We start from the raw sequence: 110,330 nt of genomic DNA on the forward strand, positions 1-110,330 counted from the left end.
AGCTGAATCGCCTGCCGGGCGATCGAAAAGACGCCGGAAATCACCGCCTGCGAGGCAATCGAGGCGGCGATGGTTGCCAAGATCACCAGCGGGTAATGCGCCCAGTCCGGCGCCATGGAATAGAACGGGTTCGTCAGCGCATTGGGTTCGCGCAGCAGCGCGGCGCCCTGGCCGAAATAATTGAGGAACAACGCCGGCAGCACGAAGAACAGCCAGGCGGCGCGGATCGGGCCTTTGCCGAAATGGCCCATGTCGGCATAGAGCGTCTCGCAGCCGGTCACCGCCAGCACCACCGAACCGAGGGTGACGAACGCGGTCCACGGCTCGTCGACGAACAGCATCAGTCCGTAATGCGGCGACAGCGCCCACAGAATCTCGGGCGTCTTGACGATGGAACCGGTGCCCAGCGCGGCGAGCACCAGGAACCACACCACCATCACCGGCCCGAACAGCCTGCCGACCTGGGCGGTACCGCGTGACTGGAAGGCGAACAGTCCGATCAGGATGACCAGCGAAAAAGGCACGACGAGCGGCTCGAAATGGCGGCTGGTCGCAGCCAGCCCTTCCACCGCCGACAGCACGGTGATGGCCGGCGTCAGCATGCCGTCGCCGAAGAACAGCGACAGACCGAGAATGGCGCCGGTGCCGATCAGGAGTTTGACGCGTCGGTCGAGGCCTTGGACGCGATGGGCCAGCGACGCCAGGGCCAGTTCGCCGCCTTCGCCGTCGTTGTCGGCCCGCATGATGAGCGTGACGTATTTCAGCGTCACCACCAGGATCAGCGACCAGAAGATCAGGGAGACCACGCCGTAGATGGCATGGTTGAGGGCGGTGTTCTGCTGCGCCGCCAGCGCCGACTGATGCAACGCATAGAGCGGGCTGGTGCCGATGTCGCCGAACACGATGCCGAGCGCGGCGAGCGTCAAGAACGCCTTGCGCTTGAAGCCCACTTGCGCCGGCGCGTGATGGCCGCCCAGCGAAGAGGCTGCCTCCAGCGGATCGTCGGATTCTTGAGGGGAAGGATGATCGGTGTCGGTCACAGCCGTGTCAGGAGAAAGAGCCAGTCTTGCCCAACGTGCGGGGCCGGTTTTCGCCTCGCGAGGGCGCGGACCATAGTCTCACTTTTGGCCGGGTCAATGCGCAGAAGGCCGGATGGCCCCAAAAAATATAAAAAAAATTAACCCGTTGATCACGCTAAGGTTATTGGGATGTTGCCAGCGCCTTTCGGTCGCAGGGACGTTACGGGGTCCCGGCCCCTTCTTCGTCGTCCTCGGCAATCAGCGCACTGATCGGATCGCGCCGCCCCGGATACTGCGCCACCATCGGATTGCCATCGCCCTGATCGGGGCCGGGACCGATGAAGCCTTGTACCGGATAGATGCGGGTACCCCAGGCGCCGGTCCTGAAATTGAAGACCTTGACCGCGCTCCAGTCGTTGGCGGCGCTGACGTCGCGGACCGGATCGTCGGTATAGATCGCGCCGTCGTCGAGCCAATTGGCGTGATCGACCTTGATGGTGCGGCCGTCGATGATCTGGCGCACCACCGCGACATGGCCGCGGTTCGGCCCGGCGTAATTGAACAGCACCATGACGGAACCTTCGGTGGGCTCGCTGGCGCGGGCGAAGCGGCCGGCGGCCTTGTCCCACCAGGTGTAGGCGTCGCCGTAAAGGCTGACATTGGAGTGGTCGCGCGCGTAAGGCACGCATTGCAGCGGGATTTCCCGGTGCGCGGTGGCAGGGGCCCCGCCATCGTCGTCGAGATCAGAATAACCCGGACCGCTGGCGCATCCCGCCAGTCCGATACACAAGGCGGCCGCCGCCGCGAGCCGAACGAATGACCCCACCATCACCGATCTTCGCCTTTGGGCTGCGTGAGCAGCGACCGTGAAGACGATCCTAGCGTGTGCGCTTCAAAGCGAGGTTAGATCATTCGTTCGAATTTTAGGAATTTTTTTCGCGCCGGTGCTGGCAATTGTCACGGGGATTTACATAAAGCAAGGACCGTCTCGATAAGCCATTGGAACTCCTCGATCCGCATCATGGCATACGGGTTGCGTGGCACGCCTGTCATTAACAGGAGGAACCATGCAGCGTCTGTATTTATCGGTTTGCTTCGCGGCGATCGCCGTAACGGCAAGCGCATCGGCTTCGCCGCTCGACGCGGCATCGCTGATGGCGAACTACAATCTGATTACCAGCGGCAACGCGACGACCAACGGCGACATCGAAGGCGCGATGATCGTGGGCGGCAACTTTACCGGCGCCGCCGGCACCGCCAATCTCTTCAACAACGCGGCGCGCCTGCCGGCCAACAAGACCAGCTATATCTACGGCGCCAATTCCAGCCAGATCAACGTCGACAATGCGGGCAGCCTCTATATCGGCGGCTCCAACAGCGGCAACATCAATCTCAACGGACCCGGCAATCTACAGATCGGCGGCGCCAACAGCGCGAACATCAACGGCAGCGTCGGCGGAACGGTGGCGATTGCGGGAGCCAACGGCGGCACGGTCAACAACGCGACCTATCTTCCCGGCAATGCCAGCACCATCGTGGCGCCCTACGTCAAAGCCGACGTGATCGCCGCCCTGACCGGCTATTCCGCCACGCTGGCGGGGCTTTCTTCCAACGGATCGATCATCACCGGCGCCAATTCGCTGACCTTCTCCCATGCCGGCAGCGGTCAGGCGGTGTTCGCCATCGCCGCGGCGGATCTCGTCGCCGACCTGACGAACGCCAATATTTCCTTCCTCCTGGGCGATCCGTCCGCTTCGGTGGTGATCAATGTCGATCTGCAGGGCGCCAATCTGGCACTGCCGTCGAGCGCGCATTTCGCGAGCGGCACGGCGCTCGAAAACGTCCTGTTCAATTTCTACAACGGCACCGGCACCGTGATTGATTTCGGCACCATGTGGAAGACCTCGGTCCTCGCCATGGGTTCGGAGGTCACCAACCACACGCCGATCGAAGGCTCGGTCGCGGCGGCCTCGTTCACCGGCCACGGCGAGTTGCACAACTTCCCGCCGACGCCGCCCGGCAACCAGAATCCGCCGCCCGAGACGGTTCCGGAGCCTGGAACGCTGGCGCTGATGATGGCGGCGATGCTCGGCCTGTTGGGCCTGCGGCGCAAACGGAAGCTGGCCTGAAGACTAGTCGGTGGGGCTGATCCGGCGCACGTTGCGGGGGGCAGGCAGCGTAGCGCCGGAGAAACCCATAGCCCCGATCGAAATGAGCCCGGTCACTGCGAAGACGAAGAACGGTGCACTCCAGGCGCTTTCCGCAAACGCAAACACCGGCAGGAACAATCCGGCCACGAGTTCCGGACCGCCGCGCCAGCCGCCGGCATAGCGCTCGCCCGCGCGCAGGGTGCGGGTGAAGTTGTTGCGGTTGGGATTGGCGAAGAAGGCGTTCCAGGTGGCTTTGGCGTTGGACAGGACGAGGCCCGACGGGAACACCAGCGACAGCAGCAGCGAACGGTGCAGGCCGATCATGCGGTCGCGGCCGAGGAACTTCTGGCCCAGCCAGACATAGGCGAGCGACGCGCTCAGCCCGAAGAAGGTGATGAACAGGCCGAGGCTGCCGACGGTCTGCAGATAGACGGCCCCGATATACATCAGCGTCAGGCTGATCACGGCGGAGAAGAAGGCCAGGGTGTAGAAGCCGAACTGGCACATCTGCAGGGTCATTGCCGCCTTGACGCCGAGCGGCAGATTGCTCGCCCACACGGTCGGAAGCAGCTTCTTGGCGCATTGGGCATGGCCCTTGGTCCAGCGCTGCTGCTGGGCCCGCCACGCGGCGGCGGTTTCGGGCAATTCACCGGGAGCGACGACGTCGCCGACGAAGGCGCCGCGCCAGCCTTTGAGGGCGCAACGCACCGACAGATCGAGGTCTTCGGTGAGGGTGTCGCCGGTCCAGCCGCCGGCATTCTCGATCGCCTCGCGCCGCCACACGCCTGCGGTGCCGTTGAACGACATCGGCAGACCGGCGCGGAAACGGGCTTCCTGTTCCACCGCGAAATGGGCGTCGAGCAGGCAGCCTTGGGTGCGCGTCAGCCAGTTGGCGTCGCGATTGGCATGGCCCCAGCGCGCCTGCACGAAGCAGAGCTTGTGGTCAGCGACCAGCGCCGGAACGGTTTTGCGCAGGAAATCGGGGGCCGGTTCGAAATCGGCATCGAACACGGCGACGAACGGGGCATCGGAATGGGCAAGGCCGAAAGCGAGATTGCCCGCCTTGAAGCCGGTGCGGTCGGCCCGCTTCATCACCTGGACATCGACGCCCGGACGGACGGCAGCAAGAATTTCGCGCCTGAGAGCGTCATGGGTTTCGGCATCGCCGTCGTCGAGCACCTGGATGTGCAGCTTGTCCTTGGGCCAGTCGAATTCGGACGCGGCGGTGGCGACACGCACGGCCAGGGTGCCTTCGTTGCGCACCGGGCATTGCACCAGCACATGCGGCAGGGCTTCGTCGGGCAGATTGGGGCGCCGCAGCTCTTGCGCCGGTTTGAACAGCCGGAAGAAGCCGAGCATCACCAGTTGTGCCGAGAGCAAGCCAAGCAGCACCAATACGACGGCCAGGGCGTACTGGAGAATCAGCGACAGGTCTGACATGCGGACGTAACGTCCCCCATTACCGGTCTTAACCAAGCCGCTGGTCGCGCGGCACGCGCTATTAAGGCGTCGAGAATTTGTTACGCGTGGCCACAAATCGCAAGAGGCACAGCGTCTCTCCGCCGCCCTTGTAACCATGAAAACGATTCGCAAGAAGCCTGATTTGCGCCCGCGCTATGGTTTCCCGCGTCTTGCGTTCTGCGGCAAACCGCGCACCCCGGCAACAATTATCAGTCCAGGGTGCGGCGGAACCGGGTGATGGCGACGGTCCCGGCGGCGAACAAAAAGAGAATCATCGGCCAGACCTCGGGCCAGACCTCGAAGGTTCCGTTGCCCTTGAGAAGGATGCCGCGGACGATGCGCAGGAAATGGGTGATCGGCAGCACCTCGCCGATCCATTGCGCCCAGCCCGGCATGCCGCGGAACGGGAAGATGAAGCCCGACAGCATGATCGACGGCAACAGGAAGAAGAACGTCATCTGCATCGCCTGCATCTGGTTCCGCGCCACCGTCGAGATGGTGTAGCCGACCCCGAGCAGGGCGGTGATGAACAGAGCCGAGGTGGCGGCCAGAAGGCTGAGCGATCCGATGAACGGCACATGGAACACGAACCGGGCCAGCAGCAGGATCAGCATCGCCTGAAAGGCGCCGACGAAGATGTTGGGCGTGATCTTGCCGACCATGATTTCGACCGGCCGCGTCGGCATGGCGAGCAGGTTTTCATACGTGCCGCGCTCGCGCTCGCGGGTCAGCGCAATCGCCGTCGCCAGCACCATGGTGAGGGTCAGAATGACACCGAGCAAACCGGGCACGATGTTGTACTGGGTGATGTTTTCCGGATTGTAGAGATTGTGCACCACGACGTTGAATGCGGCCGGCTTGGCGGCGAGCGGTGCCAAAGGTCCGACCAGATCGTCGCGCATCGCGGTGACGGCGAGATTGGGAATGGCGGCGAGGGCATAAGACCCGGCGGCCGGATCGGTGGCATCCGCTTCGACCAGCAGATTGGGTTTGGCGCCGCGGATGAGATCGCGGCTGAAATTCACCGGGATTTCGACGGCGAACGAGGCATCGCCCCTGGCTAACATGCGGCGCGCTTCGGCCGGGGAGTTGGTCGCTTTGACGATGTCGAAATAGCTCGAATTGTTCAGCGCCGCGACGATGGAATCGGAGAACGGCCCCGGATCGGCCACCGACACCACGGTGGCGAGATGGCGCGGTACCATGTTGATGGCATAGCCGAAGATGAAGAGCTGCATCACCGGAATGCCGATCAGCAGACCCAGCGTCATGCGGTCCCGCCGCATCTGGATCATTTCTTTCATCAGCACGGCGAAGAAGCGGTGCAGCGTGAAGCGATAGCCGTTCATGACGCGCCTCGCGCCGCGCGGTCCTGGAGCTGGATGAAGACGTCTTCCAGGCTGGGATGGGTTTCGGAAATGGTCAGCGCCGGATCGCCGCGATAAGGCGCCAGCGTCGCTTCCAAGAGGGCGCGGTCATAGCCCGACACATGCAGCATGGCGCCGAAGAAGGCGACGAATTCGACACCAGGCTTGCCGCGCAACTCGTCGGCCAAGGCGCGGGCGCGCTCGCCTTCGATGGTGAAGGTGATAAGGCCGGAGTCTTCGATGATCTTCATCACCGGGCCTTGCGCGACCTTGTCGCCGTAGGAAATGAACACGATCTGATCGCAGCGCTCGGCTTCGTCCATGTAATGGGTGGAGACCAGCACGGTGATGCCTGCGCCCGACAGCTTGTGGATTTCGGTCCAGAAATCGCGCCGCGCTTTGGGATCGACGCCGGCGGTGGGTTCGTCGAGCAGCAACAGGCGCGGGGAGTGCAGCATGCAGGCGGCGAGCGCCATGCGCTGCTTCCAGCCGCCCGAGAGCTCACCGGCGAGCTGCTTCTGGCGCGACACCAGGCCGAGTTTTTCCAACGTGTCGTCGACCAGCTTGCGCTTTTTCGGCAGGCCGTAGACGCGCGCCACGAATTCGAGGTTTTCGCGGATCGAGAGGTCTTCCCAGAAGGAAAACTTCTGGGTCATGTAACCGGTCTCGCGCTTGATCTCTTCCGACTGGGTGCGGAAGTCGTAACCGAGGCAGGTGCCTTCGCCGGCGTCGGCTTTCAGCAGGCCGCACAGCATGCGGATGGTGGTGGTCTTGCCGGAGCCGTTCGGTCCCAGGAACCCCCACACCTCGCCTTCGGGTACCGCGATGTCGACGTTATTCACGGCGACTTTTTTGCCGAAGCGCTTGGTCAGACCCTTGACGTTGATGGCGTAGTTCACCGCGGGCTCCTTAAAGCGGGTCGACGTCGACCGGCTGCCCCGGATTGAGCTTCAATCCGCCTTCGGCGCGCGCTTCGACCTTGAACACGAGCTGGTTGCGGCTCTGGTTCGAGAAGATCACCGGCGGCGTGTATTCCTGGCTCGAGGCGATGAAGGCGATGGTGGCGACCAAGCCGTCGCCGCACGAATCGCAATGCACTTTCACCTTCTGGCCGAGCTTGATGCGGGCGAACTGGTTCTCCGGCACGAAGAAGCGGACATAGACGTTGTCCGGCGGCAGCACCGAGACCACCGTGGTCATCGCGGGCGCGTATTCGCCTTGGCGGAAGTAAACGTCCTGCACCCGACCGGTGGTTAGGGACACGACCTGGCGCTGGGAAAGTTGATAGGCGGCACTGGACAGCGTGGCTTTGGCTTGCGCTTCCTGCGCATCGATCGCCGCCACTTGCGCCACTGCGGCGTCGTAAGCCGATTTGGCCTGATCGTAGGCCTGTTTCGAGGTCGCCACGCTTTGCATCAAACCCTTCTGGCGATCGAGCTGGCGCTTGGCGAGATCGAGGCTTGCTTCGGCAGATGCGCGCTGGCTTTGCGCCTGGGCAATCTGCGCCAAAGCCTGATCGCGCGATGCGGTCTGGCTGGTGTTGTCGAGCACGAACAACAAGTCGCCCTTCTTGACCCAGTCGCCGCGCTTGACTTTGACGTCGGTGACCCAGCCCGCGAGCGGGGCGGCGACGAAGGCGGTATCGCCCTCGGCATAGCCGAGCCATTGGCCCTGATGCGGCTTCTCGCAGCCGGCGAGAACCAGAAGGAGCGCAAGTCCGAGCGGCTTGAGGTTCATGAGGCAGATCCTTCGGGGGCAAGACCCTTGAAGAACACGTCGCAATGGGTGGCGAGAAAGGCATCGTAGTCGAAGGCGCGATCCGACGTCTTCTCGAACGTGGTGCGCCAGACCAGGCACATCAGGATCGGCGCCATCGCCAGCTTGGCGACAAGCTCCGCCGGCAGGTCGCGGATTTCGCCGCGGGCAATCGCCCTGGTGAAGACGCCCGACATCATGCCGGTCGCCTTTTCGATCACCTCTTCGCGCCAGAACCGCGCCAATTCGGGGAAATTGCCGGCTTCGCCGATGATGATCTTGGGCAGGACGGCGACGTCGCTGTTCAGCACCAGGCCCATGAAACCGGCGTAGAAGTGGCGGAGGAAGTCGAACACCGTGCCTTCGAATTTTTCGGCCTGTTCGGTGGCGAAGAGCAGGCTCCGGCTGACATGTTCGCGCGCCAGCGACTTGAACACCTCTTCCTTCGACGGGAAGTAGAGATAGATCGTGCCTTTGGTGACACCGGCGCGGGCGGCGATGTCTTCCATGCGGGCGGCGGCGAATCCTTTCTCGGCAAACACGGCGAGCGCGGACTCGAGGATTTCTCCGGGGCGGGCCTGCTTGCGGCGCTGCCAGCTGCGGAGATGGCGTTGGGGGGCATGTGTGTCCATGGCCTGCAATATAAATTACTGACCGGTCAGTTAGCAAGTGGCGGATTGCCACGCATCCCACGGAAATCCGGAAAAATGGGCAAAGATTCAGGAACGAAAGTTCCCTCAAAGGGTTAAGATGGGCCGAGGGAGTCAAAATACGCCTCGGGAGGCGAGAATGGCGAAGTTTGCAAAGGTATCGGTCGCGCTTGGTGCCATCCTGCTGCTGGCCGCCTGCCAGACACCGGCGACCTATCAGCCGCGCACGCCGGGCTCGAACACCGGCTATACCGACGAGCAGCTCGCCCACAATCGCTGGCGCGTGACCTTCACTGGCAATTCGGCGACCCGGCGCGAAACGGTGGAGAGCTATCTCCTCCTGCGTGCCGCCGAGGTGTCGCTCAAGTCGGGCTATCGCTGGTTCGTGTTCGATACCCGCGATACCGAAGCCCAGACCACCTATCAAAGCGATTTCGTCGGCTGGCCGGGCTGGCGCGGCCGCGGCTGGTATTGGCACAGTTGGCCGTATGGCCCCGGCTGGGGCGCTGGCGGCGGCATGGAAACCAGCCGCCCGATCACCTCGTATGAGGCCTATGCGGAAATCGTGCTCCTCACCGACGATCAGGCCAAGAACGAGCCGCGGGCGATGAATGCGCAGGACGTGCTCGATCACATCGGACCGATGGCGCATCCGCCATCAATTCCGGCGCACCAGTAATCGCACGCCGTCGCCGTTGCGCTGGGTTTCGATCACCTCGAAGCCCTCGCGGCGGCACATGTGCGGAATATCGATATAGGCCAGCGGATCGTCGGCGATCACTTCGAGAATCGTTCCGGACGGCTCCCGGCGCAGGGCCCGCTTGGTCATGAGTGCCGGCAGCGGACATTTAAGCCCGGTAAGATCGAGGCTTTTCACCCGAACGCGATCTCGCTGGCCTGTTTCAGCCGGGCGTAGCGGCCGTTCCAGATGTGCTCGGTGTGGGCGATGATGGTGGCGGCGGGCAGGATTTCGCTGTCGAAGGTCGTATGCGCGTCGGCTGCGATGGTGACGCGATAACCGCGTTCGAACGCCGATCGCACCGTGGCGTCGACGCAGTATTCGGTCTGCATGCCGCAGATCACCAGCGCATCGATATCGGCCGCCTTCAGTTTGGCATCGAGATCGGTGTCGTAGAAGCCGCTGTTGCGGCGCTTGATCGTGACGGGATCGCCGGGCTTTGGTGCCACCGCGGGATGGAAGGCGAAGCCGGGACTGTTCTTGTCGAACGCATCGCCCGGTCCGCCGTCATGCTGGACGAAGAACACCGGCACCTTGGCGGCGCGCGCCCGCGCGATCAGATCGGCAATCGTGGTTACAACTGTGTCGCCGCGAAACGGCTCTTCCGCGCCGAACATGGCTTGCTGCACGTCGATGATCATCAAGGCGAGCATAGAAAAACCCTCCGCGCGGGGCGGAGGGTTGTCCGAAATGGGACGCTTTCGCAAGCGGCAAAACGCCCGGAAAGGTTCCGCGCGTAAAGCACTGACGGGAAGCCCTGTCAGTTCCGCTTGAGACGCACAACCACGTCGACGCGGCTCACCTGGGTGCCTTCGGGCGCGTCGGGCAGCTTGGAGACGGCGATCTCTTCCGAGCCCGGAATGTCCGACAGCATGCCGTCATCTTCGTAGTAGAAGTGCTGGTGCTCGGTGACATTGGTATCGAAATAGGAACGCGTCGCATCCACCATGACTTGGCGCAGGAGACCGGCGTTGGTGAACTGGTGCAGCGTGTTGTAGACGGTCGCCAACGACACGCGAATGCCGCGATTGACGGCTTCGGCGTGCAGGGTTTCGGCGGTGAGGTGCCGATGTCCGTCGTGGAACAACAGGTCGGCCAGTTCATTGCGCTGCCGGGTCGGGCGCAGGCCCGCGGCTCGCAAGCGCGTTACGGCAGATTCGTTCGTCGCATCACGCAATCTTTTACGCATAAGGACTTCCTTTTGACTGACCGGACCGTACGGTCCTCTTACGTCTTCGATTCTTTCTCGCCTTTCCGCACGGTCCGGGCTATGACCGGGATGTCGCTCGTCAAGGGCATTCTTGAGAGCATAGTACGCTAGTCGTTAGAATAGTTCTAACGTAGAAATCGTCGCAGGTGCCCACACGTAGGGAACTGGACATAAGCTGTTGAGAGACATGGAAAAAGTGGATCAAAAGAGCCCCGCGCGTCGGTCGAGCTTCGATTTGGCGGGTCTGATTGCGTGTGCCAAGGGCGAACTGTTCGGCCTGGGCAATGCGCGTCTGCCGATGCCGCCGATGCTGATGTTCGATCGCATTACCAAGATCACCGACCAAGGCGGTACGCACGAGAAGGGCGAAATCGAAGCCGAGATGGAAGTGCGTCCCGATCTTTGGTTTTTCAAATGCCATTTCGAGAACGACCCGGTGATGCCCGGTTGCCTCGGTCTCGATGCGATGTGGCAGTTGGTTGGATTCTTCCTCGGCTGGGCCGGCGGCGCCGGCAAGGGCCGCGCGCTCGGTGTCGGCGAAGTGAAGTTCTCCGGCATGGTGCTGCCCACCAACAAGCTGATCAGCTACACCATCGACTTCAAGCGCGTCATCATGCGCCGCCTCGTGATGGGGATCGCCGACGGCATCATGAAGGTCGACGGCAAAGTCATCTACGAAGCCAAGGATCTGCGCGTCGGCCTGTTCCAGGAAGCCGCGCCGGCCTGAACGCTGCAAGCGGCTTGACAGTGGCATCTGCGTTATGGGCGTGCGGTCCGGTTTCCGGTGCCGCACGCACCCTGTAAAAGCGTTCCGGATTTTGCATTTGAGAGGAACACCGCCATGAGGCGTGTCGTCGTCACGGGGCTTGGGATTGTTTCGTCCATCGGCAACAACGCCGCGGAGGTCACCGAAAGTCTGCGCACCGCGCACTCGGGTCTGAGGCTGTTCGAGCCGCATCGCGACATGGGCTTCAAGGCGCAGGTCGCCGGTCCGGTGAAAGTCGACATCGAGGCGCTGATCGACCGCCGCGCCCGCCGCTTCATGGGCGACACGGCGGCCTATGCTTTCATCGCCATGGATCAGGCACTGAAGGATTCCGGTCTCGAGGAAAAGGACATCATCAACCCCAAGACCGGCCTCATCGTCGGTTCCGGCGGCCCCTCGACCAAGACACTGTTCGCCGCCGACAAGATCGCCGAAGCCACCGGCCCCAAGAAGATCGGCCCGTTCGCGGTGCCGAAGTGCATGTCGTCGACCTGCTCGGCGGTGCTGTCGACCTGGTTCAAGATCAAGGGCGTCAATTATTCGATTTCGTCGGCCTGCGCGACCAGCGCCCATTGCATCGGCAATGCCGCCGAAATGATCCAGTGGGGCAAGCAGGACGTGATGTTCGCCGGCGGTGCCGAAGAACTCGACTGGACACTTGCTGCCCTGTTCGACGCCATGGGCGCGATGTCGTCCAAGTACAACGAGACGCCGGAAAAGGCCTCGCGCGCGTTCGATAAGGATCGCGACGGCTTCGTGATCGCGGGCGGCGGCGGCGTGCTGGTGCTGGAAGAGCTCGAACACGCCAAGGCGCGCGGCGCCAAGATTTATTGCGAACTGGTCGGCTACGGCGCCACCAGCGACGGCCACGACATGGTGGCGCCCTCGGGCGAAGGCGCGATGCGCTGCATGCAGCAGGCGCTCTCGACCGTCAAAGGCCCGATCGATTACATCAACGCCCACGGCACTTCGACCTCCGTGGGCGATGCTGCCGAGATCAAGGCGGCGCGCGAGGTGTTCGGCGACAAGTTCCCGCCGATCAATTCCACCAAGTCGCTGACCGGCCATTCGCTCGGCGCGGCCGGTGCCCAGGAGGCGATCTATTCCATTCTGCAGCAGCAGGCCGGGTTCATCGCCGAAAGCGCCAATATCGCGGAAGTCGATCCCGAGTTTGCGGACGTTCCGATCGTGCGGTCCCGTGTCGACAACGCCAAGCTCGAGCGTGTTCTGTCCAACAGCTTCGGCTTTGGCGGCACCAACGCGACGCTGGTGTTCGAGCGGATTTAAGAATTTTTCACGCGCCGATGCGGAGGCGTTTAACTGACCGGGTGCCGGATTGGAAAAGATAGATTTTCCAGTCCGGTATGGTCTTTCCGTGTGTCGATATCCGGGCCCGACGGCCTCGATTAACTGCAATTTCGTCGCGTTCTAGCGCGAGGGCCGTATCTGGTAGAACTGGAAAATGACAAACGAACCCAAATTGATGGCCGGCAAGCGCGGTGTGGTGATGGGCGTGGCGAACGACCATTCCATCGCCTGGGGCATTGCCAAAGCCCTGGCCGCTCACGGCGCCGAAATCGCCTTCACCTATCAAGGCGACGCCCAGCTGAAACGCCTCAAGCCGCTGGCGGCTTCGATCGGCGCCACCATCCTGTTGCCCGCTGATGTCGAAGACGACGCCCAGCTCGACACCGCGTTCGCCGAAATCGGCAAGCAGTGGGGGGCGATCGACTTTCTCGTTCATGCCATCGCGTTTTCCGATCGCAACGAGCTCAAGGGCCGTTACGTCGATACCTCCCGCGCCAACTTCGCCAAGACGCTGAGCGTGTCGTGCTACTCCTTCACCGCCGTCGCCCAGCGCGCCGCGCGCCTGATGGCCGGCCGCGAGGGCGCGATGATCACGCTCTCCTATCTCGGCGCCAAACAGGTGATGCCGTCCTACAATGTGATGGGCGTGGCCAAGGCGGCGCTGGAAGCCTCGGTGCGTTATCTGGCGGCCGATCTCGGTGCCGACGGTATCCGGGTCAACGCCATCAGTGCCGGTCCGATCCGCACTCTGGCCGGATCCGCCGTGGGCGGCGGGCGCACCATGTTCAAGTGGATCAAAGGCCTGACCCCGCTGAAGAAGACCATCGAACTCGACCATCTCGGCGGCTCCGCTCTTTACCTTCTTTCCGGATTGTCGGCGGGGGTGACCGGCGAAGTGCATTATGTCGATGCCGGGTATAACGTGATGGGCGTGCCGCCGGCCTCGTACCTCGAACAGTGGGCGGCCGAAGGGGGCAAATCCGATGAGGGTCCGGAAGGCTGATTTCGCAGCGGCTGCAACGCTGCTGATCCTGAGCGCGGCTGCGGTTGCAGGCTGGCGCGAGGATGCATCGCCGGCCGATGCCGAGCGCCTTGGCCAGCTCACCGAAGCCCGCGCCAAGGGGCTGACGGAAGCGGCCAGCGCCAAGCCGTCCGATCTCGCCGCGATCCGGTCGATCATGCAGGCCGGGCCGGTTTCGTCGGGCCGCATCGCCGGCACTTGGAAGTGCCGCACCATGAAACTCGGCGGCGTGACCCCGGCGGTCGTCTATAGCTGGTTCACCTGCCGGATCAGCGACCGCGGCGGACGCCTGTTCTTCGAAAAGCTCGGCGGCAGCCAGCGCACCTCTGGCTGGCTTTATCCCGATGCCGGCGGGTACGTGTATCTCGGCGCCTCGTATGTTCACTACAACGGCGCCAACGAAAAGCCGCCTGCCTATTCCGGCACGGGGGCCTCTGCCGGCGCCGCGCAAACGCCCGACGACCAGATCGGCTTGTTGAGCCTCACCTATGACGGCCGCGCCCGATTGGAGCTGCCCTATCCGGTGCAGGAATCGACCTTCGACGTGATCGAACTGAAGCGCTGATCAGCTTGATATCGCAATTTGCGATTTCAAACGCGCGAACTAACCATGCTGTCATCCCTGGCCGGAGCTGCGTAGCAGCGTAGGGAAAGGGGACCCAGGTGGTGGTGCGCCTCTGATGCTGAAGTCGCGATAAATCGTATTCGTTGCCATTGCCCAGGTTCTGAGACCTGGGTCCCGATCTTCGCTCTGCCGCCTCCGCTCGTCGGGGATGACAAGCTTGACTACACCCTTGCCTTCGCCGCTTCGGCAAAGCGCACGAACAGATAGTGCGAGTCCATCGGGCCGGGCGAGGCTTCAGGGTGGTACTGCACGCTGAACACCGGCGCACCTTCGAGGCGGATGCCGCAGTTGGAGCCGTCGAACAACGACACGTGGGTCTGCTTGACGCTCGCCGGCAGGGTGTCGGCGTCCACCGTGAAACCGTGGTTCATCGACACGATCTCGACCTTGCCGGTCTCGAGGTCCTTCACCGGATGGTTGGCGCCGTGATGGCCTTGCGGCATCTTCTTGGTCTTGCCGCCGAGCGCGAGCCCCAGCATCTGATGGCCGAGGCAGATGCCGAACACCGGCAGGCCTTTGTCGATCAGGCCTTTGATCACCGGAATCGCGTATTCGCCGGTCGCCGCCGGATCGCCGGGGCCGTTCGACAGCACCACGCCGTGCGGCTCGTAGCGCAGCACGTCTTCCAGCGACGATTGCGCCGGTAGCACCGTGATATCGGCGCCGAGCCCGGCCAGCATGCGCAGGATGTTGCGCTTGACGCCGTAATCGAGCACCACGGCACGGAAGGTTGGGTTTTCCTGCTTGCCGTAGCCTTTGTTCCATTCCCACGGCGTCTCGTCCCACTTGTACATCTGGCGCGAAGTGACTTCCTTCGCCAGGTCGAGACCGACCAGACCGGGGAACGCACACGCCGCTTCGGCGAGCGCCGCCGTCTCGCCGCGCCCGACGACGCCGTGCGGCATGCCGTTTTCGCGGATGCGGCTGGTCAGCGCCCGGGTGTCGATGCCGGCGATGGCCGGGATGTTGTGCTTCTTGAGCCAAGCATCGAGGCTCATCAGGGCGCGATAGTTGGATGGGTTCGCCGCATCGGCGCGCACGATCAGGCCGCGCACATGGGGCGTGCCGTATTCGATATCCTCGTGATTGGCGCCGACGATACCGATATGGGGGAAGGTGAAACAGACGATCTGCCCGGCATAGGAGGGGTCCGACAGGATCTCCTGGTAGCCGGTCATCGCGGTGTTGAAGCAGACCTCGCCGACCGCCTCGCCCGCGGCGCCGAAGCCATAGCCTTCGAACACGGTACCGTCGGCCAGAACCAGTTTCGCGCGCGGAAATGGAGCCTCCGCAAGGGCGGAGGGGGCGGAAAGAGTGTCGGTCATGGGATGCCTCGAATTTCCCGGAAAATAGGGAGGGGGGCGGGCGTGGTCAACCCCGGAGAATTTGCGGCGATTCAAGGCTTTCGCCGCTAGGGCGCCTGTCCTAGAATCCCGCAAAAGGAGACAAGCCATGGGTTTGCGCGATCAATTGAACACGGCCGTCAAAGAGGCGATGAAAGCGCGCGACCAGAAGCGTTTGGGCACGCTCAGGCTCATCCAGGCCAACATCAAGGACAAGGACATCGCCGGCCGCACCGAGGAAAGCCGCGAAGGCATTTCCGACGACGAGATCCTCGCCCTGTTCGGCAAGCTCATCAAATCCAGAGAAGACTCGATCGCGCTCTATGAAAAGGGCGGCCGCCCGGAACTGGCGCAGGCGGAAAAAGACGAGATCGCGATCCTGCACGAATTCATGCCGCGCCAGCTCGACGAGACCGAGACCAAAGCCGCGATTGCCGCCGTGGTGGCCGAGACCGGTGCCGCCTCGCTGAAAGACATGGGCAAGGTCATGGCGGCGCTGAAAGAGCGCTACACCGGCACGATGGATTTCGGCAAAGCCGGCGCGATGGTCAAAGCGCAGCTCGGCGGGAAATAACGGGTTTCGGCGGCGGTGGGCTCGTCGCGGCTCAGCGAAGCCCGATCCGTTGCGGCGTAGCCGAAGGCAAAGCCGGATTGACAAGACCGGCGCGCCGGTCCTGCCGGCAAATGAGGGGGTGCTGGTGCGCACAAATTGGAAAGCCGCTTTGCGGCCGGTGGTGGCGTTCGCGTTCTACACGCTTGCCGCGCTGATCTTGTTTCAGCCGTGGCTCGTCCAGTTCGGGTCGGTGCTGATTGGCTCGCCCGAGAACAATCTGCAGGATTTCTGGAACGTCTGGCACGCCGCCCACACCGGTCTCGGCGATTTCTTTCATACCGACGCGTTGCGCTTTCCCGGCGGCACGTCGCTGCTGTTTCATTCCTTCTCTTACCCCCATGTCGCGGCTGTAGCAGGGCTGGCGCAATGGCTGGGGAACGACCGCGAAACCCTGATCGTGCTCAACAATGCGGCGCTGCTGGCGAGCTTCCCGCTGGCGGGCCTCAGTGCCTTTTATCTGGTGCGCCGCTTCGTGCCGCATGACTGGGCGGCGCTGATCGGCGGCTTCCTCTTCGCCTTCAGCCCCTGGCATGTGGCTCAGCTCGGCCATCACGCCCACGTCACGCATATCGAATTCGTGCCGCTGTTCGTGCTCGCCTACCTCAATGCGGTCGACCGCAAGAGCACGCGCTGGCTGATCGTTGCTGCTGTGTCGGGCGCATTGGCGGCGCTCAGCTGCTGGTATTATCTGTTTTACGGCCTCTATTTTGTCCTCTTCCACACCGCTTATGTGCGCTGGCACGACAAGCAGCGCCTCGCCGGCTGGCAGATCAGGGCGCCACTTCTGACCGTCGCCGGCATGGGGCTCCTGGTTTCGCCCCTGATCGTGCCGATGCTGCTGTCGTCGGGCGGGGTCGAGCATCCCGGCGGCACCGATGCCTTTGTCGCCGATGTGGAAGCCTTCGTCGCCTTCCCGCCGAGCCACGTCTTTGCCGCCTGGTCGGCGCCGTTCTGGACCCGGCTACAGACTTGGACCAGCAACAACACCTTCGAGGGTGCGGCCTATCTCGGTCTCGTCAATATCGCGGTGATGGCCCTGCTGTGGCGGCGCCGGAAGACCGACCGGCTGGCGAATTACGTGTTCTGGGCGATGGCGGTGTTCGCGGTTCTGGCGATGGGCGACTGCATTCACGCGTTCGGCTACGACACTCTGATCCCGATCCCCGGCATCGTGCCGAACCATCTGCCGTTCTTCAGCCAAGTGCGCACGCCGGGCCGTGCCATGGTGATCGTCTATCTGTTCCTCAGTGTCGGCGTCGCTTACGGGCTGGCGCTGCTGGCGGAGAAATGGCGCACCAAGCCATGGGGCAAGGCGGCGCTGGCGGGTGTTGTTGTGTTGATCGTCGCCGATTTCGCGCCGGTCCATTTCGATTTTACCGACGCGCGCTGTCCGCAGGGACTTGCGGTCATCGCCGCCGATCGCGAAGCGGGCTTCGGCGTTCTCAATCTGCCGATCGAGACCGCCGGCGATGTCGCCATGTTCCAGCAGACCTGTCACGGCAAGCCGGTGGTGGTGGCGGCGATCTCGCGTCAGATCCGTCCGCCGCTGACCGATACGCTCGACCGCCGTAATCTCGCCGTCCAGCGGGCACAACTCATCGCGGCGCATGTGAAGTACCTCGTGGTGGACGAGCGGGCCGATTGGGAACCCGATCGCAATCCGCCCAAATACGCGCTGAGGCGATGGGCGGTGCGCACGTTCCCGGCGCTCGCCAAGGTCAAAGGCATCGGCCTGCCGCCGTACAAGGCGCCGATTCCGAAGTCTGCGTATGAAACCCGGTTCCCGGTGCTTTACCGCGACGGCGGCCTGACGGTTCTCAAGGTGCAATAGCCGGTTACCACAGGCCTTTGCCGAACAGTATTTCGTGGATGCAGTCGGTCCCGGTGGCTTTGGCGGCGAGGCACGGATCGGCAGTATTGCGTTCGCGGGCGCGGATATCGCTGTTGCGCAAACCCTTCCATTCGGGACCCGGCAGCTTCACATATTTCGGCAGTCCGTCTTTCATCGCGACGTAGCGCCCGTCCGCCAGTTTCAGGCATTTTTCCCGTTCGTCGCGGGAGAGATTGCGCAGATTCTCCGGCGCACAGGCGAACAGCGGCAATCCCAGCGCTGGAGCCGACGCGGGCGGAACCGCGGTGGCAAAAGGAAGCTTGAGATCGCTCGGCACGGTAACGGTGGCTGCGCCGTTGCGCAGTTCGCCTTTGATCGGCGCGGTCGACGTTTTCGGCTGCGGCAGCGGCGGCAAAACCACCATGGTTTCGCGCGGCGTTTCGCCAATCCACTGCCGCACACCGGGAGCCAGATTGACGTATAGGAGGCCCAAGATCACCGGCACGTGCAGCGCCGCGACCAGGACGGCGCCGGTCAGCCGTTGAGAAATCGCGCGCATACGGCTTCAGGCGGTCGCCCGGATCTGGCGGCGCAGCAGCACAAAGGCAGCGAGCACCACCGTCATGGTCAGGCCGAAGCGGGCGAAATTTTCCCACAAGGTGGCGCTTTGGGCACCCCAACCCAAACCGATCTCGCCGAGCTTGCCGTGGCGGGGCAGGCGCACCACGAACACCGTGAAGGCGCTGAACAAGGCGGTGAAGCAAACGGCGAACAGCGGCCAGCGCCACGGCGCCCGCTGGTTGACCGCCACTACGGTGAGAAACACCGCCGCGAGCGGACCGGCCGCCAGATTGGCGAGCGTGCCCCACGTCGTCGCGAACTGATGCAGCCATTCCGGCGGCGCGGGGTGATAGCCCGGCAGCATCGCCCACACGGCCAGCATCATCAGACCTTCGCCGGCCAGCAAGAGAACGACGAGCGCCGGCGGAATGACGCCGAATACCAGCCACGGTGCCCGCGCCGCCAGCGAACGGAATTCGCGCCGGTCGGCCATCGCCTCGATCAGTTCGTCGTCGGAGCCGAGCAGAGCGCGGGCGCGCAGCATCGCATCTTCGCCGTCATAGCCGCGCTCCTTCTGCAGGGTCAAGAGATCGTCGAGGTGTTCCTCGAGTTCGCGCCTATAGCGGCGGACATGGCGCGGCGCCACGCCGGTTCTGAGCAGGCGCTCCGTCAGTGTGTCAAACGGCCGGGACATGCTGGCCTCCATTCAGAACCGCGCGGATGGCGGCCGCCAGCGTGCTCCAGTCGCCGGCCAGGACTTCGAAACGCTTCAGGCCTTTCGGGGTCACCGTGTAATAGACGCGGCTGCGGCCGCCGACGGTTTTGCGCCGCGATTTGAGGGCGCCGTCCTTTTCCAGCGCGTGCAGCACCGGATAGATCACGCCTTCGCCGACGCTGAGCACCTCGCCGCTCTGCTCGCGGATCGCCTGGACGATTTCGTAACCATACATTTCGCGGTCCCGCAAAAGACGCAGCACCACCAGCTCGGGCACGCCGGCCATGAAATTGGGATTGCCGGGCAAGGGCATCAGCCTCCATATCGCCCGACGTCTATACCTTGGACCGCGAGGTATGTCGCGTGAAAATGCCGTCATGCGGAGGTTTGGGACTGTACCGGTCCCATTCCAGCTGTTCTGGCCATCACGAATTGGTATAACTCGTGTTACTCGTTGAAAGGTTGGGGCGATGAGTTCTTCCGGCAAAGCGCACCAATGTGGCGGATCAGAGCCGCAATTCGAGATCATCGATTTCGGTCAGCTGCGTCTGCAGCCGGTACTCGAGGGTTTCCGCTATTGGAATGCGTTGCGCGGCGATCGGCCATATCCGGCCCGTTCGGAGATCTCGCCACGCAGCATCGCTCCGCTGCTCGCCAATGCAATCGTTATACGGGTGTTGAGCGGCGGAGAGGATTTTGAAATCGCCATTGCCGGCGATGAGGTGGTGCGATCGTATCGGATTAACATTCTCCATCGGCGTCTCAGCGAGATCGCAGTTGATTTGCCAATCGTCTGCGCCTGGTGGGGCAGTGTGTACCGAAGGATTGCGCAGTGCGGCCAACCTTGCGCGGTAAAGTTCAGCTCAGGGCTCGACAGCGAGATGAAGTTCGCCAACGCTGAAACCGCACTCCTGCCGCTAGGCCCGGCAGGAGGACCTGTCGACCACATCATCGGCTTCACCAAGCGCCATTTCGTTGCGCTTGGCTGACGCAGTCAGCTTGCTACTCGGCTGCGCACTTACGATGTGGCTGCTTGTTCCGTTACGGGGACCGTAAAGACGAACGTCGCGCCGGGATTGCCGGGCTCGTGCCACAGCTTGCCGCCCTGGGCTTCGACGATCTTGCGGCACAGCGACAGGCCCACCCCCATGCCGCCTTCCTTGGTGGTGTGGAAGGGCTGGAACAGATGCGCGGCGATGTCGGGATCGAGGCCGGGGCCGGTGTCGGCGACCGCGAGCTTCACCATGTCGCCTTCGGCGGTGACGCTGATGGTGACGCGGCGCGTGGCGCTGTCGCCCATCGCTTCGACCGCATTGCGCAGCAGATTGAACAGCACCTGCTGGATCTGCACCTTGTCGATCTGGACCTTGGGCAGCCCGGTATCAGCCTTGAGATACATCGCGACGTCGTCGTGGCGCGCCGTCATGCGGGCGAGTTCCAGCACTTCGCGGCAGACCAGTTCGGCGTCCTCGGCGGTGCGCTCGCTCTTGCCTTGGCCGACGAAGCCGCGGATGCGCTGGATGATGTCCTTGGTGCGGACGAACTGGGCTTCGGCCTTGGTGATGGCGCTGAGTGCCTGGGCCGGATCGCGATCCATGAGCCTTTCGGCGGCATGCAGATAATTGGACGCGGCGGCGAGCGGCTGATTCAGTTCGTGCGCCAGCGCCGACGCCATGGCGCCGAGATCGTTGAGGCGGGCCACCCGCACCAGTTCCGAACGCAGCGATTCCAGGCGTTCCTTGGCTTGATGGCGTTCGGTGACGTCGCGCACCACACCGGTGACCCGAACCGGGGTTCCGTCGCCGTCCGTCACCATCCGGCCGCGCAATTCGAGGCGACGGCTGCCGTCGGCCGAGCGATATTCTTCGTCGCGGCTGAGCCCGGTTTCGAACAGCCAGGCAGCGGCTTCGCGGTCGTCCGGATGAATTCCGGCCAACAGGTCGTCGCGGCCGAACGGAGCGTCCGGATCGGCGCCGAACATGATTTTCGCGGCCGGCGTGGCAATCAGTTCGCAGGTGCCGAGATTGAGTTCCCAGGCACCGAGTCCGCCGGCGTCGAGCGCCATCGCCAGGCGATGCTCGCTTTCGACCAGCGACTGGCGCAGCTGGGCTGCTGCGATCGCCGCGGAGGTGGAGCGGCCAAGCGCTTCGATCAGCGCCAGTTCGTCGTCGGAGAATTCGCGGGTTTCGGCCCAATAGGTGCCGATGGCGGCGATCGGCTTGGTGGTCTTGACCGGCACCATGACCAGCGATTTCACGAAGGTCGGCCGGTAGGCGTCGTGCGGAATGCGCGGATCGAGATAGATATCGGGAATAACCGCAGATTGGTCGTTCAGCATGCACCAGCCTGAGATGCAGGCGGTCAGCGGGAACCGCTTGCCCTTCCACAGCGGCCCGATCGCGAGTTCTTCGACATAGTGGCAGCACTCGCCGTCGCGCAGCACGAAACAGATGCCGTCAGCGCCCGAAATGTCGCGGGCGGTGCTGCGAACAATTGCGATGACATCGGCGAGATCGTTGGCTGTGGCAAGCTGTTCGATGGCCCTGACCAGGGCCTGCCAGCCGTGTTGCGGCACGGTCGGGTTTTTCAGCATTGCCAATGCCATGGGCCCCAATATCCCTTGAGAAAATCCCCCAGACCGAACCCGGTCCGTGGCGGAACAAACGGCCGCTTCCCTGAGTGCAAGATACGTTACTTGGAAGCATTTAACAATTGCGGAATAGACACTTCGCGCGTACTGGATTTCGGCTGTTGCCGGCGTGCCCGAGGTCGCCACCGCCTGTTAACAGGATTCCGTAGACAACAGGCACGCCAGGGGTGTTGAACCCTGTCAGAATAGGTCCATGCGCTACGGTCCCAACCTCCTCGAAGAAATCCTCCGCCGGACGGACATCGTCCAGCTGGTGGGTCGGCGCGTGAAACTCACTCGCAAGGGGCAGGCATTCTGGGGCTGCTGTCCGTTCCATGGCGAGAAGACTGCGTCCTTCAAGGTCGAAAACGCCCGCCGGACCTTCCATTGCTTCGGCTGCGGCAAAGGTGGCGACGCGTTCAAATGGCTGATGGAAACCGAAGGCGTGTCGTTTCCCGAGGCGGTCGAACGGCTGGCCGGCGAGGCGGGCGTGGAACTGCCGAAATGGAGCCCGGAAGACGAGGCGCGTGAGGAGAAGAAGAAATCCCTCTACGACGTCATCGAGGCCGCCGCGAAATTCTTCGAAGAACAGCTCGCCGCTCCCACCGGCAAGGTCGCGCGCGAATACCTGAAAGGCCGGGCGCTCGACGGCGATGCCGCCAAAAAGTTCCGTCTCGGCTATGCCCCGGCAGCGGGCTCGGCGCTGATTGCCCATCTCACCGGCCTCAATGTCACCATGGACGACATGATCGCGGCCGGTCTTGCCCGTCCTGCCGACGAACATCACGGCGTGCGCGATTTCTTTTTCAACCGGCTGATGTTCCCGATCTCGGACGGCCGCGGCCGGGTGGTGGCTTTCGGCGGCCGCGGGCTGACGGCCGATGCCAAGCCGAAATACATCAACACCGGCGAGACCGAGTTCTTCTCCAAAGGACGCCTGCTCTACAATTTCCATCTGGCGCGGCCGGCAGCGATCAAGGCCCAGACCATCATCGTCTGCGAAGGCTATATGGACGTAATCGCCCTCGTCCGGGCCGGGTTCGAGGCGGCCGTCGCCCCGCTCGGCACCGCCCTGACCGAGGACCAGCTGCAGCTGTTGTGGAAAGTGGCGCCGGAACCGGTCTGCGCCTTCGACGGCGATGCGGCGGGCAAGAAAGCGGCGCTCCGGGCGGCCCATCTCGCATTGCCGCATCTGAAGGCCGGCCACTCGTTGCGCTTTGCCTTCATTCCCGGCGACGAAGACCCCGACAGCCTGATCCGCGCTCTCGGACCGGGGGCGATGCAGAAGGTGCTCGACGCCGCCGAGCCGCTCGCCGACGTGTTGTGGAAGAGCGAGACCGAAGGCAAAGACCTCTCCACCCCGGAGCGGCGGGCAGGCCTGGAACAAGCGCTGGGCGAGCTGGTCGGCAAGATCACCGACGCCAAGGTGGCCGAATACTATCGGCGCGATTTCGACAGCCGCGTCTTCGATGCCTTCAAGCGCCGGCCCAAGCGCGAAGCGACGGGACGTCCGTGGACGCCTCGCGCCGGACGCGAAGGAAAGGGCAATTTTGGCGGCAAAGGGCGTTTCGCGCCGCAACCGGAGGGGGTGTCCGAGGCGGTCAAAGCCAGCCTGATCGCGCGCGGCGGCCCGCTTAAGGTGAAGGAAAGTGAAATTCTGCGGCTGGTCCTTAACGAACCGGAACTTGCCGCCAGACACGCAGAAATGCTTGCGGCGCTGCCGTTTTCGGACCTCGTCCTTGACAGATTGCGGGCGGAACTTCTAAACGTCGCCGCTTCCGGCTCCAGGCTTGAAAAACAGGGGTTGGAGAACCATCTGATCCGTCGAGGTATGGCCGACATCGTGGCGCGTCTGAAGGCGCCGACGCAACAGATGGGTGAGGGGACCGCTTCAGGCGAGGATGCCGATGCCCGCTTCCTGCGTGCCGCACACCAGCTACGCGATATGGCAGAACTCGGTCCGGAGCAAAAGGTGGCGTGGGAACGTTTCAAGCGGGAGCCGACCGAGGAGCATCAACGTGAGGCACTTCGCTTTCGACAGGACCGTTCCGGCGAATAGGGCAAGCACGTAGAATCCAAGTGTTATACATTGTGATTCTACCGGCGCGCGCGCGGCGGACCACAAAGAGGGAAACCGAACATGGCAGCGAAGAAGAAAGCGAAGAAGGCGAAAAAGGCGAAGAAAGTCGCCAAGAAAACGGCCCCCAAGGCCGCCAAGAAAGGCGCCAAAAAGGCCGCCAAGAAGGTCGCAAAGAAGCCGGCAAAAAAAGTCGTCAAAAAGGGCGCCGTGAAAAAGGCCAAAAAGGCCGTCAAAAAGACCGCACCGGCGAAGAAGAAGACCGCCAAGCGGCGCGCCAAGAAGGTCGTCGCTCCCGCTCCGGCTCCCGTCGAGTCCGAGCCGGCTCCGGCACCGGAAGGCACCCCCGAGGCCGTGTGAAAAACGGACTACGGGCAGATACCTGAAATCTCCCGCTCGCGCGCGCGACGGCTATAGTAACGGACGAAAAGTGGTAACAAAGTCGAAGAAACCGGCGAAACCTGCAAAGCCGGCCAGCAAGGCGGTCAAGCGTACGCCCGCCAAGGCGGCCAGCGCCAAGCCGGCTCCCGCAAAGGCCAAGAAGCCCGCGCCGAAGCCGACGGCAAAACCGGTCAAGGCAGCGCAAGCCGTCAAAAGCCCGGTCAAGGCCAAGCCGGCGCCCAAGGCTCCCGTCAAGGAGACCAAGGCCGCCGAGCCCAAGGCCGAGCCGAAGCTGGACGTGAAGGCCACCAAGGCCGCCGCTGCGACTGCCAAGAAGGCCGCTCCTGCGGCTGCCGCCCCGGCGCCCCAGCCCGCCGCGCCTGCCGCCAAGGCCGGCGTCAAGCCGGTGCCGGGCAAGCCGGGCGTGAAGCCGGGCGAATCCGAGACCCCCGGCGACGCCGATTCCCCGCTGCTCGACATGAGCGATGTGGGCGTGCGCAAGATGATCGCGCGCGCCAAGGCCCGCGGCTACGTCACCTACGACGAACTCAACAAGGTGATGCCGTCCGACAAGGTGTCGTCGGAGCAGATCGAAGACACCATGTCGATGCTGTCCGAGATGGGCATCAACGTCATCGAGTCCGAAGAGCAAGAAGAGGGCGCCGACGCCGAAGTTCCGGCGCTGGTCGAGAACGGCAAACAGGTCGCCACCACCAAGGAAGGCGCCACCGAAGTCTACGACCGCACCGACGATCCGGTGCGCATGTATTTGCGCGAGATGGGCTCGGTCGAGCTTTTGTCGCGCGAAGGCGAAATCGCCATCGCCAAGCGCATCGAGGCCGGCCGCGAGCTGATGATCGGCGCCTTGTGCGAAAGCCCGCTCACCTTCGAAGCCTTGACGGTTTGGCGCGACGAGCTGAACGAAGGCAAGGTGCTGCTCCGCGACATCATCGATCTCGAAGCCATGTACGGCACCGGCCCCGACGGCCAGGCCGAAGGCGCACCGCCGTTGCCGCCGATGCCGATCCCGCCGGACGAAGTGGCCGAGGTCAAGCCCGTGCCGGTGGTCGAAAAGAAGCCCGAGCCCAAGAAGGAAGACGGCGAGGAGCCGCTCGATCCCGGCGAAGCCGCGGCGAAAGCCGACGCGGAAGCGGGCGAAGACGGTTTCGACGACGAAGGCAATCTGCCTTTGTCGGCGATGGAAGCCGCGCTCAAGCCGCAGGTGCTGGCCACCCTCGAGCAGATCGCCAATCTCTACAAGAAGCTCGGCAAGCTGCAGGACGCCTCCGTCGAAGCCGCGCTGGCCGACGACGAGCTGTCGAATTCGCAGGAACGCCGCTTCAAGAAGCTGCGCAACGAGACCGTCGATCTCGTCAAGAGCCTCAAGCTCAACAACAACCGTATCGAAGCGCTGGTCGATCAGATGTACGGCATCAACCGCCGTCTGGTCAGCCTCGAAGGCCGTCTGCTCCGTCTCGCCGAAGCCCACGGCACGGCGCGCGAGGATTTCCTGCGCGAGCATTACGGCAACGAACTCGATCCCAACTGGACCCGCCGCGTCGGCCGTCTGTCGCGTCCGGGCTGGAAGGATTTCATCGCGGTCGAACGCGACAAGGTTCACGCCTTGCGCGACGACATCCAGACCCTGGCCCAGGAAATGCGCCAGTCGATCTCGGAATTCCGCCGCATCGTCCAGACGGTGCAGAAGGGCGAGCGCGAGTCGGGCGTGGCGAAGAAGGAAATGATCGAGGCGAACCTTCGTCTCGTGATCTCCATCGCCAAGAAATACACCAACCGCGGCCTGCAGTTCCTCGACCTCATTCAGGAAGGCAATATCGGCCTGATGAAGGCGGTCGATAAGTTCGAGTACCGCCGCGGCTACAAGTTCTCGACCTATGCCACCTGGTGGATCCGGCAGGCCATCACCCGCTCGATCGCGGACCAGGCCCGCACCATCCGCATCCCGGTGCACATGATCGAGACGATCAACAAGCTGGTGCGCACCTCGCGCCAGATGCTGCACGAGATCGGCCGCGAGCCGACGCCGGAAGAACTGGCCGAGCGTCTCGCCATGCCGCTCGAAAAGGTCCGCAAGGTCCTCAAGATCGCCAAGGAACCGATCAGCCTCGAAACCCCGATCGGCGACGAGGAAGATTCGCATCTCGGCGATTTCATCGAGGACAAGAACGCGGTCCTTCCGATCGATGCGGCCATCCAGGCGAATTTGCGCGAAACCACGACGCGGGTGCTGGCAACATTGACCCCGCGCGAGGAACGCGTATTGCGTATGCGTTTCGGCATCGGCATGAACACCGACCACACTCTCGAAGAGGTGGGCCAGCAGTTCAGCGTGACGCGCGAACGCATCCGTCAGATCGAGGCCAAGGCGCTTCGCAAACTGAAGCACCCCTCGCGGTCCAGAAAGCTGCGCAGCTTCCTGGACAATTGATGAGGACGACAAACGAATAACCTCTCCCGTTCCGGGGAGGTCCAATTCGCGTCAGCGAATTGGGGTGCTAGGCCGCCCGGCGGCTTCGCACGACAACCGACGAAGAAAAGGTACTTTACGACCCAATGCCGCAGTTCAATCCCAATAACTTTGCCGACCGCCTGAAAGACCGTAACGCCGCCCGCGCCGCCGAACTGGAGCGCGCCAAGAAGCGTGCGGAAGCAATGAAGGAAACCGCCGCGGCCCGCGCCGAAGAGCGCGCCCGCGTCGCCAAGGAGCGCGACGAGCGCCGCGCCGCCCGTGAAGCCGAGAAGCGGGCCGAGCAGGACCGCATCGACGCCGAAAAGCGCGCCGCCGAAGAAGAGCGTCTGCGCCTGGAGGCCGAGGCTGCCGCCGAAGCCGAGCGTCAGAAGCACGAAGAGATGGCCAAGTACGCCGAACTCCTCGCCGCCCAGAAGGCCGCCCGCGACGCCCGCTACGCCGCCCGCAAGGCCCGTCAGAAGCGTTGATCCGGACGCCCCCGCCGGTGCGTGAAAACGGTCACGCGCTGCGGTAGACTCGCGGCCTCTTGCCGGCTTCGGTGCCGGCCTGCCGCGTGGGGGCGTCATGATCCGCAGGCTGTTGCTGGTCGATTTCGAGAACATCGCCACCTTCGATCTGTCGCGGCTTGAGCCCGATGTCGATATCGTGGTGTTCGTCGGCGCCGAGCAGAAGGTGCCGCAGGCGCTTTACGATGCCGCAGCGGCGCTTGGCGACCGGGTGATCTGGCTCAAGATGGGCGGCACCGGCCACAACGCGCTCGACTTCCACATTGCCTGTTATCTCGGGCGGGTCCTCGAAATCAGCAAGAAATACGCCTGTTACGTGCTGTCGCGCGACAAGGGTTTCGACCCGCTGTTGAAATACCTGAACGGGCTCGGTCTGCCCTGTACGCGGATCGACAATCTGGCGCCGCTGGGCATCGACCTGTCGCCGCAAGACGAGCTCAATTACCGCCGCGCGGTCGAAACGCTCGGCAAGATCCCGAAGAAATCGCGTCCCCATAGCCGCCTCAGCCTGATCAAGCTGATCGCCGCAACCCAGCGTCCCAAACCCAACGCGCTGCAGATCAACGCCATCCTGGCCCGCATGCAGCGCCACAAGCTGTTTTATCTGCACGAAGACGACACCGTGTCCTACGGCTGACGCCGTCAGGGCTTATGGGGCCTTCTTCATCCAGCCGCATTTGACCGCGTCTTCGAACACCGCGTTGGCCGCGGCCCACAGGGTCGGCGAGCCCTTCTCGATCTTGTTGGTCAGCGCCCGCTCGCGTTCGATGTCGACGTCATAGGCGATCCAGCTGCCGCCGCCGACGGCGTGGTTCTGCAGGATCGGCTGCAGTCGGTCGAGCGCCTTGGCGAACTTGGCGTCCGCCGTTTGCGCCGCCTCGAACTCCTCCCAGATGGTGCGCAGCTCTTTGCTCTGATCGGCCGGCAACAGGCCGAACACGACATCGGCGGCGGCTTGTTCGCGCGCCGCTTGATCGACCGCTTCGGCGGCGAAAATCGGGGTGTCGCCGCACTCGTATTCGATGAGATCGTGCAGCACCAGCATCTGCACCACGCGGGCGATATCGACGGGAGTAACCGCGTATTCCTTCAGCACCAGCGCGAACAGCGTCAGATGCCAGGAATGCTCCGCCGAATTCTCGAACCGCGCCCCGCTGGTCACCTTGCAGGCGCGATAAACCTCTTTCAGCCGGTCCGCCGCGAGCAGGAATTTCAATTGCGCCGCCAGACGATCATCCAGCGCGCCAAGCCAAGCCTCGGATTTCATGAACGCACTCCGTTGTTTGGCGACCCGTCCTAAGCCGTCTGCCGCGCCTGCGCCAGCCCTCGACAAACTTCGCGACATTTCCGTCGTACGGCCGCGAAAATGTTCCCTTATTGTTCTTCATCATTGGTTACGGGGGATGCCATGGAAATCACCGCCGAGGCTATGATCCATTTACCCGAGGGCGAATTGTTGGAGACCTATCGTAAATCGCTCCGGCTCTACGCCGAAAAGAAGTTCGCCCGCGATACCGAGCGTGGCCGAATTGCGTGGCAGGGCGCCAGATTCTTCGTCACCTGCAAAGGCGGCGTGACCGAACGCCAAATGGCACTCGAAGCGTCTGAAGATTTCGCCAAAAGAAACCAGCAAGTCCGCGAGATGACCCTCGATCTCGATCTTCTGAAAGCGGATGTCGATGTCCTGGCGTTGGCGTTCCGTGTTCGCGGCACGGCTCCGTTTGAAAAAACGGAACAGTAAATCACTGCGGCAGGAAGTCGTTGGCTTCGACGAGGCGGTAGCCGGGCATCTCGGCGATGCATTGGCGCAAGAGGAACGCGTGTCCGGCGCCATAGAACACCACCACGCGGTCGCCCGGTTTGGCCGCTTGCACGAGATTGGCGCAGATGCGGAAGTTGCGGTCGTACCACGCTGTGAGCAGGGCGACGCCGGGCTGGTCCTTGCCGCCGCCGAAGGCCAGCATGACGCGATAGAAATCGTGATCGCGGGCGATCGCCTCGGGCTGATTGAGCAAGCGCAGCGTAGCTCCGACGCTGCCTTGCGCGAGGGTCGCGTTGATCGCCTCCATGCGCGTACTGCCTTGCGCAACGAGCGCGTCAAGGCGCGCGCCCTGGCCGTGGGCGGCGGCCCAGGCCTGCACGGCTTCGAAAGGGAATTCGCCGTCGACATCGATGCCGTGAACGGTTGCAAGCCCCGAACTGGCAGCCAGCCGGAAGCCGAGCTGCACCACCTCGTTGCGGCTCGGCGCCAAGGTCCCGGCGCGATAATCGGCATAGCGCGTTGCGGTGATCGCGGCGGGCCATTCGACCGCCACCATGGTGGGCTTGAAGCGCTCCAGCGCCTTGGTTGCCGCGGCGATCTCCGCCTGCCGCTTGGGCGCCAGCACGTCGTCGGCGGCAACGTTGTGCAGGTCGTGGCCGGGATTGCTCATATGGAACACGCCGACCACCATCACCGTCACCGGTTCTTCGGCAACGGCACAGGGCGTCAGGACGAAAAGAGCGGCAAGCGCGACGGCAAGTTTCATGGGGCCCTCCAGATCGCGGCGAGCCTAGCGCGGCGGCTGCCGCGCGCAGAAATACCGCCGGCGAAGAGCCTGCTTTCCAAATTTGAATATCTACAGACTAGCTTATTGCGGCGTGGCCGGTGCCGCCGGATCGGCTGCCGGTGCGACCGGTTCCGCCGGCGGCGTAACGGGGGCTGCGGCTGCTTCGCTGATGGTCACTTTCTTGATGACGATCGGCTTCATCGGATAGGCGGTGGGGAAGGAGCCCTTCATGCCGCCCAGCGGCACCAGGGCGATGGCGTCGAGCACCTCCTGGCCGCTCGTCACCCGGCCGAACACGGCAAACCCGGTGGTATTGGGCGCGTCGCCCGGCTTGGGGTCGAGCGCCTGCGCGTTGGTGTCGGCAAGGTTGAAGAAGAACTCGGCCTTTGCCGAGTTGGTCGGCTTCATCTCGCGCGCCATGGCGACGGTGCCGCGCTTGTTGGACAATCCGCCGGCGGTTTCGAGCGGGACCGGATTGCTGGTCGGGCGCCATTTGAGGTCGGCGCCGAACGACCCGGTCTGGATCACGTAGCCGGGCACGATCCGGTAAATGACCGTGTTGTTGTACAGGCCTTGCTTGGCGTAGCGGACGAAATTGGCCACCGTCTTGGGCGCCTTGTCCTTTTCCAACAGGACCACGACCGTTCCCATGCTGGTTTCGATTTTGGCCTGCGGCTGGGCCACGGCGGCGGTGGCGAACAGGGCGGCGGCGGCAAGAGCGGGCGCGAGGCGCATGATGGTTCCCCCATGGAAGGCGGCGTCCTTCTAGCATGGCGGGGGTGCGCGCGCGAAGCCTATGGGATGCCCCATGAATTTGGTCGCGCCATGCTTGACGGCGAGGCCGGGAAGAGCTTGATAGGCTGCCCGCTGGCGCTCCGGAACCGCGCCCGGCGACTGCAAAAGGTTCAAATTCGTGAAGAAGCAAGACCAGTACGTCTTCAAATATCCTTCCGAGGACGAGGCTTACGTCCGCCGGCTCGGCGCGGCGTTGCTCATCCATTGGGCGGAGATTCCGGAAGAGGTGCGGGCCAGGCTTCTCGCCGAAGCGGCCGTGGTCTGGGACCGCGAGTTCCATATCCCGCAGATCGGCAAGAAGCTCGAGGCCTTCATCAGGCGCCGGCCGGCCCCGCCGCCGCCGCCGCAAGAAGGTTAATCCAGGTCAATTGATGGCGGCCGCGTTTTGCGCCCCGCAATAGCCATGGAATAGTGCGAGCCTTACTGTTCCAGGAGCAGGCTCAATGAATAAGACCGTCGAACGGGTTCACCGCCTTTACACGCAGCACGAGCAGTTGGCCGACAACATCGTGCACGTGGTGGGGATCCTGTTCGCGATCAATGCCTCGCTGTGGCTGCTCTGGCATGTCACCGGCATGAGCGTGCTGGTGTCGGTGTCGATCTACTGCCTCGGCCTGATGGCGATGATCTGCTGCTCCGCCGCTTACAACATGACGCCGCATTCGCGGCCGTCGAAGATCATCCTCAGGCGGCTCGATCATTCCGCCATCTTCATCATGATCGCGGCGACCTATACGCCGTTCGCGGTCAACCGGCTGGGCGCGGTCGCCGGCCCCATCATCCTGGCGGTGGTGTGGTTCTGCGCCACCTTCGGCGTGATCATGAAACTGGTGTGGCCGCGCCGCTTCGAATGGTTGTCGCTTGGGCTCTACCTCGCCATGGGCTGGGTGATCGTGACGGTGATCCAGCCGCTGTCGCTGTCGCTGGCGCACGTCAACTTCTGGCTCCTGATGGCAGGCGGTATCGTCTATTCGGCGGGCGTGATCTTCTACGTCTGGGAGCGCATCCCCTATCACCGCGCCATCTGGCACGGCTTCGTCCTCGCCGCGGCCGTCCTGCAGTTCGGCTCGATCCTCGGCGAATTCACGCTGCGATAGCGGCGCGCTTTCCGCCGCCCGCCAACCCCGAACGCGCGCCGCCCGGCGTTAGAAGTTATCCTTGCGTCTGCGGATTTCCGCGAACACGGCGACATCGTCGGCCTTGGCCAGGCCGAGATTGGTCCGGATTTCGGCCGACCGGGTTCGCAGGAACGGATTGGTCGCCTTCTCGAGCCCGATGGTCGAGGGCACCGTGAACTTGCCTTCGGTCCGCAGCGCCTCGACCGCCTTGAAGCGTTCCTGCAGGGCGGTGTTGCCCGGCTCCAGGCTCAGGGCGAAGCGGGCATTGGTCAGCGTGTATTCGTGACCGCAATAGACCTTGGTGTCGTCCGGCAGGGCGGCAATCTTGGCGAGGCTTGCCTGCATCATCTCCGGCGGGCCTTCGAACAGGCGGCCGCAGCCCATCACGAACATCGTGTCGCCGGTGAATACGGCATCGCCGAACACATAGGCCACCGCGCCGCGGGTGTGGGCCGGGACTTCCAGCACGCCGACCGCGAGATCGCCGAAGCGCCAGCCATGCTCTTCGTCGACGCCGGTATCGATCGCCGGAATGCGGGTGCGGTCCTTCTCCGGGCCGACCACCTCGGCGCCATAAGCGGCCTTGAGGTCCCGGTTGCCACCGGAATGGTCCCAGTGGTGATGGGTGTTGAGGATGTGGGTCAGCCGGGCTCCTCTGGCCTTCAAGGCGGCGTCTATCGGCTCGACCTCGGCCGGATCGATCACGGCACACAAATCCCCGGCGCGGACGAGGTAGGCGTAATTGTCCTGAAGGCAGGGGATGACGGCGATCTCGAGTTCGGGCATGGCGATCTCCTCTGGAATGGTTCTTATCAGTCCTGCACCCCGCATTGAACCCCGAGCCGGATGGGCTTAAGCCTCGTGGCCATGCAGCTAGACGCGGGCGAGCTCTCCGATTTCTACGAGTCGGCGCTGGGGCGGGCGGCCCGGCGGCAGATCTGCCACCGTCTCAAGCTATTCTGGCCCCATTGCCGGGGCCTCAGGGTGCTGGGCTACGGCTTTGCTCCGCCGTATCTCAAATCCTGGCTCACCGAGGCCGAGCGGGTGATCGCCATGATGCCGCCGCGCACCGGGGTGACGGCCTGGCCCGCAACCCGCCAGCTCGCAGTGCTGGGCGAAGAGGATGCCCTGCCGTTCGCCGATGCGGTGTTCGATCGTATCCTGGTCGTGCATGGGCTCGAAGGTGCCGATGCGGCACGGGTTCTGTTGCGGCAGCTCTGGCGGGTCCTGGCGCCGGAAGGACGGATTCTTCTAGTGACGCCCAATCGCGCCAGTTTATGGGCCCAACTCGAAGCCTCTCCCTTCGCTTGCGGAAGGCCTTTCCATAGAAGCGAACTCGCGAGCCTTCTCACCGATACGCTGTTCGAACCGGTGCAATGGGATCGGGCTCTCTATCTGCCGCCGTTCGCGGGCCGGCGCATGGCGGGTCTTGGCGACGGATTCGAGCGGCTCGGCCGGCGTCTGTTTCCCGGCGTTGCCGGCGTACATCTGGTGGAAGCGTCGAAGTCGCTTTATGGGCGTGCGGTCCGCAAGACTCCGGCAAAAGCGAAAGCGGCATTGCGTCCGGCCGCAACTCTGCAGAGCTGATACATCATCACTCCTTTGTGAATGCGGTATTGAGAGATCGCTGCAGCATCTGCACGACCGCCATGCGCGGCGCGGGCATCACAGCGAAGATGTCGAAAAAAGCCTTATAAACCGGGCGATTTTTGCAGCCACGCAATTTTCGAACAACAGCCCTCGCAAAACTGTGAAACAGAAAGGGCTACAATAGTTGCCAGTCAACGACCACATCCGGATCACCGGACCCTGTTAAGGAGGAAACTCATGAAATTCGCATTCGCGCTGGTTGCGCTTTCGACGCTCGCTCTTGCCCCCGCCGCCAATGCTGCTGACGCTCGTCTCACCGACTGCGTACAGATGGCCAAGCAAGTATCGGCTGCCCTCGAAGCGGCACAGCCGGGCACATCGACGGATCAGGCTCGCCAGCAGGCGACCGCTGGCCGTTCCTATTGCGGCTCGCAGATGTATTCGGCGGGTGTCGCCCACTACAGCAAGGCGCTGCAGCTCCTCGGCAAGAATTGAGCCGCGCACCGCAGTCCCAAAGCGCGCGGTTTGCATAGCGGATATGCGAAACGCTCCCCGAGGGAAGTAACTCGATAACGCATTGTTTTTCTTGAAGGATCAGGCGGCTTTTACAGCCTGTTCCTGCCGCCGGGCAGCTATGACATCGGCGGTGTTCTCGGCAGGCGGTCAAGGGGCGTAACCCTTCCGCCGTGACCGGGTGACGGCACCCCCAAAGCCGTTACTTGGCAAAATCACTGACGGGTGATCGGAGCGGCTGCCGCAACCAGCCGCTCCTCCCGTTTCCGGGATTCAGCGCACGCCGCGCAACAGAAAGATCGCACCTTCCGCCAGCAGATTGGGGCCCCAGGACCGCGGGCTCATCGCTTTGGTGCGTCCGGCCGGCGTCAGTGCGAATGCCTGTTCGATTTCGGCGCCGCAGGTCGCAGCGAGATCGACGAAATCGGCGATGGTGCAAAGGTGAATGTTGGGCGTGTCGTACCACTCATTGTCGAGCGTCTTGTTGCGCGGCATGCGTCCGGTGGCGAGCAGGCCCAGGCGGATGCGCCAGTGACCGAAGTTCGGCAGCGAGACGATGGTGCGCCGGCCGATGCGGAGCATCTCGCTCAAAACGGCCTTGGGATTGCGCGTTGCCTGAATGGTCAGGCTCAGGATCACGATATCGAACACCTGTGACGGGTATTCGCCGAGATCGGTGTCGGCGTCGCCCTGGATCACGGGCAGGCCGCGCGCCACGCTGGCGTTGACCTTTTGCTGCGACAGTTCCAGGCCGCGGCCGTCGACATTCTTGGTTTCGCTCAAGTGTTCGAGCAAGGCGCCGTCGCCGCAGCCGACATCGAGAATACGGGCGTTTTGCGGGATCAGGTCCGCAATGGCCGCAAGATCCGGGCGAAGGCTCATCCCGCCACCCCTTCGCTCGCGGCGGCCGCGGTGATGAAGCCGCGCACGGTCGCGAACATCTGCGGCTCGTTGAGCAGGAACGCGTCGTGGCCGCGGTCGCTCTCGATCTCGACGAAACTGACGTTCGCCGCCGCCGCATTGAGGGCGTGAGCGATGCGCTTGTTTTCGAAGGTCGGGTAAAGCCAGTCGCTGGTGAAGGAGATGAGGCAGAACCGGGTCTTGCAGCCGCGGAACGCCTCTGCGAGCACGCCGCCGTAATCCGCGGCGATGTCGAAATAGTCGGTGGCGCGGGTGATGTAGAGATAGGAATTGGCGTCGAAGCGGTCGACGAACGCCGACCCCTGATGGTGCAGATAGGATTCGACCTGGAAGTCGGGTGCGAACGCGAAGCTGATGCCGCCGGCGTTCTGCAGGTTGCGGCCGAATTTGCGCTGCAGCGCCGGCTCCGACAGATAGGTGATATGCGCCGCCATGCGCGCCACCGCGAGACCCTTGGAGGGCTGGGTGCCGTGTTCGTAATAGGCGCCGCCGTGCCATTCGGGATCGGCCATGATCGCCTGACGCCCGACTTCATGGAACGCGATGTTCTGGGCCGAGTGGCGGGCCGCACACGCGATCGGCATCGCCGCCACCACGCGTTCGGGATGGCTGACGGTCCATTGCAGCGCCTGCATGCCGCCCATCGAGCCGCCCATCACGCACATCAGCCGGTCGATGCCGAGATGGTCGATGAGGAAGGTTTGTGCCCGCACCATGTCGCGAATGGTGATGAGCGGAAAATCGAGGCCGTACGGCTTGCCGGTCGCCGGATCGGTCGAGGCCGGGCCGCTCGAGCCCATGCAGCCGCCGAGAACGTTGGAGCCGATGACGAAGAACCGGTCGGTATCGACCGGCTTGCCCGGCCCGACCATGGTTTCCCACCAGCCCGGCTTGCCGGTGACGGGATGCGCCGATGCGACGAACTGGTCGCCGGTCAGCGCGTGGCAGATCAAAATCGCGTTGGAACGGGCCGCGTTCAGCTTGCCGTAGGTTTTGTAAGCAAGCCGCCAATTGGTCAGCGTCCGGCCGCAATCGAGCGCCAGGGCCTTGTCCGGCCCGAACTCGACCGCTTCACCCCGGTCGGCATCCGGAGCGGTCAAAGGACGCAGGAAAATGGGATCGGACAACGAAACCTCGCCACAGGGCAGGAACCGGGCGCGCTAGCTAAGGCCAAGGCGACCCGGTGTCAATCAAACCGGTTTTGATTTTAGGGGCGCGGCGCCTTATCAGGGAGGCCGTAAGGGAGAAAGAAATGGCCTTCGCGCCCAAGCCCGGCGTTCTGGAAATTGCGCCTTATGTCGGTGGCCGCGCCTCCGTGCCCGGAGTCGTCGCACCGATCAAACTGTCGTCCAACGAAGGCGCCCTGGGGCCGAGCCCCAAGGCGCTCGCCGCCTATACCGCCGCCACCTGCGACGTATCGATCTACCCGGAAGGGTCGGCCCAGATCCTGCGCGAAGCGGTGGGTGCGGCCTACGGGCTCGATCCCGCCCGGATCGTTTGCGGCAACGGTTCCGACGAACTTTTGACCCTGATCGCCAACGCCTATCTGCGGCCCGGCGACGAAGTGCTGTTCGGCGAGCATTCCTTCCTTGTCTACAAGATCGCCGCGCTTGCCAATTCGGGCGTGCCGGTGTCGGTCAAGGAAAAGGACCGCCGCGTCGATGTCGATGCCATGCTGGCCGCCGTCACGCCCAAGACCAAGCTCGTCTATCTCGCCAATCCCGCCAATCCGACCGGCACCTATCTGCCGTTCGACGAAGTGAAGCGCCTGCACGCCGGCCTTTCGCCCGATACGCTTCTGGTGCTCGACGCGGCCTATGCCGAATTCGTCCGCCGCAACGATTACGATGCCGGCATCGCGCTCTGTCTCAAGCACGACAACGTGGTGATGACGCGGACCTTCTCGAAGGTTTACGGCCTCGCCGGTCTGCGCGTCGGCTGGGCGCTGGTGTCGCCGGCCGTTGCCGACGTGCTGAACCGCATCCGCATGCCGTTCAATGTCTCGATTCCCGCCCAGCGGGCAGGTGCGGCGGCGATGTCCGACCACGATCACCTCCAGGCTGCGCTCGACCACAACACGCTGTGGCGCGACCGGCTGACGGCGGCGATCCGCGGCCTCGGTCTTGCGGTCGACGACAGCGTCACCAACTTCCTGTTGATCCGTTTCCCCGGCACGCCCGGCAAAACCGCGGCCGAGGCCGATCGCTATCTTTGCGAACACGGTCTGATCCTGCGCGGCATGGCGGCGTACGGCCTGCCCGAAAGTCTGCGGCTCACCATCGGTCCGGCGGATGCCTGCGAGAAATTCCTCCAGGTGCTGACGGCGTTCATGGCCCGACCATGAGCGAGATGTTTGCCAAGGTTGCCCTGTTGGGCGTCGGATTGATCGGCTCCTCAATGGCGCACGCGATGCGGCGCGCCGGTCTCGCCGGGCATATCGCCGGTTATTCTCATCGCATCGAGACAGTCGATCTCGCCCGCACCGTCGGCTTTGCGGATTCGCTCTATACCGACGCGGCGGCCTGCGTGAAGGACGCCGATCTCGTCGTTCTGTGCACCCCGGTCGGCACCTTCAAGGCGCTGGCCGAAGAAATCGCACCCGTGCTCAAGCCCGGCGCCATTCTGTCGGACGCCGGCTCGGTCAAAGGCGCGGTGATCCGCGATGTCGGTCCGTTCGTGCCGGAAGGCGTCCACTTCATCCCGGCCCATCCGATCGCCGGTACCGAGCAGTCCGGCCCCACCGCAGGCTTTGCCGAACTGTTCGACGGGCGCTGGTGCATCCTGACGCCGCCCGAAGAAACCGATCCGCAGGCGGTCGCCAAACTGAAGGCGTTCTGGGAAGCGCTCGGCAGCAATGTCGAGGTGATGGACGCCCATCGCCACGATCTGGTGCTGGCGATCACCAGCCACGTGCCGCATCTGATTGCCTACAACATTGTCGGCACTGCCGACGATCTGGAGAACGTCACCGAAGGCGAAGTGATCAAATACTCGGCCGGCGGCTTCCGCGACTTCACCCGTATCGCGGCCTCCGATCCGACCATGTGGCGCGACATCTTCCTCAACAACAAGGAAGCCGTGCTGGAAGTGCTCGGCCGTTTCGGCGAAGACCTTTCGGCGCTGCAGCGGGCGATCCGCTGGGGCGACGGCGAGACGCTGTACAATCTCTTTGCCCGTACCCGCGCCATCCGCCGCTCGATCATCGATGCCGGCCAGGACACCGCCTCGCCGAACTTCGGGCGCGGCGAAAAAAAATAGCGTTTTGCAAGGTCGTTTCGGACAGACTCCGGGCTTCGCCCGGTTGGCGCTTTTTGAAAAACGCAGCAGCGCATAAGAAAACGGCCCGGTGGTTGGACCGGGCCGTCGTCACATACGTCATCGTATGTAATGGAAATGGGGAAACCTCCTCCGGAATTCAAGAGGGTTTTCCGGAATTATTTTTCGAAGCGATGTCCGCCGCTTAGCTCAAAACCGCGTGCGCACGCTCCTTACTTGCAGCAAAGCGTGCGAAACTTTTTTCGATCAAGCGCCGCACGCCGCGTTCGCCAACGCCGACGGGTTCAGCAAGTCTTCGGCCGCAATATCGGATAGCGGGTTCGGTTTATCGGTTGGCACGATGCCGCCCGCTGCGCGCCAGCCTGCGACGGCATCCGTCCAGGAGGCTTCCGCCCTTTGCAGACGCGCGAAGGCTTCGGCCTTGGCGACCGTCGCGGCGGTGCGGATCGCATTGCGCCGGCAGTTGGTCAGGCCATCGGCGGTGACGAACATCTGAACAGTTGCGGCCTCCTTGCGGGCGTGCAGTTGCAGCCGCTGCGCAACGAAGGCCTTCGAACCGAAGCCGATCAGATCGAGATCGAACCGGTCGAGAGCGCCTTGGCGCAGGATCGCACTGGCTCGCAACGCCCCGACCGCGAAATCGAGACGGTGGCCCTGGCCCCAGCGAAGCTGCTGCTTTCCCGCCGCCTCGAAAATGGTTTCGTCGCGGCCATAGGTCAGTGCGTGCATGGCGAATTTTTCGGAGCGCCAGCGCGTCGGCCCGTCCGGCGTTGCCACGGAGACTGCGAAGCCGGTGAACTCGGTATCGAGGCTGAACGGAAAGCCGCCGATCTTCTTGGCCGCGAACGACACCGTGACGCCGGGCATCGCTTGGTGTCCGTTGACGGCATCGAGCCGGCGCGACAGCGACGAGGCCATCGCCCACCAATGCACGCCTGCGGCAACGCACAGAATGAGGAACACGCCAAGCGGCGCGTAAAGGAAGAATCGGCTGGAATATTTCATGCGCGCTCAGTGTAGCCGCATCTCGCGCTGCCGGAACAGTATCTACCCAAGTGCCAGAACGGCCGACTGAAGTTCGCCGGCGATTTTCAGCAGATCGTCCAGCAACCTCAGGTCAACATCGGTATGGCCCTCATACTCGGCCAGATTCCGGGCATCGTGGCACTTGGACAGCACGCGCCATTTTGCCGTCTCCATTGCGACCGTGTGCTGGAGTGCCTGAAACACAATCGCCCGATTTTCGGAGCGATACCCATGCACACGCAACGCCGCCAAGGCATAGGCATGGGCGGCATTGTAAGCGAGATCAAACCGGCTCTCGGGCGACAAGCTGGAGTTGGCGGCATCGGCCAAGCGTTTTCCGGCAGAGGTAACCAAGCCGCGAAATTCCGTTTCGGCGAAGGGCTCTACCTTTAGCTTTCCGATCTTGACCAGATTATCGAGGTTCGGATCCATCATTCAGGCTGGCTTCGGTGCCGATGATGAAAATCTTGGGTTGGCTGCAGACGTTTTCGATGAAGGCGTTGTGTTCCGATCGCTTACGATTCCACTCCGTCCGTTCGAGAATAGTCGGATTTATCGTGCGCGCCAGCACCTGTTCGGCTGCTTCCAGGCTGTCGTAAAGATCGGCATAGGTCAGGTCGCGACCGATCACCATCAGATCGACATCGCTCTTGGCGGTGTCCATCCCTTTGGCAATGGAGCCGTAGACGAAAGCGGCCGTGGTACGGTCGGCGACCGGCTGCAGTGCCCGGCGCAAGGGTTCGCGCAACCCGACGGTTTTCAGAATGAGCGCATGCAATTCGGCAAAGATGGGGGAGGCGCGGTTTGCTTGATAGTGCTTCTGGTTGCCGATCCGCTCGACCGTCACCAGCCCGGCCCGTTCCAGCCGCGCCAATTCCCGCTCGACCGCACCGGTCCCGGAGCAAAGAGTCCGAATAATCTCCGACAAGTAATAGCTGGTCTCCGGATGACCGAAGATGAGTGCCAACAGACGTTGCTGGACGCCCGAAAAGAGCGCACCGGCGAGACCCGTGTCGCGGCCGGGCTTGTTATTCGGCTGACGAATATTACCCATTTTGGGGAAGATGCACCCCAATATGGGTATGATCAACCCCAAAATGGGTTCTCTCGTGATGGCCGGCAAAGTCGAGGCTGCGGCCGTGATCCCCGCTACAGTTTTCTCAAGTAGCCGTTGGGATTCCAGGTCGCGTTGATGCCGAAGAAATCGCACAGCCCGCGGTCGATCTGGAAACGGTCGGAATGGGACTGGAGGAATTCCTCGATCGCCCGGACGGGACCGCCGTTATAAGTCTCCGGGCTGTAAACCCCCTGGCTCACCAGGCAGTCCAGGATGCCGTCTTCGACGATCATGTAGGAGCCCGGCGTGACCACGTCGGCGAATCTGTTCATGGCGTCGAGCGTGTTCTGGTAGGTGTGGGAGGAATCCTCGATGACCAGAACGGTTTCATAGCCTTTGGCGTTTTCGAGCGGATAGGCTTGCCAGCCGCCGGAAAACACCTTGATGCGGGGATGGCGCTTGGTCAGCTCGTTGCACTGGGTTTCGAGATCGATGGTGTGCACTTCGCCTTTGCCGATGAGTTCGAGCAGATCGGCGTAATAGAGCGCTCCGCCGCCCTTAAAGGTGCCGATCTCGATGACGAGATCCGGCTTCAGCTGCATGAACAGCATCTGGTAGAGCACGTAATCGAACGGGCACTTCAGGGCCGGAACGCCCCGGTAGGTCACGCTCAAATGGCCGCGGTTGATGCTCAGGATGTCGAACGAAACGTTGTTCTGAATCATCGTGTTCTCCCGGCGCGGGTTCAGCCGCACTTGGAATAGCTGCACGACAGGCAGGAATCGCAGCCCTCGAGCTTGACGAAGCTGGGCGAGCCGCAGCGCGGACAGTGCCGGGCCGGGGCGCCTTCCGCGGCGACGGCCACCGCCCTGGCGTTTTGCGGCAGCCGGTCATCGGCATCGGCCATGAAACCGATGGCGATGAGGTGTTTGTGGATCACTTCGCCGATCGCCGCGAGCAGCGACGGCACATAATGGCCGCCCATCCACTGGCCGCCGCGCGGATCGAACACCGCTTTCAGCTCGTCGACCACGAACGACACGTCGCCGCCGCGGCGGAACACCGCCGAAATCATCCGCGTCAGCGCCAGCGTCCAGGCATAAGCTTCCATGTTCTTCGAGTTGATGAACACTTCGAACGGCCGCCGCCGCCCGTCCTTCTCGACGTCGTTGACGGTGATGTAGAAGGCGTGATCGGAATCGAGCCACTTGATCTTATAGGTCTGGCCGATCAGCACGTCGGGCCGGTCGAGCGGGCGGTGCATGTAGACGATGTCGCCGGTCTTCGGCATGTCGTCCGCCGTCTCGTCGGCCGCCGCTTCGACGGCATCGGTCACCGTCAGGACCGATCCGGTCACCTCGTTGGGACGGTAGGTGGTGCAGCCTTTGCAGCCGGATTCGTAAGCCTTGACGTAGATATCCTTGAACGCCTCGAACGAGATCGATTCCGGCAGGTTGATGGTCTTGGAGATCGAGGAGTCGACGTATTTCTGCGCCGCCGCCTGCACCGCCAGGTGATCGTCGGGGGATAGCGTCTGGGCACTGACGAAATAATCGGGCAGTTCCGCCGTGTCGCCGAATTTCTCGCGGAAGGCGGCGACCGCGAAATCGCGCACGATCTGCTCTTCCGGGGTGCCGTCGGGCATCAGCACGCGGCGGCTGTAGGAGTAAGCGAACACCGGCTCGATGCCGCTCGAGACGTTGCCGGCGTAGAGCGAAATGGTGCCGGTCGGGGCGATCGAGGTCAGAAGTCCGTTGCGGATGCCGTGCTGCGCAATTCCTTCGCGGATGTCGTCCGGCAAACGCTGGATGAACGGCCGCTGCAGGTATTCGCCGGCATCGAACAGCGGGAACGGGCCTTTCAGTTTGGCGAGGTCGACCGAAGCGCGATAGGCGGCGTGGGCGATGGCTTCAAGCCAGCGTTCGATCAGTTCAATGCTTTCGGGCGAGCCGTAGCGCACGCGGCAGAAGATCAGCGCATCGGCAAGGCCCGTGACGCCGAGACCGATGCGGCGCTTGGCCTGCGCTTCGGCGCGCTGGGCTTCGAGCGGGAAGCGCGACACGTCGATGACGTTGTCGAGCAAACGGATCGCGGTTGCGGTCAGCCGTTCCAGTTCGCCGATGTCGAGTTCGGCGTTTTCCTCGAACGGATGCCTGACGAGCCGCGCCAGATTGATCGAGCCGAGCAGACAGGCGCCATACGGCGGCAACGGCTGCTCGCCACACGGATTGGTCGCGCGGATGGTTTCGCAATAGCCGAGATTGTCTTCGGCGTTGATGCGGTCGATGAAGATCACGCCGGGCTCGGCGTAATCGTAGGTCGACTGCATGATGCGGTCCCACAGCGCCCGCGCCCTGACGGTCTTGTAGACGCGTCCGCCGAACTGCAGCGGCCAGTCGGCGTCGGTTCTGACCGCCTCCATGAAGGCATCGGTCACCAAGACCGAGAGATTGAAGTTCTGCAGGCGGCCGGGGCGGCGCTTGGCGGCGATGAAATCCTCGACGTCGGGATGATCGCAGAGCAGCGTCGCCATCATGGCGCCGCGGCGGCTGCCCGCACTCATGATGGTGCGGCACATCGCGTCCCACACATCCATGAACGACACCGGCCCCGACGCGTCGGCACCGACGCCTTCCACCGGCGCCCCTCTGGGACGGATGGTCGAAAAATCGTAGCCGATGCCGCCGCCTTGCTGCAGCGTCAGAGCGGCTTCGCGCAATGCCCCGAAAATGCCGTCCATCGAGTCGGGGATGGTGCCCATGACGAAACAGTTGAACAGCGTCACGCTGCGCCCGGTCCCGGCCCCGGCGAGAATGCGTCCGGCCGGCAGGAAGCGATAACCGGCCAGCGCTTCGGCAAAGGCAAGCGCCTGCTCGCGGCGGTCTTCGGGCGCTTCGGCGGCACTGGCGGCCAGCGCGACGCGGCCCCAGCTGTCGGCAACATCGCTATCGATCGGCGTGCCGTCGGGCTGCCGGAAACGGTACTTCATGTCCCAGATCTGGTGGGCGATGTCGCTCATAAGGGGTCCTTGGTCGGGCCGCCCCAGCATACGAGGACGGATTAAATAATTACTAACCAAACGGGCGCTTTACAACGACCGTTCCAAAAACGTTCCAAGGGGAAAATCAAACCTGCCCGAGCGTCCGGCTGGCTTCCGCGGCCAGTGCGGCGGATGCGGTTTCGATGCGCTGTTCGAGTTCGCGCATGAACTCGCCGCGCTTCAGTCCGGCCGGGATGGCGGGGAGGAATTCGATCACGATGGTGCCGGGGCGCTTCAAAAAACCGGTCCAGAACAGCCCCGAGTTCAGCGCCACCGGCACGCACGGCACGCCGAGCTGGGCATAAAGACCGGCCACGCCCGGCTTGTAGTCCGGCGCGGCGCCCGGTTTCTTGCGGGTTCCTTCCGGAAAGATGGCGATCGCCCGTCCGGTTTCGAACACGGCCTTGGCCTTGGCCGCCATCTGGCGCAGCGCGCTGGCGCCGGCTTTGCGGTCGACCGCGATGATGCCTGCTTTGTTGATGTACCAGCCGTAGAAGGGAATGCTGATGAGCTCGCGCTTGACCACGATGCAGACGTCGTCGATCAGCGCGTAGAGCGCCAGCGTGTCCCACATGCTCATGTGCTTGGCGGCGAACAGCAGCGGTCCCTTGGGGAGTTCGCCGCGTATTTCATAGCCGCAGCCTGCGATGACTTTCAGGCCCCAGAACATCACCCGGCTCCAGATCTGCGACGCCCGCACCATCACCATGCGCGGCAGAATCAGCGCCGGCAGCACGGCGAGGAACATCACCGTCGAGAAGGCGACGAAGAACAGCATGTAGAGGACGGAGCGGACGAAGGTCACGACGGATCGGGTTCAGATTTCGGGGCGAGACTCGGAGCTTGGCCCGGTGCGGTCAAGACCCGGTTCGAGCCCGGCGGCGGTCAAAAAAGTCACGGCGAGGAACTTGGCGTATTCGCTATGGAGCAGCTTGAGGGCGCGCACTTTGCCGTCGGTGCCTTTGCCGGTCTCGGCCTCGACCGGATAGGGAATCCGTTTCACGTCGGGCATGACATCGCGGAATTCGGCGATGGCGCGCGGCATATGATAGCGCGAGGTGACGATGAGAATGGACCGGAAGTGGTGGAAGCGGGTCCAGGCCGCCGCTTCCTTGGCATTGCCGAACGTGTTCTCCGCGGCATAGCCGAGATCGGCGCAGCAATCGAAGCGTGCCTTGCCGTGCAGCAGCTTCTTTAGTTCGCGCTTGTTGGTCTGGGTGTTGACGCCCGAGATCAAGAGCCGCTCGCCTTTGCCGCGCTCGAACAGCGCCACCGCGGCATCGAGGCGCGAGCCGCCCCCGGTCAGCGCGACGATGCCGTCGACCTGTCCGATGCTGCGCGGTGCTGACGGCAAGGATGCGGCAAAGACCACAAACCCTGCGCCGTACAAAACCACCAGCGTGATGACGATCCGCTTCAGCAACCGAGAACTCCGCTCCAGCCGCGCAACTATGCAATGCGTTGCCGGCGAGGTGAAGACCCCGCATGTGACAACGCCCCTGCGGCTGATTTTCGGCCGGATTTGCTAATGAATCTGCCGTAGAGCCGCCAAAACAGAAACCCGCGCCGTGACCAGCGCGATCAGACTGGCCGCCGCCGGAACGGCGAGCATCCATAACAGCTCGATCGGCTTCACGCTCAGCGGCGGCAGGAAGGGTACCGCTTCGTAGCCGACCGATTGCAGTCCGCCGGCCGCCAGGAATATGGCGGCAGCGGTCGCGGCCCCGGCTCCCGCAGCCGTGAGCGCGGCGCGGAAGTAGTGGCCCTCGAAGACCCGCGCGATGAATCCGGCCTGGGCGCCCATCTGATGCAGCAGCGAGACCATGTCGTTGTGGGCATCGAGTCCGGCGCGGGTGGCGAAGGCTACGATCGACGCGGTCGCCACGGCGATCAGGAACAGGACGCCGTAGGCCGACCACACCAGGGTCTGGGCGAGATCGCGCAAGCGGTTGATCCAATGGCTGTGATCGTCGAGCACCGCATGCGGGGCGGCACTCTTGAGGTGACGCGCCAGCGCGTCCATGTCGAGCACGCTGCCGGGGGCGATGTCGGCATCGATGAGTTGCGGCAGCGGCAGTTCGGCAACCAGGGCTTCGGCCCCGAGCCAGGGCTGCACCAGCTTGAGCTGCTCCGCTTCGGTGAGCGGCGTGGCGCGAACGATGCCGGGCGTGCCGCGCAAGACCGCCAGAGCGGCTTCGGTTTCGGCGGCAAGACCGTCGCGGGCCGCTCCCGTCGACGCCGGAAGGATCTGCACGGTGATCTTGCCCGACAGGCCCGCGCTCCAGCTGTCGGCGGCGTGCTGGGCGATCAGCGAGGCGCCGAGCGCCAAGGCGGCGAGGAACGCCATCACGGCGATCACCACGTCGAGCGGCGCGGCACCTTTGGAATTGGGCATGATGCGACGGTTTTTCATGGCCGCGACATCCTCAGTTCGACCAGACGTCCGTCCACCAGCCGCATTTCCCGCGCCCGCGTCGATTCGACCAGAGCGCGGTCGTGGGTGGCAATCAGGACGGTGGTGCCGAGCCGGTTCAGTTCGGCGAACAGGCGGATCAGCCGGGCCCCGATCTCGGGATCGACATTGCCGGTCGGCTCGTCGGCGACCAGAAGGTCCGGTTTGGCGACCACGGCCCGCGCGATAGCCACCCGCTGTTGCTCGCCGCCCGAAAGGGTCGGCGGTATCGCGTTCATGCGGTCACCAAGCCCGACCCAGACCAGCAGTTCTTCGACGTCGCGGGCATATTCGGACTCTTTGCGGCCGGCGATGCGCAACGGCAGGGCGACATTGTCGAACGCCGAGAGATGATCGAGCAGGCGGAAATCCTGGAAAACCACGCCGATCCGGCGCCTTAGCCCCGGCAAGGTGGACCGCTTGGCGGTCGCCAGATCGTGCCCGAACAGGGTGATGAGGCCGCGGCTCGGCGGCTCGGCGACCGAAATCAGCTTCAACAGCGTGGTTTTGCCCGCGCCCGACAGGCCGGTCAGAAAGGTAAACGACCCCGACTCCAGGACGAACGTGACATCCCGCAACACTTCCGGGCCGGCGCCATAGCGCATCCCCACATTTTCAAAGCGAACCATGATGGCGGGACCATAACCTCGGCCGGGTTTGGTTACGAGTGTTTCAGGCCTTTCGGTTACTGTGCTTGCGGCGTACCCCCGGCTTGCGCCAAACTTTACCTCTTGGAAACGTTGGCATGATCTTAACCTGCCCGGCCTGCGAGACGCGTTACGAAGTGGATGCGGCGAAATTCCCGCCGCAGGGCCGCAATGTGCGGTGCGCGCGTTGCAGCAACGTCTGGCACGCCATGGGCGAACCGGTGTCCGCGTTCGAGCCGGAGCCGGCCGAACCAGAACCGCCGCCGCGCGAGGTTTATGCACAACCCGAACCGCGCGACCCGGAGCCGCAGGAAACCAGTGCCTACGAGGAGCCGCCGCCCGAGCCGCGGGGCAAACTCTGGCAGCAGCCCTGGTTCCTCAAGACCGGATGGGCCGCTTTGGCCGGAATCGTCATCCTCATCGGGGTGATCGCGACGGTTTATCGCCACCAGGTTGTCGAAACCTGGCCGCAGAGCGCGTCGGTCTACTCAAAGCTGGGGATGAAAGTCGCCGCCAGCGGCCTGAAGATCGGCAATACCAGGAATTTGCGGGAATTACGGAACGGCCGCCTCGTCTTGACGGTGAGCGGCGCTCTGACCAATGTGACCGACAGAGAGCTGCCGGTGCCGCAGATTCGCATTGGGCTGGTCGATAACGATAAGCGCGAGATTTATCATTGGACGGTCGCGCCGGACGTCATCACCCTGAAGCCCGGTCAATCCACTCGTTTCGTCACCCGGCTTTCGAACCCCCCGGAAGGGGTTAGCGAAGTTCGAATTGCGAAAGCTGGGGAGTGATGCGCCGTACGATTCTCTATAGCGAAGAACAGATTGCCGAACGCGTGAAGGCGCTTGCCCACGACATCGCGCATGGTCCCGTTGTGCCGCACGTGGCGGTGCCGATCCTGGTCGGCGCCTACGTGTTTGCGGCCGATCTTTTGCGGGCCCTGGCGGTGGAAGGCATTTCCATTCCGACCGAGTTCCTCTGGCTGCGTTCCTATGTCGGGCATCAGTCGACCAAGAACGTGAAAATCCTGATCGGCCCCAACGAGGCCTATCGCGGCAAGAACGTGCTCATCATCGACGGCGTGCTCGACGGCGGCCACACGATGAAGAAGGCGAAGGAACTGGCGCTCGAATACGGTGCGACCGGCGTGATCTCGGCCGTAGTGGTCGACAAGCTCTTGCCGACCGCGATCGCCAAGGCCGATTACGCCTGCTTCACCGGCACGACCGAGTTCATCGTCGGCTACGGCATGGACGATTCCGGCGATCACCGCGCGCTGCCGTATATCGCCAAGTGCGAGTAAAGCCTGTCATCCCCGGCTGAGCGGACGCGACTTGGCTCAGCCGCGAATGACTGGTCTGCGCGTCTTCGCGTGGGGCAGAAAAGAATGGCGCGATCTCTCCGTGCCGCGTCTCCGCGTGAGAAATACGCACCAAATCGCGGGCTGTGTTGCTGAATAGATACCTGGGTCCCCGCCAATACGCTGCCGCTATGGCGCCGTCGCTGCGCGGTGCTTGCTTCGCCGGGGATGACACGAAGCTAAAACTGCTTCAGCAGCCGGTCGATGTAGTCGAGCTCTTCCTTGGGCCGGCCTTGCTGACCGGCGCGGCGCCTGAGTTCCAACAGGATATCGCGCGCCCGCTGCAATACCTGCGCATCGGGAATGCGGAGATCGCCGCTGGCTTTGCCTTGGGCGGCCGAGGCGCGGCCCATCGGGTCTTGGCCTTCCTTGCCGGGCTGGCTCTGCCCCGCCGCCTTGGCCATCGCTTCGCCGCCTTTGCGCAACTCGTCGAGCACGTATTTCTGGAACGTCGTGGCGCGGCCGAAATCGGATAGCCCCAGCGCCTGCTGCGCTTCATCCATGTAGCGCCCGGCCTTGTCGAGATTCGGTCCGCCGGCGCCGCCATTCTTGCCCGACTTCTTCTTGAGCGCGTCGAGTTCGCCGCGCAGCTGGCCTTGCTGGCCGGAAAGGCCTTTGGCACCGCCATCCTTGGGATCGCCGTTGCCGTCCGATTGGCGGAACGTCTTGTCGAGCAGCAGCCGCTGCTTGCCCATCAACTCGCCGAGTCCGGCCATGGCTTCGTTGGCGGCCTGATCGCCCTGGCCGGCACCGCCTTGGCCTTCGCCGCCGGCGACCTGCACGTTTTCGAGCAGGGCTTGCAGCATGGCGAGAAGCTGCATGGCGCGTTCGCGGTCGCCCGCCTGGCTCAGCGCCTGGATCGCCTTGAGCAGTTCCTGGATGTCGCGATCGCCCAGCACTTTGGCATTGGGATTGGCCGGCGCTTCGGCCTTCTGTCCCGTCGCCGCCAGCGCCGCGAGATAGCGCTGCATCAACTCGTTGTAGCGCTGCAGAAGCGCGTCGATCTCGGCTTGCGGCGCGCCCTGCGCCATCGCCTGCATGATCATCTGCTGCAGCCGCCGGAGCTGATCGGCCATGGTGAGAATGCCGCCATGTTCGAGACTGAGGGCGGTCTGCCACAACAGGTCTTCGACGCGTTTGAAATCCGCCGGGGTTTCGGCGGTGCCGGTGCTGCGCATTGCGACCCGCATGGCGAGATAGGCGTTCATCTTGCCGTCGAAGAACAAGTCGGGCGCATAGGTGAGGGCATCGAGCGTCTTCACCGTCCGGAGCCGCGCGCCGACGCCTTGGGTCGCGAGATTCTGCCGCTGTTCGATCAGCGCGCGGGCGAGCGGATCGGTGAAGAGGCGCTGCGGCAATTTGAAAGTCGCCGTCGTGCTTGTGGTCTTGTTGCCGGCCGCATCCATGGCTTCGAGCGTGATGTCGACGTCCATCCCGGCATAAGGATGTTCGGTGAGATCGTGGAAGCTCGTCAGCTTGATCGGCTGGTCGGAATGGGGCGGCAGCGGCAGATCGACGATCAGCGGCGCGCCGGTTCCGTTGTGCGGCTTGATGATCGCACGCGCGGCGGTGATGCCGTAATCGTCGCCCGCCAGGAAAGTGAGTTTCAGCGCCTGACGCTCGGTCGCCGCAGGCGGCGCGGCAAAGGCGATGGTCGGCGGCTTATCCGCAATCAATGTGATCCGCCATGAACCGATGGTGCGTCCGGCCGCGCGCACGCGGACATGATCGCTATCGGTCAGCTTGGCTTCGGCGGCGTATTCGCCGTTGTCGCCGTCGAAGCGGACATCGTCGAGCGTCACCGACGGGCGATGATCGGCGCCGTGCACCCGCACCTTCAGGATCGATCCCGCCGGCACCGACAGTTTGGCACTGGCGCCGAGATAGACCGGTTCCTGGCCGGTGTAAGCGGGCGGCTCGATCCACGCATCGAGGGTGGCGATGACACCGGGATTGGGCGTGAACAGCGACTCCAGCCGCCGCCAGGAATCGCCGCGCGCCACCACCAGCCCGAACAGGATCAGCACCAGCACGCCAAAGCGCAGGCCGCGTCGGTCGCGCTGCGGCAGCGTCGAGTGCGGCAGGCCGAGCCGGAACGCCGGCAGCAGCGCCAGCCGCGATTTCAGATGGGCGCGCCACAGTTCTTCGGCAAACGGATCGCCGGCACCGGCGGCGAGCTGGTCGGCGCTTTCCGAAACCGGGCGATGATCGAGGGCGCTGTCGCGTTCGAGACGCCGGGCGCCTTCGTCCCAACTCGGCCAGCGGAAATTTTCGAGATGGAAGTACAGCGTCAGCGCGATGGCGGTGACGAGAGAGGCCAGCACCAGCGCATGCAGCGGCCACGCCAGCAGCGGGAAGAGGCCGAACAGCGCCGCAGCCACCGCGACACCGGCAATCCCGGTGGCGGGCCACAGGGCCGGCCAGATCCGTTCGAAGGCGACAATCGCCCGCGCGACCGCAACGAAACGCTCGGCGCGTTCAGCCCAGCCAGGGCGGAATTCTGTCGTTGCCGAAAAGCGCGTCATCATCCATCCGCGGCCGCACCACGGCCCATTCGCCGCCCTTGACCAGCACCTCGGCCGCCAGCGGGCGGGCATTGTAGGCCGATGACATCGTCGCGCCATAGGCGCCGGCGGTCAAAATCGCGACCTTGTCATCGGATTTGAGTACCGGCAGCGGCCGGTCGGCGGCGAAGATGTCGGAGGTTTCACACACCGGCCCGACGACGTCGTAATGGGTCCATTGCGTATCCGCGGTCGGCGCCGCGACCGGCACGATCTCGTGATAGGCATCGTAGAACGCCGGGCGGATGAGATCGTTCATCGCCGCATCGAGGATGAGGAACTTCTTGTTCTCGCCCTGCTTCACATAGATGACGCCGGCCACCAGCACGCCGGCATTGGCCGCGATCAGCCGCCCCGGCTCCATGATCAGGCGGGCGCCGGTGTTCTTGGTGATACGGGCGGCCAGCGCGCCATAGGCCGCCGGATCGGGCGGCGGCAAGTTGTCGTTGCGATACGGAACGCCCAGGCCGCCGCCGAGATCGATGCGCGAAATCGCATGACCCTCGCGGCGCAAATCGCCGACCAGCTCGACCACGCGGGTGAACGCGGCTTCGAACGGCGCCAGATCGGTGAGCTGGCTGCCGATGTGAACGTCGACACCGACGATCTCGATATTCTTCAGCTTGGCGGCGGTGGCATACGCCGTGTGCACATGACTCCACGGCACGCCGAATTTGGTTTCGGCACCGCCGGTCGAGATTTTGGCGTGGGTCTTGGCGTCGACATCGGGATTGACCCGGAAGGCGACCGGCGCCTTGACGCCGAGCGCGCCCGCCACTTCGTCGAGCGCCAGAAGTTCGACTTCGCTCTCGACGTTGAACTGATAGATGCGGTTCTTGAGGCCCAGCGCCATTTCGGCCTTGGTCTTGCCGACGCCGGAGAACACGATCTTCTCGCCCGGAATGCCGGCCGCGAGCGCCCGCTTTAGTTCTCCGCCCGACACCACATCGGCACCGGCGCCGAGGCTTGCCAGCGTCTTCAAGACCGCCAGATTGCCGTTGGCCTTGACCGAGAACGCGACCAGCGCGTCCTTCTGCATGGCTTCGGAAAAGACGCGGTAATGACGTTCCAGCGTGGCGGTGGAATAACAATAGAACGGCGTTCCGATCTCGGCCGCGATCGCCGACAGCGCCACGTCTTCGGCGTGAAGCTCGCCGTTCTTGTAATCGAAATGATTCATCGGCCGAGCTGCGACGGCGGCTTGGAGGGATCTTTTTCGGCTTTCTGGGTCGAGGCGGCCGGCTTTTCGAGGTCGCTCTTCACGCCGCAACCGGCCAGCGCCAGCGCCGCGGCGAACGCGATCAGCATACGCAGCTTCATTTCAGTTTTTCCCTCCAGAAGAAGAGCTGCTCGCGCACCCGGTCCGGCGCGGTGCCGCCATAGGACATGCGCGCGGCGACCGAGGCTTCGACGCTCAACACCTTCATCACATCGGCGGTGATGCCGGGCTCGATCTTCTGCATTTCCTCGAGCGGCAACTTGTCGAGATCGACGCCGAGGTCTTCGGCGCGTTTCACGATCGAGCCGGTGATGTGATGGGCTTCGCGGAACGGCTTGTTCAAGGTCTGCACCAGCCAGTCGGCGAGATCGGTGGCGGTGGGATAACCGGCATTGGCGAGCGTGCGCATCCGCACCGGATTGACGGTGAGATCGGCGAACATGCCGGCCATCACCTTGAGCGAAGGCTCCAGCGCATCGGATGCGTCGAACACGCGCTCTTTGTCTTCCTGCAGATCGGTGCCGTAGGCGAGCACCAGGCCTTTGACCACGGCGGCGAGCGCCACGAAATCGCCGATCACGCGTCCCGACTTGCCGCGGATGAGTTCGGCGGCATCGGGATTGCGCTTCTGCGGCATGATCGAGGAGCCGGTGGTGAAGGCGTCCGACAGCTTGACGAAGCCGAAGCCGGGCGAACACCACTGCACCAGCTCCGCCGCAAGCTTCGACAGATGCGTCGCGGCGATGGCGGCGGCGGCGAGATATTCGAGCGCGAAATCGCGGCTCGACACCGCGTCGAGCGAATTGCGCATCGGCCGGGCGAAGCCGAGCTGAATCGCGGTGTATTCGCGGTCGATCGGATAGGGCGTACCGGCCAGCGCGGCGGCGCCCAAGGGGCATTCGTTGAGCCGCTTGGCGGCATCGGCGAAGCGCAAGCGGTCGCGGCCGAACATCTCGACATAGGCGAGGCAGTGATGGGCGAAGGTGATGGGCTGCGCCGACTGCATATGCGTGAAGCCGGGCATGATGGTGGTGAGATTGGCCTCGGCCTGCTTGAAGAGTGCCTGCTGCAATTCGGTCAGGCCGGCATCGGCGCGGGTACAAGCGGCGCGCACCCACAGGCGGAAGTCGGTCGCCACCTGATCGTTGCGCGAGCGCGCGGTGTGCAGCCGTCCGGCTGCCGGTCCGGCAAGTTCGGAAAGGCGCGATTCGATGTTGAGATGAATGTCCTCGAGGCTGCGCTTGAATTCGAAGCTGCCGGCCTTGATCTCGGCCTCGATGGTCTCAAGGCCCTTCATGATGGCGTTGAGGTCTTCGCGGCTGATGATGCCCTGGGTGGCCAGCATCTTGGCATGGGCGCGGCTGCCTTGAATGTCTTCGCGCGCCAGGCGTTGGTCGAATCCGATGGAGGGGGTAAACTCCTCCATGATTTTCGCCGGGCCGCCTTCGAAGCGGCCGCCCCACATTTTGTTCGTGCTCATGAGACGTCCGTGACCAAGCCACGCCTTCTTGTCTTTGCGACCCTTGCCGGAGCGGCCTTGCTGCTGCTTGGGGTTCTATATTGGATGTCCGCCTCGACTGTCCACGCACCTCCGCCGTCGCTGGACCCGTTGAAATTTTCTGCGCAGCCCCGGCCGGCCCCGGCGGTAGCGTTCACCGGACCCGGCGGACGGGTGGTCAACCTCTCCCAGTTCAAGGGCAAGTACGTGCTTCTGAACCTGTGGGCGCCGTGGTGCGGCCCTTGCGTCAAGGAGCTGCCGGCCCTGGCGGCGCTGCAAAAATCGCTGCCGGCCGAGCATTTCATGGTGATTCCGGTCGACGTCGGCCGCGAAGGCCAGGCGGACGCCCAGAGCTTCCTGGCCGGCCATGGCGCCGGGATGCTGCAGACCTATGTCGATTCCAATGCCGCGCTGCTGCGGGCTTTCGGCGGCTACGGCCTGCCGATGACGGCGCTGATCGACCCCGAGGGCAATGAAGTTGCGCGCGCCGAAGGCGCTCCGGCCTGGGAAAAGCCGGAGTCGGTGGCCTACATGCGCAAGCTCGTCGGCGGCTGAGTAAGAATCTATCGCGTCGGGACCGGGTGGTCGCTGCGGTAGTCGTAGAAACCACGCCCCGTTTTGCGGCCGAGCCAGCCGGCTTCGACGTATTTCACCAGCAGCGGGCAGGGGCGGTATTTGGAATCCGCCAGACCCTCGTAGAGCACCTGCATCACGGCAAGGCAGGTATCGAGGCCGATGAAATCGGCGAGCTGCAGCGGGCCCATCGGATGATTGGCGCCGAGCCGCATCGCGGTGTCGATCGCCTCGACGTTGCCGACGCCTTCGTACAGCGTGTAGACGGCCTCGTTGATCATCGGCAACAGGATGCGGTTGACGATGAAGGCCGGAAAATCTTCGGCATACGCGGCGGTCTTGCCGATCCGCTTCACCAGGTCGAGCGCGGCCTGATAGGTGGGGTCGTCGGTGGCGATGCCACGGATCACTTCCACCAGCTGCATCACCGGCACCGGGTTCATGAAATGCAGGCCGATGAAGTGTTCGGCGTGTCCGGTGGCGGCTGCCAGCCGCGTTACCGAGATCGACGACGTGTTGGTGGCAATGATGGCGCCGGGCTTCAGGACCGTCCCCAGCTCCTGGTAGATCGCACGCTTCAGCGCCTCGTCTTCGAACACCGACTCGATCACCAGATCGCGGTCGCCGAGACCATCCAGTCCGACCACCGGCTTGATGCGCGCGATAGCCGCTTCGATGTCGGCGTCCTGGATCAGGCCCCGCGCCGCTTGGCGGGCCATGTTCTTGCGGATCAGCGCAATCGACTTGTCGAGAATCTCGGTGTTCAGGTCTTCCAGAACGACGTCATATCCGGCGATGGCCAGAACATGGGCGATACCGCTACCCATTTGGCCGGCGCCGACGACTGCGATGCGTTCGATGCTCATGGTGTCCTCATTGGCGTGGCACCGGTTACCCCAGCTCCGCGCGTCATTCAATTGTAGCCGCGACGGGCCAGTTCTGCGTCGATTTCCGGCAGGACCTGAAACAGGTCCGCCACCAGCCCCAGGTCGGCAACCTGGAAGATGGGCGCTTCGTCGTCCTTATTGATGGCGACGATCGTTTTGGCGTCCTTGATGCCGCAAAGGTGCTGCAGCGCGCCGGAGATTCCCAACGCGATGTAAAGCTCTGGCGCAACAACCTTTCCGGTCTGGCCGATCTGGCAGTCGTTGGCAGCGAAACCGGCGTCCACGGCCGCCCTGGAGGCGCCCACGGCGGCGTTCAGCCGACCGGCGATATGGGCCAGCAACTGGAAGTTGTCCGCCGTCCCCAGGCCGCGGCCGCCCGCGACGACCACCTTGGAACTGGTCAGTTCGGGACCGGCCGCCTGCGACAACGTCTCCCCGGCAAAGGCCGAAAGCCCCGGATCCGGTCCGGCGGGAAGGGAAAGGATCGGTGCTGGCGCGGGTGCGGCGCCAGCGGCGGCGAACGCCGTCGGGCGAACGGTGATCGCCAGCTTGCCGGCAGGCGCCTTGACGGTCGCCATGACGCTGCCGGCATAGACCGGCCGTTCGAACGTGTCGGGCGCCAGGACTTTGGTGATTTCCGAAATCTGCGGCACGTCGAGCAGCGCCGCGACCCGCGGCAGGACGGCCTTGCCGTGCGAGGTGGCGGGCGCCAGCACGGCGTCCCAGCGTTCGGCCAATGAGAGGATCAGCGCCGCGAACGGCTCGGCGAGCGGGTGGGCGTACAGCGGGTCGTCGCACAGCAGCACGGTGTCGACGCCGTCGAGCCCCGCAGCGGCATCCGCCACGGCTTGGCAGCCGTGCCCGGCGACCAGCACCTCGACCGGCTGGCCGAGGGCGCGGGCCGCGGTGATGGTTCTCGCCGTGGCGTCCGCGAGGATTCGGTTGTCGTGCTCGGCAACGACGAGGCTGGTCATTACAGGGCCCCCGCCGCATGCAGCCGGTCGAACAGCTCGCCGACGCTTTTCACCTTGATACCGGCCGCGCGCGGGGCAGGTTCGGCCACATCCAGCACCGTCAGCCGCGGCGTGATATCGACGCCAAGCTCGGCCGCCGTCGTTTCGGCAATGGGCTTTTGCCGCGCTTTCATCTTGTTCGGCAGCGAGATGTAGCGCGGTTCGTTGAGGCGCAGATCGGTGGTGACCACCGCGGGCAGGCGCAACGTGAGGCTTTCGGTGCCGCGATCGGTTTCGCGCTCGATCCTCGCGCTGGTGCCGTCGATTTCGAGGCTGCGGGCGCGCGTGGCTTGCGCCCAGCCATTGAGGGCCGCGAGCATCGGGCCGGTCTGGCCGCAATCGTCATCGATCGCTTGTTTGCCGGCGAGCACCAGTCCGGGCTTTTCGGTGTCGCACACGGCTTTCAGGAGTTTGGCAACCGCAAGCGGCTCGATCGCGCCGTCGCACGCCACCAGGATGCCGCGGTCGGCGCCCATCGCGAGGGCGGTGCGGAGCGTCTCGATGCAGTCGCGCGGGCCCACCGACACGACCACGACCTCGTCCGCCTTGCCCTTCTCCTTGAGCCGCACCGCTTCTTCGACGGCGATCTCGTCGAAGGGGTTCATGCTCATCTTGATATTGGCAAGGTCGACGGCCGCAGCCTTGATCCGGACCCTGACGTTGTAATCGACCACCCGTTTGACGGGCACCATGACGTTCATATGCAGTCCTGCACGGAAGCTCGGTTGCTTCCGGGGCCGCAAACGCTAGGCGGGGGTTCGGGTCCTGTCAACGAAGCGCGGGTGCAGCCGGAAACCACAGCGAAAACAGTGGCTTTCCAGGTGACGTGCGACGCCGTGCCGCACCACTCCGCGGAGCCAAGACGGTACGGCATGAGCCGCGAACCGGCGCACACTTACCCCTATGGTCGCGCCATTCCGCTTCAGCCGCCGCTTCCTCTTGGCTTCGGCCGCCGCGCTCGCATGGACCCCGCGCAGTTTTGCCGAGGACGGCCCGCCGGGGAGCGCCGAATTCGATCTCTTGATGAAAGAAGGGCGGTATCTGCCGCTGCTGCGCTTCTATCAGAGCCAGGGCACCACCGCGGCGGCGTGGCTGACGGCGCAACTGGCGGCGATGACCGGCGACGAGGCGGCGGCGTTTGCCGTTCCCGATAGCGCGCCGCGCGCCGTGCCGGATCTTGCCGACTGCCGTGCCGTCGATGCGCTCGAAACCATCGTCCAGGCGGCGCGCTCGCGGCAGATCGTGATTCTCAACGAGGCCCATCACGCTTCGCGCTGCCGCGCCTTCGCCGCCCAACTGGCAGCACGGCTCCACGGCGAGGGCTTCACGGTGTTCGCGGGCGAAGCGTTCGACAATTCCGCGCATCCCTCGGCCGCCGCGACGGCGCTCAATGCCGGCGGGTCGGTGACGCCGCAACTCGGCTGGTATCTCGCCGATCCGGTCTATGCCGAGATGGTGCGGGCAATGCGGCGTCGGGGCACTCGCTTCGCCGCCTACGAAGCGCGCGCCGTGCAGCTTCAAGGCACCAGCGGCGACAGCGAGATCGAAGCGCGCGAAGACGCCGAAGCCAACAATTTCATCGCCGACGTTCTCGGTCCCCATCCCAAGGCGCGCGTGCTCGTTCTCTGCGGCTACGATCATGTGGTGAAAACGGCGACGGCCGACGGGCGGATGTGGTTCGCGGCGCGGCTCAAGGCCAAGACCGGCATCGATCCTTTGTGCGTCGCACAGAGCTGGGGCTTGCCGTCAATGGGCGGCGAGGAGCCGGCTTTGAAGGCGGTGCTCGATACCTTTGCGTTCACTGCACCGGCCATCCTGTTCGACAAGCACGACCGGCCGTTCAATCCGTCGTTGGCGAACACGGTCGATGTCGAAGTCATTCATCCGCGCCTTGCGGCGGTCGACGGCCGTCCGGGCTGGCTGGCGACGGGACGCAAGCGGGCGCCTTTTGCCTTGTCGGCGCTGGTCGGTCCGCACGATTTGATTCAGGCGGTGCCGGCCGAAGAAGCGGCGGCGCCGAACGTGGTGCCCGCCGATCAGTATCCGCTGCTGCCCGGTGCGCGCGAGGCGGTGTTTTTCCTCCACGAAGGCCGTTACGAAGTCCGGCTCGAAACCGACGACGGCCGCCGTGTGCTCGGCGAACTGAAGGTCTGACTATTTTAGTAAGTGTCGCGCTTGCGAACGGAAAACCGCTTCCCACTTTTCCTGCAAGCGCTTATTTCTTGCTGTGCAGATAGGCGATGACGTCGTCGACGTCTTGCGGCTGCTTCAGTCCGGCGAACGCCATCCGCGTGCCCGGCACCAGTTTCTGCGGATTCGCCAGCCATAGTTTCAACTTTGCGTCGGTCCAGACAATCCCAGAATTTTTCAGTGCCGGAGAATAGTAGAAATTCGGCAGCGACGCCGCCTTGCGTCCGGCGACGCCGGACAGATTGGGACCGAGCCCGTTGCCGCCGCCCTTTTTGGCATTGTGGCATTGGGCACAGCGGCCGAACACCTGTTCGCCGTGTTTGGCGTTGCCCGCCGCCGCCGCATTGTGTGTGATGCCAATCAATGCGGCGAGCGCCGCAAACCCGTAACGAAGCATGAAGCGCATCCCGGTTAGGAATGCGCTTCTAGCCGTCCGCCGCGGTTCAGGCCAGCCTGTCGCAGCGGTACTTTTTTAGTGGAACAACAGCGGCGCGAATTCGCTCAGATAGCGGCGCCAATTGACCATGTCGTGACCGCCGGGCGTTTCCTCGCGGTAGAACTTCACGCCTTTGGAATCCAGCATCTTCATCATCGCCAGCGAATTGTTGCGGGCAATGTCGGTTTCGCCATGCGCGATCCAGAGCACTTTGAGCCGGTCGGTGTTGGCTTTGAGCCCTTTACCGTATTTGGCTTCGAACGCCTTCAGCGTGTCGGGGAACCAGCCCGACGAGAACACGCCGACGTAGCGGAACTCGTCGGTGTGCAACAGGCCGATGTTGAGCGTCTGGATGCCGCCCATGGAGAGGCCGGCGAGGGCGCGGTCCTCGGGACGCGTCGAAACGTTGAAGCTCTTTTCGATCAGCGGCACGATCACGGTGCGCAGTTCGAGACCGAACTTGTCCTGCTCCGGTTCGCCCATCGGCCAGCTGCCTTCGATGATCCCGTCGGGAAACACCACCACCATCGGCTTGGCTTTGCCTTGGGCGATGAGGTTGTCGAGGATCACGCCGGCGCGTCCTTCGGTCGGCCAGTCGAGATCGGAATCGCCGCCGCCGTGCAGGAGATAAAGCACGGGATAGTTCTTGCCCGCGCTGTAACCGGGCGGCAGGTAGACGTGCAGGCGGCGCTGCGGCCCGGCCACCGGCGAATCGTAGTTCAATTCGGCGACGAGGCCGTGCGGCACGCCGGCGCGATAGGTCTGCAGATCGTCGGCCCCGCCGGGCACTTCGACCAGACTGTAAGTATCGCGGTGCATCGGCGAATTGTAGGTGTTGCGGGTGTCGGAGATGGTGGCGCCGTCGACGACGAAGCGATAGCGATAGGCGCCGGGCTTGGCCGGATCGGTGGTCACGCTCCACACGCCATCGGCATTCTTGGTCAGCTTGATCTCGCCCGGCAGGCCCGGAATCCACGGCTTCACCGACACGGCTTCGGCTTTGGGCGCAAAGACGCGGAAGGTGATGCGTCCGTCGGCCGACACCTCCGGCGAATTCATGGTGTCGAACGGCGTCTGCGGCGCCATCGGGAACGGCATCTTCACGCCCGGCGGCGGTGTCTGCGCTGCGGCGCCGCTCGCCAGAAGGATCACGGCAGCCGCGGCGGCTTTTATGGTGTTTTTCATATGGTCATTTCCCCCTGTTTGGGATGACCAAGTTATGTCTGAGTTATTTCCGCTGCAAGCGGGTGGCCGGTCTCGAAGTGTCGGCGTTGAGCGAGTTTCGACAAACCTTGCCGGCTTTATTCGTCGCGATGATCCGGCAGCAGAACCTCTCGCAGCTTGGAGATGACCTGTTCTTCTTCCTTCCGCTCGATCAGGCGGGTGCGTTGTTGCGGGCGGTCCACCACAGCAGAATAACCGCCCGCGTGCTTGAAGCTGGCCCTTGCTTCTCAAACAGCACGTCTTTGACCAAACCAGATATTGATGAGGCTCAGGACAATCATCAAGCCAAGCGCCATGATGAACGTCGCGCCCCCTCCGATGACCAGGTAGACGAAGCCATAGGCGACGAATTTCGTCAAAAACCAGGAGGTGACATCGACGAGAAAGGCGAGGAACGGCAGCAGGGGCAGGACGACTCGCCAGACCCTCCCCAAGGTGGAATGGACGAAGACAAATCCGACGATCGAGAACAGCGCGAACAGCCCGAGAAGGTGAATGTGCGCCAGCGAAATCAAGGTGGCCGTACTCGCGCCGGGTCCGGTGTACAGCGCGGCGATTTCCGCGACGTGAATGCCGTACCCGCTCTCGACGCCTTGATGAGCGACCAGGATATAGGCGAACCCCATCAGCAGCGAAATGCCGGCGAATGCCAAGGCTGCGCTGGCTAGAAGTTTCAGTTCCAACGGCAAATCCGGCAATGGTCTCATGGTGGTCTCACGGCTGATGCTTGGAGCCTGGCGGCTTGGCGACTTGAATCGGCACGCTGGCGTAATAGGCCGAAATGTCGGCGATCTGCTGCTCGGTTAGCGGACGTGCCAATTCCGTCATCAGTGGGCTGACGCGACCCCCGTTTTTGAAGGCGGTGAGCTGCTGCACCAGATACACGTAGTGCTGGCCGGCTAGGTTGGGAATGCTGGTGTCGACGGACATCCCGTCACTGCCATGACACGCCGCGCAATTCGTTGCGAGATGTTGTCCAGCCCTAGGGTTCGGAGGCGCCGCAACACTTCCAACCATGGACGTCGCGAACGCCATGACGGCAAGGCCCGCCAGCTCGGTGTAACGCATGCTTGCCCCCTGAATTCGAAGACCTTCGAGAGCCTGTTGGTCGCGTCCTATTTCTTGGTGGCAAGATAGGCAACGACATCGTTGGCTTGGTCGGCGGTAGGTGCGTGGATCAAGACCATCTTGGCACCCGGAATTACCTTCTGCGGATTCTGGGCCCAGGCAGTCAGTTTGTCGTCGGTCCAGACGATGCCGGAATTCTTGATCGCCGGTGAATACTTGAAGTTCGGAACCGTCGCAGCGGCGCGGCCCGAAACACCGAACAGATTGGGCCCGAGCGGCCCGTTGCCGGCGCCTTTGTCGATGGTGTGGCATGAGGCGCATGTTTTTTTGAAGACGTCCGCCCCTTTGGCGGCATCGCCGGCGGTTGCCGAGGCGGTCAACGCGATGGCGGCGATACAGGCCCCGGTGCCCTTGAGCATTGAGATGGCTAGAGTGCGAGCCATGTGAAGATCCTCAACGTGTTGTTATCGGAGGCGTTGCGGCCGTTGCCGTCATAGTTCGAACCGGCGCCGTCAAACCGCATATAGGCCGTGTACTGTAACCCCACGCGCAGGCTCAGCCGGCCGCCCAACGGGGCATCGCCCTGGCCCCAGGGCGTGGCATCGATCTGGAACGTCACACCCGTGCTCCTGGGCGAAAGCGTCCGATTATCGGCATAGAGCAGTGCGTCGCTTGAGCCTTCGGTGTTGAAGAACTGGACCGAACCGCCGACCAGATTGTGCCAGTAATAGGATGCATCGAACCGTATGTCGTCGAGCGTGTTGTTTGATTTTTCAGCGCCGCCGAGCAGGGCGGTTGCGGTCAGGTCCTGCGCCTCATGCGTATAGCGCGCGTTAAGGGCATAGATGTTGTCGCCGTCGCCGATGTACTGGTAGGAGGCATCAAGTCCGAAGTCGGCATAGGAGTCGGTCTTGCCGGTGGTGGTGTCGCCGCCGGGGTCGATACTTGGGAAAAATCCGAATCCACCGATCGAGAAATTCTGATTGCCATAGTCCTTTTGGTAGGCGACGCGGAAATAGGGTGCCGCGCCCGAAATCGGTCCGGGGCCGGAGGTCGAGCCCATGGCGATCAGGAACCGGTTGGCAGGGGTCCAGTAGAGTCCCACTTCGGTATAGATGTGGTCGTTCCAATAGGCATATGCCGACGTGCCGAGAACGCTTTGGGCAAATCCGCCGTCGAACATCGTACCCACCGCCGGGGCAGGCGCCAGCGCGCTCGAGGTGTAAGGGAAACCCCAAGCCGGAAGCGTGTTCCAGACATCCTGTACGCCGGGACTGTTGTTGAAGCTCAAGCCGACGAGCACGTCGTTTCCGAAAACGGTGACGTGGTCCGTCACGCGGATGTCGGCGTTGTCCCAGGAGAAGGTGCGGCCGACGCCGTCATAGGTGAGCTGCACAAACCCGCCGAAGTGATCCCCGATGCCGCCGGCGACGAACAGGCTGACCTGATCGAGCGAAAAGTTGTTGTTGGTGGAATAATGATCCGCGGGCGGAGTATCCTGCGCCTTGCTGGACGTGACGAACGACGACACAGCCATGGCCGACATCGGGAACGCCTTGGTGCCCGCGTCCATGGTGTAGCCTTCCAGCTTGAACTTGCGCCCGAAGGGCGTGAGCTGGGGACCAAACCCGCCGACGTGGCAGGCGCTGCAAGGCTGACCGGTCTTGGCCGTGAATGCCGGCACCGCCAGCGCCGGGGCAACGGCGAACATCGCGAGCGCGAAGATCGCAACGATCCAAGATGCCAAACGAAAGCGAGGCGAGAGGGCAGCGTTCACAAGGAATCTCCTTCACGCTGATCACGACTCTGTGACTTGTAACTAGTATAATCATAAATAGCCATCCAGGCGAACCGGGCGGCTAGAGCTTTGTTTTATGGACCCGCGATAACCAAGCCGTTGCACGCGAGCAATGGTTTCGCCATCTGGGGCGCTGGTTTGGTTTTTGATGGCTTCATGCGCGGGCACAAAATCCCGCTCATGCTGCACCAAGGGATAACGATAAGAACGGCTTAGCGTTCTTCGTGATCCGGCAGCAGCACTTCGCGCACGCCCCCCGCGCGTTGCGCGCAATCCGATAAATGGGCGTGCGGCGTTATTCGTCGCGATGATCCGGCAGCAGAACCTCTCGCACGCCCTTGTGATTGGGCTTGGAGATGACCTGCTCTTCTTCCATGCGCTCGATCAGGCGCGCCGCGCGGTTGTAGCCGATCTGCAGGCGGCGCTGGATATAGCTGGTCGTCGCCTTGCGTTCGCGCGCCACGATGTCGAGCGCCTTGTCGTAAAGATCGTCGCCCGAGCTGCCGTTGCCTTCGCCGAACGCGCCGAACGGATTGTCGCCATCCCCTTCGGGTTCTTCGGTGACCTCCTCGAGGTATTCCGGCGTGCCTTGGGTCTTGAGAAACTTGACGATCTCTTCGACTTCGTCGTCGCTGACGAACGGGCCGTGGACGCGGCGGATGCGTCCGCCCGCCATCATGTAGAGCATGTCGCCCTGGCCCAGCAGTTGTTCGGCGCCTTGTTCGCCGAGAATGGTGCGGCTGTCGATCTTGGACGTGACCTGGAACGAGATGCGGGTCGGGAAGTTCGCCTTGATGGTACCGGTGATGACGTCGACCGACGGGCGTTGTGTTGCCGCGATCAAGTGGATGCCGGCGGCGCGCGCCATCTGGGCGAGACGCTGCACCGCGCCTTCGATTTCCTTGCCCGACACCATCATCAGGTCGGCCATTTCGTCGACCACCACCACGATGTACGGCATCGGCTCGAGCTCGAGCACTTCGTCTTCGTAGACCGGCTTGCCGGTTTCCTTGTCGAAGCCGGTCTGTACCGTGCGCTTCAGGACTTCGCCCTTCGACTTGGCTTTCTTGACCCGTTCGTTGAAGGCTTCGACGCCGCGCACGCCGAGCTTCGACATTTTGCGGTAGCGCTCTTCCATTTCGCGCACCGCCCATTTGAGCGCGACGACGGCTTTGCGCGGATCGGTGACGACGGCGGTCAAAAGATGGGGAATGCCGTCGTAAGCCGACAATTCCAACATCTTGGGGTCGATCATGATCAGTTTGCACTGGTCCGGCGGCAGCCGGTAGAGCAGCGACAGGATCATGGTGTTGATGGCGACCGACTTGCCCGAACCGGTGGTGCCGGCGATCAGCAAGTGAGGCATCTTGGCGAGGTCGGCCATCACCGGCTCGCCGCCGATGGTCTTGCCGAGCGCGAGAATCAGCGGCGCGCGCGCCTTTTCGAATTCGGCCGAGCCGACCATCTCGCGCAGATAGACCATCTCGCGGGTCTGGTTGGGCAGTTCGATGCCCATCACGTTGCGGCCGGGAATCACGGCGATACGGGCGGCGACCGCCGACATCGAGCGGGCCACGTCGTCGGCGAGCGCGATCACGCGCGAAGATTTGACGCCCGCGGCGGGCTCGAATTCGTAAAGCGTCACCACCGGGCCGGGTCGGACCGCTACGATGCGGCCTTTGACGCCGAAATCGGACAGCACCGATTCCAGCATGCGGGCGTTTTCTTCGAGGCTTTCGTCGGAGAACGCGGCCTCGTCGCGGGTGTGTTGCGGCTCGGTCAGCAGCGTCAGCGGCGGCAGCTCGTATTCGCCGGAATTGAACAGCGCCGGCTGTTTCGGGTTCTTGGCGACCGTGGCTTTCTTGGATTCGTCGCGTTTGATGCGGGTGACGTTCGAGGCTGTGGCCGGCTCGGGGGCGCAGTCTTCCTCGGCCTCTTCTTCGGCGTCCTCAACCTCTTCGTCGTCATCGTCGTCGGCGACGATCCGCGGCGCCCGCGGCTCGACCCGGCGCTTGGGCGCTTTGCCCTCGGGGGCCTTGAGCAGTCCGGCCACCCAGGTGACGAGCGCCAGTCCGTGGAACGCGGCGCGGCCGATGGCGCGCGGTTTAATGTCGGCGGCAATCACGGCGAGCGCCAGACCGGCGATCAACAGCACCAGCGGCAGCGCCCAGCCGATCCAGGTCTGACCCCAGCTCACGCCGAGATTGGCGGCCATCTGGACGGCGGCGATGCCGATATTGCCGCCGGCGGCGAAACTCTCGGGTCGTGGCAGGATACCGAGACCGGAGGCCAGCAGCATGGTCGCGGCCGGCCAGGCGACGACGCGGAGGAGGGCGCGGCGCAGCGGCCAGCCCATCATGGCGCGGGTGCCCCAGACGATCGGCGGCACCAGGAAGGCGAGGGAGGCGAAGCCGAAATACTGGAGCAGGATATTGGCGGCGGTGGCGCCGAACGGGCCCAAAAGGTTGGTCGCCTCGCGGCCGGTGGCGGTGTCGGAACTCGGATCGTTGGGATTGTAGCTGATCAGCGCGACCAGAACCGCGGCCGCCCCGGCGAGCAGCAGAAGACCGGCGCCGCGAAACGCCGCCAGTCGCAACAGCTCCGCCGTCTTGCGGCGGGCTTCCGCCAAAGTCTCGGACAGCCAAGCGCCCTTACGGCGCGGCTGATAGACTCCCGAAGTTCGAGCGCCGCTCATGGTCCGTCTTCACTCAAAAGAGAACCGATCTTAACCAGTGCCGCATGAATGGTTGATAAATCGTTTACCAATGCAATCCGGATAAACGGAAAACCAGGATTTGTGCGGGGTTTTTCCGGAACGATTTCCCGTCCCATATAGGCGCCGGGCAGCACTTTGATCCCGGCTTCGCGCCAGAGTTTCAGCGCCGTGGCTTCGCCGTCCCCAACCTCGAGCCAGAGGAAAAAACCGCCTTTGGGCAGGGTGAAGCCGGGCAAATGCCCCAAAATCTGGTCCGCCAGCTCGAACCGCTCGGCATACATCGCCCGGTTGCAGCGGACATGCTCCTCGTCGTTCCAGCAGGCGGCGGAGGCGGCCTGGATCGGCAGCGGCACCTGGGGGCCGGCGTAATTGCGGAAGGCCCGGAAGCGGGTCATCAGCTTGGGATCGCCGGTGACGATGCCCGAGCGCAGGCCCGGCAGGCCGGATCGTTTGGACAAAGAGTGGAAACTGAGCAGCCGGTCATACGGCGGCCGCCGCACCGACAGCGCGCCCAGCGGCGGCGTGTCGAGATAAATGTCGGCGTAGCACTCGTCGGCGAACACCGTGAACTCATAGGCGTCGGCGAGTGCGAACACCGTTTGCCAATAGGCTTCGCCCGCCGCGGCGCCTTCCGGATTGCTCGGCGAGCAGAAATAGGCGGCCACCGTGCGGTTCAGCACCGACAAAGGCAGCGAAGCATAATCCGGCAGGAATCCGGTTTCCGCCCGTGCCGGCACATAGACCGGTTCGGCACCGGCCGCATAAATCGCCGCTGCGTAACACTGGTAGAACGGGTTCGGCAGAAGGATCACCGGCCGGCCGCCGCCTTTCGAGTCGGGCGTGACGATCTTCGGCGCCAGGAACAGGCCTTCGCGGGTACCGTTGAGCGGCAGCACCTGGGTGTCGGGATTGATCTCGGCGCCGAAGCGGCGCTTCAGCCATCCGGCCGCCGCCGCGCGCCATTCCGGGGTGCCGTCGATCGGCGGGTATTGGCCGAACTCGTGGGCGTGCGAGGCGATCGTCTCGCGCACGAAGGCGGGAACTTCGCCGCGCGGATCGCCGACCGCCAGACTGATGGGCGTGTCGCCGGGCGGTACGCCTTCGAACAGGAGGGCGAGTTTGGCGAAGGATCCTTGCGGAAGATCGGCGAGGCGGCCTGGGAAGATCACGGCGGATTTCTCTCTGAACGGGAACTGCGATTCGTCAAGAGCTTATACGCAAGTTTAGCGGTGCCCTTCACGTTTCTCTAACCATGCCGGGGTTACGACGACAACTGTGCGCGGAGTCTGCCGCGGAAGCTGCCGTTGCCGGTCTGTGCGTTGTCAGAAGGTCATATGAGCAATTCGCTTTCCCGAGCCGTTATCGGTCCCGCCGAACAGCTCTTTCGAGCCGTCATCAAGAACGCGTTGGCCAGCGCAGAGCCGCCCAAGCCGATTATCCCGCACGAACCGCGCTACGAACGCGTGTTGCCGCCGTTATTGGGCGAGATGGGCGGCGAAATCAGGCTGCATATCGCCCGCGTCGAGCCGTGGCTGCGCAACGGCTGGAAAGTGATGTCGCGCCACGCCGCCTTCTATCCCAAAGGCACGGCGATTTACGATCCGGAATTCTTCGCTGCCGTGGATGCCATCCTGAATGCCTACGGCGTGGTCGGTTCGCGCGGCGGCTTCATCGTCACTCCCGCCGATGCCTATCCCCCGCAGCTGCAGGCTCAGTTCAACGGCGCCACCGGCCAGATTCTTCTCACTCTCGAGGACGCCAGCAAGGCGACCCGTCAAGCCTTGGCCGAGATCGAGCTGCGCAAACTGTTTCTCGCCTGGTTCTGCACCGACGATCGCCGCATCAACGATTACGATCATTCCGTGCTGTCGTTTGCCAGCACCGGCTGGGGCACCTGGGAATACCGTTCGACCGCGGCGCTGCGGCCCAGTTTCAAGCCGCCGGCGTTCGAAGAGCCGCCCGAACCGGTGCCGCCGCATGTCGGCGTGCAGATGCGCTATTTGACTCACGTGAAGCCGCAGCCGCGCAACAGCGATCCGGACTGGATGCTGTCGACGGCAAAAGCGATCGCCGAGCATCTCGGGGTGGACTTGATGGTCTACGGCCATCCCAAGGGCTGCGTCATTCCCGGAGGCTACAAGACGAGCTGGGATCCGGCGCGGCCGGAGGGCCAGAAGGAACGCGAACTCGGCTATCTCAAATCGTGCCGCCTGATGCTGGCGCCCGATTCCGGCTGGGCCGACCTGATGGCCTGGCTGCAGGTGCCGACCTTGCTCGAAATGGCCTATACGCCCGGCGACTTCGAATGCCTGCGCGACAATTTCCAGCCCCGTCTCGATGTCGTCGACCGCAACCGGCCGATCGGCGAGCAGGTGGATGCATTGCTCAACGCACCGGGGCCGGTGCTGTTTTCGGCCAAGTCATCCTATTTCGTCGACAAAGAATCCTATCCGTGGGAGCCCTGACCATGAACGCCGTCCCGCATCATGCGGCCAAGCCGCTTCCCGCCATTCCGACCTATATCGTACAGGCCGGCGGCCAGGGCACCAGGATGGAGCATTACACCTGGAACAAGCCGAAGTGCCTCGTTCCGATCGACGGCAAGCCGCTGCTCTATCATCTGTTCAGCGCCGCGCCGGATGCGCACTTCATCGTCATCGGCGATTACCTGTTCGACGTGCTCAAGGCCTATATCGCGGCGTTTCCGCCGGAAGCGCGCGTCACGCTGGTGAAAGCCGACGGCAAAGGCACCTGCTCCGGCATGGCGGCCGCGGTCAAGCAGATCGAATACACCCAAAGCCCGGTCGGCATCATCTGGAGCGATCTCTATTTCGCGCACCTGCCGAAGTTCGCCGACTACAAAAAGCCGGTGATCGGCATGTCGGGCACCTTCCCGTGCCGCTGGTCGGACGATCCGGTCCGCGGTCTGGTCGAAGAAATCAGTTTCGACCGGGGCGTCTGCGGCTATTTCATGTTCCCCAATGCCAGTTTCCTCAACGCCGTGCCGCATGACGGCGAGTTCGTGAAATGGCTGCAAGGCACCTTGCGCGAATACGACACCCAGGTGATCGAGACCTGCAAGGAAATCGGCAACAGCGCGATGGCACTGCGCCAGTGGGAGCATCGCGGTTACGCCCGCTTCTTCAACGACGTCACCATTCTGGCCGACCGGGTGGAAAAGCGCGCCCGCGTGCCGGCGCTGGCCTCGCGCATCGAACAGGAAGCAGACTGGTACGAGGAAGTCACCAAGCGCGGTTTCAAGGCCGTGCCGAAACTCTTGGGCCGCAATCCGCTGACGCTGGAGCGCATCCACGGCAAGCCGCCGTGCGAGATCAACCTCAAGCCGCGCGAGAAATACGCGCTGCTCGAGCGTCTGTTTGCCACCATGAGCGACCTGCACAATCTCGCGGTGGCGCCCGCCAATGCCGAGGATTGCAAAGACATCTATCTCACCAAGACGGTGCAGCGCGTCGCCAAGATGCTGTCGCTGGTGCCGAACCGCGAGTCGCCGTTCTTCACCATCAACGGCCGGCGCTGCCGCAATCCGTTCGCCGACGGCGACGGGCTGGCGGAGATCGTGGGCGAAGTGCCGTGCGACGAGTTCCGCATCATCCACGGCGATCCCCATTTCTCCAACATGCTGGTGACGCCCGCCGGCGATCCCTATCTGATCGATCCGCGCGCGATGTTCGGCAAGACCAAGTGTTACGGCGATGCCGATTACGACTGGGCCAAGCTCTATTACTCGGCGGTCGGCGATTTCGACGCTTTCAACAAGCGGCGCTTCCGTTTGGTGGTGTGGGATACGACGGTGTCGCTCGACATCGATTCCGCCGGCTTCTCCTTCACCAAGTCGATGTTCCAGAACTTCCTCGGCGAGCCGCGGTTCAAGAAGATCGAACTCCTGCACGCCTTGATCTGGATGTCGTTCGCCGGCTGGGTCGACGACGACGTCGATTCGATGATCGCGGCCTTCTTCAACGGCCTCTATTGGCTGGAGGAATGGGCGCAATGATCAGGGTTTCGACCCTGCCCAAGACCTGGATCTTCGATCTCGACGGCTGTCTGGTCGCCCATTGCGGCCATCTCGGCGAGGGCGACCGGCTCTTGCCGGGCGTACGCGAATGGATGGCGCAGATTCCCGAACACGACTGCATCGTGCTGTTGTCGGCGCGCGAGGAATGCTATCGCGACTCCTCGCTCGCGTTTCTCAAACGGGAAGGCATCCGCATCGATCATGCCGTGTTCGGTCTGCCGGTGGGCGAGCGCATCCTGTTCAACGATCGCAAGCCGAGAGGCCTCGATACCGCGTTCGCGGTCAATCTGCCGCGGGATGCCGGCCCTTCCGAGGTCGCCGTCGAATGCGATCCGGCCCTTTGAGCCGTCGCTGACGGATATTTAAGCTCCCGGCGAGCGGGCGTTCATTCGCCTCATGGTAGAGTGTTCCCTCAAGCAATGCGGAGGGAGCATGAGGCGGTATTTGCTGGCGTCGGCGGCATTCGTTTTTCTTTCATGGACGGCAGCCGAAGCGGTGTCCGAACCGCCGGCCGCGAACGCACCTCCGGTCACCGATTGGGTGCCGGACGAGACCGTGGTGGTTTCGGCGCAAGGCGCCGGTCCCGCCTTCTGGCACATCAAGAAAGGCGACGCGGAAATCTGGGTCCTCGGCACCGTCACGCCGCTGCCGAAAGGGATGTCGTGGAACAGCGCCCATCTCGGCGACATCGTCAAAGGGGCACGCGCGGTGCTGACGCCGCCGACGGCTTCGTCCGGTCTGTTCGAGACGAGCTGGTTCCTGCTCACCCATCGCGGGCTGCTGTCGATGCCCGACGACAAGAAGCTCGACGACACGCTGCCTGCCGATCTACGCGCGCGGCTGGCGGCACAGCGCACGGCCTTGAAACTGAAGGCCGACGAATACGACGACGATCCGCCGATCCTGGCGGCGATGAAACTGCAAGGCGCGTTCAACAAAGTGCATCAGCTCGACAGCGACGAGCCCTTAGAAACGGTCACGCGCCTGGCCAAGGAAAACCATGTGCCGGTGCGCGCCATCGGCGAATACGGCGCGCTCGGCTTGGTCAAGGAGGGATTGCGGCTGCCGCAAGAAAGCCAGCGCGTCTGTCTCGAGGAATCGGTGGCCTATGCCGAAGCCCGCAGCGTGCACAACGTGCCGCTGGCGAGCGCCTGGGCCGCGGGCAATCTCAAGGAGATCAAGGCGCACTACGTGCCGGGTGCATTCGAGAAATGCATCAAGCAGATGGCGAGCTTCGGCAAGCTCACCGACCGCGCCGTTGCCGATTATCTCAAGGCGATCCACGAAGCCCTGGCGCAGCCGGGCAAAGTGGTGATGCTGACCGACATCGGCTCGCTCTTGCGCACCACCGGCGTCGCCGAGGCGCTGCACAAGGAAGGCATCGTCATCGAAGGCCCGGCGGAGTAGGAGCGCCGGCCAGCAAAAGTGCGCAGCGGTTTTGCGTCCGGCCGCGCGACCAATAAACCCGGAGCGCCGGCCAGCGAAAGTGTGAAGCGGTTTCGCGTCCGGCCGCGCGACAAACAAAAAGGGCGCCCCCGAAGGAGCGCCCCAGTTCTCTCTGGAGGAGAAGGTATCAGCCGTGGACCGTTTCGCCGTGGAGGTTGATGTCGAGACCTTCGACTTCCACTTCCGGCGACACGCGCAGGCCGATCACGAGATCGATCAGCTTCAGGATGATGAAGGTGACGATGCCCGAGTAGAGGAACACCGCCAGGATATCGAGACCCTGGATACCGAGCTGGGCGACGTTGCCGTCGTAGAGCCAGCCCTTGCCGAGCGAGTTGATCGCGTTCTTGGCGAACACGCCGGTCAGGATGGCACCCAGCGCACCGCCGACGCCATGCACGCCCCACGCGTCCAGCGCATCGTCGTAGCCGATCCACTTCTTCACCCACACCGACGAGGTGTAGCAGACGACACCGGCGATCAGGCCGATGAAGAAGGCGCCGGTGGCATCGACGAAACCGGAGGCCGGGGTGATGGCGACGAGGCCGGCGACTGCGCCCGAGATAAGGCCGAGGACCGACGGCTTCTTGGCGATCAGCCATTCGACGAACGACCAGGAAAGCGCCGCGCTGGCGGTCGCGATCTGGGTGGCGGCCGCGGCCATGCCGGCGTTGACGTTCGAGGTCACCGCCGAACCGGCGTTGAAACCGAACCAGCCGACCCACAGCAGCGAGGCGCCGATGACCGACAGCACGAGATTGTGCGGCGCCATGTTCTCGGTGCCGTAGCCCTTGCGCTTGCCGAGCACGAGACAGGTGACGAGTGCCGCGGTACCGGCGTTCAGATGCACCACCGAACCGCCGGCATAGTCGAGCGCGCCTTTGACGCCGAGCCAGCCGCCGCCCCAGACCCAGTGCGCCACCGGGCTATAGACGAACAGCAGCCACAGACCCATGAACCACAGGAAGGCGGAATACTTCATGCGGTCGGCCAGCGCGCCGGCGATCAGCGCGGGCGTGATGATGGCGAAGGTCATCTGGAAGAACATGTAGACCGATTCCGGAATCGTCCCGGCCAGGGCGTTCTGCGAATTCAGCGTCATGCCCTTGAGGAACAGATTGTCGAAGCCGCCGATCACCTGGTTGAGGTTGGCGTCCGGATTGGTCGTGAAGGCGATGGAATAGCCGATGATGTACCACAACACCGTGACGAGGCAGGTGGCGCCGAAGCTTTGCGCCATGGTCGCCAGGACGTTCTTGCGCCGGACCATGCCGCCGTAGAACAGGGCGAGACCCGGAATCGTCATCAACAGAACCAGCGCACTCGAGGTGAGCATCCAGGCGGTGTCGCCGGTGTCGATCTTCGGTCCCGCGGCGAACGCGGCGCCCGACATGGCAACCAGGGCTGCCAGTCCCGCAAGCGCACCATGCGCCAGCTTCTTCATGTTCGATCCTTTCATAACTATCGTCCCCTAATTGGATCCCAAGGATGTGCGACCCGCCCCTAGAGGGCGTCGCCGTCGGTTTCGCCGGTGCGGATGCGCACGACCTGCTCGAGCGGCGTGACGAAAATCTTGCCGTCGCCGATCTGGCCCGTCTTGGCTTTGCTGGTGATGGCGTCGAGCACGGCCGAGGCCATCTCGGCCTTCACCGCGACTTCGATTTTCAGCTTGGGCAGGAAGCTGACGGCGTACTCGGCGCCGCGATAGATCTCCGTGTGCCCCTTCTGACGCCCATACCCCTTCACTTCGGTGACGGTCATCCCTTGCACACCCAGGGCCGAGAGCTGTTCGCGCACCTCGTCCAGTTTGAAGGGCTTGATGATCGCCATGATCAGTTTCATCGCTCAGTCCCGCTGTTAGCCTCGTTCTCCTTTCATCAAGAACTGTGCCGCGTGGGTGCGCAGAGCTAAGTCGCTGAATATGAATGATAAAATTCTTCGCGACAGGAAGTTGCCGCGGGATTTCGGGCGGTATATGCCTATTTTGTGACCTGCGACAAGATGCTGCCTAATAATTAGGCATTGACGGGCCATGCGGCGGCGTGAGATGCGAAGACATGGACGCAGATGTGATCATCGGCGGTGGTGGCTTCGTCGGCCTCAGCCTGGCGTTGGCCCTGGCGCGCAAAGGCCTGTCGGTCACGGTGGCCGATCCGGTGACCCCCTCGGCAGCCGCGGATGCGGCGTTCGACGGCCGGGTTTCCGCTTTGTCTTACGCCAGCTTGCGGATGTTCGAGCGGCTCGGCGTGGGGGCAGACCTTGCGTCCGAGGCGCAGCCGATCGAGCAGATTCTGGTCACCGATGCGACCTTGGACCGCCCGCCGTCGCCGTTCTCGCTGCATTTCGACGGCGAGGAAATCGGCGGACCCTTGGGCGCCATTGCCGAGAATCGCGCCATTCGCCGCGCGCTCTATGCCGCCGTCGCCCGCCAGCCCATCCGCCTGATCGCACCGGCCGCGGTGACTGGGTGCAGTGTCGAGGGCGCAGGCGTCCGGGCGCGGCTGTCGGACGGCACCGAGCTTTCGGCCGCGCTGCTGGTCGCCGCCGACGGGCGGGAGTCCCGCTTGCGCGAGGAGATGGGCATCGGCACCGTCGGCTGGTCCTATGGCCAGAACGGCATCGTGGCGACCGTCACCCATGAAAAACCGCACCTGGGGACGGCCTACGAACATTTCCTGCCCTCCGGTCCGTTCGCAATCCTGCCGCTCACCGGCAACCGCTCCTCGCTGGTCTGGACCGAGAAGACGGCCGATGCCGCGAGCCTGATGCGGCTCGAACCCGCCGAATTCCTCGCCGAGATTGCGCGCCGCTTCGGCGATCATCTCGGGGCCGTCGCCCACGAAGGACCGCGCTGGAGCTATCCGTTGCGCTTCCATCTGGCGCGCGAATACGTGCGGCCTCGCTTTGCGCTGGCCGGCGATGCCGCGCACGGCATTCATCCGATCGCCGGGCAGGGGCTCAATCTCGGTCTGCGCGATGTCGCGGCGCTGGCCGATGTCATCGCGGACGCCGCCGAACTCGGCCGCGATATCGGAACCCTCGATGTGCTGAAGACCTACGAACGCTGGCGCCGGTTCGATTCGTTTGCCATGGGCCTCACCATGGATGCGTTCAATCGCCTGTTCTCCAACGACATCGCGCCGCTGCGTCTGGCGCGCGATCTCGGCATGGGGATGGTCGATAGAATCGCACCGTTGCGCCGCTATTTCATGCGCGAAGCCGGCGGCGATGTCGGCAAACTGCCGAGCCTGATGCAGGCATAGAGCGCTTTCAGGAAAAGTGGGAACCGGTTTTCCGTCCGAAAGCGCGACAAACCTAAATCAGTTCAAGCGGCCATCGCGTTTGCGCGCCGCCAGCGCGGCCGGCAGGTCGCGATAGAAGCCGCGGGCGATATCGCCGATCTTTTCCATCCGCATGCGCTCGGCTTCGTCCCGCGTCGCATACCAGATACCTTCGAAGGAATAGCGCGTCACCGGCGTGCCGGTGCGGGCATCGGTGTCTTTGATTTCGACGATCTCTTCCACCTGTTCGCCGGCCACTTCCAAGGTATGGCGGACATGGGCGCTCGAATCGCGCCGGTCCTGCCACTGGCGGACGATGCGGTCGCGGTTTTCGGCGTCGAACTGTTTCAGGGCAGCCGTGATCCGCGGCCACATCCAATAAAGCGCAATGCCCGCCAGCGCGATCATGAGGACGGAAGTGAGATTCCAAAGCATTGCGGTACCGCAGTCGGACGTGGCTCCAGCCAATATAGGTATCGTCCTGCGGTTCAAGAAGCCTGCGCTGGAATATCTCCCTCCGGTTATGGCGCTGTCGTGGTAACAATGTTGCCGAACAGGGAGATTCTGCACATGAACGATCGGCAGGTTTCGGCAATCGCAGCCTTGCTGGCGGAAGGCCGCGACGGGGCCTTGCAGCGGGAGCGGACGGCTTACGCCGCAATTGCCGGCGAATTCGGCGACCGCATGGTGTTGTACGCCGCCGGTGCGCTAGGGCGGCGGACCCTGAAAGGTTTGCGTAAAGTCGGCATCGAGCCGCTCGCCTTCTGCGACAACGCCAAAGCGATCCAGGGCACGATGCGGGACGGCCTCGAAGTGCTGTCGCCGGAAGAAGCGGCGCGCCGGTACGGCGACAATGCCGTCTTCGTCATCACCGTGTGGCGGTCGACCCCGGACGACCGGTTTCAGGATCGCATCCGCCGGCTTCAGGCACTCGGCTGCAAGGTGGTGACCAGTTTCGGGCCGCTTTTCTGGCGGTTTCCGGAATTGTTTCTGCCGTTCTTTCCCGCCGATCTGCCCCATCGCGTGCACGAGCAGGCCGAGGCGGTTTTGGCGGCCGGCGACATCTGGGCGGACGAGCGTTCGCGCGTCGAATACCTCGCACAGCTGCGCTGGCGCCTGACGATGGATTTCGACATGAGCGATCCGGCGCCGGAGCCGATCTATTTTCCCGAAGACATCTACAGGCTGACGCCGGACGAGACGTTCGTCGATTGCGGCGCCTATGACGGCGATACGCTCAAGGACTTCCTCGCCCGCACTGGCGGCGCGTATGCCAAGATCTTCGCCTACGAGCCCGACCCGGCGAACTTCGCCGCCCTCTGCGCCTATGCGGCGACAACGCCGCGGCCGGAACGCATTCATGCCGAGGCCTGCTGCGTCGGCGCCCGTAACGGCCTGGTGGCGTTTTCGGCGTTGGGCAACGACAATTCGGTGACCGGGGTGGGTGAGGGAACCATGCCCTGCATTGCGCTCGACGAAGCGCTGCGGGACGAAGCGCCGACGCTGATCAAGATGGACATCGAAGGCTACGAGCTGGAAGCGCTGGAAGGCTTGCGGACCACCATTGCGCGGCATCGGCCGAAACTGGCGATCTCGGCCTACCACATCCAGGACCATCTGTGGAAAATTCCGCTGCTGATCCGCTCGCTGTATCCGGGCTACCGGCTCTATCTGCGGGCCCACTTGCGCGATTTCTACGATCTCGTCTGCTACGCCGTTCCGTAAGCGTCGCTGCGCATTTCGAGAAGACGGGAGGCGGTGCGGGCAAAGCCTTCGGCCTCCGACAGCCGGTCCGGTTCGGCGGCGGCCGAACAGTAAAGGCGCACCTTGCGGTCGTAGAGAACGTCGATCAAGGTCGTGAACCGGCGCGCCGCATCGCGATTGCGGGCATCGAAGCGCGGAATGCCGTCGATGACCAGCACCCGATAGGCCTCGGCCAATGCGAGATAGTCCGCCGCTCCCAGCGGGCGTTCGCAAAGCTCGGCAAAGGAAAACCGCGCCGCACCGTTCACCGCCCGCGGGACTGCAAGGCGCCGGCCGAGCACGGTCAGGCTCGCCGCATGGGCGCGGTCGCCGCCCAGACTGGTCCAGGCTTCGTCCATGGCTGCCGCAGCGCCGGGGCCGGTCTGATAGGCGTCGCCCGCAAACGCACGGCGATGATCGCTGCCGGCAAGATGCACCACGTCGAGCCGCGTTTTCAGGATCGCGATGAAGGGCAGGAAAAGCTGCCGGTTGAGGCCGTGCTGATAAAGCCGGTCGGGCGGCGTGTTGGAGGTGGCGACGATCACCGTTCCCCGCGCCAAGAGATGCTCGAACAGGCGGCCGAGGATCATCGCATCGGCGACGTCTTCCACCTGAAACTCGTCGAAGCACAAAAGCCGCTGTTCGAGACGTTTGGCAGCCTCGGGTAAGGGATCGCGGATATGTTCGAGCTTGCGCAAGCCGTGCAGCAACGCATGCGCTTCGGCCATGAAGTCGTTGAAATGCACCCGCCGCTTGGGCGCCACCTCGGCGCTGGCGAAAAACAAATCCATCAGCATCGACTTGCCGCGGCCGACATCGCCCCACAGATAGACGCCGCGCGGCGGCGCATTGCGGCGGAAAAAGCCCGGCCGCCATTCGGCCAGATCGAACGCCAGCCGGTCGAGCCTTTCGGCGGCGGCTTCCTGGCGCGGATCGGGCGCGATCGTGCCGTCGGCCGCCAGAGCGCGATACCGGGTGATGACGCTCATAGGCCGGCGATCGCCTCGCTGAGGGCAACGGTGCGGCGGGCGGTTTCGGCGTGCAGGCGTTCAACCATGCGCCCATCGACCAGAAGCGCGCCTTTGCCCTTGTTCTCCGGCGCATCGAACGCGGCGATGATATGGCGCGCGGCCTCCACCTCATCGGGGCTGGGGCCGAAGGCGTCGTTGGCCGGACCGATCTGGCTCGGATGGATCACCGTCTTGCCGTCGAAACCGAAACTGCGCCCTTGCGCGCATTGGCCCGCGAAGCCGTCCGCATCGGCGATGTCGTTATAGACGCCGTCGATGATCGCAAGTCCGTGACAGCGCGCGGCCAGCACCACGAAGGTCAGGGCGGCGGCGATATTGGTCCGATCCGGCGTATGGCGCCCGCCCATCTCCTTGACGAGATCGTTGGTGCCCATCACCAGGCAGGAAAGCCGTCCGCCGGCTTCGGTGATGCCGTTGATATCCATGATGGCGCGCGGGGTTTCGATCATCGCCCACAGCGCAAGCCCGCCGGCATCGGCGGCATGGCAGAGGCGCTGATCGGCGCGATGGATGTCGCGCGCCGAGCCGACTTTCGGAATCAGGATCGCATCGGGGCGCGCGGCGGCCACGGCCAAGAGATCACGGTCGCCCCACACGCTGTCGAGCGGATTGATGCGGACGATCACTTCGCGCTTGCCGAACCCGCCGCGCACCGCGGCGCAGACGGAATCGCGCGCCGCATCCTTGGCTTCCGGGGCCACCGCGTCCTCGAGATCGAGGATCAGCGCATCGGCCGGCAACGTCTTCGCCTTCTCCAAAGCACGTGCATTGGAGCCCGGCATGTACAAGACGCTTCGCCGTGGCCGGATCATCAATCCTCCGCGCTGACCAGCCCGCGATTGAGCAGGCATTCGGCTATCTGCACGGCATTGAGCGCCGCGCCTTTGCGCAGATTATCCGAAACCACCCACAGTGACAGCCCGTGTTCGACGGTCGGGTCCTTGCGGATGCGGCTGATGTAGGTGGCGTCTTCGCCGGCACATTCGATCGGGGTGACGTAGCCGCCATCTTCGTGCTTGTCGACCACCAGACAGCCGGGCGCCTCGCGCAGGATGGCGCGGGCCCGCGCCGCGGTGATCGGCTTTTCGAATTCGACGTTGACGCTTTCCGAATGGCCGATGAACACCGGCACGCGCACGCAAGTCGCGGTCAGCTGGATGTCGGGATCGAGGATCTTCTGCACCTCGACCATCATCTTCCATTCTTCCTTGGTGTAGCCGGAATCGAGGAACGTATCGATGTGGGGAATGACGTTGAAGGCGATCTGCTTGGTGAAGTTTTCGACTTCGATCGGATCGGCGACGAACACCGCGCGAGTCTGGCGGAAAAGTTCGTCCATCGCGTCCTTGCCGGCGCCCGAGACCGATTGATAGGTCGACACCACCACGCGTTTGATGGTGGCTTCGTCATGCAGCGGCTTCAGCGCCACCACAAGCTGGGCGGTCGAGCAGTTCGGATTGGCGATGATGCCTTTCTTGACGCCCTCGTCGAGCACGCCCGCATTCACTTCCGGCACGATCAGCGGCACATCGCGGTCCATGCGCCAGGTCGACGAATTGTCGATGACGAACGGCACGTCCTTGGCGATTTTTGGTGCCCATTCCTTGGAGATCGCCCCGCCCGCGCTCATCAGGACGATGTCGGTGCCCTTGAAATCGTAATGTTCGAGCGCATGCACCTTGAGCACGCCGTCGCCGAACGAGACCTCGACCCCAATCGAGCGGTTCGAAGCCAGCGCGACCACGTCGGCGGGGAACTGGCGCTCCTTGAGCACGCTCAGCATCTCGCGTCCGACGTTTCCGGTGGCGCCGACGACGGCGACTTTGATGGTCATGGGCTAGGTCCTCGTTTTGCAGATGCTTACTAGAGCGCTTTCAGGAAAAGTGGAAACCGGTTTTCCGGCCTTTCCAGCGTTAAGCACCGGATCCCGGCGATGTTGCCGGCGGCTCCGTAGTCTGCAAACTTTGTCCCGAGATAACGCCGCGGTGACTTTTCGCGGACTGCGACTTGGAGGAATGGTCTCCGCGCGCTGGGGAATGCTAGGCTTGGCTGCTGGACAAAAGAGGTTTCCATGAAGATCCGGGTTTTGGGGGTTGCGGGCGTTTGCGCCCTGGCATTGTGCGTGGCCGCTGGGGCGGCGCCGCGGAAAGCGCGGGTGATGACGGGAAAATGCGCCAGTCCGACCGAAATGAGCGCCCAGTACACCACGGCCATCCAACAGGAGTTGATGGACGCGGCGCTGACCTGCGGCGACACCGCCCGCGTGAACTACAACGCCTTCCAGACCCGTTACGGGCCGGAACTTCGGGTTTCCGACCAGCTCATGTTGAGAATGTTCGCCCGCGTGATGGGCGCCCGCCAGGGCGACAAGGCCTACAATCTGTTCAAGACCGAGCTGGCGGCCAAAGCCGAGCTCCGGCGCACCCACGATCACGATACCTTCTGCCAGGGTGCCACCCTGCTGGCCGGCGCGGCGCTGGGCCCGGCCGAGCTGAATCTGGCCGATTTCGTTGCCGACGTTCCGCCGGCGGCGCTGGTCGGCGGCGTGTCGGGCTGCGCCCTGCCCGCGAGCGCGATTCCGAACATTATTCCCAAGCCCAATCCGTTGCGTACGGTGGCGTCGCCGGTCGCGACTGCCGCAGCCAACCCGTAAGGGCTTCGTTTTCCTGAAAAAGAGCGCCGGATCGTGATGGGTCCGGCGCTTTTTTTGTGCCCCCAAGGTCCGGGCAAACGAAAAGGGCGGACCTTGCGGCCCGCCCTCTCGATTCTCAGTCGTCCGGATCGATTACTTGCCGAGATCGATCACAGCGCGACGGTTCTGCGGCTCACGCACGCCCGGTCCGGTCGGGACCAGAAGGTCGTGGAAGCCCTTGCCGTCGATGGCGATGCCGTCGGCACCGAGACCCTGACGGACCATTTCGTCCTTCACGGTGGCGGCGCGGTCGAGCGACAGCTTCATGTTGTACTTGTCGGAGCCGACGGTGTCGGTGTGGCCGACGACCTGCACCTTCACGAAGCCGTTGGTCTTGGCCGTCTTGACCGCTTCGCTCACGACCGCCTGGGCGGCGTCGGTCAGGTTCGACTTATTGAAGTCGAAGAAGACGATGAACGTCTTGACCGGCGGAGGCGGCGGAGGCGGCGGCGGAGGCGGCGGCGGCGGAGGCGGCGGCGGAGGCGGCGGAGGCGGAGGCGGCGGCGACAGGAAGAACCGCAACGTCAGCATGAAGTTATGCGAGTCGATCCGGTCGAGACCGCTGAAATTGTCGACCTTCGGGCTTTCGACGGCGACATAGCGATAGTCGAACTGCAGGTCGACGGAGTCGGACAGCTTGTAGGTCAGGCCGGCAATGCCTTGCCAGGTAAAGCCGTCGCCACTCTCGCTGTAACCGGGCGTATGGATCTTCAGCCACGAATAGCCGAGACCGCCGCCGACGTTGAACGACCAGCGCTCGCCCAGCGGAACGTCATAAAGTGCGTTGCCCATCAGGCTGTACTGGCGCATTCCGCCTTTGATGGTCGCGCACTGGGTGCTGAGGCAACCCTTGTCGAAAGACGGATCGGTGTAGCCGAACTCGCCTTCCAGACGCCAATGGCTGGTCCAGGCATAGCCGACGGTGGCGATGCCGCGGAAGGCCGGCTCGAAGCTCGCACTAAGGTTCGAACCGCCGAGATAGCGGGCGGTGTCGACTTTCAGATCCTGCTGCAGGTTCAGTCCGGCGCCGAGGCCGATATACCAGCCGGTGTCGGCGGCGAGCGCGGAACTCGACAACGCGAACATTGCGGCGCCTGCCAGCGCCAGATGACGAAACCTCATGAGGTCCCCCTTTTGTTGACCACGGTCGAAAAGGCCCCACGAGACGTCTCCCGCGAGCGCTGTCAACCTGACGGAGAGAATGCCCCGGTTACGCGGAGCAATTCCAGAGCTACGGCCCGCCTTATAGCCGATTTCAGGTGAGCCGTGCCAACAATGTGACAACCAAAAAAGCCAGGGGCGGTAATTTTCCGCCCCTGTGTTACTTCAGTGCACATTGTTCTTAGACGAGACTACTGGCCCAAGTCGATGACCGCACGGCGGTTTTGGGGTTCACGCACCCCCGGTCCGGTGGGCACCAGCGGGTCGTGGAAGCCACGGCCTTCGACCCCGATGGCGCTGCCGTCGAGTCCTTCGCGAACCATTTCGTCCTTCACCGACTGGGCGCGCTGTTCGGACAATTTCTGGTTGTACTGATCGGAACCGACGGTGTCGGTATGGCCGGTCACCTTCACCCGTACGAAGCCGTTGCTCTTGGCCGTCTTGACCGCTTCCGAAACCACCGACTGGGCAGCCTCGGTCAGGTTCGATTTGTTGAAGTCGAAGAAGACGATGAACGTCTTGACCGGTGGCGGCGGCGGCGGGGCCGGCGGCGGAGGCGGCGGCGGGGGTGGTGGTGCCGGAGGCGGCGGTGGCGGCGGGGGCGGCGACATGAAGAAGCGCAGATTGAACATCACCGCCTGGTCGTGGGTGTCCTCGTAGCTCGCCAGACAGCCGGGACTGCAGGTGAACTGGTCTTTGCCGAAGAACTGGCGGTAGCGCCAATCGACACCGATATCGATGTTGTCGCTGACGGCATAAGTCAGGCCGACGATGCCTTGGGCGCCGAAATGGGCTTCGTTGTTGGCGAGATAACGCGCGCCGGCATAGTCCGCGGCCACGCTGACGATCCCGACGCCGATGCCGCCGCCGAAAGTCAGGGACCATTTCGGTGCCAGCGGATAGTCGTAGGTCGCGTTCATGAAATAGGTCTTGGGCTCGCTATGGCCGCCGCTATCGGCAAGGCCGCCGACATGCAGGTCGTGATGGGACCAGCCGAATTCGTTCTCGAGGCGGAAATGGTTCCAGCGATAGCCGATGGTGCCGACCACCAGGGCGGAATCGTCGGACTCGAGCGGATAGACCGCCGAACCGAGCGGGCTCGTGGCCGCGACATTGATGCGGGCAAACTTGGTCCAGCCGGCGCCCAATCCCACATACCAGCCGTCATTGGCGGCAGCGGCGGGCAGGCATACGGCAGCCAAAGCCGTGGTGGCCAACAGGGTGATAATCGTGCGTTTCATGAAGCTCCCTCGCGAAAAGGCCGCGAAGGCGGCCCGTGTCGGGTGCTGGTACGCGCGGAGGCGCGGATTGTTCGCGCCGCGATCGTTGCAAACATTCGGAATCATCAACACCGGCCTGCATTTGGACGGGGCTGTGATCGAAACGCCACGATGCTGCGGCAGCTACACCGAAAGCGTGCCGGTGCTGAGCAGGAACGCATACCGTCCGGGCAAAAGACGGAGCGCGGCGCCGGGCTCGTGTTCCAAGCGGGCGAGGAGTTCCTCGCGCGGCGCGACGTGAAACAAGTGGAGCCAGCCCATCATCATGGCGCGGGCCAAACCGCCCAGTCCGGTCAGGTCGCCGAAATCCACGATATGGATGTGGCCGCCCGCCGCGAGATTGTGCGAGGCCGCGTTGATCGCCCCCCGCCAGTCCGGGATCATCGACAGGCTGTAGGAAAACAGGCAGGCCTCGAACGGCTCGGTTTCGCCGAACATCGCCGGGCTGAGATTCTCGGCATAGCCGTGCGCCAGCGTAATGCGATCGCTAAGGCCGGCGCGGGCGACGGTCTGCGCGGCGCTTTTCAACATCTCGTGGCTGGCGTCGAGGCCGTAGAGGCGCGCCTCGGGATACCGCCGCGCGATTTTGACGAGGTTGCGCGCGGTGCCGCAGCCGATCTCGACCAGCCGGTCGCCCGGCTTGAGATTGAGTTCGCGGATCATCCGGTCGCGGCCGAACAGATAGTATTTGCGCGTGATGTCGTAGATGTAGCGCTGATGGCGGTAGATCCGGTCCATCAATGCGCTGTGATCGTCAACCCTTCCGGACATAGACGTGGAATCCGCCGTAAATGGAGGAGCGATCCTTGGTGTGGAACGCCTTGCTTTCCGCTTCGAGATACTGCCAGGGGTCCAAAAGACCCGGCTTGAGCTTGGTCGGCAGCGGGCTGTCGGCGCCGGCGGTCCGGAATATGACGCGCGCATCCTTCGGATCGGCGGTGCGGTCGATCTCGGCCCATAGCGACGAGCACTGCGCCGGGCTCATCCAGTCCTGGCTGTCGAGCAGAACGAAGCGGTGCAGCGATCCGGCATTCCTGCCTTTGAGAAAATCGGTCAGCATGGCGTGATGGACTTCGACGCGATCGGCCCGCGCTTTGATGACGTCGTAGGTCTCGGCGCGCAGGTAGGCGGGCACCGCCTTGCGATGGACCGTGTCGTAGCCGCGGCCGAAGGCCTGCCAGGCGAAATAGTTCTCGCTGATCGGAAAATCGCAGGCCAGCCGTTCGACCCGTTCGCGCAGAGTCGCCATGACGTTGCCGTGCGGCCCGATCAGTTCGTCGTACTGCGCCGGCGGAATGCCGAGGGCATAGAGCGAGACCGGGCTTTTCGAAATCAGGCGGATCGATTTGTTGTCGAACAGCGGCGCGATCAGCCGGTCGAAGGCGGCGCGCTGTTCTTCCGGCGTCTTGGCCTCGAGCATGCCTTCGAGCCGCTTGCCGTTCAGTTTGGCGACCACATGCAGGATGCCGATGAAGCGGCCGAGCAGACCGTAGCGATAGAGATTGCGGGCGAACATATTGACGCGCCTGTGGCCAAGCGCGTTGCGCTTTTCCCAGTGGTGGCGCGTCACCGGATCGAGCCGGTCGGCGATATAGGTGTCGTAGGCGGCGCGGTTGGCCGTGTCGTTGGCTTCGCCGAAGAAACGGAAGAACGTCTCGTAGTCGGGCAGGTTCGCGAGCGCCGCCAGCTTCAGCCGCGTCAGGGCGACGTGGTTGGGGTTGAGGTCGACCGCAATGATGCGGCCGGGATCGGCGGCGAGGTAGTTCAGGACATTGCAGCCGCCCGAAGCGATGGTGAGCAGGCTGTGGTGGGGCTTAAGATCGAGAGCCGCCAGATCGACGTCCGGGTCCTCCCAGATCTGATTATAGACAAAGCCCTGAAACATAAGGGTGAAAAGGCGCTCCAGCGCGCCTCTTTTGGTGATGGCGGGCCGCTGGTGGGCGGCGCGTTCGAGTAATTCGTTGGCCATGTTCTTCTTTGACGGTCAGCCCCCGACCCTTTTCCGGCCGGTTACCTATATGGAAGAGGCGCTGGGAGCAACCGGATCGGCGGGAGCTTGCGTCCTGTTCCCGCACCCGTTTAGCTTGTCGTATGACCGCACCTATAAAAGAGGTTCTCGACCTCCTCAATCTCGAGAAGATCGAGGAAAACATTTTTCGCGGTGTCAGTCCGAAGGACCGTGTCCAGCGCGTGTTCGGGGGCCAGGTGCTCGGCCAGGCTTTGATGGCGGCGAATCGGACGGTCGAAGACCGGCTGTGCCATTCCCTGCATGCCTATTTTTTGCGCGCCGGCGATCCCAGGGTTCCGATTCTCTATGAAGTCGACCGCTCGCGCGACGGCGCCAGCTTTACCTCGCGGCGGGTGGTGGCGATTCAGCACGGCCGCCCGATCTTTACGCTGGAAGCGTCGTTCCAGAAGGACGAGCCCGGCTACGAACACGCCTTCGAACGCCCCGACGTTCCCGATCCGGAAAGCCTGCAAGGCGACGACGCGCTGCGCGCCGCGATCGCCGACGAGGTTCCCGAGGAATTCCGCGCCTGGGCGCTGAAGCCGCGCGCGATCGAGACGCGGCCGGTGAACCCGCGGCCCTATTTCAAGCCCGACAAGCGCCCGCCTCAGGAAATGGCCTGGATCCGCACCTCGGGACCGTTGCCCGACGATCCGGCGCTGCATCGCTCGGTGGCGGCGTTCGCCTCGGACATGTCGATCATCGGCACGGCGCTCTTGCCGCACGGTATCGGCTGGTACGACGAGCGGGTGCAGCTCGCCAGCCTCGATCATGCCATGTGGTTCCATCGTCCGTTCCGGATCGACGATTGGCTTCTGTTCGTGCAGGACAGTCCGTCGTCGTTCGGCGCCCGCGGCTTCAATCGCGGCCTGCTGTTCGCGCGCGACGGTGCGCTGGTGGCGTCGGTTGCCCAGGAAGGCCTGATGCGGCCGGTGCGTCCGCGCGATTAATCAGGTGTGCGTGACTTTGATGCTGCGCCGCGGCTTCGCGTAGAAGCTGTTGGTGAGATTGACGTTGCCGACGAAGTAGGAGATCGCGGGCGAGAAGCTGTAGGTGATCTCGGCATAGATCACGCTCGAACTCGCGGGCAGGATTCCGGCCGGAATGGTCGCCGGCGGGCTGGTCCGCTTGCCGGTATTCTGGGCTTCGCTCCAATCGACCGTCACTTTGCCGGTGGCATCGGACACCAGACTGGTGACCACGATCTTGGCGTTGGACGAGGCGTAGGGAATGAGGACGGCATTGGCGGCGAGGAAGACGTTGCCGGCATCGCTGGTCGACAGCGTGGTCTCCTGCGACACCAGATCGGCGACCGTCGAGACCGCGCGCTGAACCCGCGCATTGCAGTCCACCGCGCTCGACAGTTCGACGGCGCCGTAGAACATGATGATCATCACCGGCGCGATCAGCGCGAACTCGACCGCGGCAAGGCCGCTGCGGTTCTCGAGGAAGGGGGCCCGCTTCAGCATCCCGCCACCGACGTATTGTAAGGTTCGTTGCGGAACGCCGCCGCGGCGGAGAGCAGATGATGGTCGTTCGACATATTGGTGAGGAACGGCGTCAACAGCGGCGTGGCGACGCTCCAGGTGTAGAAGGCGCGCACCACCACCACGCTGCACACCGTTCCCGGCGACCAGTTCTTGAGGGTCGGATCGAGCCCGCCGCTGGCGGTGATCGGATTGGTGATGTTGAGGGCGCTGAAACTGGTGTAGCTCTGCACGTCGATCTGCAGATTGGCGTCGCAGGCGAGCAGCGGGGCGATGCTGTTACAGACGATGGTGCGGAACTGCGCCTGGTTGGTGCCGTTCTGGGCGACTTGTCCTGTGCGGATCTGGCGCGCGGCGTCGTTGACCGCGTTCTGCAGCACGAAATTGCCGAGATACATGATCCCGGTCTCCATCGTTCCCATCAGGAACACGAAGAAGACGGGCGCCACGAAGGCGAACTCGATCGCCGCCGATCCCGAGCGGGCGCGCGGCGCGGCGCGGCGGGCGGCCTGTTTCAGGCGCCTTGTCACGCGAATGCGCATCTTCATCATGAATCGCGACACCGGCTTCCCCCGAGTCCGCCTGAGGACGAAAGTGCAGCATTAAACGCGCGCGTGGCGTGTATTCGAAGCGATTTCGGCTCGGATGCTGAACCGGCGGTTAACGCCGAGTGCATCGCTTTCGCGGCAAATCCCGTGCGCGCAAGAACCGTTTTTTTAACGACTCCAAGCCATCCTGATCGCGCGTTCAACCGGGGACTGCTGTGCTGCGTAACTTCTCTGCGCGGGTGCGTCGTTTCCTGGCTGCACGCAGGGGAAACGTGGCGGTCCTCTATGCCCTTATTCTGGTGCCGATCACGCTGGCCTCGAGCGGCGCGATCGATTACGCCCGCGCGGTGATGGTCCGCACCGCCATGACATCGGCGCTGGATTCGGCGGCGCTGGCGGTGGCCCAATCCAAAGGCCTCACCGATGCCCAGATGCAGAGTCTGGCGCAGCAATACTTCGACGCCAATTATCATCAGAACGCCGATTGCGTGCGTCCGACGGTGTCGATCACCAAGTCGGGCCAGAACATTCTGGTGTCGACGAACTGCGCCATGCCGACGACGATCCTGCAATTGATCGGCGTATCGACTCTGTCGGTGAACAGTTCTTCGACCGTCACCTACGGCCAGACCAAATTGTGGGTGTCGCTGGTGCTCGACAACACCGGGTCGATGAGCGATACCGACAAGACCGGCCTGTCGAAGATGACGGCGTTGAAGAACGCCTCCTATTCGCTGCTGACGATGTTGCAGAATGCCGGCACCAGTCCCGGCGATGTCCAGGTCGCCATCATTCCGTTCACCAACGACGTCAACATCGGCAAGTCAAACACGACCTGGATCGATTGGACCTATTGGGACAACAAGATCGGCAGCTGCAATATCTCCGGCAAGACCGACGCCGCGAGCTGCAAGGTCAACGGCACCTGGACTCCCAATTGGTGGGGAAGCGGCGGCAGCTGCAACATTCCGGGCTATAACACCCAGACGTCCTGCCAGAAGGCCGTCGGCACCTGGACCATCACGTCGCATTCGAACTGGAACGGCTGCGTCACCGATCGCGGCAATATGAGCGGCCCGGATGCGACCCATAATTACGACGTGATGAATTCCGCACCGGTGACCGGACAAGCCTCCAGCCTGTTCCCGACCGATCTGCCCAGCGGCTGTCCGCAGACTCTGATGGGGCTGAACTACAACTGGACCAACCTGAATAACAAGATCAAGGCCATGACGGCGAATGGGTCGACCAATCAGGCCATTGGTCTGGTATGGGGCTGGCATGCGCTGACGCAAGGGGCGCCGCTCAGTCCGCCGGCGCTGCCCGACCAGACCCAGCGCGTCATCATCATCCTGTCGGACGGCTTCAACACCAAGGACCGCTGGTGGGGTGACGGCATCGCGCATTCGTCCGAGGCCGACGCCCGCATGGCCCTGGTCTGCGCCAATGCCAAGGCCGACGGCATCGTGATCTATGCCGTCTTCGTCGACATCAATGGCGCCCAGGGCAATTCGACGGTGCTGCAGAACTGCGCCACCGACATCAGCAAGTATTACGACCTCACCAGCGCTAGCGATATCCAGACGGCGTTCAACGATATCGGTCAGCAGATCACCAATCTGCGCGTCAGCCGGTAAGGCGCCGGCGCAAAGCGATCCGGGCAGCCGTCGGGATTGCCGGCCTCGCCGGGTGCGCCGCCTTTTGCGATGATGGAGAAGGTCGCCTTACTGCGCGCCGCCGCCCGCGGCGCGGCCGATAAGGCTCTGGTATTTGCTGATCTGCTCGGTGCCGGCGTCGAACGCTTCCTTAGCGTCGCCCGGCTGAGGCGAGGGCTGGCAGCGATTGCCGGCGCAGGCGTAGGTCATCTGCTCCTTGCCGCGCTGCAGCGTCACGGTGGCGCCGGCGCCGCTCTTGCCGGCGACGACGATCTGCTGATTGGCGATCGGATGGCCGGCGGAATCGAGCGCCACGATGTTGGTGGTGCCGAAGGCCTTGCCCTGCACGAAGGCATGACGGCTGTCGATGATCATCACGTCGGCGATCACCGGATTGCCGACATACAGCGTCGCTACCGGCTTGGCGAACGATACGACACGCACTTCATCGAGCGGCACGCTCATTCCATTGCCGGCTTGGGCGGGCGTGAAACCCAGCGAAGCGGCAGTCAGAACGGCGGCGAGAACGATGTGGCGCATGGTGGAACCCCCAGCGATTTCCGGGCGGCACCCTATCGTGTCCGCCGTAAATTCCGGTTTAAGGGTTGGTGGTTCGCGCGGATTTGGCGAGTGCGCCACGATTTGCTGCGGGCATGATGAACGCACGGTAAACCGGAACGCTGTAAACCGCAGCGTTTACCGGATATTGACGACACCATTCCATCGTGCGGCGGCATTGAGCGGGACGCCGGCATGGAGGGTTCGGACAAATTGCGTGCGGCTCCCGCTGCGATCTCGCGGCAGGCGGCCATTCTCGATCTTTGCGAACGCGGTTTCGTGCTGATCCTGTTCCTGCGCTTCGCCTGGGCGATGTTGTCCGGCCAGGTCCGCACCGCGCATCTGCTCGATATTCTTCTGGTCGTCTCCGAAGCCATCCCGATCGTCCTCATCATGCTCAGGGCCCGCTCGGAAACGCTGTCGCGGCGTCCGACCGACTGGTTGCTCGGCCTTCTCGGCAGCGCGCTGCCGCCGATGGTGCGCCCGGTGGTCGTCGTGCCATTGGCCCCGGCTTCGGTCTGCTTCGTCATCATGGTGACGGGAACGTTCCTGCAGCTGGCGGCGAAAATCGTGCTGGGACGGCGGTTCGGCGTCGTCGCCGCCAACCGCGGCGTGGTCACCTTGGGCCCGTACCGCTTCATCCGCCACCCGATGTACCTCGGCTACACCATCACCCACATCGGCTTCCTGCTCAGCATGCCGTCGCTGACGACGCTGCTGCTCTATATGGCGACGCTCACGGTGCAGATCATGCGCATCCTGCGCGAGGAAACCGTGCTGATGCGCGACGAAGCCTACCGGGACTTCGCCGGACGGGTGCATTACCGCCTGCTGCCGGGCGTGTTCTGATCGCACCGGGTTGCGTCGCGCTGCGGCTACCGCAATGCTTGTCTTTTTTGAGGCCGCTCCGCTCGGCGCGAAGTTCCAAAGAGCCGAAGTTTTGCGGCTCTGGTAAACAGAACGAAAATATTAAGGAAGACGCGCCTGCTGCGATGCCGTTTTTCGTACCATCGCGGCACAAACCGTCGAGTCGAGGCAGGATCGATTTAGGGCCTCGTTAAACCTCCGCGCCTAAGCTTCGTACGTCCTGGCAACGAACCGTCGCAAACGGGGGAGCCGCGGATCCTAGGGTGTCCAAAAGTGGAGGTCTTCATGAGCAAGATTTTTGCGCGTTTCGTCCGCGACGAGTCTGGCGCGACGGCAATCGAATACGGTCTGATCGCGGCGTTGATCGCGGTCGTGGTGATCACGGCTTTGACCAATATCGGCACGAGCCTGAACACCACGTTCCAGTCGGTCGCCGACAAGCTTTAAGCGTCGAACCTGCCCGAGCAACATCGGGCAGACGTTCGCCTTCAGCGGGCGAACGATCGGGCGGCCGCCGTAGGGCGGCCGTTCCTGTATCTGGGGGTTACATGAGCGCGGTTCTGGTGATGGTGGTTCTGCCGTTCCTTCTGGCGCTCGCCGCCGGCTGGGATCTGGCGAGCTATACCATTCCCAACCTGTTGTCGGTCGGTATCGCCGCCGCGTTCGTGATCTTTGCGCTCCTGGTCGGGCTTCCCCTTGCCGCCTGGGGTGCCCATTTCGCCGCCGGTCTGGTGGCCTTGGTGGCGGGATTTTCCTTGTTTGCACTGCGTTGGATCGGCGGCGGCGATGCCAAATTGTTCGCCGCGACGGCGCTGTGGTTCGGCTTCGGCGATCTGATGTCTTACGTCCTGGTGGCGGCGCTGATCGGCGGCGGACTTACCATCGCGCTTCTGGCGCTGCGCCGCGTGCCGCTGCCGTCCGTGCTGATGCGGCAAGCCTGGATCGCACGCCTGCACGATCATCGGTCCGGCATTCCGTACGGCGTCGCCCTGGCTGCCGGAGCATTGGTTGTGCTGCCGGATGCGCAGATTCTGCGCTTTGCAGGCCTCGCATAAAGCAAAGCGTAACCATTGTTTTCAGGGCGCTTTTCAGCACCTCATTAAGCAAATTCTAAAGGGTGCCGTGCTCCTATAGCGCCAAAGGGAGCCTCATCATGAACACGCGGAGACTGGTTGTTCTCTTGCTGGCGGCAGGTGCTGCGGGCGTTGTCGCCCTCATGGTGCGCGGGTTTGTCGGCGGCGGCACCAAGCAGGCCGAAGCCAAAGTCGCAACGCCGGCGGCAGAGATCACACAGATACTCGTTGCGGCGACGCGGCTCGATCCGGGCCGTCCGATGACCGCGGACTCGGTGCGCTGGGAAGCGTGGCCGGTGAAAGCGGTCGATGCGAGTTTCATCCGCAAGACTCCGGGCACGACACCGGCGACGCTGGTGGCCGGCATGGTGGTGCGGGCGCCGATGGTGCCGGGCGAACCGGTGACGTTCGCCAAGATCATCAAGAGTCAGAGCCCCGGTTTCATGGCGGCGACGATCGCACCGGGCATGCGCGCGGTTGCGATCTCGGTGTCGGTGGCTTCGGTTGCCGGCGGATTCATTCTGCCCAACAACCGCGTCGACATCATGCTGACGATGGTGACGGGCGACAATCCCAAGCGCGGCAGCACCCGTACGGTTCTCGCCGACGTGCGCGTTCTCGCGGTCGATCAGACGCTCGACAAGCCGGATCAGAAGCCGACGTCGGACGTCAAGACCGTGACGCTCGAACTGACGCCGGAACAGGCGCACACGGTGGCGACGGCGCAGGCGATGGGCATGCTGTCGCTGACGCTGCGCAGTCTCGGCGACGAACAGACGGCAACGGCCGATGCCGGAAACAGTGCACCCGCCCCGGACGATCAATCCAGCGGCGGCATTGTGACCGTCATCCGGTACGGAACGATGCGAAAATCGGGTGGTGGTGGAGGTCCGCAGTGATGAAGAAGATGCTTCTTCCGCTTGTCGGGGCGGCCGCAGCGTTGCTTGCGGCCTCGACGGCATTGGCGGCTCCCTCGGCCGGCGACGAGGCCTCCGCGCGGCTGGTTACGGTATCGACCCGCAACGCGCCGCTGCCGGTGCATCAGCGCATCACCCTCGGTCTCGGCAAGGCGGCCGTGGTCGAGATCGACACCGATGCGCGCGACGTGCTCGTCTCCAATCCCGATATCGTCGATGCCGTGGTGCGTACGCCGCGGCGCATTTTCCTGATGGGCCAGAAGGGCGGCCAGACCAACGCCTTCTTCTTCGATACCAACGGCAAGCAGATCGCGTCGATCGACGTGCGGGTCGAGAAGGACACCACCGATCTCGCCAAGCTGATCAAGCTCAGCTTCCCCGATACCGACATCAAGGCGCAGGCGATCAACGACACCGTCGTTCTGACCGGCCACGTCGCCTCCGCCCAGGAATCGCAGCGCGCCGCCGATATCGCCGCCTCGTTCACCGGCGACGCCAAGAAGGTCGTCAACGTTCTCACCATCCGCTCGTCCGATCAGGTGATGCTGAAGGTGCGGATCGCCGAAATGCAGCGCACCGTCGCCAAGCAGTTCGGCATCAACATGGCGGCGGGCGGCACGATTGCCGGTTATCCGTTCGCGGTATCGACCGAGAACCAGTTCAGCCTCGTCGGTCATGCGCTCGGCGATCTGTCGGGCGCCGCGATCGGTCAGGTCTGCAGCCCTGCTTCCACCGCCGTCAATCCGGTCGGTGCGCTGGTTCTGCGCAACGGCCTCTGCCAACTCCAGAACGACGCCCAAGGCACCTTGCAGGCGCTGGAGCGGGTCGGCCTCGTTCATATTCTCGCCGAGCCCAATCTCACCGCGGTGTCGGGCGAGACCGCGAAATTCCTCGCCGGCGGCGAATTCCCGGTGCCGACGGCACGCGACCGCGACGGCAACGTCACGCTCGAGTTCAAGCCGTTCGGCGTCGGACTGTCGTTCACGCCGGTGGTGCTGGGGCCGGGGCGCATTTCGCTGCAGCTCTCGACCGAAGTGAGCGAGCTCACCAACACCGGCGCCTACACACTGCAGGGATCGACGGCGTCGAACTCGACAACCATTCCGGCCCTCTCGGTGCGGCGCGCCCAGACCACGGTGGAAGTGCCGTCGGGCGGCAGCTTTGCCATCGCCGGCCTGATGCAGCGCACCGCCAAACAGGTGCTGGACGGATTTCCGGGCGCCAAGGATCTGCCGATCCTGGGGGCCTTGTTCCGCAGCCGCGATTTCGCCAACGAGGAAACGGAGCTGGTGGTGGTGGTCACCGCCTATCTGGTGAAGCCGACGACCGAAGCCAAGCTGGTCGCGCCCACCGACGGGTTCGTGGTGCCCACCGATCTCGACACAATGTTGTTCGGACGCCTCAACGCCACCTATCGCCACGACGGCGATAAGACCAAGACCGCGCAAGCTCCGGGCGGTTACATCATCGAATAGGACGGCGGCCATGACGACGACTACGGATATTTTGCGTATCGCCGCGATCGGTGCGGTGCTGCTGGCGGGAAGCTGCGCTTCGCCGTACGACGACTTCGCCAAGGCGGACGGCGCGGCCCATTACCCGATCGCGGTCGAGCCGCAGTACACCTCGATCAAGCTGTCGTTCTCGGCGCCGGAAGCGGGTCTGTTGCCCGACGATGCGGCGCGGTTCGAAGCCTTCATCGCCGACTATCTGTCGCGCGGTTCGGGGTCGATTTCGGTGTCGGCGCCGCAAGGCTCCGATTCCGCCGCCGTGCTCAGCTATTTCGGCGCCCGCCTGTTCGCGATGGGCGTGCCGCGTTCGCGCATCCTGGTCGGCACCCGCGACGGCGCCGATTCCCGCGTCGAGATCGGCTTCATTGCCTATATGGCGCGGACCGCGCCGTGCGGCGACTGGTCGGAAGATGCCGGCGAATCCTTCCGCAATCGCACCACCAAGAATTTCGGCTGCGCCGTGCAGCACAACATCGCCGCGCAAGTTGCCGATCCGCGCGATCTGATCGAGATGCGTCCGACCGATCCGTCCGATGCGGCGCGCCGGTCTCAGGTGATCGACAATTACGAAAAGGGCAAGGTGACCGCCGCCGACAAGAGCAAGGAGCAGTCGGGCGCCGTGTCGGAAGTGAACAAGGAATAGGCGCCGGCCATGAACAAACAACCGTCGCAGACGCTCGAACCGTTCGGGGCCGGCCCGCATGAAAGGCCGGTACCGCGCATCTCCATCCATGCCTTCTGCGAGTTCCCCGACACCGGGGCGGCGTTGCAGCGGGCGGGCGCCGACCGCCGTCTGGCGAAGACCCATTTGAATGTGCAGCTCGGTGGGATTGCGGCCGCGGTCGAGTATTTCCAGGGCCAGGTGACGCCCAACCTTCTGATCGTGGAAACCCGTCTCGGCGGCCGCGAAGCGCTGTTCGAACTCGACCGTCTCGCCGAGGTCTGCGATGCCGCCACCAAAGTGGTGGTGATCGGCCGCGTCAACGATGTCGAGCTGTATCGCGAACTGATGCGCCGCGGCGCGTCGGAATATCTGGTGGCGCCGCTCGATCCGCTTCATCTCATCGAAGTCATCGCCTCGCTTTATGCCGATCCCGACCGGCGTCCGATCGGCCGGGTGGTGACGTTCATGGGTGCGCGCGGCGGCGTCGGCTCTTCCACGCTGTGCCACAATGTCGGCTGGGTGATCGCCGAGGAACTCGGGATTTCGACCACCATCGTCGATTTCGACCTGCCATTCGGCACCGTGGCGCTGAATTTCAACGACGAGCCGGGCCAGTCGGTCGCCGATGCGCTGGCGACGCCCGAACGCCTCGACGACATGCTGCTCGAACGCATTCTCCTGAAGCGCGGCGAGAACCTGTCGCTGTTCGCGGCCCCGGCCACGATCGAACGCGACTACGAACACGGTCACGACGCCTACGAGGCGGTGATCGAGGCGGTGCGGCAGTATTCGCCGTGCGTCCTGGTCGATCTGCCGCACGTGTGGACGCCATGGGTCAAGGCGACGCTGATCGCCGCCGACGAAATCGTGCTGGTGGCTTCGCCGGATCTCGCCTCGCTGCGCAACGTCAAGAACATGATCGATCTGTTGAAGGCCAACCGGCCCAACGATGCGCTGCCGCGCGTCGTGCTCAACAAGGTCGGCGTTGCCAAGCGTCCCGAGATTCCGGTCAAGGATTTCGCCGAGACCATCGGCGGCGAGCCGGCCGTGGTGGTGCCGTACGACGCATCGGCATTCGGTCAGGCCGCCAACAACGGCCAGATGCTCGCCGAACTCGGCCAGAAGGGTGAAGTGGTCGACCGCATCCGCGACTTCGCCGGTCTCATCACCGGCCGCAAGCCGGTGGCGGTGCCGCAGAAATCGTTCCTGTCCCTGTTTAGCGCGAAGAAGAGGGCCTGATGGGTTTCGGACGGCGTGCCGCGCTCGATGACGCCAAACCGGCCCGTCCGGTCGAGCGTCCGCGCGCGTCCGATGCGCCGCCGCCTGCGATCGCGCCCACCCCGTCCGCCGCACCCAAGGCCTCGGCACCGCCGGTCTTCGTGCAGGACAACCGTTCCGACGACTATTACGCCATCAAGGCGACGATCTTTTCGGCCCTGATCGACACCATCGATCTGGCCCAGCTCGCCCAGCTCGATCCGGATTCGGCGCGCGAGGAAATCCGCGACATCGTCAACGAGATCATCTCGATCAAAGCCGTTGTGATGTCGATCGCCGAGCAGGAGCAGCTGTTGCAGGACATCTGCAACGACGTGCTCGGCTACGGCCCGCTCGAACCTTTGCTCGCCCGCGACGACATCTCCGACATCATGGTCAACGGGGCGGGGCGCGTCTTCATCGAAGTCGGCGGCAAGGTGCAGCTCACCAATGTGCGCTTCCGCGACAACGCGCAATTGATGAACATTTGCCAGCGCATCGTCAGCCAGGTCGGCCGCCGGGTCGACGAATCCTCGCCGATCTGCGACGCGCGCCTGCTCGACGGCTCCCGCGTCAACGTCATCGCCCCGCCGCTGGCGCTCGACGGGCCGACGCTGACCATCCGCAAATTCAAGAAGGACAAGCTGAAGCTTTCCGACCTGCAGCGCTTCGGCTCGATCAACGAAGCCGGCAGCCGTATCCTGCAGGTGATCGGGCGCTGCCGCTGCAACGTCCTGATCTCGGGCGGTACCGGTTCGGGCAAGACCACGCTGCTCAACTGTCTCACCGCCTTCATCGCCGAAGACGAACGCGTCATCACCTGCGAAGACGCCGCCGAACTGCAGCTGCAGCAGCCGCACGTGGTGCGTCTCGAAACCCGGCCGCCCAACCTCGAAGGCCAGGGCCAGATCACCATGCGCGATCTGGTCAGGAACTGTCTGCGTATGCGGCCCGAGCGGATCATCGTCGGCGAAGTGCGCGGACCGGAGGCGTTCGACCTGCTCCAGGCGATGAACACCGGCCACGACGGTTCGATGGGCACGCTGCACGCCAACTCCCCGCGCGAAGCGATGAGCCGTCTCGAGTCGATGATCACCATGGGCGGCTTCCAGCTTCCCACCAAGACCATCCGCGAGATGATCGTCGGCTCGATCGACGTGATCGTCCAGGCCGAGCGCCTGCGCGACGGTTCGCGCCGCATCACCCAGATCACCGAAGTGATCGGCACCGAAGGCGACGTCGTCATCACCCAGGACCTGTTGAAGTTCGAGATGGACGGCGAGGACGAATCCGGCCGCATCCGCGGCAAGCACGCCGGCACCGGCATCGTGCGCCCGAAATTCTGGGAACGGGCCCGCTATTACGGGATGGAGCGCGAACTGTCCGAGGCGCTTGATCAGTTGCAGGAATAGCCATGGAACTGATGCTCGCGGTGATGCTGGTGGTGCTGCTCGGCGGCGGGGCCGTGATGGTCTTTGCCGGCGGCGACGACCGCTCCAAGGCCCGCGTGGCCGCGCTCGGCAAGCCCGGCGAGCGGCCGGGCAAGCCCGATGCCAATGCGCTGCGCAAGAAGAACATGCAGGCCGCGCTCAAGGAATTCGAGAAGAAGCAGGCCGAAAAGAAGACGACCGTCACCATCCGCAAGCGGCTCGACCGTGCCGGCCTGTTCGCGACCAGTCCGAAGAGCTTCTGGATCGCTTCGGGCGCGCTGGGACTCGGCACGGCGCTGCTGGTGCTGCTCAAGGAACAGTCGCTGGTGATCGCCGCGCTGGCCGGCTTCGCCGCCGGTTTCGGTCTGCCGCGCTGGGTGCTGGGTTTTCTCAAGGCGCGGCGCGAGAAGAAATTCACCGCCGATTTCGCCAACGCCATCGACGTCATCGTGCGCAGCGTCAAGTCCGGCCTGCCCACGGCGGACGCCCTGCGCATCGTGGCCAACGAATTCCGCGAGCCGGTGAGCGGCGAGTTCAAGAAACTCGTCGAAGGCATGAAGGTCGGGCTGACGCTCGAGCAGGCCCTGCGCAAGATGTACGATTCGATGCCGACCTCCGAAGTGAACTTCTTCGGCATCGTCATGACCATCCAGCAGAAGACCGGCGGCAATCTCAGCGAAGCGCTCGGCAATCTCGCCGGCGTGCTGCGCGACCGCAAGCGCCTCCAGGGCAAGATCAAGGCGATGTCGTCGGAAGCCAAGGCGTCGGCGATGATCATCGGGTCGCTGCCGCCGGCGGTGGGCGGCATCGTGTACCTGACGACGCCGGCTTACATCTCGCTCCTGTTCACGCAGAAGGCCGGCAACCTGATGCTGTTGGCCTGCGCCCTCTGGATGGGGCTCGGAATTCTCGTCATGCGCAAGATGATCAACTTCAAGCACTGAGGCGGCACGGGTGGGCGGTATCGACATCATGGACCTGTTGTTCGACGCCAAGTTCCTGGCGACGGCGGCGGCTGCGGTGTTCGCGTTTGCCACCTTCGTCACGCTCGGATTGCCGCTGCTCGAACGCGACACCCTCTCCAAGCGCCTCAAGTCGGTGGCGGCGCGGCGCGAGGAATTGCGCGCCCGGCACAAGGAGATGCTCAGTCAGCGTCGCGGCGCGAGCCTGCGTGCCGAGCCGATCGGCTCGACCAAGCTGATCAAGCAGTTCTCCGACCGCTTTGATCTCGCCAAGCTGGTGGCTTCGGAAGGCACGCAGGAAAAGCTGTCCCAGGCGGGACTGCGCGGCCCCACGCCGCTGATGGTGTTCAACTTCTTCCGCTTCGTGATGCCGTTCGTGCTGTTCGCCTTCGGCCTTCTGTACTTCTTCGTCCTCGGCACCTTCCATTGGGCGCCGATGATGAAGTTGGCCGCTGCGGTGGCGGCCGCGCTCGTCGGCTACTATCTGCCGGACCTGTTCATCTCGAATGTGATCTCGCGCCGCCAGCAGTCGATCATGGCGGCGTTTCCGGATGCGCTCGATCTTCTTCTGATCTGCGTCGAATCCGGCATGAGCGTCGAAGCGGGATTTCAGAAGGTGGCGGGCGAAATCGGCCACGCCTCGGCCGAACTCGCCGAGGAATTCGCGCTCACCACCGCCGAGCTTTCCTATCTGCCCGACCGCAAGCTGGCGTTCGAGAACCTCGCCAAGCGCTGCGGCCATGCCGGCGTCAAGGCGGTCGCGACGGCGCTCAATCAGGCCGAGCGTTACGGCACGCCGCTGGGCCAGGCGCTGCGCATCTGCGCCCAGGAAAACCGCGACATGCGGATGATGGAAGCCGAAAAGAAAGCCGCCGCGCTGCCGGCCAAGCTGACCGTGCCGATGATCCTGTTCTTCCTGCCGGTGCTGTTCGTGGTGATCATGGGCCCGGCGGTCATGCGCATGCTGCACATGATCCATTGATCGCGCCCCCGCGCGATGCAGACCCCGTATCGTCGTGTAAATCGATTATTGCCCGCCGCCCGATAGCCGCAGCGCCGGAATGGCGTCTTTGGTTTTGGCGGGCCTGGCCGCCGCGGTCTTCTTGACTTTCTGCTTGCCCACCGGACCGGCCTGCGGATCCTTGGGGACGGCCTGCATCACGATCGTGTTGCCTTCGGCGGCGGTCAGGGTGCGCGCCAGCGATTTCGGCGGTGCCGAAGCAGCAAGGCCGTTCGCCGGAACCGCAGTCTTTGCCGGCGCCGCCTTCAAGTTGGCGATCATGGTGGCGTTCTTGACGACGCGCTCGTCTTTCGAGCCGTTGGCGGCCTGGGCGATCAATTGCCGGGCGCGGTCGAGATCGCCGGCCTGCAGGCGGCTCATGGCGAAATTGTTGAGCACCGCGGCTTCGCCGGGCTTGAGCTGAAGGGCGCGGCTGTAGGCGGCTTCGGCACTGGCGTAATCGGCTTTCTGATCGTAGGCGACGCCGAGCGCCGAGTAGAGCGTCCAGTCGTCGCTTTTCAGCTGCACCGCACGGCGCAGGAAATCGAGCGCCTCACCGGCGCGGCCTTGCTGGATCAGAACCTTGCCGTATTCGCCCACCACGCGCGGATCGTCGGGCGCGACCAGCATGAGCTGGCTCAGTACTTTGACCGCGCCGGCATAATCCTTCTGGGTGCGCTTGATCTGGGCTTCGCGGATGCCGCTGTCGACGCCCTGGGCCAGCGTGCCGGTCGGTTGTTCCGGAGGGGAAGCGAGAGCGCTGGTGCACAACAGGGCCGAAACTGCGACGGCGCCGAGGCTGTGGCATAGGCGGGACATGGGGCGAAAGCCTTCCAATTGCCCTGTCAGAATGGGCGAAATGCGGTCAACAAAGGCTTAAATTACGCCGCAATACGGACGAATCTCCGTGTCAGGGTGTTAAAAAGCGTTAGGTGTTGTGCGCTACAAGGCTCAAATGCCGCCGGAGTTGGCTCGATGAAAACCGGATGGATCGTGACGGCCGTTCTGGCCGTGGCTGTCGCGGCCACGGCGCAGTCGCTGCCGCCGCGCCGCTCGTTCGAGATCGCCACCGGACCGGCGGCGGGAACCTATTTTCCGGCCGGCGAGATGATCGCCCGGATCGTCAGTCATCCCCCCGGCATGGCGCGCTGCGAAAAGAGCCCGTTGTGCGGTCCGCCCGGCGTGATCGTCTCGGCCAAATCGAGCGACGGCGCCGTCGCCAATGTGCTGGCGGTGAATGCGGGCCAGATCGCGTCGGGACTGGCGCAAGCCAATGTGATCGCCGATGCCGTCGCCGGGCGCGGCGAGTTCCGACACGCGGGACGTCAGACTCATATCCGTGTGATGGCCGATCTTTTCACCGAACAGCTGCAGCTGGTGGTGCCGCGCCGTTCGCCGATCCGTTCGGTCGCCGATCTCAGAGGCAAACGGATATCGCTCGGCAATCCCAATTCGGGGTCCGATGTCATCGCCGGCGAGATTCTCAAGGTCTATCGCGTGCGCCCCGCCAGGATCGTCCGCGAAACCTATGAAACCAGCGGCGGGCTGATGCGCGAAGGCAAGCTCGACGCCTTCTTTTTCCTCGGCGGCGCTCCGGCCTTGCTGATTGCCGACATGGTCAATCGCGGCCAAGCGCGGCTGGTCCCGATCGACGGCAAGGGCCGCACCAAACTGCTCGCGGCGGTGGATGGCGTCACGGCCGATGCGGTTCCGGCGGGCGCCTATCAGGGCACGGGCCGGATCGAAACGGTATCCAGCCGCACCTATTGGATCGTGCGCGACAGCGCGCCCAACGAAGCCGTCTACGACCTCGTGCGGGCGCTCTATCATCCCGGCAACCGGGCGCTGCTCGACCAGAATGCGATGGACACCGGCCGCATCCGCATCGGCGACGCCGCCAGTCTTGTCGGCGTTCCGCTTCATCCCGGCGCCGCGCGCTATTATCGCGAAGTGGGGATCCTGAAGCCTACACCGCCAGCGTCCAGCCCTTCGCCAGTTCCGCCTCGGCCGCGGCGCGCCATTCCTTGAGCGCGGGCAATTCCATCAGCCGCGCGACGTAACCGGCCGACGCAGCCGGCAGATCGATGCCGTAGGTGAGGAAGCGCGAGGCCACCGGTGCATACATGCAATCGGCGATCGAGAAGCGGCCGAACAGGAAGCCGTCGTCGCGACCGGCGAGCGCGGATTCCCAAGCGTTGATGATGCGGGCCACCTGCTTGTCGGTGGCTTCGTCGAGCGCCGGTGTCGGCACCGTGGTGGCGAAATTCATCGACAGGTGCTTGCGCACGTCGGGAAAGCTCGAATGCATCTCGGCCGCATAAGAGCGCGCTACCGCGCGGGCATCGGGATCGGACGGCCACAGCTGAGCCTCGGGATGGCGTTCGGCGATGGTCTCGCAGATGGCGAGGCTGTCCCACACCGTGAGAGTCTTGCCCCCTTCGGTGATCTTCAACACCGGCACTTTGCCCGTCGCGGAATGGCTGGCGAGCAGGGCGTTCGTGTCGGGCCGATAGAGCAGCACCTGGATTTCCTCAAACGGCACGCCGGCCATTTTCAGCGCCAGCCATGGCCGGAGCGACCAGCTCGAATAATTCTTGTTGCCGATCACGAGGGTGTAGGCGGGCATTTTTCTCTCCTAATAGGCTGCATCCACATCGACGATATTGGCCGGCCGTTCGCCCCGTTCGAAGGCGGCGATGCCGTCGTGCACGTACTTAAGAACCACCCCGGTCTGAGACACCGCGGCAATGTGGGGTGTGATCGTCACGTTCGCGTGATGCCAGAGCGGGCTCGCCGCCGGCAGCGGTTCTTCCTGGAAGACATCGAGCACCGCGCCCGACAGATGGCCGGAGTCGAGCGCCGCGATCAGATCGGCTTCGACCAGATGGCCGCCGCGCGCCACATTGATGACGAAGGCGCCTTGGGGCAGGGCGGCGAACGTTTTGGCGTTGAGGATGCCCGCCGTCTTGCGCGTCAGCGCCATCAGACAGATGAGAATGTCGGTGCGGGCGAGGAAGGCCGGCAGCGCGTCGTCGCCGGCAAAGCTGGTGAGCCCCGGCATCTGTTTGGTGCTGCGGCTGAAGGCGGCGACATCGAAGCCGAGATCGATCAGGTGTCTGGCGGCAAACGAGCCGATTTCGCCGAAGCCGAGGAAGCCGATGCGGGTGTCTTCGGTCCGCCGCAACAGGGTCTGCTGGCGCCAGCGCCCGTCACGCTGGGCGGCATCGAAAAAGCGCTGGCGGCGGTGCTGGATGAGCACATGCATCAGCACGTACTGCGCCATTTCGGCCGACAGCGTGCGGTCGACGAAACGCACCAGCGGCACCTGGCGGGGGTAATCGGGATCGCAGAGGAAGCCGTCGACACCGGCGCCGAGACAGAAGGCGGCCTTCACATTCGGCAGCGACGCGATTTTTCCCGGCGGCGGCGTGAAACTCATCACGTAGTCGATATCGCCGGGGGCATAGGCATCGCGCCCCTCCAGCACCACCTCGGCATTGTCGAGGGTTGCTTCCGTCAGCCCTTTCCATTTGGGCGAGACGATCATCAACAGCGTCGGCTTGGACATGACCCCAACCTGCCAGATTGAGGAATGATTTGCACGCGCAGACGCGGAGCGTTTTCCGCGCCCGCGCGTGGGGTTCACTTCTTCTCCGGCAGCGGTGCCGGCGTGTCGTTCAGCGTGCGCAGATAGGCGAGCAGATCGATGCGATCCTGGCTCGAGCGCAGGCCGGCGAAGCTCATTTTGGTGCCCGGCACCACGACCTGCGGCGCCTTGATGAAGGCGAACAGCTTGTCGTAGGTCCAGGGATCGTGATTGGCGCTCATCGCGCTCGAATACGAAAAACCGGGATGGGTCGCGCGCGCGCGATCGACCACGCCCCACAGATTGGGGCCGATCTTGTTGGGGCCGCCTTTGGATTCGTCATGGCACTGCTGACAGCGTCCGGCGAGCTCTTTGCCGTGGGCGACATCGGCAGTCGGCAGCACGGCGGCGAAATCGGGCAGCGGCTCGGCGGCGGGCTGCGCCGCGGCGGTCTGCGTCTGGGACTCTTCGGGCACTTCCACCGCATAGCCGGGCTTTTGCGGCAGCGGCGTATCGAAAATCGACTGAGCAACCTGCCTTACAACAAGAATAAAGAGCAATGTGCCGAGAACCGCGCCGGCGATCTTGTTCCACTCCCAGGAATCCATAAGGTCTGGCTCCGCGTGTTCAGTGCGTCGTATGTGGCCTTGCGCCAGATGCGAACGAGGACGAAAAAGAGGCCCGCTATGGGACCTCCGGGTGCGACATTACAAGCCAAACCCGGTGCCATGGTGCGGCAGACTGTCGCAATTTGGAAGGGGAGACCAATGAAACCGATCGTGCTGATCCCGGCCCGGATGGCCTCCACACGCTTGCCCGGCAAGCCCCTCGCCGACATCGGCGGGGTTCCGATGATCGTCCGGGTTTGGCAGAAGGCGGTCGAGGCGGGGGTGGGTCCGGTCGTGGTGGCCTGCTCCGAGAAGGAAGTCCAGCAAGCCGTAGAGGCGGCGGGCGGCCGTGCCGTGATGACCGCCGCTAACCTGCCGTCGGGTTCGGACCGGGTTTGGGCGGCCCTGAATGCGGTCGACCGTTCCTTCGAGCATGACTTCGTCGTCAATTTGCAGGGCGATCTGCCGACGTTCGATCCGGAATGCATCAAGGCGGCGATCGACGCGATGGTGACCACCGGCGCCGACATCGGCACCTGCGCCGCCGAAATCGAGGATGCGGCCGAGGCCGACAATCCGGCGACCGTCAAAGTGGTGGCGACCTGGGACGTCGGCGGCACGCGCGGCATCGCCCATTATTTCTCGCGCTCGCGCATTCCGAGCGGCAAAGGCCCGTGGTTCGCCCATGTCGGCCTTTATGTCTATCGTCGCGAGGCGTTGCAGCGTTTCGTCGGTCTGCAGCCGTCGCCGCTCGAGCAGCGCGAAAAGCTGGAGCAGCTGCGCGCCATCGAAGCCGGCATCAAGATCGGCGTCGGCCGCGTCGACGACGTGCCGCTCAGCGTCGATACCCCCGCCGATCTCGAAAAGGCGCGGGCCGCCGTCGCGCGCGGCCAGAAATGACCGAGAACACGCTGATTTCGCGCGCCAAGACGGTTGCCTTCCAGGGCGAGCCCGGTGCCTATGCCAATCTGGCGGCCAAGGAAGCGGTGCCGCAAGCGAGCTTCGTCGGCAAGCCGACGTTCGAAGCGGCGCTGGAAGCGGTGCGCTCGGGCGAGACCGATCTCGCCGTGGTGCCGGTGGAGAATTCCGTCTACGGCCGCATCGCCGACGTGCATCAGCTGGTCCGCCATTTCGGCCGCGCCGTGAAAGGCTTCGTGCCGCGCGAAGGCGACAAGGGCCTGTTCATTCTCGGCGAACATTTCCATCGCGTCCGCCATCAACTGCTCGGCCTGCCCGGCACCAAGCTGGAAGACGTCAAGACCGTCTACAGCCAGGCGCCGGCGCTGGGGCAGGTGCGCATCGTCACCAAGCAGCTCGGCCTCGTCGAAAAGCAGTGGTCCGACACCGCCGGCGCGGCCCGCCATATCGCCGAACTGAAGGATCCGACCTCAGCCGCCGTGGCCTCCACCCTGGCGGGCGAGATCTACGGTCTCGAAATCCTGAAGCCGAACATCGAAGACACCTCCAACAACATGACGCGCTTTCTGATCGTCGGCAGCGAGCCGGACGATCCGCCCAACGACGGGCGCGCGGTGATTACGACGTTCCTGTTCGGCGTGCGCAACATTCCGGCGGCGCTCTACAAGGCGCTGGGCGGCTTCGCCACCAACGGCGTCAATATGACGAAGCTGGAAAGCTATCAGCTCGGCGGTTCGTTCAACGCCACCGAGTTCTATGCCGACATCGAAGGCCATCCCGACCAGCATAATGTCCGCCTCGCATTGGAGGAACTGTCGTTCTTCTCCTCGCGGGTCATCATGCTCGGCATCTATCCGGCACACCCCTATCGCAACGAAATGCCGTAGAGCGCTTCCCCGATAAGTGGGCACCGGTTATCGGGTAGGAAGCGCGACCCAAAAAACGTTATCGTTTGATCGGAACCGACACGCGCTCGATCTTCGCCGGCGTGCGTTTGCTGTCGGCCACGCGCCGAGGGGGCACATTGCTGACGGTGGGCGTGCCGGGAATCCGGCAGACGAAGCTCGACGCCTGATCGGTCGGGCCCGAGCCTTTGTAGACCGCCACTTTCGGTTCGGCGCAGAGCGGCCGCGTCATGCCGATCACGCCGTCCTTGTCGGTGTGATAGCCGGTGATCTCGTCCGGCGCATCGCCGGTTTCGACCCACGACACGATGGCGGCGTTGGAATCGAAGCCGTTCGGTCCTTCGCCGCCGCCGCAATGGCCCATCGACGGGATCATGAACAGGCGCACGAAATTGTCCGCGCCCGGCGTCTTGGCTTCGACGGCCTGGAAATAATCGAGCGTGTTGTAAGGCGACAAAAGCCCGTCGGCCCAGCCGTGATACATCAAGAGCTTGCCGCCATGCGCCTTGAAGGCGGACAGATCGGGATTGGTGGCGTTCAGCATCCCGCCGAGTTCCTTGTCGATCGGCGCCAAGTCGCGATCGGGATCGTAGCGGGCGACGCTCCAGGCCGGCTTCTGCTTCAGCGCCTGGATCATCATCGAATCCTTGAACGGATCGCGGCCGGGCGCGATCGAGTGCGGTCCGAAGGCGGAGGTGACGCCCAGCGGCAGGCCGGGATAGAGCTTCAGCCCGCGCGGCGTGGTCTGCGGGCCGTATAAGGTTTTGGCGCGCGCGATCTGTGCCCGCGTCAGGCAATCCGGCTTGTCGCCCGTTTTGCACAGCAGTTTCGACCAGTCGAATTTGCAGCTTCTCGGATCGGTGATGAAGCCGTCCCTGACGCCGTCGCTGCCGTCGCATTGGGCGACCATCGCTTTGGCGACATACGACAGCTTGGCGGCGGAGAGATCGCCTTTCGGCGTCCGCCGGGCCTGCCAGGCCTGCACGAAGCCAAGCGATTGCAGCCGCACGAAATTGATCGCCGGGGCGCCGGCGACGATGCCGTCATAATCTTCGGGATAGCGCTGCGCTTCGGAGAGGGCCTGCCAGCCGCCCGACGAGCAGCCGCTGAAATAGTTCTTCTTCGGCTCGTGGCCGTAATAGGCGGCGATGATCTTCTTGGCGTTGACCGCCATCAGGTGATGGCCGCGATAGGCGAAATTCTCGACCCGCTCGGGATGACCGGCGACCCAGCTCGTATCGAAAAAGCCTTCCGGGGTTTCGTGGCCGGTATCGGTCGAGGCGGCGGCGAAGCCCTCCCGCACCGCCTGCGCCATGCCGGGATAATTGATCGCGCCGGTCAGGCCGCCGTTGCCGATGCCTTCGAAGCGGCGGTTCCAGATGTCGGGCAGCCAGACCTCGGCCTTGATCTCCTTGTCGATGATCAGCGCCACCCGGCAGAACGAGCTTTTGGCCTCGGCCTTGGGACCGAGAAAGGTGTTGAACGGCGATTTGGGAAACGCCCAGCCCGGCGCCACGTGTTCCGCCGCCGTGATCTTGACGGCCTCGAACTTGAGCTCGGCCAAAGCCCGGCAAGTCGCCGGCGTGCCTTGCGCGAAAGCCCCCGCACCCAACGCGGCAAAAATCAACGCCCCCGCGCCAATACGCATTACCGAACTCCCCAAGCCTTGTTCTTGCCGATCAGGCTAAGCCGGAACCTTTACCCGAAAAAGAGTGCTTTGTGGGACTTTCCTGGGTGCGTTTGCCCCACCCCCGGTGTCATCCCCGGCGATCTCGCGCCGCTGGCTGCTTTAGGGGCGGCACGCTTTTGGTGGCGCGGGCGAGGGACGCCATAGCGTCAGCGTGGTTGGCGGACCCAGGTATTGAAACCTGCTTGCCCTCTGAAATTTTTGCACGGCCAGTTCTGCCAGAGCGTGCCTGCGTCTCCACCTGGGTCCCCTTCCCCTCGCATTCCTCCGCACACGGTGCTTCGGAATGCTCGGCCGGGGATGACAGGGTGGTGGAAAAGAACTTTCGCGCGGTTGCAGCAAGGAACGCCAAGCCTGTAGCCAGCACCGTCCATGGCGAAATCTCGTGCAGCGCTATCAATGGAAACGCGATCATCGCCAGCGCAACGATAACGGCTCCGACGATTCCCCAGTCATGGGCTTTGAGAAATCCAAATTCGAAATCGTTCCGCACGAACGCCTCCAAAAAACGTCAAGGCACACTTCGCCATTGAGCTTTCTTGCAAGCCTTATTCGTGTGAGTCAGGGAAGAAACTAAGCATGCCGATGATGGGCTGCATGTCAAGTAAAGGTGATTTTGTAAGCGTTTGAAAGCAAAGTTGTTTTTCAAGGGGGCGACGAATCTTGTTAACAGACCTCAAGTCACCCTCTCACCCATCCATCGAGCAGATACCACGCGATCGCGGCTTTCATCGGGCCGCGGCGGCCTTCGATCTGGCCTTCCAGGAGCGCGCGGGCTTCGTCGCGGCTGTACCAGACGGCATCGGCGATTTCGGTGGGGTCGAGTTTGAGGGCGTCGCTCTCGGCCTCGGCATAGCAGCCGATCATCAGAGCGGCGGGAAACGGCCAGGGTTGGCAGGCGAAATAGCGCACCGCGCCGGTGACAATACCGGCTTCCTCTTGCAGTTCGCGCCGTACCGCTTCCTCGATGCTTTCGCCCGGCTCCATGAACCCGGCGAGGCAGGAATAGAACTCCGGCGCCCAATTGACATTGCGCGCCAAGAGGCAGCGCTCGCCATAGGTCGCCAGCATGATGACGGCCGGATCGGTGCGCGGGAAATGCTCGGCGCCGCACAAGGGACAGACGCGCTTGGTGCCGGCGTCGGCGGTTTCGGTCTTGGTGCCGCAGCGGGCGCAGAAGCCGTTGCGGCTGTGCCACTCGATCATCCCCTTGGCCTGGGACAGGATCGCAAGGTCCTTCCGCCGGAGGACCAGCGACGAGGTGCGCAGGTCGCGGAATTCGCCATACGGTTTCAGCAGGTCGGGCGCATCGGGATGGTCCGTCACGTCGAAGGCGAACACGCCCCGGCCTTCGCCCAGGTCGGCCTCTTCGAGCCCGAGAAACACCATCACCGCTTTCGGTGTGGCCAGGGCCTGCACCACCTCGAGCGGCACCGCGGCTGCCTTGAGCACCGGCGACCCGGTCAGCAGCACCTGGCCTTGCCACAGCGGCAAAATCCGGGCGCCGACCAGCCGTTCGGCCACCCAGGCGGTGTCCCCGCGTTTGTCCGAGCGGCGGTCGAGGGGATTTCCGGTAAACGGGAGCATGGGGACTAACACCTTTCCCGACCTGGATTATCTTCCGGACTGGCCGTCGGCAACGGCAATCTCTGCAGAGCCGCTGCAACCGGCGGGAGTGGGCGCCAGGGCAGGTCCGGACGGGCGAGGTGCGTCCACATACGAGCGCCGTAACGTATCCGGTCAACCCGCCAACAGCTTCATATCAAACGGCGACTCGCATTCTGCGGCGAGGGGCTCTATATCCGTTTCGGGAACCGGTGGCGGACGGAACGCTCGCCAACCCGGTCAGGTCCGGAAGGAAGCAGCCGTAACGAATCCGGTCCGGGTCGTCGCCGGTTCCCACCTAATCTTCAGGCGGCCATGGACGACACAGAGGCACCCTCCCTTGGTTTAGGCCCGGCGCCCGGCTCGTCAGCTGCGGCGTCATCCGGCGATTACAAGGTCCTGGCCCGCAAATACCGCCCCTCCGATTTCACCGGACTGATCGGCCAGGAAGCCCTGGTCCGAACACTGTCCAATGCGTTTGCCACCGGCCGGATCGCCCATGCCTTCATGCTGACAGGCGTGCGCGGGGTGGGCAAAACCACCACGGCCCGCATCATCGCCAGGGCGCTGAACTGCATCGGGCCGGACGGCAAGCGGACCGAGCCGACCATCCATCCCTGCGGAGAATGCGAACCTTGCCGGGCCATTGCCGAATCCCGTCATGTCGATGTGCAAGAGATGGACGCCGCCTCTCGCACCGGCATCGACGACGTGCGCGAGATCATCGAGGGTGTGCGCTATGCCCCGGCCAGCGCGCGCTACAAGGTCTACATCATCGACGAAGTGCACATGCTGTCGAAGCAGGCCTTCAACGGCCTGCTCAAGACGCTGGAAGAGCCGCCGCCGCATGTGAAATTCGTGTTCGCCACCACCGAAATCCGCAAAGTGCCGGTGACGGTGCTGTCGCGCTGCCAGCGCTTCGACCTGCGCCGGGTCGAGACGGCGGAACTGGTCAAGCACCTCGCCAATATCGCCGGGCAGGAAGGCGTCCGAATCGAAGAGCCGGCACTGGCGTTGGTCGCCCGCGCCGCCGAAGGCTCGGTGCGCGATTCGCTGTCGCTGCTCGATCAGGCCATCGCCCACGGCACCGAAGAGGTGATCACCGCCGACATCATTCGCGGCATGTTGGGCTTGGCCGACCGCGGCCGGGTGCTCGATCTGTTCGAAAAAGTGATGGGCGGCGAGATCGCGGTCGCGCTGACCGGCCTCGGCGAGCTTTACGACCGCGGCGCCGATCCCTTGGCGGTGATGCAGGATCTTTTGGAGATCACGCATTTTCTCACCCGCATCAAAGTGGCGCCCGGCGCCGAAGGCTTCTTCGACGGCGCCTCCTCGGAAGCCAAGCGGTCCGCCGACATGGCGGCCAAGCTCTCGGTACCGTCGCTGACCCGCGCCTGGACCATGCTGCTGAAAGGCCTGTTCGAGGTGCGCGATGCCGCTCGCCCGATGCAGGCGCTGGAAATGGCGCTGATCCGCCTCGCTTATGCCGCCGATCTGCCGCCCGCCGACAAGCTGGTGCGCGATCTGATGGACGGCAACGCGCCCGCCGCACCCCGCACGCCCGCGCCCGGCGGCGCGCCCGCGGGCAACGGTCCGCGCATGGCGATGACCAACGAGCGTCCGGTCGCGATGGCGGCGCCCGCCCCGGTGGCGCAGGCCGGCGAAGGCCCGGTGTTCCGCTCGCTGGAAGAGATCGCCGCCTTTGCCAACGAGCGGGGCGCGCGCCTCCTCAAGGTGAATCTCGAAAACGACGTGCACCTCGTGCGTCTGGAGCCGGGCTTGATCGAGTTCCGCCCCAGCGAACGCGCGCCGCGTACGCTCGCCGCCGATCTGACGCAGAAGCTGAAGGATTGGACCGGCCAGCGCTGGACGGTGACGGTGGTGCGCGACGGCGGTGCGCCGACCATTGCCGAGCAGAAGAAGGCCGCCAAGCAGGCCCGTCACGAAGCGGTGCTGCAGCAGCCCTTGGTGCGCGCCGTGATGGACCGTTTCCCCGGCGCCGAAATCATCGCCGTGCGTGACGTAGTGCCCGAAGCGGCCGAAATCGAAGCGCCGATGCCGGAAAGCGAAGAAGACTAGTGTCTGCAATCGGTCCCGAGATCGAACGGCTGATCCAACTCCTGGCGAAGCTGCCGGGATTGGGACCGCGCTCGGCCCGCCGGGCGGCGCTCGATCTGCTCAAGAAGCGCGAAGTCCTGATGGAGCCGCTGGCGCTCGCCCTTACCGACGCCGCGCGTGCGATCAAAACCTGCGAGATTTGCGGCAACCTCGATACCGCTTCGCCATGCGCCCTCTGCTGCGATCCGCGCCGCGAAGGCCGCGTCTTGTGCGTGGTGGAAGACGTCGCCGATCTGTGGGCGCTGGAACGCGCCGGCGTGTTCAAAGGCCGCTATCATGTGCTCGGCGGCGCGCTGTCGGCGCTCGACGGCATCACGCCGGAGCGGCTGAATGTCGGTTCGCTGATCGACCGCGCCAAACAGGGCGTCGAGGAAATCATCCTCGCCATGAATGCGACGGTCGAAGGCCAGACCACGGCGCATTACCTGCTCGATGCGCTGGCCGAAACGGGCGTCAAGGTCACGCGGCTGGCGCATGGCGTGCCGGTCGGCGGCGAACTCGATTATCTCGATGAAGGAACGCTGTCGGCCGCCTTCAAGGCGCGCCGTTCGCTGTAAGGGGACTAGCATGCGCTGGTACGGTCTTGTCGGCCTTCTTTTGATCGCGCCGGCTTCGGCGGAGTTTTCCGATAGCGACGCCGCTGCGCTGGCCGCGGCCTCGCCCGCGGTGGCGCAGTCGCTCAAAACCATCGAAACCACGATCACGGCGCTGCCGGACACGATGCGCGCGCCGACCCAGGACGGACTCTTGGTCTCCGACACCTGCATCGCCTATCGCCGGAACGAAACCGCAGAGACACGCCGCGCCGTGGTCGACGAACTCGTGCGCCAGGGTCTGGTGACCGACGCCGCGGCGGCAACGCGCAGTCTCTACGGCTATCCGGTCAAGACCGACGGCACCTGCGTGCACACGTCGGCGCCGTTCCTCGCCACGCCCGGCAGCGAAGAAGACAGCCACCATTCCTGGCCCGGCGGGTTGGCCGATCACATCGCGTTCAATCTCCACGCCGCCCACGACATGGTGGCACGGTGGCGCGCCGTGACCGGCAACCCGAACGCTTATGACCGCGGCACGCTCGATGCGGCGGTGCTGTGGCACGATTGGGCCAAGCGCCTGGTGCTGCATTGGAGCGACAAGGGTGTCGTTTCTTATGAATCGACCATCGGCGGAACCTCGTCGCATCACGTCATCGGCCTTGCCGAAGCGATGGCGCGCGGGCTTCCGGCGGACGAGGTGCTGGTGCAGGTCTGCGCCCATCAGGCGCCGTCGAACGATCACGATGCCAAGGTCACCGGCTGGGTCCGTGCCGCCGCGATCATCGCCCGCATCGATCCGGTTCGGCAGGGCTATCTGAAATCCGTCGACGGCGGCTACGCGCTGACGATCCGTCCCGAGTGCCGCATCCACAATCTGTCGGATGGCAGTTGGGTCTACGCCGTCCCCGCGGCACAGCACGCCAAAGCCATCGTCACGCGCCTGGCGCCGCAAGCCGGTCACAAGGACGACCGCCGCTTCCTCGAACAGGCGCTCAGCTATTACGGC

General features: G+C 63.9%; 115 protein-coding genes and 1 other RNA gene (2 of these 116 only partly in view). 51 read left to right on the forward strand and 65 right to left on the reverse strand.

The window, feature by feature from the left end; translation table 11 throughout:
- Both FHS84_RS13465 and FHS84_RS13470 read right to left on the reverse strand, forming a co-directional pair.
- Positions 1-1,040, reverse strand: partial view of a KUP/HAK/KT family potassium transporter gene (locus FHS84_RS13465; RefSeq protein WP_208393864.1) — the 5' portion only. It extends 913 nt beyond the left edge of the window; the window shows 1,040 of its 1,953 coding nt (coding positions 1-1,040); its start codon is at positions 1,038-1,040; its stop codon lies beyond the left edge, outside the window.
- 199 nt (positions 1,041-1,239) lie between these two features.
- Positions 1,240-1,848: a CHAP domain-containing protein gene (locus FHS84_RS13470; protein WP_166935120.1), complete on the reverse strand. Its 609-nt coding sequence runs from the start codon at positions 1,846-1,848 to the stop codon at positions 1,240-1,242.
- A 238-nt stretch (positions 1,849-2,086) separates the two neighbouring features.
- Between FHS84_RS13470 and FHS84_RS13475 the strand changes: the two genes are divergently transcribed.
- A complete protein-coding gene (locus tag FHS84_RS13475; RefSeq protein WP_166935423.1) occupies positions 2,087-3,148 on the forward strand; it encodes a collagen-binding domain-containing protein in 1,062 nt (353 codons plus the stop codon).
- Between the two features lie 3 nt (positions 3,149-3,151).
- Here the strand turns inward: FHS84_RS13475 and FHS84_RS13480 are convergent, their stop codons facing one another.
- The 5 genes from FHS84_RS13480 to FHS84_RS13500 form a co-directional block, all read right to left on the reverse strand.
- Positions 3,152-4,609: a glycosyltransferase family 2 protein gene (locus FHS84_RS13480; RefSeq protein WP_166935121.1), complete on the reverse strand. Its 1,458-nt coding sequence runs from the start codon at positions 4,607-4,609 to the stop codon at positions 3,152-3,154.
- Positions 4,610-4,839: 230 nt separating this feature from the next.
- Complete coding sequence (locus tag FHS84_RS13485; protein ID WP_166935123.1) at positions 4,840-5,979, reverse strand: ABC transporter permease; 1,140 nt, start codon at positions 5,977-5,979, stop codon at positions 4,840-4,842.
- Positions 5,976-6,896, reverse strand: coding sequence for an ATP-binding cassette domain-containing protein (locus tag FHS84_RS13490; protein WP_166935126.1), 921 nt, complete (start codon positions 6,894-6,896; stop codon positions 5,976-5,978). The genes FHS84_RS13485 and FHS84_RS13490 overlap by 4 nt, the downstream gene beginning before the upstream one ends.
- Before the next feature lie 10 nt (positions 6,897-6,906).
- Complete coding sequence (locus FHS84_RS13495; RefSeq protein WP_166935128.1) at positions 6,907-7,734, reverse strand: HlyD family secretion protein; 828 nt, start codon at positions 7,732-7,734, stop codon at positions 6,907-6,909.
- Complete coding sequence (locus FHS84_RS13500) at positions 7,731-8,384, reverse strand: TetR/AcrR family transcriptional regulator (protein WP_166935130.1); 654 nt, start codon at positions 8,382-8,384, stop codon at positions 7,731-7,733. Before FHS84_RS13500 ends, FHS84_RS13495 begins: the two co-directional genes overlap by 4 nt.
- 157 nt (positions 8,385-8,541) lie before the next feature.
- Here FHS84_RS13500 and FHS84_RS13505 point away from each other — a divergent pair, with 157 nt between their 5' ends.
- Positions 8,542-9,081 carry a CC0125/CC1285 family lipoprotein gene (locus FHS84_RS13505; protein ID WP_166935132.1) on the forward strand — a complete coding sequence of 180 codons (540 nt, stop codon included), beginning with the start codon at positions 8,542-8,544 and terminating at the stop codon, positions 9,079-9,081.
- Here FHS84_RS13505 and FHS84_RS13510 read toward each other — a convergent pair.
- The 3 genes from FHS84_RS13510 to irrA all read right to left on the reverse strand — a co-directional run bounded on the left by FHS84_RS13510 (position 9,061) and on the right by irrA (position 10,330).
- Positions 9,061-9,231 (reverse strand): sulfurtransferase TusA family protein, encoded by a 171-nt coding sequence (locus FHS84_RS13510; RefSeq protein ID WP_243851016.1) that lies wholly within the window; start codon positions 9,229-9,231, stop codon positions 9,061-9,063. The two genes, FHS84_RS13505 and FHS84_RS13510, sit on opposite strands and share 21 nt — an antisense overlap.
- 44 nt (positions 9,232-9,275) lie before the next feature.
- Entirely contained in the window at positions 9,276-9,794 is a 519-nt protein-coding gene (locus FHS84_RS13515) for a cysteine hydrolase family protein (protein ID WP_166935136.1), read from the reverse strand.
- Positions 9,795-9,901: 107 nt separating this feature from the next.
- Positions 9,902-10,330 carry an iron response transcriptional regulator IrrA gene (gene irrA / locus FHS84_RS13520; RefSeq protein ID WP_166935138.1) on the reverse strand — a complete coding sequence of 143 codons (429 nt, stop codon included), beginning with the start codon at positions 10,328-10,330 and terminating at the stop codon, positions 9,902-9,904.
- Positions 10,331-10,538: 208 nt separating this feature from the next.
- Here irrA and fabA point away from each other — a divergent pair, with 208 nt between their 5' ends.
- The 4 genes from fabA to FHS84_RS13540 all read left to right on the forward strand — a co-directional run bounded on the left by fabA (position 10,539) and on the right by FHS84_RS13540 (position 14,011).
- Positions 10,539-11,078 (forward strand): 3-hydroxyacyl-[acyl-carrier-protein] dehydratase FabA, encoded by a 540-nt coding sequence (gene fabA, locus FHS84_RS13525; RefSeq protein WP_166935425.1) that lies wholly within the window; start codon positions 10,539-10,541, stop codon positions 11,076-11,078.
- A gap of 114 nt (positions 11,079-11,192) precedes the next feature.
- Positions 11,193-12,404, forward strand: coding sequence for a beta-ketoacyl-ACP synthase I (gene fabB, locus FHS84_RS13530; RefSeq protein WP_166935140.1), 1,212 nt, complete (start codon positions 11,193-11,195; stop codon positions 12,402-12,404).
- Positions 12,405-12,579: 175 nt separating this feature from the next.
- Complete coding sequence (locus FHS84_RS13535) at positions 12,580-13,428, forward strand: SDR family oxidoreductase (RefSeq protein WP_166935142.1); 849 nt, start codon at positions 12,580-12,582, stop codon at positions 13,426-13,428.
- Positions 13,409-14,011 (forward strand): DUF4893 domain-containing protein, encoded by a 603-nt coding sequence (locus tag FHS84_RS13540; protein WP_166935144.1) that lies wholly within the window; start codon positions 13,409-13,411, stop codon positions 14,009-14,011. Before FHS84_RS13535 ends, FHS84_RS13540 begins: the two co-directional genes overlap by 20 nt.
- Positions 14,012-14,232: 221 nt before the next feature.
- On the opposite strand, the gene carA is transcribed toward FHS84_RS13540, so the two are convergent.
- On the reverse strand, positions 14,233-15,396 hold the full coding sequence (carA, locus tag FHS84_RS13545; RefSeq protein WP_166935154.1) for a glutamine-hydrolyzing carbamoyl-phosphate synthase small subunit: 1,164 nt from the start codon (positions 15,394-15,396) through the stop codon (positions 14,233-14,235).
- A gap of 127 nt (positions 15,397-15,523) precedes the next feature.
- Here carA and FHS84_RS13550 point away from each other — a divergent pair, with 127 nt between their 5' ends.
- Both FHS84_RS13550 and FHS84_RS13555 read left to right on the forward strand, forming a co-directional pair.
- Positions 15,524-15,988 carry a GatB/YqeY domain-containing protein gene (locus tag FHS84_RS13550; RefSeq protein WP_166935156.1) on the forward strand — a complete coding sequence of 155 codons (465 nt, stop codon included), beginning with the start codon at positions 15,524-15,526 and terminating at the stop codon, positions 15,986-15,988.
- 124 nt (positions 15,989-16,112) lie between these two features.
- Positions 16,113-17,858, forward strand: coding sequence for a DUF6311 domain-containing protein (locus tag FHS84_RS13555; protein WP_166935158.1), 1,746 nt, complete (start codon positions 16,113-16,115; stop codon positions 17,856-17,858).
- A gap of 4 nt (positions 17,859-17,862) precedes the next feature.
- On the opposite strand, the gene FHS84_RS13560 is transcribed toward FHS84_RS13555, so the two are convergent.
- From FHS84_RS13560 to FHS84_RS13570, 3 genes are read right to left on the reverse strand one after another with little or no spacing between them, the layout of a single operon-like run.
- On the reverse strand, positions 17,863-18,417 hold the full coding sequence (locus tag FHS84_RS13560) for a hypothetical protein (protein WP_166935160.1): 555 nt from the start codon (positions 18,415-18,417) through the stop codon (positions 17,863-17,865).
- Between the two features lie 6 nt (positions 18,418-18,423).
- Complete coding sequence (locus FHS84_RS13565; RefSeq protein ID WP_166935162.1) at positions 18,424-19,113, reverse strand: hypothetical protein; 690 nt, start codon at positions 19,111-19,113, stop codon at positions 18,424-18,426.
- On the reverse strand, positions 19,097-19,447 hold the full coding sequence (locus FHS84_RS13570; protein WP_166935164.1) for a PadR family transcriptional regulator: 351 nt from the start codon (positions 19,445-19,447) through the stop codon (positions 19,097-19,099). The genes FHS84_RS13565 and FHS84_RS13570 overlap by 17 nt, the downstream gene beginning before the upstream one ends.
- A gap of 157 nt (positions 19,448-19,604) precedes the next feature.
- On the opposite strand from FHS84_RS13570, the gene FHS84_RS13575 reads away from it, so the two are divergent.
- Positions 19,605-20,123, forward strand: coding sequence for a PAS domain-containing protein (locus FHS84_RS13575; protein ID WP_166935166.1), 519 nt, complete (start codon positions 19,605-19,607; stop codon positions 20,121-20,123).
- Between the two features lie 29 nt (positions 20,124-20,152).
- Here FHS84_RS13575 and FHS84_RS13580 read toward each other — a convergent pair whose 3' ends face one another.
- Positions 20,153-21,739 (reverse strand): ATP-binding protein, encoded by a 1,587-nt coding sequence (locus FHS84_RS13580; RefSeq protein ID WP_166935168.1) that lies wholly within the window; start codon positions 21,737-21,739, stop codon positions 20,153-20,155.
- A 238-nt stretch (positions 21,740-21,977) separates the two neighbouring features.
- Between FHS84_RS13580 and dnaG the strand changes: the two genes are divergently transcribed.
- From dnaG to FHS84_RS13605, 5 genes are all read left to right on the forward strand, one after another.
- Positions 21,978-23,822, forward strand: coding sequence for a DNA primase (dnaG, locus tag FHS84_RS13585; protein WP_166935170.1), 1,845 nt, complete (start codon positions 21,978-21,980; stop codon positions 23,820-23,822).
- Between the two features lie 81 nt (positions 23,823-23,903).
- Positions 23,904-24,200: a histone gene (locus FHS84_RS13590; RefSeq protein ID WP_166935172.1), complete on the forward strand. Its 297-nt coding sequence runs from the start codon at positions 23,904-23,906 to the stop codon at positions 24,198-24,200.
- A 499-nt stretch (positions 24,201-24,699) separates the two neighbouring features.
- On the forward strand, positions 24,700-26,670 hold the full coding sequence (rpoD, locus tag FHS84_RS13595; protein ID WP_425061564.1) for an RNA polymerase sigma factor RpoD: 1,971 nt from the start codon (positions 24,700-24,702) through the stop codon (positions 26,668-26,670).
- Positions 26,671-26,795: 125 nt separating this feature from the next.
- Positions 26,796-27,179, forward strand: a complete 384-nt coding sequence (locus tag FHS84_RS13600) for a DUF6481 family protein (RefSeq protein ID WP_166935176.1) — start codon at positions 26,796-26,798, stop codon at positions 27,177-27,179.
- A 97-nt stretch (positions 27,180-27,276) separates the two neighbouring features.
- Positions 27,277-27,855, forward strand: coding sequence for a PIN domain-containing protein (locus tag FHS84_RS13605; RefSeq protein ID WP_166935178.1), 579 nt, complete (start codon positions 27,277-27,279; stop codon positions 27,853-27,855).
- 12 nt (positions 27,856-27,867) lie between these two features.
- Here the strand turns inward: FHS84_RS13605 and FHS84_RS13610 are convergent, their stop codons facing one another.
- Positions 27,868-28,485 carry an HD domain-containing protein gene (locus FHS84_RS13610; RefSeq protein WP_208393865.1) on the reverse strand — a complete coding sequence of 206 codons (618 nt, stop codon included), beginning with the start codon at positions 28,483-28,485 and terminating at the stop codon, positions 27,868-27,870.
- A 141-nt stretch (positions 28,486-28,626) separates the two neighbouring features.
- Here FHS84_RS13610 and FHS84_RS13615 point away from each other — a divergent pair, with 141 nt between their 5' ends.
- On the forward strand, positions 28,627-28,959 hold the full coding sequence (locus FHS84_RS13615; RefSeq protein ID WP_166935180.1) for a hypothetical protein: 333 nt from the start codon (positions 28,627-28,629) through the stop codon (positions 28,957-28,959).
- A gap of 1 nt (position 28,960) precedes the next feature.
- Here the strand turns inward: FHS84_RS13615 and FHS84_RS13620 are convergent, their stop codons facing one another.
- Together FHS84_RS13620 and FHS84_RS13625 are read right to left on the reverse strand one after the other, a co-directional pair.
- Positions 28,961-29,746, reverse strand: a complete 786-nt coding sequence (locus tag FHS84_RS13620) for a DUF5694 domain-containing protein (protein ID WP_166935182.1) — start codon at positions 29,744-29,746, stop codon at positions 28,961-28,963.
- A gap of 102 nt (positions 29,747-29,848) precedes the next feature.
- On the reverse strand, positions 29,849-30,502 hold the full coding sequence (locus tag FHS84_RS13625; protein ID WP_166935184.1) for a peptidylprolyl isomerase: 654 nt from the start codon (positions 30,500-30,502) through the stop codon (positions 29,849-29,851).
- A gap of 178 nt (positions 30,503-30,680) precedes the next feature.
- Here FHS84_RS13625 and FHS84_RS13630 point away from each other — a divergent pair, with 178 nt between their 5' ends.
- Positions 30,681-30,920, forward strand: coding sequence for a hypothetical protein (locus FHS84_RS13630; RefSeq protein ID WP_166935186.1), 240 nt, complete (start codon positions 30,681-30,683; stop codon positions 30,918-30,920).
- An 85-nt stretch (positions 30,921-31,005) separates the two neighbouring features.
- Positions 31,006-31,659 (forward strand): PAQR family membrane homeostasis protein TrhA, encoded by a 654-nt coding sequence (gene trhA, locus FHS84_RS13635; protein ID WP_166935188.1) that lies wholly within the window; start codon positions 31,006-31,008, stop codon positions 31,657-31,659.
- A gap of 48 nt (positions 31,660-31,707) precedes the next feature.
- On the opposite strand, the gene gloB is transcribed toward trhA, so the two are convergent.
- Positions 31,708-32,466, reverse strand: a complete 759-nt coding sequence (gene gloB / locus FHS84_RS13640) for a hydroxyacylglutathione hydrolase (protein ID WP_166935190.1) — start codon at positions 32,464-32,466, stop codon at positions 31,708-31,710.
- An 81-nt stretch (positions 32,467-32,547) separates the two neighbouring features.
- Between gloB and FHS84_RS13645 the strand changes: the two genes are divergently transcribed.
- Together FHS84_RS13645 and FHS84_RS13650 are read left to right on the forward strand one after the other, a co-directional pair.
- On the forward strand, positions 32,548-33,267 hold the full coding sequence (locus tag FHS84_RS13645) for a class I SAM-dependent methyltransferase (RefSeq protein ID WP_243851061.1): 720 nt from the start codon (positions 32,548-32,550) through the stop codon (positions 33,265-33,267).
- Between the two features lie 240 nt (positions 33,268-33,507).
- Positions 33,508-33,765 carry a hypothetical protein gene (locus FHS84_RS13650; RefSeq protein ID WP_166935194.1) on the forward strand — a complete coding sequence of 86 codons (258 nt, stop codon included), beginning with the start codon at positions 33,508-33,510 and terminating at the stop codon, positions 33,763-33,765.
- 291 nt (positions 33,766-34,056) lie between these two features.
- Here FHS84_RS13650 and metW read toward each other — a convergent pair whose 3' ends face one another.
- Together metW and metX are read right to left on the reverse strand one after the other, a co-directional pair.
- Positions 34,057-34,665, reverse strand: a complete 609-nt coding sequence (metW, locus tag FHS84_RS13655; RefSeq protein ID WP_166935196.1) for a methionine biosynthesis protein MetW — start codon at positions 34,663-34,665, stop codon at positions 34,057-34,059.
- Positions 34,662-35,819, reverse strand: coding sequence for a homoserine O-acetyltransferase MetX (gene metX / locus FHS84_RS13660; RefSeq protein WP_425061565.1), 1,158 nt, complete (start codon positions 35,817-35,819; stop codon positions 34,662-34,664). The genes metW and metX overlap by 4 nt, the downstream gene beginning before the upstream one ends.
- Positions 35,820-35,956: 137 nt before the next feature.
- Between metX and hisC the strand changes: the two genes are divergently transcribed.
- Complete coding sequence (gene hisC / locus FHS84_RS13665; protein WP_166935200.1) at positions 35,957-37,048, forward strand: histidinol-phosphate transaminase; 1,092 nt, start codon at positions 35,957-35,959, stop codon at positions 37,046-37,048.
- Entirely contained in the window at positions 37,045-37,962 is a 918-nt protein-coding gene (locus FHS84_RS13670) for a prephenate/arogenate dehydrogenase family protein (RefSeq protein WP_166935202.1), read from the forward strand. Before hisC ends, FHS84_RS13670 begins: the two co-directional genes overlap by 4 nt.
- A gap of 264 nt (positions 37,963-38,226) precedes the next feature.
- Here FHS84_RS13670 and FHS84_RS13675 read toward each other — a convergent pair whose 3' ends face one another.
- From FHS84_RS13675 to ftsE, 9 genes are all read right to left on the reverse strand, one after another.
- Complete coding sequence (locus FHS84_RS13675) at positions 38,227-38,985, reverse strand: DUF2125 domain-containing protein (RefSeq protein WP_166935205.1); 759 nt, start codon at positions 38,983-38,985, stop codon at positions 38,227-38,229.
- 42 nt (positions 38,986-39,027) lie between these two features.
- Entirely contained in the window at positions 39,028-39,441 is a 414-nt protein-coding gene (locus FHS84_RS13680) for a hypothetical protein (RefSeq protein WP_208393866.1), read from the reverse strand.
- A complete protein-coding gene (locus tag FHS84_RS13685) occupies positions 39,419-40,102 on the reverse strand; it encodes a nucleotidyltransferase domain-containing protein (RefSeq protein ID WP_208393867.1) in 684 nt (227 codons plus the stop codon). Before FHS84_RS13685 ends, FHS84_RS13680 begins: the two co-directional genes overlap by 23 nt.
- Positions 40,103-40,155: 53 nt before the next feature.
- A complete protein-coding gene (locus tag FHS84_RS13690) occupies positions 40,156-40,788 on the reverse strand; it encodes a CmcI family methyltransferase (protein WP_166935207.1) in 633 nt (210 codons plus the stop codon).
- A 20-nt stretch (positions 40,789-40,808) separates the two neighbouring features.
- The gene (locus FHS84_RS13695) at positions 40,809-43,082 is read right to left on the reverse strand and encodes an adenosylcobalamin-dependent ribonucleoside-diphosphate reductase (protein ID WP_166935209.1); all 2,274 of its coding nucleotides are present in this window, start codon (positions 43,080-43,082) and stop codon (positions 40,809-40,811) included.
- A 106-nt stretch (positions 43,083-43,188) separates the two neighbouring features.
- Positions 43,189-43,908 (reverse strand): 1-acyl-sn-glycerol-3-phosphate acyltransferase, encoded by a 720-nt coding sequence (locus FHS84_RS13700; RefSeq protein ID WP_208393868.1) that lies wholly within the window; start codon positions 43,906-43,908, stop codon positions 43,189-43,191.
- Between the two features lie 12 nt (positions 43,909-43,920).
- Positions 43,921-44,526 carry a YdcF family protein gene (locus tag FHS84_RS13705; protein WP_166935211.1) on the reverse strand — a complete coding sequence of 202 codons (606 nt, stop codon included), beginning with the start codon at positions 44,524-44,526 and terminating at the stop codon, positions 43,921-43,923.
- 102 nt (positions 44,527-44,628) lie between these two features.
- Positions 44,629-45,516, reverse strand: coding sequence for a cell division protein FtsX (locus FHS84_RS13710; protein WP_166935213.1), 888 nt, complete (start codon positions 45,514-45,516; stop codon positions 44,629-44,631).
- On the reverse strand, positions 45,513-46,184 hold the full coding sequence (gene ftsE / locus FHS84_RS13715) for a cell division ATP-binding protein FtsE (RefSeq protein ID WP_166935215.1): 672 nt from the start codon (positions 46,182-46,184) through the stop codon (positions 45,513-45,515). Before ftsE ends, FHS84_RS13710 begins: the two co-directional genes overlap by 4 nt.
- 116 nt (positions 46,185-46,300) lie before the next feature.
- Here ftsE and FHS84_RS13720 point away from each other — a divergent pair, with 116 nt between their 5' ends.
- Together FHS84_RS13720 and FHS84_RS13725 are read left to right on the forward strand one after the other, a co-directional pair.
- Entirely contained in the window at positions 46,301-46,999 is a 699-nt protein-coding gene (locus tag FHS84_RS13720) for a DUF3426 domain-containing protein (RefSeq protein WP_243851064.1), read from the forward strand.
- Positions 46,999-47,511 (forward strand): phosphoribosyltransferase, encoded by a 513-nt coding sequence (locus FHS84_RS13725; RefSeq protein ID WP_166935219.1) that lies wholly within the window; start codon positions 46,999-47,001, stop codon positions 47,509-47,511. Before FHS84_RS13720 ends, FHS84_RS13725 begins: the two co-directional genes overlap by 1 nt.
- 236 nt (positions 47,512-47,747) lie before the next feature.
- Here the strand turns inward: FHS84_RS13725 and FHS84_RS13730 are convergent, their stop codons facing one another.
- The 4 genes from FHS84_RS13730 to argH are packed head-to-tail and all read right to left on the reverse strand — an operon-like array spanning position 47,748 to position 52,831.
- Positions 47,748-50,093 (reverse strand): DUF4175 domain-containing protein, encoded by a 2,346-nt coding sequence (locus FHS84_RS13730; protein WP_166935221.1) that lies wholly within the window; start codon positions 50,091-50,093, stop codon positions 47,748-47,750.
- Positions 50,047-51,312: a diaminopimelate decarboxylase gene (gene lysA / locus FHS84_RS13735; protein WP_166935223.1), complete on the reverse strand. Its 1,266-nt coding sequence runs from the start codon at positions 51,310-51,312 to the stop codon at positions 50,047-50,049. Before lysA ends, FHS84_RS13730 begins: the two co-directional genes overlap by 47 nt.
- Positions 51,309-51,452 carry an LPS translocon maturation chaperone LptM gene (lptM, locus tag FHS84_RS13740; protein WP_166935225.1) on the reverse strand — a complete coding sequence of 48 codons (144 nt, stop codon included), beginning with the start codon at positions 51,450-51,452 and terminating at the stop codon, positions 51,309-51,311. Before lptM ends, lysA begins: the two co-directional genes overlap by 4 nt.
- Positions 51,449-52,831 carry an argininosuccinate lyase gene (argH, locus tag FHS84_RS13745; RefSeq protein ID WP_208393869.1) on the reverse strand — a complete coding sequence of 461 codons (1,383 nt, stop codon included), beginning with the start codon at positions 52,829-52,831 and terminating at the stop codon, positions 51,449-51,451. Before argH ends, lptM begins: the two co-directional genes overlap by 4 nt.
- 9 nt (positions 52,832-52,840) lie before the next feature.
- On the opposite strand from argH, the gene FHS84_RS13750 reads away from it, so the two are divergent.
- Positions 52,841-53,404, forward strand: a complete 564-nt coding sequence (locus tag FHS84_RS13750) for a redoxin family protein (protein ID WP_166935227.1) — start codon at positions 52,841-52,843, stop codon at positions 53,402-53,404.
- A gap of 8 nt (positions 53,405-53,412) precedes the next feature.
- Here the strand turns inward: FHS84_RS13750 and FHS84_RS13755 are convergent, their stop codons facing one another.
- The 3 genes from FHS84_RS13755 to FHS84_RS13765 are packed head-to-tail and all read right to left on the reverse strand — an operon-like array spanning position 53,413 to position 56,023.
- Positions 53,413-54,288 carry a 3-hydroxybutyryl-CoA dehydrogenase gene (locus FHS84_RS13755; protein ID WP_166935229.1) on the reverse strand — a complete coding sequence of 292 codons (876 nt, stop codon included), beginning with the start codon at positions 54,286-54,288 and terminating at the stop codon, positions 53,413-53,415.
- 47 nt (positions 54,289-54,335) lie between these two features.
- A complete protein-coding gene (locus FHS84_RS13760) occupies positions 54,336-55,283 on the reverse strand; it encodes an electron transfer flavoprotein subunit alpha/FixB family protein (protein WP_166935231.1) in 948 nt (315 codons plus the stop codon).
- Positions 55,283-56,023, reverse strand: a complete 741-nt coding sequence (locus tag FHS84_RS13765) for an electron transfer flavoprotein subunit beta/FixA family protein (protein WP_166935234.1) — start codon at positions 56,021-56,023, stop codon at positions 55,283-55,285. The genes FHS84_RS13760 and FHS84_RS13765 overlap by 1 nt, the downstream gene beginning before the upstream one ends.
- A gap of 202 nt (positions 56,024-56,225) precedes the next feature.
- Here FHS84_RS13765 and FHS84_RS13770 point away from each other — a divergent pair, with 202 nt between their 5' ends.
- A complete protein-coding gene (locus FHS84_RS13770) occupies positions 56,226-57,476 on the forward strand; it encodes a hypothetical protein (RefSeq protein ID WP_166935236.1) in 1,251 nt (416 codons plus the stop codon).
- Positions 57,477-57,537: 61 nt separating this feature from the next.
- Here FHS84_RS13770 and FHS84_RS13775 read toward each other — a convergent pair whose 3' ends face one another.
- The 8 genes from FHS84_RS13775 to FHS84_RS13810 all read right to left on the reverse strand — a co-directional run bounded on the left by FHS84_RS13775 (position 57,538) and on the right by FHS84_RS13810 (position 65,923).
- Positions 57,538-57,909 carry a c-type cytochrome gene (locus FHS84_RS13775; protein ID WP_208393870.1) on the reverse strand — a complete coding sequence of 124 codons (372 nt, stop codon included), beginning with the start codon at positions 57,907-57,909 and terminating at the stop codon, positions 57,538-57,540.
- A gap of 75 nt (positions 57,910-57,984) precedes the next feature.
- Entirely contained in the window at positions 57,985-59,133 is a 1,149-nt protein-coding gene (locus tag FHS84_RS13780; protein WP_166935240.1) for an esterase, read from the reverse strand.
- A 266-nt stretch (positions 59,134-59,399) separates the two neighbouring features.
- Positions 59,400-59,879: a hypothetical protein gene (locus tag FHS84_RS13785; protein ID WP_166935241.1), complete on the reverse strand. Its 480-nt coding sequence runs from the start codon at positions 59,877-59,879 to the stop codon at positions 59,400-59,402.
- A 7-nt stretch (positions 59,880-59,886) separates the two neighbouring features.
- On the reverse strand, positions 59,887-60,240 hold the full coding sequence (locus tag FHS84_RS13790; protein ID WP_166935243.1) for a c-type cytochrome: 354 nt from the start codon (positions 60,238-60,240) through the stop codon (positions 59,887-59,889).
- A 47-nt stretch (positions 60,241-60,287) separates the two neighbouring features.
- The gene (locus FHS84_RS13795) at positions 60,288-60,683 is read right to left on the reverse strand and encodes a c-type cytochrome (protein WP_208393871.1); all 396 of its coding nucleotides are present in this window, start codon (positions 60,681-60,683) and stop codon (positions 60,288-60,290) included.
- A complete protein-coding gene (locus FHS84_RS13800; protein ID WP_166935245.1) occupies positions 60,668-62,017 on the reverse strand; it encodes a TonB-dependent receptor in 1,350 nt (449 codons plus the stop codon). The genes FHS84_RS13795 and FHS84_RS13800 overlap by 16 nt, the downstream gene beginning before the upstream one ends.
- Before the next feature lie 316 nt (positions 62,018-62,333).
- The gene (locus FHS84_RS13805) at positions 62,334-64,733 is read right to left on the reverse strand and encodes an FtsK/SpoIIIE family DNA translocase (protein ID WP_166935247.1); all 2,400 of its coding nucleotides are present in this window, start codon (positions 64,731-64,733) and stop codon (positions 62,334-62,336) included.
- A complete protein-coding gene (locus tag FHS84_RS13810; protein WP_166935249.1) occupies positions 64,730-65,923 on the reverse strand; it encodes an aminotransferase class I/II-fold pyridoxal phosphate-dependent enzyme in 1,194 nt (397 codons plus the stop codon). Before FHS84_RS13810 ends, FHS84_RS13805 begins: the two co-directional genes overlap by 4 nt.
- A 165-nt stretch (positions 65,924-66,088) precedes the next feature.
- Here FHS84_RS13810 and FHS84_RS13815 point away from each other — a divergent pair, with 165 nt between their 5' ends.
- The 4 genes from FHS84_RS13815 to FHS84_RS13830 all read left to right on the forward strand — a co-directional run bounded on the left by FHS84_RS13815 (position 66,089) and on the right by FHS84_RS13830 (position 70,197).
- A complete protein-coding gene (locus tag FHS84_RS13815; RefSeq protein ID WP_166935251.1) occupies positions 66,089-67,219 on the forward strand; it encodes a hypothetical protein in 1,131 nt (376 codons plus the stop codon).
- 2 nt (positions 67,220-67,221) lie between these two features.
- A complete protein-coding gene (locus FHS84_RS13820) occupies positions 67,222-68,769 on the forward strand; it encodes an NTP transferase domain-containing protein (RefSeq protein ID WP_166935253.1) in 1,548 nt (515 codons plus the stop codon).
- Complete coding sequence (locus FHS84_RS13825) at positions 68,766-69,134, forward strand: hypothetical protein (RefSeq protein WP_208393872.1); 369 nt, start codon at positions 68,766-68,768, stop codon at positions 69,132-69,134. Before FHS84_RS13820 ends, FHS84_RS13825 begins: the two co-directional genes overlap by 4 nt.
- An 88-nt stretch (positions 69,135-69,222) precedes the next feature.
- Positions 69,223-70,197, forward strand: a complete 975-nt coding sequence (locus FHS84_RS13830) for a TraB/GumN family protein (protein ID WP_166935257.1) — start codon at positions 69,223-69,225, stop codon at positions 70,195-70,197.
- A 166-nt stretch (positions 70,198-70,363) separates the two neighbouring features.
- Here FHS84_RS13830 and FHS84_RS13835 read toward each other — a convergent pair whose 3' ends face one another.
- A complete protein-coding gene (locus FHS84_RS13835; RefSeq protein WP_166935259.1) occupies positions 70,364-71,695 on the reverse strand; it encodes an ammonium transporter in 1,332 nt (443 codons plus the stop codon).
- A 44-nt stretch (positions 71,696-71,739) separates the two neighbouring features.
- Positions 71,740-72,078 (reverse strand): P-II family nitrogen regulator, encoded by a 339-nt coding sequence (locus FHS84_RS13840; protein ID WP_166935261.1) that lies wholly within the window; start codon positions 72,076-72,078, stop codon positions 71,740-71,742.
- Positions 72,079-72,293: 215 nt separating this feature from the next.
- Between FHS84_RS13840 and FHS84_RS13845 the strand changes: the two genes are divergently transcribed.
- On the forward strand, positions 72,294-73,499 hold the full coding sequence (locus FHS84_RS13845) for an FAD-dependent monooxygenase (RefSeq protein WP_166935263.1): 1,206 nt from the start codon (positions 72,294-72,296) through the stop codon (positions 73,497-73,499).
- Between the two features lie 57 nt (positions 73,500-73,556).
- On the opposite strand, the gene FHS84_RS13850 is transcribed toward FHS84_RS13845, so the two are convergent.
- On the reverse strand, positions 73,557-73,952 hold the full coding sequence (locus tag FHS84_RS13850; RefSeq protein WP_166935265.1) for a hypothetical protein: 396 nt from the start codon (positions 73,950-73,952) through the stop codon (positions 73,557-73,559).
- Between the two features lie 135 nt (positions 73,953-74,087).
- Here FHS84_RS13850 and FHS84_RS13855 point away from each other — a divergent pair, with 135 nt between their 5' ends.
- Entirely contained in the window at positions 74,088-75,242 is a 1,155-nt protein-coding gene (locus tag FHS84_RS13855) for an FkbM family methyltransferase (RefSeq protein ID WP_166935267.1), read from the forward strand.
- Here FHS84_RS13855 and zapE read toward each other — a convergent pair.
- Genes zapE through FHS84_RS13870 form a run of 3 tightly spaced genes read right to left on the reverse strand, consistent with a single transcriptional unit; the run spans position 75,227 to position 78,125 of the window.
- A complete protein-coding gene (gene zapE, locus FHS84_RS13860; protein ID WP_166935269.1) occupies positions 75,227-76,249 on the reverse strand; it encodes a cell division protein ZapE in 1,023 nt (340 codons plus the stop codon). The genes FHS84_RS13855 and zapE overlap by 16 nt on opposite strands.
- Complete coding sequence (locus tag FHS84_RS13865; RefSeq protein ID WP_341801828.1) at positions 76,246-77,142, reverse strand: HpcH/HpaI aldolase/citrate lyase family protein; 897 nt, start codon at positions 77,140-77,142, stop codon at positions 76,246-76,248. The genes zapE and FHS84_RS13865 overlap by 4 nt, the downstream gene beginning before the upstream one ends.
- The gene (locus FHS84_RS13870) at positions 77,103-78,125 is read right to left on the reverse strand and encodes an aspartate-semialdehyde dehydrogenase (protein WP_166935273.1); all 1,023 of its coding nucleotides are present in this window, start codon (positions 78,123-78,125) and stop codon (positions 77,103-77,105) included. Before FHS84_RS13870 ends, FHS84_RS13865 begins: the two co-directional genes overlap by 40 nt.
- A gap of 237 nt (positions 78,126-78,362) precedes the next feature.
- Here FHS84_RS13870 and FHS84_RS13875 point away from each other — a divergent pair, with 237 nt between their 5' ends.
- Complete coding sequence (locus FHS84_RS13875) at positions 78,363-78,944, forward strand: hypothetical protein (protein ID WP_166935275.1); 582 nt, start codon at positions 78,363-78,365, stop codon at positions 78,942-78,944.
- 132 nt (positions 78,945-79,076) lie between these two features.
- Here the strand turns inward: FHS84_RS13875 and FHS84_RS13880 are convergent, their stop codons facing one another.
- The 4 genes from FHS84_RS13880 to FHS84_RS13895 form a co-directional block, all read right to left on the reverse strand.
- A complete protein-coding gene (locus FHS84_RS13880; RefSeq protein ID WP_166935277.1) occupies positions 79,077-80,105 on the reverse strand; it encodes an OmpA family protein in 1,029 nt (342 codons plus the stop codon).
- Between the two features lie 230 nt (positions 80,106-80,335).
- Entirely contained in the window at positions 80,336-81,385 is a 1,050-nt protein-coding gene (locus FHS84_RS13885; protein WP_166935279.1) for an OmpA family protein, read from the reverse strand.
- Positions 81,386-81,547: 162 nt separating this feature from the next.
- A complete protein-coding gene (locus FHS84_RS13890; RefSeq protein ID WP_166935281.1) occupies positions 81,548-82,195 on the reverse strand; it encodes a class I SAM-dependent methyltransferase in 648 nt (215 codons plus the stop codon).
- A complete protein-coding gene (locus FHS84_RS13895) occupies positions 82,179-83,393 on the reverse strand; it encodes a BtaA family protein (protein ID WP_166935283.1) in 1,215 nt (404 codons plus the stop codon). The genes FHS84_RS13890 and FHS84_RS13895 overlap by 17 nt, the downstream gene beginning before the upstream one ends.
- Positions 83,394-83,515: 122 nt before the next feature.
- Between FHS84_RS13895 and FHS84_RS13900 the strand changes: the two genes are divergently transcribed.
- Complete coding sequence (locus FHS84_RS13900) at positions 83,516-84,382, forward strand: acyl-CoA thioesterase (protein ID WP_166935285.1); 867 nt, start codon at positions 83,516-83,518, stop codon at positions 84,380-84,382.
- Here the strand turns inward: FHS84_RS13900 and FHS84_RS13905 are convergent, their stop codons facing one another.
- Positions 84,383-84,901 carry a TadE/TadG family type IV pilus assembly protein gene (locus FHS84_RS13905; protein ID WP_166935287.1) on the reverse strand — a complete coding sequence of 173 codons (519 nt, stop codon included), beginning with the start codon at positions 84,899-84,901 and terminating at the stop codon, positions 84,383-84,385. It abuts the gene before it with no gap.
- On the reverse strand, positions 84,895-85,482 hold the full coding sequence (locus FHS84_RS13910; RefSeq protein WP_166935289.1) for a TadE/TadG family type IV pilus assembly protein: 588 nt from the start codon (positions 85,480-85,482) through the stop codon (positions 84,895-84,897). The genes FHS84_RS13905 and FHS84_RS13910 overlap by 7 nt, the downstream gene beginning before the upstream one ends.
- A gap of 257 nt (positions 85,483-85,739) precedes the next feature.
- On the opposite strand from FHS84_RS13910, the gene FHS84_RS13915 reads away from it, so the two are divergent.
- The gene (locus FHS84_RS13915) at positions 85,740-87,104 is read left to right on the forward strand and encodes a pilus assembly protein TadG-related protein (RefSeq protein WP_166935291.1); all 1,365 of its coding nucleotides are present in this window, start codon (positions 85,740-85,742) and stop codon (positions 87,102-87,104) included.
- Between the two features lie 87 nt (positions 87,105-87,191).
- Here FHS84_RS13915 and FHS84_RS13920 read toward each other — a convergent pair whose 3' ends face one another.
- On the reverse strand, positions 87,192-87,662 hold the full coding sequence (locus tag FHS84_RS13920) for a pilus assembly protein N-terminal domain-containing protein (protein WP_166935293.1): 471 nt from the start codon (positions 87,660-87,662) through the stop codon (positions 87,192-87,194).
- A gap of 213 nt (positions 87,663-87,875) precedes the next feature.
- Between FHS84_RS13920 and FHS84_RS13925 the strand changes: the two genes are divergently transcribed.
- From FHS84_RS13925 to FHS84_RS22255, 10 genes are all read left to right on the forward strand, one after another.
- Positions 87,876-88,529, forward strand: a complete 654-nt coding sequence (locus FHS84_RS13925) for a methyltransferase family protein (protein WP_166935295.1) — start codon at positions 87,876-87,878, stop codon at positions 88,527-88,529.
- 303 nt (positions 88,530-88,832) lie between these two features.
- Positions 88,833-88,994, forward strand: a complete 162-nt coding sequence (locus tag FHS84_RS13930) for a Flp family type IVb pilin (RefSeq protein WP_166935297.1) — start codon at positions 88,833-88,835, stop codon at positions 88,992-88,994.
- Positions 88,995-89,095: 101 nt separating this feature from the next.
- On the forward strand, positions 89,096-89,602 hold the full coding sequence (locus FHS84_RS13935) for an A24 family peptidase (RefSeq protein ID WP_166935299.1): 507 nt from the start codon (positions 89,096-89,098) through the stop codon (positions 89,600-89,602).
- A 98-nt stretch (positions 89,603-89,700) separates the two neighbouring features.
- On the forward strand, positions 89,701-90,519 hold the full coding sequence (gene cpaB / locus FHS84_RS13940) for a Flp pilus assembly protein CpaB (protein WP_166935301.1): 819 nt from the start codon (positions 89,701-89,703) through the stop codon (positions 90,517-90,519).
- Complete coding sequence (locus FHS84_RS13945; protein ID WP_166935303.1) at positions 90,519-92,012, forward strand: type II and III secretion system protein family protein; 1,494 nt, start codon at positions 90,519-90,521, stop codon at positions 92,010-92,012. The genes cpaB and FHS84_RS13945 overlap by 1 nt, the downstream gene beginning before the upstream one ends.
- Positions 92,013-92,022: 10 nt before the next feature.
- Entirely contained in the window at positions 92,023-92,691 is a 669-nt protein-coding gene (locus FHS84_RS13950; protein ID WP_166935305.1) for a CpaD family pilus assembly protein, read from the forward strand.
- 9 nt (positions 92,692-92,700) lie between these two features.
- Complete coding sequence (locus tag FHS84_RS13955) at positions 92,701-93,951, forward strand: CpaE/TadZ family protein (protein WP_166935307.1); 1,251 nt, start codon at positions 92,701-92,703, stop codon at positions 93,949-93,951.
- The gene (locus FHS84_RS13960) at positions 93,951-95,381 is read left to right on the forward strand and encodes a TadA family conjugal transfer-associated ATPase (RefSeq protein ID WP_166935309.1); all 1,431 of its coding nucleotides are present in this window, start codon (positions 93,951-93,953) and stop codon (positions 95,379-95,381) included. The genes FHS84_RS13955 and FHS84_RS13960 overlap by 1 nt, the downstream gene beginning before the upstream one ends.
- Before the next feature lie 2 nt (positions 95,382-95,383).
- Positions 95,384-96,343 (forward strand): type II secretion system F family protein, encoded by a 960-nt coding sequence (locus FHS84_RS13965; protein ID WP_166935311.1) that lies wholly within the window; start codon positions 95,384-95,386, stop codon positions 96,341-96,343.
- A gap of 10 nt (positions 96,344-96,353) precedes the next feature.
- Entirely contained in the window at positions 96,354-97,343 is a 990-nt protein-coding gene (locus FHS84_RS22255) for a type II secretion system F family protein (RefSeq protein WP_208393873.1), read from the forward strand.
- A 45-nt stretch (positions 97,344-97,388) separates the two neighbouring features.
- Here FHS84_RS22255 and FHS84_RS13975 read toward each other — a convergent pair whose 3' ends face one another.
- Positions 97,389-98,180 (reverse strand): tetratricopeptide repeat protein, encoded by a 792-nt coding sequence (locus tag FHS84_RS13975; protein ID WP_166935313.1) that lies wholly within the window; start codon positions 98,178-98,180, stop codon positions 97,389-97,391.
- Positions 98,181-98,336: 156 nt separating this feature from the next.
- On the opposite strand from FHS84_RS13975, the gene FHS84_RS13980 reads away from it, so the two are divergent.
- Positions 98,337-99,389: a TAXI family TRAP transporter solute-binding subunit gene (locus FHS84_RS13980; RefSeq protein WP_166935315.1), complete on the forward strand. Its 1,053-nt coding sequence runs from the start codon at positions 98,337-98,339 to the stop codon at positions 99,387-99,389.
- Here FHS84_RS13980 and FHS84_RS13985 read toward each other — a convergent pair.
- The 3 genes from FHS84_RS13985 to FHS84_RS13995 all read right to left on the reverse strand — a co-directional run bounded on the left by FHS84_RS13985 (position 99,328) and on the right by FHS84_RS13995 (position 101,555).
- Positions 99,328-99,987 carry a glutathione S-transferase family protein gene (locus FHS84_RS13985; RefSeq protein ID WP_166935317.1) on the reverse strand — a complete coding sequence of 220 codons (660 nt, stop codon included), beginning with the start codon at positions 99,985-99,987 and terminating at the stop codon, positions 99,328-99,330. The two genes, FHS84_RS13980 and FHS84_RS13985, sit on opposite strands and share 62 nt — an antisense overlap.
- A 9-nt stretch (positions 99,988-99,996) precedes the next feature.
- A complete protein-coding gene (locus FHS84_RS13990; RefSeq protein WP_166935319.1) occupies positions 99,997-100,929 on the reverse strand; it encodes a 2-hydroxyacid dehydrogenase in 933 nt (310 codons plus the stop codon).
- 74 nt (positions 100,930-101,003) lie between these two features.
- Positions 101,004-101,555: a c-type cytochrome gene (locus FHS84_RS13995; protein WP_166935321.1), complete on the reverse strand. Its 552-nt coding sequence runs from the start codon at positions 101,553-101,555 to the stop codon at positions 101,004-101,006.
- A gap of 159 nt (positions 101,556-101,714) precedes the next feature.
- On the opposite strand from FHS84_RS13995, the gene FHS84_RS14000 reads away from it, so the two are divergent.
- Both FHS84_RS14000 and FHS84_RS14005 read left to right on the forward strand, forming a co-directional pair.
- Positions 101,715-102,455 carry a 3-deoxy-manno-octulosonate cytidylyltransferase gene (locus tag FHS84_RS14000; protein ID WP_166935324.1) on the forward strand — a complete coding sequence of 247 codons (741 nt, stop codon included), beginning with the start codon at positions 101,715-101,717 and terminating at the stop codon, positions 102,453-102,455.
- On the forward strand, positions 102,452-103,360 hold the full coding sequence (locus tag FHS84_RS14005) for a prephenate dehydratase (protein ID WP_208393874.1): 909 nt from the start codon (positions 102,452-102,454) through the stop codon (positions 103,358-103,360). Before FHS84_RS14000 ends, FHS84_RS14005 begins: the two co-directional genes overlap by 4 nt.
- Before the next feature lie 58 nt (positions 103,361-103,418).
- Here FHS84_RS14005 and FHS84_RS14010 read toward each other — a convergent pair whose 3' ends face one another.
- The 3 genes from FHS84_RS14010 to nudC form a co-directional block, all read right to left on the reverse strand.
- Complete coding sequence (locus tag FHS84_RS14010; protein ID WP_166935326.1) at positions 103,419-105,026, reverse strand: tannase/feruloyl esterase family alpha/beta hydrolase; 1,608 nt, start codon at positions 105,024-105,026, stop codon at positions 103,419-103,421.
- A 109-nt stretch (positions 105,027-105,135) separates the two neighbouring features.
- Complete coding sequence (locus FHS84_RS14015; RefSeq protein WP_166935328.1) at positions 105,136-105,558, reverse strand: hypothetical protein; 423 nt, start codon at positions 105,556-105,558, stop codon at positions 105,136-105,138.
- Between the two features lie 188 nt (positions 105,559-105,746).
- A complete protein-coding gene (nudC, locus tag FHS84_RS14020) occupies positions 105,747-106,652 on the reverse strand; it encodes an NAD(+) diphosphatase (RefSeq protein WP_166935330.1) in 906 nt (301 codons plus the stop codon).
- A 222-nt stretch (positions 106,653-106,874) separates the two neighbouring features.
- On the opposite strand from nudC, the gene ffs reads away from it, so the two are divergent.
- From ffs to FHS84_RS14040, 4 genes are all read left to right on the forward strand, one after another.
- Positions 106,875-106,969: signal recognition particle sRNA small type (ffs, locus tag FHS84_RS14025), an RNA gene on the forward strand.
- Positions 106,970-106,985: 16 nt separating this feature from the next.
- Complete coding sequence (locus tag FHS84_RS14030) at positions 106,986-108,749, forward strand: DNA polymerase III subunit gamma/tau (protein WP_166935332.1); 1,764 nt, start codon at positions 106,986-106,988, stop codon at positions 108,747-108,749.
- The gene (gene recR / locus FHS84_RS14035) at positions 108,749-109,345 is read left to right on the forward strand and encodes a recombination mediator RecR (protein WP_166935334.1); all 597 of its coding nucleotides are present in this window, start codon (positions 108,749-108,751) and stop codon (positions 109,343-109,345) included. The genes FHS84_RS14030 and recR overlap by 1 nt, the downstream gene beginning before the upstream one ends.
- Before the next feature lie 10 nt (positions 109,346-109,355).
- A protein-coding gene (locus FHS84_RS14040) for a hypothetical protein (protein ID WP_166935336.1) crosses the window boundary here: on the forward strand, positions 109,356-110,330 show its 5' portion. Its footprint extends 69 nt past the window's final position; 975 of the gene's 1,044 nt are visible here — the first part of the coding sequence; the start codon lies at positions 109,356-109,358; the stop codon falls past the right edge of the window.

Origin of the sequence: Rhizomicrobium electricum, from assembly GCF_011762045.1 — a bacterium.
GTDB lineage: Bacteria > Pseudomonadota > Alphaproteobacteria > Micropepsales > Micropepsaceae > Rhizomicrobium > Rhizomicrobium electricum.

Coding starts and splice junctions, on each gene's coding strand:
- FHS84_RS13470 (WP_166935120.1), bottom strand. CDS start 1,848: ATGGTGGGGTCATTCGTTCGGCTCGCGGCGGCGGCCGCCTTGTGTATC.
- FHS84_RS13475 (WP_166935423.1), top strand. CDS start 2,087: ATGCAGCGTCTGTATTTATCGGTTTGCTTCGCGGCGATCGCCGTAACG.
- FHS84_RS13480 (WP_166935121.1), bottom strand. CDS start 4,609: ATGTCAGACCTGTCGCTGATTCTCCAGTACGCCCTGGCCGTCGTATTG.
- FHS84_RS13485 (WP_166935123.1), bottom strand. CDS start 5,979: ATGAACGGCTATCGCTTCACGCTGCACCGCTTCTTCGCCGTGCTGATG.
- FHS84_RS13495 (WP_166935128.1), bottom strand. CDS start 7,734: ATGAACCTCAAGCCGCTCGGACTTGCGCTCCTTCTGGTTCTCGCCGGC.
- FHS84_RS13500 (WP_166935130.1), bottom strand. CDS start 8,384: ATGGACACACATGCCCCCCAACGCCATCTCCGCAGCTGGCAGCGCCGC.
- FHS84_RS13505 (WP_166935132.1), top strand. CDS start 8,542: ATGGCGAAGTTTGCAAAGGTATCGGTCGCGCTTGGTGCCATCCTGCTG.
- FHS84_RS13510 (WP_243851016.1), bottom strand. CDS start 9,231: ATGACCAAGCGGGCCCTGCGCCGGGAGCCGTCCGGAACGATTCTCGAA.
- FHS84_RS13515 (WP_166935136.1), bottom strand. CDS start 9,794: ATGCTCGCCTTGATGATCATCGACGTGCAGCAAGCCATGTTCGGCGCG.
- irrA (WP_166935138.1), bottom strand. CDS start 10,330: ATGCGTAAAAGATTGCGTGATGCGACGAACGAATCTGCCGTAACGCGC.
- fabA (WP_166935425.1), top strand. CDS start 10,539: ATGGAAAAAGTGGATCAAAAGAGCCCCGCGCGTCGGTCGAGCTTCGAT.
- fabB (WP_166935140.1), top strand. CDS start 11,193: ATGAGGCGTGTCGTCGTCACGGGGCTTGGGATTGTTTCGTCCATCGGC.
- FHS84_RS13535 (WP_166935142.1), top strand. CDS start 12,580: ATGACAAACGAACCCAAATTGATGGCCGGCAAGCGCGGTGTGGTGATG.
- FHS84_RS13540 (WP_166935144.1), top strand. CDS start 13,409: ATGAGGGTCCGGAAGGCTGATTTCGCAGCGGCTGCAACGCTGCTGATC.
- carA (WP_166935154.1), bottom strand. CDS start 15,396: ATGACCGACACTCTTTCCGCCCCCTCCGCCCTTGCGGAGGCTCCATTT.
- FHS84_RS13550 (WP_166935156.1), top strand. CDS start 15,524: ATGGGTTTGCGCGATCAATTGAACACGGCCGTCAAAGAGGCGATGAAA.
- FHS84_RS13560 (WP_166935160.1), bottom strand. CDS start 18,417: ATGCGCGCGATTTCTCAACGGCTGACCGGCGCCGTCCTGGTCGCGGCG.
- FHS84_RS13565 (WP_166935162.1), bottom strand. CDS start 19,113: ATGTCCCGGCCGTTTGACACACTGACGGAGCGCCTGCTCAGAACCGGC.
- FHS84_RS13570 (WP_166935164.1), bottom strand. CDS start 19,447: ATGCCCTTGCCCGGCAATCCCAATTTCATGGCCGGCGTGCCCGAGCTG.
- FHS84_RS13575 (WP_166935166.1), top strand. CDS start 19,605: ATGAGTTCTTCCGGCAAAGCGCACCAATGTGGCGGATCAGAGCCGCAA.
- FHS84_RS13580 (WP_166935168.1), bottom strand. CDS start 21,739: ATGGCATTGGCAATGCTGAAAAACCCGACCGTGCCGCAACACGGCTGG.
- dnaG (WP_166935170.1), top strand. CDS start 21,978: ATGCGCTACGGTCCCAACCTCCTCGAAGAAATCCTCCGCCGGACGGAC.
- FHS84_RS13590 (WP_166935172.1), top strand. CDS start 23,904: ATGGCAGCGAAGAAGAAAGCGAAGAAGGCGAAAAAGGCGAAGAAAGTC.
- rpoD (WP_425061564.1), top strand. CDS start 24,700: ATGAGCGATGTGGGCGTGCGCAAGATGATCGCGCGCGCCAAGGCCCGC.
- FHS84_RS13600 (WP_166935176.1), top strand. CDS start 26,796: ATGCCGCAGTTCAATCCCAATAACTTTGCCGACCGCCTGAAAGACCGT.
- FHS84_RS13605 (WP_166935178.1), top strand. CDS start 27,277: ATGATCCGCAGGCTGTTGCTGGTCGATTTCGAGAACATCGCCACCTTC.
- FHS84_RS13610 (WP_208393865.1), bottom strand. CDS start 28,485: ATGAAATCCGAGGCTTGGCTTGGCGCGCTGGATGATCGTCTGGCGGCG.
- FHS84_RS13615 (WP_166935180.1), top strand. CDS start 28,627: ATGGAAATCACCGCCGAGGCTATGATCCATTTACCCGAGGGCGAATTG.
- FHS84_RS13620 (WP_166935182.1), bottom strand. CDS start 29,746: ATGAAACTTGCCGTCGCGCTTGCCGCTCTTTTCGTCCTGACGCCCTGT.
- FHS84_RS13625 (WP_166935184.1), bottom strand. CDS start 30,502: ATGCGCCTCGCGCCCGCTCTTGCCGCCGCCGCCCTGTTCGCCACCGCC.
- trhA (WP_166935188.1), top strand. CDS start 31,006: ATGAATAAGACCGTCGAACGGGTTCACCGCCTTTACACGCAGCACGAG.
- gloB (WP_166935190.1), bottom strand. CDS start 32,466: ATGCCCGAACTCGAGATCGCCGTCATCCCCTGCCTTCAGGACAATTAC.
- FHS84_RS13645 (WP_243851061.1), top strand. CDS start 32,548: ATGCAGCTAGACGCGGGCGAGCTCTCCGATTTCTACGAGTCGGCGCTG.
- FHS84_RS13650 (WP_166935194.1), top strand. CDS start 33,508: ATGAAATTCGCATTCGCGCTGGTTGCGCTTTCGACGCTCGCTCTTGCC.
- metW (WP_166935196.1), bottom strand. CDS start 34,665: ATGAGCCTTCGCCCGGATCTTGCGGCCATTGCGGACCTGATCCCGCAA.
- hisC (WP_166935200.1), top strand. CDS start 35,957: ATGGCCTTCGCGCCCAAGCCCGGCGTTCTGGAAATTGCGCCTTATGTC.
- FHS84_RS13670 (WP_166935202.1), top strand. CDS start 37,045: ATGAGCGAGATGTTTGCCAAGGTTGCCCTGTTGGGCGTCGGATTGATC.
- FHS84_RS13675 (WP_166935205.1), bottom strand. CDS start 38,985: ATGAAATATTCCAGCCGATTCTTCCTTTACGCGCCGCTTGGCGTGTTC.
- FHS84_RS13680 (WP_208393866.1), bottom strand. CDS start 39,441: ATGATGGATCCGAACCTCGATAATCTGGTCAAGATCGGAAAGCTAAAG.
- FHS84_RS13690 (WP_166935207.1), bottom strand. CDS start 40,788: ATGATTCAGAACAACGTTTCGTTCGACATCCTGAGCATCAACCGCGGC.
- FHS84_RS13695 (WP_166935209.1), bottom strand. CDS start 43,082: ATGAGCGACATCGCCCACCAGATCTGGGACATGAAGTACCGTTTCCGG.
- FHS84_RS13710 (WP_166935213.1), bottom strand. CDS start 45,516: ATGAAAAACCGTCGCATCATGCCCAATTCCAAAGGTGCCGCGCCGCTC.
- ftsE (WP_166935215.1), bottom strand. CDS start 46,184: ATGGTTCGCTTTGAAAATGTGGGGATGCGCTATGGCGCCGGCCCGGAA.
- FHS84_RS13720 (WP_243851064.1), top strand. CDS start 46,301: ATGATCTTAACCTGCCCGGCCTGCGAGACGCGTTACGAAGTGGATGCG.
- FHS84_RS13725 (WP_166935219.1), top strand. CDS start 46,999: ATGCGCCGTACGATTCTCTATAGCGAAGAACAGATTGCCGAACGCGTG.
- FHS84_RS13730 (WP_166935221.1), bottom strand. CDS start 50,093: ATGACGCGCTTTTCGGCAACGACAGAATTCCGCCCTGGCTGGGCTGAA.
- lysA (WP_166935223.1), bottom strand. CDS start 51,312: ATGAATCATTTCGATTACAAGAACGGCGAGCTTCACGCCGAAGACGTG.
- lptM (WP_166935225.1), bottom strand. CDS start 51,452: ATGAAGCTGCGTATGCTGATCGCGTTCGCCGCGGCGCTGGCGCTGGCC.
- argH (WP_208393869.1), bottom strand. CDS start 52,831: ATGAGCACGAACAAAATGTGGGGCGGCCGCTTCGAAGGCGGCCCGGCG.
- FHS84_RS13755 (WP_166935229.1), bottom strand. CDS start 54,288: ATGAGCATCGAACGCATCGCAGTCGTCGGCGCCGGCCAAATGGGTAGC.
- FHS84_RS13760 (WP_166935231.1), bottom strand. CDS start 55,283: ATGACCAGCCTCGTCGTTGCCGAGCACGACAACCGAATCCTCGCGGAC.
- FHS84_RS13765 (WP_166935234.1), bottom strand. CDS start 56,023: ATGAACGTCATGGTGCCCGTCAAACGGGTGGTCGATTACAACGTCAGG.
- FHS84_RS13770 (WP_166935236.1), top strand. CDS start 56,226: ATGGTCGCGCCATTCCGCTTCAGCCGCCGCTTCCTCTTGGCTTCGGCC.
- FHS84_RS13775 (WP_208393870.1), bottom strand. CDS start 57,909: ATGCTTCGTTACGGGTTTGCGGCGCTCGCCGCATTGATTGGCATCACA.
- FHS84_RS13780 (WP_166935240.1), bottom strand. CDS start 59,133: ATGAAAAACACCATAAAAGCCGCCGCGGCTGCCGTGATCCTTCTGGCG.
- FHS84_RS13785 (WP_166935241.1), bottom strand. CDS start 59,879: ATGAGACCATTGCCGGATTTGCCGTTGGAACTGAAACTTCTAGCCAGC.
- FHS84_RS13790 (WP_166935243.1), bottom strand. CDS start 60,240: ATGCGTTACACCGAGCTGGCGGGCCTTGCCGTCATGGCGTTCGCGACG.
- FHS84_RS13795 (WP_208393871.1), bottom strand. CDS start 60,683: ATGGCTCGCACTCTAGCCATCTCAATGCTCAAGGGCACCGGGGCCTGT.
- FHS84_RS13805 (WP_166935247.1), bottom strand. CDS start 64,733: ATGAGCGGCGCTCGAACTTCGGGAGTCTATCAGCCGCGCCGTAAGGGC.
- FHS84_RS13815 (WP_166935251.1), top strand. CDS start 66,089: ATGAGCAATTCGCTTTCCCGAGCCGTTATCGGTCCCGCCGAACAGCTC.
- FHS84_RS13820 (WP_166935253.1), top strand. CDS start 67,222: ATGAACGCCGTCCCGCATCATGCGGCCAAGCCGCTTCCCGCCATTCCG.
- FHS84_RS13825 (WP_208393872.1), top strand. CDS start 68,766: ATGATCAGGGTTTCGACCCTGCCCAAGACCTGGATCTTCGATCTCGAC.
- FHS84_RS13830 (WP_166935257.1), top strand. CDS start 69,223: ATGAGGCGGTATTTGCTGGCGTCGGCGGCATTCGTTTTTCTTTCATGG.
- FHS84_RS13835 (WP_166935259.1), bottom strand. CDS start 71,695: ATGAAAGGATCGAACATGAAGAAGCTGGCGCATGGTGCGCTTGCGGGA.
- FHS84_RS13840 (WP_166935261.1), bottom strand. CDS start 72,078: ATGAAACTGATCATGGCGATCATCAAGCCCTTCAAACTGGACGAGGTG.
- FHS84_RS13845 (WP_166935263.1), top strand. CDS start 72,294: ATGGACGCAGATGTGATCATCGGCGGTGGTGGCTTCGTCGGCCTCAGC.
- FHS84_RS13850 (WP_166935265.1), bottom strand. CDS start 73,952: ATGCTTTGGAATCTCACTTCCGTCCTCATGATCGCGCTGGCGGGCATT.
- FHS84_RS13855 (WP_166935267.1), top strand. CDS start 74,088: ATGAACGATCGGCAGGTTTCGGCAATCGCAGCCTTGCTGGCGGAAGGC.
- zapE (WP_166935269.1), bottom strand. CDS start 76,249: ATGAGCGTCATCACCCGGTATCGCGCTCTGGCGGCCGACGGCACGATC.
- FHS84_RS13865 (WP_341801828.1), bottom strand. CDS start 77,142: ATGCCTGCTCAATCGCGGGCTGGTCAGCGCGGAGGATTGATGATCCGG.
- FHS84_RS13870 (WP_166935273.1), bottom strand. CDS start 78,125: ATGACCATCAAAGTCGCCGTCGTCGGCGCCACCGGAAACGTCGGACGC.
- FHS84_RS13875 (WP_166935275.1), top strand. CDS start 78,363: ATGAAGATCCGGGTTTTGGGGGTTGCGGGCGTTTGCGCCCTGGCATTG.
- FHS84_RS13880 (WP_166935277.1), bottom strand. CDS start 80,105: ATGAGGTTTCGTCATCTGGCGCTGGCAGGCGCCGCAATGTTCGCGTTG.
- FHS84_RS13885 (WP_166935279.1), bottom strand. CDS start 81,385: ATGAAACGCACGATTATCACCCTGTTGGCCACCACGGCTTTGGCTGCC.
- FHS84_RS13890 (WP_166935281.1), bottom strand. CDS start 82,195: ATGTCCGGAAGGGTTGACGATCACAGCGCATTGATGGACCGGATCTAC.
- FHS84_RS13895 (WP_166935283.1), bottom strand. CDS start 83,393: ATGGCCAACGAATTACTCGAACGCGCCGCCCACCAGCGGCCCGCCATC.
- FHS84_RS13900 (WP_166935285.1), top strand. CDS start 83,516: ATGACCGCACCTATAAAAGAGGTTCTCGACCTCCTCAATCTCGAGAAG.
- FHS84_RS13905 (WP_166935287.1), bottom strand. CDS start 84,901: ATGCTGAAGCGGGCCCCCTTCCTCGAGAACCGCAGCGGCCTTGCCGCG.
- FHS84_RS13920 (WP_166935293.1), bottom strand. CDS start 87,662: ATGCGCCACATCGTTCTCGCCGCCGTTCTGACTGCCGCTTCGCTGGGT.
- FHS84_RS13925 (WP_166935295.1), top strand. CDS start 87,876: ATGGAGGGTTCGGACAAATTGCGTGCGGCTCCCGCTGCGATCTCGCGG.
- FHS84_RS13930 (WP_166935297.1), top strand. CDS start 88,833: ATGAGCAAGATTTTTGCGCGTTTCGTCCGCGACGAGTCTGGCGCGACG.
- FHS84_RS13935 (WP_166935299.1), top strand. CDS start 89,096: ATGAGCGCGGTTCTGGTGATGGTGGTTCTGCCGTTCCTTCTGGCGCTC.
- cpaB (WP_166935301.1), top strand. CDS start 89,701: ATGAACACGCGGAGACTGGTTGTTCTCTTGCTGGCGGCAGGTGCTGCG.
- FHS84_RS13945 (WP_166935303.1), top strand. CDS start 90,519: ATGAAGAAGATGCTTCTTCCGCTTGTCGGGGCGGCCGCAGCGTTGCTT.
- FHS84_RS13950 (WP_166935305.1), top strand. CDS start 92,023: ATGACGACGACTACGGATATTTTGCGTATCGCCGCGATCGGTGCGGTG.
- FHS84_RS13955 (WP_166935307.1), top strand. CDS start 92,701: ATGAACAAACAACCGTCGCAGACGCTCGAACCGTTCGGGGCCGGCCCG.
- FHS84_RS13960 (WP_166935309.1), top strand. CDS start 93,951: ATGGGTTTCGGACGGCGTGCCGCGCTCGATGACGCCAAACCGGCCCGT.
- FHS84_RS13965 (WP_166935311.1), top strand. CDS start 95,384: ATGGAACTGATGCTCGCGGTGATGCTGGTGGTGCTGCTCGGCGGCGGG.
- FHS84_RS13975 (WP_166935313.1), bottom strand. CDS start 98,180: ATGTCCCGCCTATGCCACAGCCTCGGCGCCGTCGCAGTTTCGGCCCTG.
- FHS84_RS13980 (WP_166935315.1), top strand. CDS start 98,337: ATGAAAACCGGATGGATCGTGACGGCCGTTCTGGCCGTGGCTGTCGCG.
- FHS84_RS13985 (WP_166935317.1), bottom strand. CDS start 99,987: ATGCCCGCCTACACCCTCGTGATCGGCAACAAGAATTATTCGAGCTGG.
- FHS84_RS13990 (WP_166935319.1), bottom strand. CDS start 100,929: ATGTCCAAGCCGACGCTGTTGATGATCGTCTCGCCCAAATGGAAAGGG.
- FHS84_RS13995 (WP_166935321.1), bottom strand. CDS start 101,555: ATGGATTCCTGGGAGTGGAACAAGATCGCCGGCGCGGTTCTCGGCACA.
- FHS84_RS14000 (WP_166935324.1), top strand. CDS start 101,715: ATGAAACCGATCGTGCTGATCCCGGCCCGGATGGCCTCCACACGCTTG.
- FHS84_RS14005 (WP_208393874.1), top strand. CDS start 102,452: ATGACCGAGAACACGCTGATTTCGCGCGCCAAGACGGTTGCCTTCCAG.
- FHS84_RS14010 (WP_166935326.1), bottom strand. CDS start 105,026: ATGCGTATTGGCGCGGGGGCGTTGATTTTTGCCGCGTTGGGTGCGGGG.
- nudC (WP_166935330.1), bottom strand. CDS start 106,652: ATGCTCCCGTTTACCGGAAATCCCCTCGACCGCCGCTCGGACAAACGC.
- FHS84_RS14030 (WP_166935332.1), top strand. CDS start 106,986: ATGGACGACACAGAGGCACCCTCCCTTGGTTTAGGCCCGGCGCCCGGC.